The sequence below is a fragment of the Phenylobacterium sp. genome, from assembly GCF_041919955.1.
Taxonomy (GTDB): Bacteria; Pseudomonadota; Alphaproteobacteria; order Caulobacterales; family Caulobacteraceae; genus Phenylobacterium.
Genome location: NZ_JAYRSU010000009.1, coordinates 1 through 113554 on the forward strand (window position 1 = coordinate 1; position 113554 = coordinate 113554).

Consider the following 113554-nt stretch of genomic DNA (forward strand, 5'->3'; position numbering starts at 1 on the left):
GGAGCTGTCAGCGAAGCTGACTGAGGGGGACATTGACTCAGCAGGCCCCCTCCGTCTCGATGCTGCGCATCGATCCACCTCCCCCAAAGGGGGAGGAATTGATCAGCCCTACCCCTTCGGAACCACCTTCAGCACCTTGCCCTGGTCGGCGTCGGTGAGGAGGTAGAGGGCGCCTTCGGGACCCACGATCACATCGCGGATGCGCTCGCCGCGGTCCTTCAGCAGGCGCTCCTCGCCGACCACCTTGCCGTCCTTGAGCACCAGGCGCACGAGATCCTTGGTGGCCAGGCCGCCGATGAAGACGCTACCCTTCCAGGCTGGGAACAGGCCGGCCTCATAGAAGGCCATGCCCGACGGGCCGATGACCGGATCCCAGTAATAGACCGGCTGCTCCAGCCCCGCCTTGGCGGTGATGCCTTCGCCGATCGGCTTGCCGGAATATTCCTGGCCGTAGGTGATGGTCGGCCAGCCGTAGTTCTTGCCCTTTTCCGGCTGGTTCAGCTCGTCGCCGCCGCGCGCGCCGTGCTCGACCTCCCATAGCTTGCCGGTCTTCGGATCGAGGGCGGCGGCCTGGATGTTGCGGTGGCCGTAGGACCAGATCTCGGGCCGCGCGCCGTCCTTGCCGACGAAGGGGTTGTCCTTGGGAATGGAGCCGTCGGCGTTGATGCGCACGACCTTGCCCAGGGTTCCGTCCAGCTGCTGGGCCTGGACGCGGCCAGGCAGGATCGAGCGCTCGCCGGTGGTGACGAACAGCGTGCCGTCCGGCGCGAACACCAGGCGGCCGCCGAAGTGCAGGGTGGAATCGAGCGAGGGCGACTGGCGGAAGATCACCTGGACGTTCTCGACCTTGCCGTCCGCGAGCTTGCCCCGCGCCACGGCGGTGTGGTTGGTCCCGTCGCCCTTGGCTTCGGCGTAGCTCCAATAGATCAGGCCGTTCTTCGCGAAAGCCGGATCGACGGCCAGGCCCAGCAGGCCGCCCTGATTGCGGCCGTCCACCGCCGGCAGTCCGGCGAGCGGGGCCGACAGCTTGCCGTCCTCTCCCAGGATGCGCAGGGCGCCGGTCGGCTTCTCGGTCACCAGCAGGCGGCCGTCGGGCAGGAAAGCGAGCGCCCAGGGCTTGTTGAGCCCCTCGGCCACGACCTGGACCTCATAGGCGACGTTGGAGGCGACAGCCGGCGCGCGGGTCTGGCCGGCGAAGGCGGGCTTCTGGCCCGTGGCGTTGGGCGGGCGGCTCTCGACCCCGGCGTTGGAGGACGAGGACTGGGCGACCCCTTCGGACCCGCCGCAGGCGGCGAGCAGGGCGGCGAGGGCGGGAACGATCAGGCGGCGCATGGGACTCTCCAGTCGGATCAGATCGGGCCGGCGACGGCGGCCAAGGCGTCGGCGGGCGCCGCGCCTTCGAGGTGAATGTGCGACCACATCGCCAGGAACAGCATCGGCCAGCGGCGGGCCGGGTCGCTGAGAAACGCAGGCCCGGCCGCTTCGGCTCCTAGCACCTGGCGGACGGCGCGCGCTTGACCGATCCGCGCGGCGATCGTCTCGGCGCGCGGAGCGATCCAGGCCGCGACCGGCACCGTGAAGCCCTGCTTGCGCGCCCAGGGTTCTGCGGCGGGGCAGGCGCGCTCCAGCCAGCGGCGCAGCAGCCACTTTCCGAAGCGCCCGCGCACCTTCATCCGGTCGGGCAGCAGAAAGGCGAAGGCGGCGACCTGGGGGTCCAGGAACGGCGTGCGGCCCTCCAGCCCGTGGGCCATCAGGCATCGGTCCAGCTTGAGCAAGAGGTCGTTCGGCAACCAGGTGGCGATGTCCGCCCATTGCGACTGCTGCAGCGGCGTCAGGCCGCGCGGCGCCTTGGCCATGGCGCGCCAGCGCTCGACCACGGCCCGGTCGTCCGTGCGCGGCTCGGCAGGCCGCCCGCCCAGCCAGGCGGGCCGCAGGGCGCGGCGGTAACGGCCGTAACCGCCGAACAGCTCGTCGCCGCCTTCGCCGGTCAGGACCACCGTCAGGGTTCCCTTGGCCGCCTCGGCCAGCTTGTAGGTCGGCAGGGTCGCGTAGTCGGCGGTGGGGTCGTCCATGGCCCAGGCGACCTGCGGCGCGATCCGCCAGAAGTCCGCTTCGTCGAACGTGGTCTCGCGCCAGTCGAGGTCCAGGGCGCGGGCGACCCGCTCGGCCGCCGCGCGCTCGTCGCGGGCGCCCGGGGCGTCGAAGCCGCAGGTGAAGGCGGTGACGGGCCGCTCGTTCAGCCGCGCCATCAGGGTGGCGATGGTCGCGGAGTCGATGCCACCCGACAGGAAGAGGCCGTAGGGCACGTCCGAGCGCTGGTGGACCTTGACGCTGTCCTGCAGCACCGCGTCCAGGCGGCGGATGAGATCGTCTTCGCCGCCCCTACGTGAAGGCGGGGTTGCGGGAACCGACGGGCGGGTCTCGCGCGGGATGACCTTGCCGTCCACGATCTCCACAATCTCGCCCGGCGCGAGGCGGCGCAGGCCCTGGAAGATGGTCTCCTCGGTCAGCGTGTAGTTGAAGGCCAGCAACTCGCGGGCGCGGTCCTCCGAAAGCTCGGCGCCGATCAGGCCGGCGGCCAGGAAGGCGCGGGGCTCGGATGCAAAAGCGACGGAACCTTCGTGCTCCAGCAGATAGAGCGGCTTGATGCCGAACGGATCGCGCGCCAGCCAGGTGCGGCCGTCCCCCCCGACCAGGCAGAAGGCGTACATGCCGCGCAGGCGCTGGAAGGCGGCCGGGCCTTCCTGGGCGTAGATGTGCAGCAGGGGCTCGAAGTCCGACCCGGTGGCGAGCTGGTCCTTCAGATCGAACTCTTCGGCCAGTTCGACATAGTTGTAGATCTCGCCGTTGCCGATGACGGTGGAGCCCGCGCCGTGCAGCGGCTGCCAGCCGCCCTCCAGGTCGATGATCGACAGGCGGGCATGGGCAAGTGAGCGCCCGGGCGTCTCCTCGACGAAGACGCCGTCGGGACCGCGGTGCTCGAGCGCGGCGATCAGGGGGCGGGCCGAGCCGCCTGGGCCGAGCACGCCGGCTATGCCGCACATCAGGCGGCTCCGTAGTCGGCGAACAACTGCCGCCACTGGGCGACGACGGCGGCGGGCGAGAACTGCGCCTCCACGCGCTCCGAGCCGTTCTGGACCATGCGGATGCACAGCATCGGATCGGCGATCAGGCGGTTGACCGCGCCGGCCAGGGCGTCCGCGTCGTCGACGGGGACCAGCAGGCCGTCCTCTTCGTTGCGGATCAGGGCGGCGGGGCCTTGGCTGGCGGCGGCGATCACGGGCAGGCCATGGGCCCAGGACTGGATCACCACATTGCCCAGCGGCTCGTAGCGGGACGGGAAGACGCAGATGTCGGCCGCGCGGTAGAGCGATGACGGATCGGTCCGCCAGCCGAGGAAGCGCACCCGCGAAGCGACGCCAAGGGCGTCGGCCATGGCTCGCAGCTTGGTCTCCAGCGCGCCGGCGCCCGCGATCCAGAGATGGGCCTCGGGGACTTGCGCCAGGGCCTCTAGCGCCACGTCATGGGCCTTGGCCTCGTGCAGGCGGCCCATGGCCAACAGCAGGGGGACGTCCTCGGGCGTCTGCAACTCTGCGCGGTCGGCGGGGGCGGCGTCCGGCGGGGCCAGCGCGAAATTGGGAATGTAGCGGACCTTGCCGGCCGGCCAGCCCTGGCCCACCACCCAGTCGGCGATGTCCTCGGTGTTGGCGACCAGCTCGTCGAAGCCCTTGTAGTATTTGAGGTTGTAGTAGCCGCCGAGGCGTCCGACCCGCGCCCACGGCCCGGCGGGCGTGTGGCGCGCAGCGCGGTTCATCCAGGCCAGGGCCAGCTTCACGTCGTGCCTGGCCGCAAAGCCCTTCAGCTTGGGCTTGGTCAGTATGTCTAGCGGGCCCCCGAACCGGAAGATCCCAGTTGGAACGCCCAGGCGCGAGAGCGCCGCCTCGCGGTTGGCGTTGGCGCGAATCGCGGCGACCTGAGCCGCTCCGTCGCTGGCCAGGGCCGCGACCAGATCGAGGAAATAGGTCTCCGCGCCGCCTTCGCCGGCCGTTCCCAGAAGATGCAGGACGCTCATGCCGCGGCGACCCTAATGGGGGTCGCGAAAAAACGGAATCCGCTTTTGGTCGAGAGGTCGCATCCAAGCCGCTTGAAGATGCGAAAAACCCAATCTATAAACCGCGCCTCGCCGAAAGGCCCGGCGGCTGGGTAGCTCAGATGGTTAGAGCGGTGGATTCATAACCCACAGGTCGGCGGTTCGATCCCGCCCCCCGCCACCAGCCTTCCGTCGCCGAACGGCGGCTGTCTTTTCCTATCCTTCGATACCCTTTTGGGACGGCTTTATCGCCGCTCCTGTTGGCGCAGCAGTTTCAGGCCTGCGTCGTCGGTTGCGTGCCACAGTGCAGGGAGGAAGCGGCGCAGGCCGCTGGTCCAGCGCTTGCGATAACGCCAGCGGTCGCCGTCGGGGGCGACGTCCAGTTCATAGGCCGGCGGCGGCGCGGTCTTGTCCATATCTGATCCTCACCCGGAGCAATTGAGGCTCCGGGAGCAGGATCGGCGCCACGGGTGACCTCGTCAGCGATCGTCGCGCAGATATACGACGTTCGAGCGACCGGTGCTCAGCAGGTGGCCGATGAGGAAGCCGGCGAGAGCGGCCGCCGCGAGCGCCACATAGGGGCGTTCGTGTACGAACACGTCGGCCTGCTCGGCGCGTTCCTTGGCCTGGACCTTGAGTCGGCCGTACTGGCGGTCGGCTTCGGCGCGAGCCTTGCCGGCCTTCTCGCCGATCGCCGTGCGCGCGTCGCGGGCGAAGGTCGTGGCGGCCTCGGCCAGGGCGCCGGAAGCGGCGATGGCGCTCTTCTGTGCGCGCTTGGCGGCACGCTTTGTCTCTGTGCGGACGTCGACCGCCGCGTCTTCGAAGGTCTCGGCCGCCGCGCGCACCGCATCGCGTGCGTCGCCGTTCGTGCCATAGGCGTTGGTCATGCTGGCTCTCCGAACTCCGGGCGCAGAAGCGCCTCCACAAAAAGGGGACCTCAACTGAACGAAGGCGCGGGGCGGGGGTTCCAATCTGACCCGGAGGGCGCCGCAAGGCGTTTTTCCGGAACCCCGACATCAATCCGTCATTGCATCGCAGCAGAATAAGGCTACCTCGATTTTGCAAGTGCACAGTTGCGTAGGCCCAGTTCGGGTCAGAATGAGGCAGTTCCGATGATCATGACGTCGATGCGTGTTTTCCCTGGCCTGTTCGTTGGCCGTCGCGAAGTGATCCAAGCTGTCGAAGTCCCGCCAGAGCAGGCGCAGGCCGCCGGTTCCGCGTTCATCTGCGGCGCCTGCGAAGAGGTCGTGCTGACCGGCCGCGAGAGCAGCGATCTGCGCGACGTGGTCGTGAAGTGCCGCTGCGGCGAGTTCAACCAGCTCTAGGCCGGGCTACCCCGCGTAGATCCAGCCGTCGGTGAGGGTGGTCAGGCTGACGCCGACCAAGACCACCTGGGCGCCGCCGCTGACCGACACCACGACGTCCGCGCCCGACTGGGAGAAACTGTAGGTCGCGCCTTCGCCGATCTGCACCCGGTCGCCCTCGGCGCGATTGAAGTCCATGATCCGGTCGAGGCCCGAGTCCGCGAAGGCGTAGAAGGTGTCGCCGCCGGCGCCGCCCCAGATCGTGTCGTCCCCGCGGTCGCCGGACATCCAGTCCGCGCCGTCGTCGCCATGCATGATGTCGTTGTGCTGGCCGCCGCGCATGAGGTCGGCGCCGGCGCCGCCGTACATCGTGTCGTCGCCCATGTTGCCGTACATGATGTCGGCGCCGTTCTCGCCGTACAGCAGGTCGTTGTTCTGGCCGCCGACGACCCAGTCGTCGCCCTCGCCGCCGTACTCGGTGTCCTCGCCCATATTGCCGTGGATGTCGTCGAAGGCCGCGCCGCCGACGATATAGTCGTTCCCGGCCTCGCCGCGCAGGAAGTCCTGGCCGTCGCCGCCGACCAGGCTGTCGTTCCCGGCTCCGCCATAGAGGTCGTCGTCGCCCACCCCGCCGGTCAGGGTGTTGGCGCCGTCATTGCCGTTGATGGTGTCAGCGCCCGAGCCTCCGATCGCGTTCTCGATCGCCACGCCAGCCGCCACGGCGACATTGCCGGTGAGCCCGCCGACATCGGAGAAGAAGCCGGCGCGCAGGTCTATGAGCTGGGCGTTGAAAAAGCCCGAGAAGTCGAATGTGTCCACGCCGCCTGCGTCCCAGACGGCGAAGATCAGCTTCGAAGCGGAACTGGAGGCCTCGAACCAGGGCCGGCCGGCGTTAGAGTTGAAGCCGTAGGTGTCGTCGCCCGTGCGAGTGGCCATGTTGGCGCCGTACTCGCGCTGAGCCGCGGCGATGTCGTCCAACAGCGGTGCGGCCGCATAGCGTCCGCCGAAATAGGCGCCTGTGTTGTTCTCGCTGAAGTAGCTCATCACCGTGTACTGGCGAGAGTCCTCGTAATAGATCGCGTCGGCCGCATAGGTGGGCGAGCCGTCGGCGTCGTAGTCGGCTGGGTGGTCCAGGCCGATGGCGTGGCCAATCTCGTGCACCAGCACCATCGCGCCATAGTTGCCGATCGCGGGCGCAGAGTTGGTTCCCAGGGTGATGTTCACCCAGAGGTCGCCGGCGCGCGAGGACGCGGCGGTCGATCCCGGGAAGTAGGCGAAGGCCGTGGCGTCGTCATTGCCGGCCGAATAGTTGCCGAGCAGGATGGTCGCCTGATCGCTGTAGGCGGCCTCGCCGAACGACCCGGTCCCGACGCGCACGAAAGTGATCTTGGCGACGTCGCTCCAGCCGGCCAGGGCCAGTTCGGCCTGGGCGATCTGGGCGCTGTTGAAGCGCGAGAAGCCGCTGGTGTCGTCCGGCATGGTCGTCGGAGCGTTGGCGCGGAAGGCGTAGGTGACCGTCGCCGGCATGCCGAGCGCGGCCGACCAACCCGGTTCGCCGCGGATGATCTGGTTGGCGGCCTCGGCGATCGTGTAGCTTTCCTTGCCGCCGACCGTGCCGCCCCGGGCGTCGGCGTTGAGATAGGCGTGCGGCGCGCCGCCGTCCGACTCAAAAGCCATTACGCGCACTCCCTGACCGACAGCGTCCACGGCCCGGCGTCCGGCGATCACGCCGGCTTCCGGATTCTCATACTGCTAGCGATAGCGGCCTTGCGAAACGATTTACGTTCGGGCCGAACCCCATTCGTTCCAGCCGGCGATGCGCGGCGTGCCGGGCACGTACATGCTCTCCACCCGCTCAAGCCGGAAGCCGGCGTCGGCGATAGCGTCGGCGATCGGGCGGGTCAGGTGGCAGCCGCCGGCCAGGCGTTTCCAGACCGGCTCGACCCGCCGCTGCCACTTGGCCACGTCGGCGTCGGGCGAACGGCCATGCTCGCAGAACAGGAATGTGCCGCCGGGGCGCAGCACGCGCCGGGCCTCGTCCAACGCCGCACGGGGCGTGTGGACCGAGCACAGCGTGAAGGTGCACACGACCGTGTCGAAGCTCGCGTCCTCGAACGGCAGGGCTTCGGCGGTCCCGTCGCTGACCGACAAGGTCAGGCGCGGGTCGCGTGGCGCGGCCTCGGCGCGGGCGCGCAGTTCGGCGGCCGGATCGACCCCGGCGACGCTTTCGACCTTGTCGGGATCGTAGAAGCGAAGGTTGAGGCCCATGCCGACGCCGAGTTCGAGCACCTTCCCGCGGGCCTGGGGCACGACCTTGGCGCGCTGCTTCATCATCGGCGGCGAGGAGCAGGCGCAGGTTAGGAGCGCCGGCAGGATTCTGCGATCGTAGAAACTGGCCATGATTGACGATGTCCCAGCTTTGCCGAGCCGGCCAGTCCTCAGGCCGCGGCGGCGTCGTCGTCGCTGGCGAGGTTCTCCTGCAGCGCGCGCAGCAGGTTCTCGGGCTTCATCGGCTTTTCGACCACGCCGTTCATCCCGGCCTTGAGGTAGCCGGCGGCGTCCTCGGGGTCGGCGTTGGCGGTCAAGGCGATGATCGGCACCCGGCCAGGCGCGCCCGGCAAGGCCCTGATCTCGCGCGTGGCGGTGACGCCGTCCATGCGCGGCATCTTGATATCCATCAGGATCAGGTCGAAGCGGCCGGTGCGGGCGGCTTCGACCGCTTCCACGCCGTCGGTGGCCGATTCCGAGGTGCAGTCGAACATCTCGCAGAGAGTCTCGGCGACCATGCGATTGGTGGCGTTGTCGTCGACCACCAGGATGTGGGCGGCGCGCTCGGCTTGACCCAGGGTTTCCTCTGGCGGGGCCGCCTCGTGCACGCTGGGGGCGTTGAAGGCGAAGACCAGGGTTTCGCCGGCGCCGACATTGACCTCGGAATGGACTTCGCCGCCCATCGCCTCGATGATCTTGCCGCCGAGCGCGACGCCGAGCGCCGTCTCCAGGCCGAACAGAGCCTCGATCTCGCGGATGTCGAGCGCGCGTTCGCCCATCACTCGGTCGCCGCCCCCACGGACCCGGCCTTCCAGGCGCGTGGTCTCGCCGTTGACGATGGTCTTCAGCGTGGCCTCGACCGCGCCGCGTCGAACGCCGGCCAGGGCCTGGGCGATGAAGGCGTCGAACACCTGCTGCACGCGGCTGGTGTCGATCAGGACCAGGGCGTCCGGATCGCCGTCATAGGAGACAAGCAGCGTCACGCCGCTGTCGTTGGCGCGCGCTTCCCAGCGGGCCTGGACCTCGTCCGCCAGGTCGGCGGCGCGTTTGGGCTGAGGCGTGAAGGTCAGTCCGTCCGTCGCGGCATCCTTCAGATCGTCCGAGGAGGCGAGGATCTGGCGCACGGTGCGCGCCGCTTCCACTACGCCGGCGACGCAGGCCTGGGCGTCGGCCCCCATCGGCTGGCGGGCCAGGCGCTCGGCGAGCGCCAGAACGCCCTCCATCTGCTGATGGATTTCGCTCGTCACGCGCTCGTAGAAGAACTCGGGCAGGGACATTAACGCCTGGGTCCAGGAAGAACTTATGCTCACCATGCGCCTAAGCGCTTGCGGAGACGTTAAATTCCACCGTGGGTTAGGCATGTTTGGCGCCGGCGCCAAAAAAACGTGTCGACGAGCCGACAAAAAGAAAGGGCGGCGGGATCGCTCCCGCCGCCCCGTGGTTTCCGCCAGACCCTGTACTAGAAGCGGTACTGCAGCTCGATGCCGTAGGTGCGCGGCTGGATCAGACCGCGGGTGATCGCGGTGCCGGTCTGGCGCAGATAGGTCGTGCCGCCGACCACCAGGCCCGGATTCGGGTTCCCGAACACGGCCGTCGGGTTGGTCGAGGAGGTCGAGGTGAAGCCTTCCTCGTCGGTCAGGTTCTTCACGTAGCCGATGAGCGAGTAGCGGTCGCCCGCGTCCTTCCACAGCACCCGCAGGTCGGCGACGCCATAGGCCGGAACCGCGAAGTCGGGGTTGTCGAAGGGTTGATAGGTGGTCTCGTCGGTCCAGGTGTAGGTGCCCGACAGGATCAGCGAGCCGGCGGAGAAGTCGAAGGTGTAGTTCGCGTTCAGCGCGAACTTGTTCTCCGGCGACTGATAGATCTTCGAGCCGGCCAGGTCCTGGAAGACCAGCAGCACGCCGTTGGTCGTCGCCGTGCCGCCGGACGGACGGGCCGTCGACTTCAGCGCGCTGGGGTCCGCCGGGTCATAGAAGCAGCAGCCCTTGGTGATCTCGGTGTGCAGGTAGCCGTAGGAGGCCGAGATCTGCAGCGGCTGGATCGGCTGCCACAGGGCTTCCAGCTCCAGGCCATAGGCTTCGGCGTCGACGTTGACGAAGTTGTTCGAGGCCGCCGTGCCGGCCGCGTTCAACTGCGACAGGTTCAGCTGCAGGCCCTGGAAGTCGTTGAAGAAGGCCGAGGCGTTCAGGATCAGGCGCCCGCCGATGGTCTGCTTCAGGCCCACTTCGTAGGCGTTGACGGTTTCCTCGTCGGCGGTCGGCTTGGGCGCGAGCGTGCCCAGCAGGAAGCCGCCCGACTTATAGCCGCGGCTGTACTTGGCGTAGACCAGGGTGTCGTCGTTCGGCGTCCAGTCGAGGTTGACGGTGCCGGTGACGGCGCTCCACTCGTCCGACAGGTAGCGGAAGTTCTGCACGCCTGGGGTCTTGGCGTCCATGTCGCTGGAGACGTCGACCGCGGCCCCGCCGAACGGCCCGGCCGGGTTGAACAGCACCAGGCGCTGGGTCTCGTAGCCGTCCTTCTGGTCCTTGGTGTAGCGCAGGCCGGCGGTCAGGGCCCACTGGTCGTTGAACTTGTAGGTGCCCTGGCCGAACACCGCCCAGGCCTTGGAGGTCAGCTCGGCGTAGTTGTCGGCGAAGTTGCGGCTGGGGTTCAGGGCCTGCTGGCCGGCGCCCGAAACCCCGGGCGCGCCGCCGTCGACCGAACCGTAGTGGAACAGCGGACGTTCGAGCTGGGCCTGCAGCTTGCTCGCCAGCTGGATGCGCTGCTTGTACTCTTCCTTGTACTGGTAGAGGCCCACGATCCAGTTGAACGGCCCGTCGCCCTTGGACGACAGGTTGATCTCGTTCGAGTAGTAGCGCTTGTGCTCGTCGAAGTCGGTGGTGTGATCGCTGAACACCGGCACGCCGTTCACCAGGTACGAGTCGGTGCGGTTGGTCTGATCGTAGTCGCCGCCGGTCTGGTAGTTGTACTGCTGGAAGCCGCCGATGTACTTCAGGTCCGCCCAGCCCAGGTCGTAGTTCACCGTGGTCGTGAACAGGTGATTGCCCCGCAGCTGGCCATAGCCGTTGCGGTTGGTCGACATGGTGTAGGGGTCTTTGACGCCCGGATTGGCCGTGGTCTGACCGTATTGCGGGTTCGGCACCAGTCCGCCGATCGGCTGGAACAGGCGGGTGGCGTCATAAGGCGTCACCAGGTTGGCCAGGCGGTCGCCCACGCCCATGGTGTCGTCCCAGTTGGTGCGCGCGTAGCGAGCCCAGACGTCCATGTTGTCGCCGAGCTCGGCCTGAGCCTGGATCTCGAAGAAGGTGCGCTTGATCGTGCCGCCGTCGTTGGCGCCGCCGACATTGTCGATGAAGCCTTCGCGCTGCCAGTCCTGCGATCCGCCGATCTTGAAGCGCAGGTTGTCGGCCACCGGGATGGAGACCACGCCCTCGATCTTGCTGCGCTCGAAATTGCCCCAGCCGGCGCGGATTTCGCCCGAGAACTCGTGCGACGGACGCTTGGAAATGGTGTTCAGCGCCCCGCCCATCGCGTTGCGGCCATAGAGCGTGCCTTGCGGGCCGCGCAGGATCTCGGTGCGCTCGACGAACAGCGAGCTCTTGAACAGTTCCGACGAGGAGGCCGAGTAGAAGCCGTCTGTGTAGGTGGCCACGCCCGGGTCGTTGCCGATGTAGAAGGTGTTGCGCCCGGCGCCGCGCAGCGAGACGCGGTCGGTGCCGGAATAGTTCATGCCGGGAGTGAAGTTCACGAAGTCCTGGATGCCGGTCATGCCGCGCACGTCGCGCTGCTCGGCGGTATAGGCGGAAACGGCGACCGGCACGTCCTGCAGAGCCTGTTCGCGCTTTTCGGCGGTGACGACCAGTTCCTCGATCTGGAAGGTGTCGCCGGAGTCCTGGGCGAGGGCGGGCGCCGAGACGGCGGTCAGCGACAGGGCCGAGGCGCTGAGGGCCAGCAGGGTCCGCAGACGCGGGGCGTGGTTAGACATCAGGTATCCTCCCAGGGCGGGGGCTCGCGGCCCTCTGTGTTCCGCCCTCATGATGTGTGCGATCCGGCGCGGGGAGGCGCCGAAGGTGGGCGGAACCTCCGCCCCCCGCACAGGCTCCGTCAATGTGATCGCTGTTCTCTTGGCGGATTATCTGTGGAGCTTTTCCGCGCCTGTGGCGGAAATACCGCGTTTTCAAATCGGCGGTACAAAACTGACCGCCGTTCTTTGACCCGTTCGTGAATCAAAAGGAAATAAGGGCTCTCTAAGGTGGCGCTATCCCGCAGCGACATACCGATCATGCGGAAAGGCGTTCCAGCCGATCTGACGCCCGCGCATAGAAATAGGGCGGCGGGTCGCCCCGCCGCCCTTCGAGTTGGTACGTCTGGCTGTTACTGCACTAGAACTTCTTGGTGATCGCGATCCCGTACTGTTTGGGCTCGCTCGTGAAGGTGTTCACGAACAGGCCCGACGAGTCGTCGGTCAGATAAAGGTCGGTGATCGGCATCTCATCGGTCAGGTTCTTGCCGTAGATCTGCACGTCGAGGCCCCAGTCCTTGTTGGACAGGGTGAGGGTGGCGTTGATGTTCTGGTAGCCCTCGAGCTTGTCGCTGACCGTGTTGAAGATCCGCGCATAGCTGTCGGCCTGCTTGTAGTAGTCGCCGCGGATCACCGCTTCCCAGCCGTTGCCGAACTCCATGGTGTACTGGGCGCCGAAGGAGAGCGTCCATTCCGGGGCGTTGGGCAGGTTCTTGCCGTTCAGGTTGACCGCGATGCCCTGGCCGATGTTGGCGACGGTGTTGGGGGCCGGCGAGTTGTTCACGAAGGCTGGGGCCGTCTGGACGTTGCTGCCGTAGTTGTAGATGCCGATCGGCCCGGCGAGGGCGGCCGGCAGGCCTGAGCAGATGCCGAGCACCGCGGTCGGGGCGACCGTCAGCAGGGCGGCGACGCCGGCGGTGGTGGCCACGCAGTTCGAGCCGTCGCTGGCCTTCACCACCACCAGGCCAGGGTCGCCCTGGGTGCGGTTGAGAGTGTCGATCGACGAGCCGCTTTCGATCTGGGTGTCGAGCCAGCCGGCGTTCAGGTTGAAGCGCAGGTTGTGAACCGGCTCCCAGATGCTCTCCAACTCGGCGCCCTTGATCTTGGCGTCCACGTTCTCGTTCTGCGAGGACTTATTCACGATCTTGGAGATCTGATAGCCCTTGTAGTTGTAGTAGAACGCGGTCGCGTTGAGGATCAGGCTGCCGCCCAGCAGGGCGTTCTTGGTGCCGATCTCGAAGGCGTCGACCTGTTCGGGTGCGAAGCTGCTGGTCACCGCGCCGCAGCCCGGCGTGGTGGTGTCGCAGGGAGTGTTGAAGCCGCCCGCCTTATACCCGCGCGAGTAACTTGCGTAGAACATCGACTGCTCGGTGAAGCCGAGGTCGGGCGACCATTGCAGGTTGATGCGTCCGGTGGTTGCGGTGTTCTCGTAAGCGACGCGAACCGCCGGGGCCGCGCCGCGCCCGCCGGTGAAGTTCGGGTTGGGGATCACGCCGGTGCCGGGAGGCGGGGCGACCTTGGTCGGTCCGGCCAGCAGGGTGATCGGCGTGCTGAACAGCACCTTCTCGTCGCTGGTCCGGCGCAGGCCGCCAGTCAGCTTCAGGGTGTCGGTGATGTCCCAGTAGACCTCGCCGAAGATCGCCTTCGACTTCACGACGTTGCGGCCGCGGGAGTCGTAGTAGTTGCGGCCCTCGTTGTCCGAAGGCGGGAAGTTCGGGTCGACATAGAACGGGAAGACGTTCGGAATGCCGGCCAGGTCGTTGAGCTGGGCGAAGGCGGTCAGGGAGTTCGAGAACACGTAGTAGTCGGTGACCGACTGGTACTTCGTGTAGATCGCGCCGGCGCTGAAGTTCAGCGGGCCGTCATAGGCCGAGGACAGCCGGACTTCCTGGGTGAATTCCTTGCTGTCCAGGTTGCCGAGGTCGAAGGAGCGCAGCTTATTGTCGCGGCCGACCTGCGGGTCGTTCACAAAGCCGCCGGGCGCGACCAGCGCCATGGCGCCGGTCGGGGCGAAGCCGCGGGTGCCGACGATGCGGTTGTAGTCGGCGTAGCTGTAGCCTTCGTTGTAGTTGAGGCTGGTCAGCGAGGCGAGGGTCAGGGCCTCGTTCAGCTTGATGTTGACGTCGATCTGGAAGAAGTCCTGCTGGCCCTGGTAGATCGGGTCGGTCACGGACTCGATGTTGCGAAGGTCGCGGTCCTGGACCTTGCCGGCGTTCAGGTCGCCGTTGGACAGGCCGCCCAGCTGGGCGAGCAGGCCGCCGAGGGTGGCGACCGAGTTGACTGCTCCATAGGCCGCGGCCTGATAGCGCGAGCCGGGCAGGCAGCCTTGGCTGAAGAAGTTGCGGTTCGGACCGGTGGCCACGCCGCCGATGGTCGCGGGGCCGGGGTCGGTGATGCAAAGCTGCTTGCCGATCCGCGAGCGATGATCCTTCTCGTTGAAGTGCTCCCACATCGCCGTGGCGTCGAGCCACTCGTTCGGGCTGATGCGGAACGACAGGCGCGAGGAGGTGATGTCGCGGTCGTCGACGTCGTTGCCGGTGTAGGTGTTCTCGCCTTAACCGTCGCGCTTGATATAGGCCCCGGCCCAGCGCACGGCCATCATGTCGCCGAGCGGGATGTTCACCGCCCCGCGCACGCGGGTGGTGTTGTAGTTGCCGTATTCGCCGGTCAGCCAGCCGCTGATCTTGTCGTCGCCGACGACGGGCTTGTTGGTGATGATGTTGACGACGCCGCCGGTCGCGTTGCGGCCATAGAGAGTGCCTTGCGGGCCGCGCAGCACTTCCACCCGTTCCACGTCGTAGAATTCAGCGTCCGCCAGACGGTTGGAGGTGAGCGGGCTGTTGTTCTGGTGGAAGCTGACCCCGGCCTCGCCGGTGCCGACCACCTTGGTCCCGATGCCGCGGATGGAGAAGTTGTACCCGCCGAAGTTGGAGCGGGAGAAATTCACGTTCGGAATCGCCTGGAGCAGGTTCTGGCCGCCGTCGAGGCGCTGGGTCTTCAGCGTGTCCTCGGAGAAGGCGGAGACGGCCACGGGGACGTCCTGCAGGGCCTGTTCACGCCGCTGGGCGGTGACGACGAGTTCTTCAATGACTGACTGGGCAGAGGCGGGCTGCGCGGCCGCCGTGAGCGCGGCGGCGGATGCGCCCACGACCAACAGGCTCCGCAAACGCAGAGTATGCAACATTCCAGATTCCTCCCAAGGCGCCCGAGGCTCTCTACAAACCCGGCCCGGTACGCCAGCATCGCCGCCTCAGGTTTCGTTCAGGGTGCGCGGCTATTCCCCCAACGTTTCAAGGCTCAGCCCTAGTTGTGGAGTCTGTCAACGTGACGACGATAAGTTATCGGTGATTATGTCGAATCCGACAGCTTGCTGTGGCGTAAATACCAAACAATCGAAAACCATCAATTCAGAGTAGCCGCGGTGTGCTGCATGTGCGAGAACTGTGGTGCTTGAAGTAATCGAAATGTTGCGGTTGCGAACGGCCTCCGAAGCGCCTCATTCTTGGACTCCGGTACGGCTGACCGTCCTCCGCGGCGAGACGCCGGGCTTTCGCTTTGGCCGTGTAGCGCGCATATGGGGGCGATGAGCGAGGCCTCCCCCCAATCGCGCGCCCTTGTCCTGTTTTCGGGCGGTCAGGACTCCAGTGTCTGCCTGGCTTGGGCGCTGGCGCGTCACGCCCATGTCGAAACGGTCGGCTTCGACTACGGCCAGCGCCACGCTGTCGAAATGGAACAACGTTCTGTGGTTCGCGACGCGATCCGCGCGCAGTTTCCGCAATGGGCTGCCCGGCTGGGGGAGGATCATGTCCTGGACATGCGCGGCTTCGGCGCGGTCGGAGACACCGCCATGACGGCCGAGCGTGAGTTCGAGCTCACGGAAAAGGGCCTGCCGAATACCTATGTCCCTGGACGAAATTTGGTTTTTCTCACCTACGCAGCCGCCCTCGCGGACCGAAGAAAGCTGCGGTTTCTAGTGGGCGGTATGTGTGAGACCGACTTCTCGGGCTATCCAGACTGCCGTAGGGACACCCTTGATGCGCTGCAATCGGCGCTCAACCTGGGCATGGCGCAGGACTTCGTCGTCGAGACCCCTCTGATGTGGCTGACCAAGGCCCAGACCTGGGAACTGGCCGCTTCGCTAGGGGGGGAAGCGCTGGTCGAGCTGATCGTCGAGGACAGCCACACCTGTTATCGCGGGACCCGCGGCGCCCGTCACGACTGGGGCCACGGCTGCGGTGAATGCCCCGCCTGCGACCTGCGCCGCAAGGGCTGGAACGAGTGGGTGGCGGCCGGGCGACCGGGGCTGGCGGCGTGAGCTACGCGGTCAAGGAGATCTTTCTGACGCTCCAGGGCGAAGGCGGGCAGGCGGGCCAGCCGGCGGTGTTCTGCCGGTTTGCAGGCTGCAACCTGTGGTCCGGGCGGGAGGAGGATCGTGCGAGCGCGGTCTGCACTTTCTGCGACACGGACTTCGTGGGCATGGACGGAGAGGGCGGCGGCCGCTTCCAGACGGCTGGCGACCTTGCCGCGGCGATCGAGGCGGCCTGGACGGGCGGGTCCGAGCACCGGTTGGTGGTCTGCACCGGCGGCGAGCCGTTGCTGCAGGTCGATGGCCCGCTGATCGACGCCTTGCATGCGCGCGGCTTCCGCATTGCCCTGGAGACCAACGGCACCCTGCCTGCGCCGGAGGGGATCGACTGGGTGTGCGTCAGTCCCAAGGCCGATGCGCCGGTCATCCAGACCCGCGGCCAGGAACTGAAGCTGGTCTATCCGCAGCCCGGGGTCGATCCGGCCCGCTTCGAGCAGATGGATTTCGAGCGTTTTCTGCTCCAGCCCATGGATGGCCCGGCGCGCGTCGAAAACACGCAAGCAGCGATCGCCTATTGCCTTGCGCACCCGCGGTGGCGTTTAAGCGTCCAAACTCATAAGTATCTCGGCATTCCGTGACACGCGCGCCAAGCGCGGCCGGACCCCCCAAGACCTCCCAGATGACCCAGCCTGTCTTCGAAATCACCAAGGCGGCGACGTTCGACGCCGCGCACTACTTCCCCGAAGGGCCCGAGCACCGGCCCTATCGCAACCTGCACGGCCATTCGTTCAAGGTCGAGGCGACCGTGCGCGGCGCGCCGGCCGAGCCGATCGGCTGGGTGGTCGACCTCGCCGACCTCGACGGAGCGCTGAAGGCGGTCGCCGCCGAACTGGACCATGGGCTGCTCAACGAGAAGCCGGGGCTGGAGCGGCCCACGCTCGAGCACATCTGCCTCTATTTCGCAGAGCGGCTGAAGCCGGGCTTCCCCGGGCTGTCACGCGTCGTCGTCTCGCGCCCGACCATCGGCGAGAGCTGCGCGATGACGATCGCCTGAGACCTGCGTCTCAGGACGCGTGGGCGTCCTCAACGCGCGAGACGCCCTTGGCGGTGAGGCGGGCGTGGAAGTCGGCGCTCAGGGCGGCTAGGGTCACTTCGCCGAACCGCGCCAGCAGCAGAGCCTCGGCATCCTCGAAGGCCTGATCCAGCGCCGAGTTGACGGCCTGCTCGACCAAGCACTCCGGCGCGTCCGAGCGATTTCCTATGGCCAGCAGCGACGGCCGCCCCAGCGCCTCATAGACGTCGCGCAGGGTGACGGCTGCCAGGTCGCAGGCCAGGGTCCAGCCACCGCCATGGCCCTTTTCAGATTTCACATAGCCCTGGTCGCGCAGGCCCGACATCACGCGCCGGATCACCACCGGATTAGTGCTCATCGCCTGGGCCAGGACCTCGGAAGTCATCGGCCCGTCGTGCTCGGCCATGTGCAGCAGCACGTGGAGCACCCCGGAAAGTCGGCTGTCGCGTCTCATGAAACATCATGTGTTTCATGAAGGGGCGGGCGGCAAGGGGCCTCAGCGACGCCTGTCTTCATCCTTGTCGCCGTCCGGTATGACGGCGCCGGCGGCCATGCCCACGCCCTTGGCGGTGACGCCGACCGCCGTGCCGGCCACCCCAACCGCGGTTCCGGCCACCGCGCCGCCCACCGCCATGGCCATGCAGCCGGCCAGCGAGGCGGCAAGCGCGCCGAGGAGCGCGATGCGCGCGGCGGTGTGAAGAGGCGACATGTGCGTTGAGCTCCTGAGGCCTTTCACCTTTAGGGAGCGATGATCGCCAAAAGGTGGCGGAGCTAGAGCTGGATCGAGAGGACCTCGCCCTTGTCGCCGGCGCGCCGCCAAGGGCCGTCGTATCTCGGGTCGGTCCGCCGGCGGCGGTCGGGACCGAAATAGTCGTCGCTGCGGATGAAGGGGCGAGGATGGTCGATGACCAGCTGCAGCCGCTCCAGCACGCCGCGGGCGGTCATCGGCTTGGCCATGAACTCATTGACCCCGGCGTCGCGCGCCTCGGCGATCCGCTTGAGCGTGGCGTGGCCGGTGATCATGATGACCGGGACCATGCTGTTCGGGCTTTCGGGCGCGGTTCGGATCAGGCGCGCGAAGGCGATCCCGTCGACCGGCTCCATCGCCAGGTCTGTCAGCACGATGTCGACCGCGTGGTTGTGCAGGGCCTGCAGCCCCTCGGCCCCGTCGCTGGCCTCGAACGTCTGGGTGATGCCGACCGCGCGCAGAATCTGGGCGAGCAGCAGCCGTGTGTGTTTGTTGTCGTCGACGATCAGGATCTTCAGTCGATCGAGGCGCACGGCTTCACGCGAACAGGGGCGCGGAAGCGCGATTCTCCCGCCCCGCCATAACCTTTGTTAGCTGCGGGGTAGTTGCATGGTCAATGCCGGAAAACGGCGATCGGCGGGCGTTCGCCTCAGCGGCGGCCCGATCCGCCCGGGACGAAGGCGCCGCCGCCGGTCTGGGCCCTATGGCGAAGATAGGCGTCGGCCAGCACGCAGGCGGTCATGGCCTCGACCACCGGCACGGCGCGGATGCCCACGCAGGGGTCGTGGCGGCCCTTGGTGCGCAGATCGACCTCCTCGCCGGCTTCGTTCAGGCTGCGGCGCAGGGTGAGGATCGAGGAGGTGGGCTTGAAGGCGACGCGGGCGACGACCGGCGCGCCCGAGGAAACGCCGCCCAGGATGCCGCCGGCGCTGTTGGACAGGAACAGCGGCTCGCCGTCATTGCCCATCCGCATCTCGTCGGCGTTCTCCTCGCCCGAGAAGGCGGCGCTGGCGAAGCCGGCGCCGATCTCCACGCCCTTGGACGCGTTGATCGACATCAGAGCCGCAGCCAGTTCGGCGTCGAGCTTGCCATAGATCGGCGCGCCCCAACCGGCCGGCACCCCGGTCGCCTCGACCTCGACGATCGCTCCGGTGGACGAGCCGGCCTTGCGGACCTTCTCGAGGTGCTCCTCCCAAACCGGAACGGTCTGCGCGTCGGGGCACCAGAAGCCGTTCTCGTGCCGCTGGTCCCAGTCGAAGCGACTGCGATCGACGGCGTGCGGGCCGATCTGCACCACGGCGGCGCGGATGGTGACGCCGTCGAGGATCTTGCGCGCCACTGCGCCGGCCGCCACGCGCGCGGCGGTCTCGCGGGCCGAGGCCCGGCCGCCGCCGCGATAGTCGCGCACGCCGTATTTCGCGAAATAGGTGTAGTCGGCGTGGCCGGGACGGAACTGGGTGGCGATCTCGCCATAGTCGCGCGAGCGCTGGTCGACGTTCTCGATCAGCATCGAGATCGGCGTGCCGGTGGTCACCTGGCCGTCGGTCCGCTCGTCCTGGAAGACACCGGAGAGGATCTTCACCGAGTCCGGTTCCTGGCGCTGGGTGACGAACTTGCCCTGGCCCGGACGGCGCTGGTCCAGCCACACCTGGACTTCCTCGGCGGTCAGGCCAACGCCGGGAGGGCAGCCGTCGACCACGCAGCCCAGAGCGGGCCCGTGGCTCTCGCCCCAGGTGGTCACGCGGAACAGATGGCCGAAGGTGTTGTGCGACATGGCGGGGTTCTTAAAGCCGCGGCCGCGCCAAGGCTAGAGCGTGACGGCCTCAAGTGGAAGGCGGTTGAAGCGACCGTCACCCTCTAAACTTTTGAAGATAGACCTTTTTTATCCGGTCAGATGATTTTCTCTGAACCCGAAAGGGTCTAGGCCGCCCAGGCGGCGGCGAAGCGGCGACGCAGGGTCTGGGCGGCGCTGTCGGTGGTCCGGGCCTGTTCGGTCAGGCGCAGGAAGAGGTGACCCTGCGGGTGATCGCCCCGGGCCGGCAGGCCCTGGCCGGCCAAGCGGATCAGGCCGCGCTCGGCCGCCTTCTTGGTGATCCAGACCACCCGGCGGCCCAGCGGCGTATCGAGCGCCACGCGCCCGCCCTGGGCCAGGACATTGGGGTGCAGCGGCGTGGTCAGCCACACGTCGTGGCCGCGGACCATGACCTCGCCGTCGCCGCGCACGGCGATCTCGAAGTGATCGGACCCGGCGCGCAGGCCGTCGCCGGTGCGCAGGCCGGGCGGCAGGGTGATCTTCAGCCGCCGGCCGTCGGCGGTCTCGTGCAGCACAACGCCGCCGTTGAGCGCCAGAAGGGCGGTGATCGGCAGGATGCTGTGGTCGGCGGTGGTTTTCCTGACGGTGGCGGGCGGCTGGACGATCCTGCCCGCAGGAACAGGCTCGCTAAGCAGGCGGTGGGCCTCGACCAGCTCGCGGAACCGTTCCGGATCGCCCCCAACGTCCGGGTGCGCTGACTTGGCGGCCTCGCGGAATGCGCGGCGAAGCTCGGCTGGCGTGGCGGCCGGCGACACGCCCAGCATCGCGCGCGCCCGCTTCCTGTCCATCGAAGGGGCGAGGGGCGCGGTCATCGGGCGACTGTGAACGGCGCATGGTCAACGGCGCGTTAAACATGGCAAGCGCGCGCATAGGCGCTATATCGGCGGCATGAGCGACAAGGCCGCGATCCCCCCCTCGCCGAGCGAGGATGACTATGTCCGCCAGGTGACCGCGGCCGAGCCGCCGCCCCTGCTGTCGGCGACCGATCCGTTCGAGCTGTTCGCCGAGTGGATGAAGGACGCCGTCGCCAAGGAGCCGAACGATCCGAACGGCATGGCGCTGGCCACGGTCGACGACACCGGCATGCCCGACGTGCGCATGGTTCTGCTGAAGGACGCTGGGCCGGACGGCTTTGTCTTCTATAGCAATCTGGGCAGCGCAAAGGGCCGGCAACTCGCGGCCAATCCCAAGGCCGCCTTGCTGTTCCACTGGAAAAGCCTGCGCCGCCAGGTGCGCGTGCGCGGGATCGTCACCCCGACGACGCCGGAGGAGGCCGACGCCTATTTCGCGACCCGCGCGCGGCCGGCCCAGATCGGCGCCTGGGCGTCCGAGCAGAGCCAGCCGCTGCCTGACCGCCTGGCGCTGGAGAAGCGCATCGCCGAGATCGGGCTGAAGTTCGGCCTGGGCAAGGTGCCGCGCCCGCCGCACTGGTCGGGCTTCCGTGTGCAGCCCGAGGTGATCGAGTTCTGGCGCGACCGGCCGTTCCGCCTGCACGAGCGTTTGACCTTCACCCGCGTCGGGGAGGGCTGGACCACCCAGCGCCTCTATCCTTGACCGACGCTGAAGAGGCCGAGGTCGTCGCCTGGCTGGAAGGCGCCGCCGAACGTAAGATCGAGACCGGCTGCGCCTGGGTGTTCCTGGCGGGCGAGACGGCGTTCAAGGTCAAGAAGCGGGTCGACCTGGGCTTCCTGGACTATTCGACCCTGGACCTGCGGTTCTGGGCGCTGGAGCGCGAGCTGCGGTTCAATCGCGCCGCCACCTCGGACATCTATCGCGCCGTGCGCAGGATCACCCGCGCCGGCGGCGGCGGACTGGAACTGGACGGCCCTGGCGCGACGGTCGAGTACGCGCTGGAGATGCGCCGCTTCGACGAGGGCGCCGTGCTGGCGGCCCAGCCGTGGGCGGTCGACGGGAAGCTGGCCGAGGCCATGGGGCGCGAGGTCGCTTCGGTCCACGCCCGGGCCGAACTGCGTCCGCAGGGCGGCGGCGGCAAGGCGCTGAAATACACCATCGATTCCAACGCCAAGCTGATCCGCGAGCTCTCGCCCAAGCTGGGCCACGAACGGGTCGAGGCGCTGATCGCCGCCACCGACGCAGAGTATTTCCGCTGCGAGGCGCTGCTGGACGCGCGCCGCGACGCCGGCTTCGCGCGCCAGTGCCACGCCGATCTGCACCTGGGGAATATCCTGCTGGAGGACGGCAAGCCGGTCCTCTTCGACTGTATCGAGTTCAACGACATCCTGTCGGACATCGATATCCAGTACGATCTGGCCTTCCTGCTGATGGACCTCGATTTCCGCCGCCGCCGCGACGCGGCCGTGCGGGTGCTGTCGGCCTATATCGACGAGGGCCTTCGCCGGTTCGACCGCGGCCTGCTGAACGGGCTCGCCGCCCTGCCGCTGATGATGGCGGTGCGCGCGGGCGTGCGCACCCATGTCCAGGCACACAGCGGCGACATCGAAGCCGCCAGCGCCTATCTCGACGCCGGCCTGCGCCACCTTGCCCCGCAGCCGCCGAAGCTGGCCGCGGTGGGCGGGTTGTCGGGCTCGGGCAAGTCGACCTTCGCGCGGCTGATCGCGCCGGGCTTGGGCGCGTCTCCGGGTGCGGTGGTGCTGCGCACCGACGAAATCCGCAAGCGCCTGCTGGGCGTGCCGCCGGAGGCCTCGCTGCCGGTCAGCGTCTATTCGCCGTCGTTCTACAACGAGGTCTACGACACCCTCTTCGCCGACGCTCGGGCCCTGCTGGACGCGGGCCGGGCCGTGGTGGTCGACGCCACCTTCATCCAACCCGAACTGCGCGGCCGGGCGGAAGCTCTGGCCCGCGAGGCAGGCGTACCGTTCCACGGCGTCTGGCTGGAGGCGGCGCCCGAGGTGCTGGCCAAGCGCATCGAGGGGCGGGAAGGGGACGCGTCGGACGCCACGGTCGCCACCCTGCGCATGCAGCTCGACCGTGACGTCGGCCCGATCGACTGGGTCCGCGTCGATGCGTCCGGCCCGGCCCAGGACGCGGCCGAGGCCTGGTCGATCGAGCACGGCGGCTCGCCGCTGCCTTAAACCGCTTGTCCAGCGACCCAGCCGGACGACCATGCCCACTGGAAATTGTAGCCGCCGAGCCACCCGGTGACGTCCACCACCTCGCCGATGAAGTAGAGCCCAGGCACGGATTTGGCCTGCAGGGTCTTGGAGTCGAGCCCATTGGTGTCGACCCCGCCGAGGGTGACCTCGGCCGTACGGTAGCCTTCCGAGCCGACCGGCTTGACGGTCCAGGCGTTCACCGCGGTGTCGATGCGGCCGATGGCCTTGTCGGAGAGGTCGCCGGCGTTGGCCGGCGCTGCGGCGTCTTCCAGGATCATCTGGGCCAGCCGGCGGGGCAGGTGCTCGGAGAGCACGGTGATCGCCGCCTGCTTGCCGCGGGTCTGGCGGGCGGTCTTCAAGGTCGCGGCGATGTCGACGCCGGGGGCCATGGAGACCGTGATCGCCTGGCCCTCACGCCAGTAGGACGAGATCTGCAGGATCGCCGGGCCTGAGAGGCCGCGGTGGGTGAACAGCATGGCCTCGGCGAACTTCGTCTTGCCGCTGCTCACGACCGTGTCGGTCGAGACGCCGGCCAGGGGCTTCAGCCGCTCCAGCATTCCGACCTCGAAGGTCAGGGGCACCAGGGCCGGCCGTGTGTCGACCACGTTCAGGCCGAACTGACGGGCGACCTCGTAGCCGTAGCCGGTGGCGCCCATCTTCGGGATCGACTTGCCCCCGGTCGCAATGACGAGAGAAGCGCAGGCGAGCGGACCCCCGCTAGTCGCGAGCGAGAAGCCCTCGTCCTCCTGCTCGATCCGCTCGACGGTGGTCTTCAGCCGCAGGGTCACGCCAGCCGCCTTCATCGCGCGGGTCAGCATGGCGATGATCTCTTTCGCCGAGCCGTCACAGAACAGCTGGCCGAGGGTCTTCTCGTGATAGGCGATCCCCTCGCGCTCGACCCAGGCGACGAAGTCCTTGGCGGTGTAGCGACGCAGGGCCGAGATCGCGAAATGCGGATTGGCCGAGATGAAATTGGCCGGCGCGGCGTTGACGTTGGTGAAGTTGCAGCGACCGCCGCCGGAGATGCGGATCTTCTCGCCAGGCGCATCGGCGTGATCAATCACCAGCACCTTGCGGCCGCGCTTGCCGGCCTCGATGGCGCACATCATGCCGGCCGCGCCCGCTCCGATCACGATGACGTCGAACTGGTCCAAGGCGATCTCCGAAGCCCCGCAGAAGAGCCGGCCCATCGACAGGACCAGGCGCGCAAAGTCAACGCAGGCGCGCCCCGGCGAGGATCCGTCGCCGGGCCGTCGCGGCGGCGTCATCGTGGATCGCTAGGAAGCCGCGCCCCAACTCGAACGGCGATATGCAAACGCTCGCAGACAGTTTACGTCGCGTTGCATTGCACACTTGGTGAATCTAGCTTGCGGCCATTCATAAAAAGCCGTGTCGGGAGGAGTTGAAATGCAAGGCTTGATGCAGGACTGGCCGCTGACGGTCGATAAGATCCTGGACCACGCCAAGACCTGGCATGGCGGCCGCGAAGTGGTGAGCCGCTCGGTCGAGGGACCGATCGTGCGCACGACCTATGCGCAGATCCACGAGCGCGCCAAGCGAGTCTCCAACGCCCTGATCGGCCTGGGTGTTCAGCCCGGCGACCGCGTCGCCACACTGGCCTGGAACACTGGCCGCCACATCGAAGCCTGGTACGGGATCATGGGCATCGGGGCGGTCTGCCACACGCTCAATCCCCGGCTCTTCGCAGAGCAGCTCTGCTACATCATCAATCACGCCGAAGACCGGGTGATCTTCACCGACCTGACCTTCCTGCCGGTGCTGCTGGAAAACCGGGACAAGATGCCGACGGTGAAGCACTTCATCGTCATGACCGACGAGGCGACGCTGGGCGACAAGTTCCCCGGCGCCCTGGCCTACGAAACCTTGGTGTCGAACGCCTCGCCTCATGCCAACTGGGGCGGATTCGACGAGAATACCGCCGCGGGCCTTTGCTACACCTCGGGCACCACGGGAAATCCCAAGGGCGTGCTCTATTCGCACCGCTCGAACTTCATTCACACGCTCGTGACCATGGGGTCCGACGTGTTGGGCATCAAGGCGACCGACACGGTGCTGCCGGTGGTGCCGATGTTCCACGCCAATGCCTGGGGCCTGGCCTTCTCGGCCCCGGCCGTGGGCGCCAAGCTGGTCATGCCGGGCCAGAAGCTGGACGGCGCGTCCGTGCACGAACTGCTCGAGACAGAAGGCGTGACCTTCTCGGCCGCCGTGCCCACGGTGTGGCAGATGCTGTTGCAGCACCTGCGCTCCAGCAAGGGCAAACTGACGACCCTGAAGCGCGTCGTCATCGGCGGCTCGGCTGTGCCCGAGAGCATTGTGCGCGGCTTCCGCGACGAGTTCGGCGTCGATGTGACCCACGCCTGGGGCATGACCGAGACCTCGCCGCTCGGCACCCAGGCGACGCCGAACGCGGCGATCGAGCAGATGGACCCAGAGGCCCAACTGCAATTCAAGCTGAAGCAGGGCCGCGCGCCCCTGGGCATCCAGCTCAAGCTGGTGGACGACGAGGAGAAGGAGCTGCCCCACGACGGCCATACCTTTGGCCGCCTGAAGGTCTCCGGTCCGTTCGTGGTCGGCCAATACTTCAAGGCCGAGGGCGGCCAGATCCTCGACGAGGATGGATATTTCGACACCGGCGACGTGGCGACGCTGGACGAGCACGGCTTCATGCAGATCACCGATCGCGCCAAGGACGTGATCAAGTCGGGCGGCGAGTGGATTTCGTCGATCGAGATCGAGAACATCGCCGCCGGCCATCCGAAGGCTGAACTGGCCGCGGTGATCGGCGTGGCTCACCCCAAGTGGGACGAGCGTCCGCTGCTGCTGGTCAAGCTGAAGCCTGGCGAAGTGGCGACCCGCGACGAGTTCCTGCAGTTCCTCGAAGGCAAGATCGCGAAGTGGTGGACGCCGGACGACGTGGTTTTCGTCGACGACATCCCGCTCGGCGCGACCGGCAAGATCGACAAGAAGCTGATCCGCGACCGAATGAAGGACTACGTCCTGCCGGCCGCCCCCGCGGCCAGCGCGGTCCCCCTGGCGGCCACGCCAGAGCCCAAGATCTACGCGCCCGAGCCGGCGCCGGCCGTGCACCCGGACCACGACGACGACGGCGCATGGCTGCACTGGACGCCGGGCCCCGACCAGACGCTGGATCGCGGCGCGAGCGCCAAGCGCACTGGCCCCCCGCAAGGGGAGGCCCCGGCGGAAGCCGTGCGCCCTTTTCGGCGGAGCTGAAAGCGGCTGAGCCGCCTGCCGCGGCTCGGGCGGCGTCGACCGCGCCCTCGAAAGGGCGCGCGGCCGGGCGACCCGTGTCGCACAGTTTCGCCGACATCTATCTGCACCTTGCTACGGCCATGGCTCTGGCGCCTGGGGCCTTGGTCGCGCTCGGCCTGCTCGCGCCTCGCCTCGGCCTGTTCCGCGATCCCTACGCCGTGCAGGTCCTGGCGCTCGACATCGCGCCCCAGATCGCTCTGGGCAGCGTTGCGGCCGGCGTGTTCGGGGTGCTGGTCGCCCTGATCGCGGGCTTTTCGCGGTTTTGGCTGCGGGCGCTGCTGGCCCTGGTCATCACCACGGCGACGCTGTTCGCCTATGTCTGGGAGCGCGAGGCGCACGGCCCGGCGCAGCAGGCCCAAGCCCAGGCGGCGCTCGCGCTCCGCTGAGGCTCAGCTCGCCAGGCGATAGTCGCTATCCAGGCCGGGCTCGCCGTCGGTGGCGACGATCCCGCGGCGGACCAGGTCGATCATGTGGCCCAGCACCGAGCGCGCCGCCGCCGGCCACAGGCGCTTGTCGACTTCGGCATAAAGCACCGGCACCATGTCCTTGATCCGGCCGTGGCCCTCGCCGACCGCTTTCACCACCTGAGCCTCACGGGCGCGGCGGTGGGCGATATAGGCGTCGATGAACGGGGCGACTTCGAGCACCGGCGGGCCGTGAGTCGGCCACAGGACGTCGAAACCGCGCGCCTTCACCTTCTCCAGGCTCTCCATATAGGCGGTCATGTCGCCGTCCGGCGGCGAGACGACCGTGGTGGACCAACCCATGATGTGGTCGCCGGAGAACAGGGCGTTTTCTTCCTTCAGGGCGAAGCAGATGTGGTTTGAGGTGTGACCGGGGGTGGCGACCGCCTCCAGCGTCCAGCCGGGCCCCTCGAACACCGCCCCCCCGCCGCAGATGTCGACGTCGGGCGTGAAGTCGAGGTCGTGGCCCGCCTCGGTGATGACGGTGGAGTCCCCGGCCTTTGCGCCGACCGCGCAGCCATAGATCTTCGCGCCCGTCTTCTCCTGTAGAGGCCGGGCGAGCGGCGAATGGTCGGAATGGTGGTGGGTCACCAGGATGTGCGTGACGGTCTCGCCCTCCAGCGCCGCCATCAGCGCGTCGAGATGCTCGGGCAGATCGGGACCGGGATCGATCACCGCGACCTCGCCCCTGCCAATGATGTAGGTGCCGGTGCCCAGATAGGTGAATGGGCCGGGATTGTTGGCCACCACCCGCCGGATCAGCGGCGAGACCTGGTCGCAGGCGCCGTACTCGAAATGGATCTCGCGAACATAAGGGATCATCGGGACTATCCTGAAACGGCGCCCGCCTTGCTGCTACGCCCCTTAAATTGGTGAGCGAGGTCGGTCATGGCGGCGGACACGGCGATTTATGTATCAAAACGGCTCCAGCGGGCGGCCTTTGCTCTGCTGTGTCTCCTGGCGGCGCAACTGGTGCTCGCCGTGGCGAGCTGCGAGCCCGAACCGGTCGCCATGGGCGCGGCGCGGATTTCGCTGGAGCAGAAGCGGTAACCCAGGGCGCTCGGGTCCGATAGCCCTCAAAGCGCCGGGCGAGCTAGCCGCCGCGCATCAGCCTCTCGCCGACGCGGGGGGCGACGCGCATCAAGGTGCGCAGAAGCTTGGCCCGATCGACGTAGATCTCCGAGCGTCCGGCCTTCAGGCCCTCGACCACCTCGGCGGCGGCCCGTTCGGGCGTGATCTTGCCGCGCCCGCGTCCGGCGGTCATGTCGGTGTCGACCAGGGCCATCACCGCCTCGACGACGTGAACGTGAGGCGCGCGGTCCTCGCACTGGTAACGCAGGGCCTTGGTGAAGCTGCGCACAGCGGCCTTCGTCGCGCAGTAGACCGGCGCCCCGGCCTTGGGGGCCAATGCCAGGCCGCTGGTGATGTTGACGATGGCCGGAGCCGGGCGCCGTTTCAGGACCGGCAGGAGGCCGGTCGAGAGCGCGACCACAGCGCTGAAATTGAGGGCGATCTCCGACTGCAATGGGTCCCGCAGGTCATCGGGCGCGTCGTTCAGGAAATCGGTCTGCGTCTGGACTGCGGCGTTGTTGACGACGATCGAGAGGTTCGGATGGAGGGCCGGCAGGTCGCGAACCAGGGCGTCGACCTCCGCTGCTTTCGACAGATCGGCGATCCAGCCGTGCGCGCGGCCTGGAAACTGCGCCTCCAGGCGGGCGACGCGTTCGCGGTTGCGGCCGACGGCGACGACTTCGGCGCCCTCGTCCAGCAGCCGGCGAGAGAGGGCCAGACCGATGCCGTGGGCGCCGCCGGTGACAAGCACGGTGCGGCCGGCGAGGCGCAGAAGAGACATGCGGGATTCCTTCAGGCGACGTGAGGACGAGGGAGCAGGACGCGGTCCACCAGGTCCCGGGCCTGTTGCGGGTGGGGCGGCGACTGGAGCACCAGCAACTGGAAGAACGGCGGGCCGAGCAGCAGGTCGAGCGTCAGGCCGATGTCCGCATCCGGGGGCAGCAGGCCCTCGTGGCGCGCGCGCACGACAAGCCCGTGCAGCGGGCCGGCGTCACGAAGCTGGTCCGTCATGCGCCGCAGGGCGGTCGAGAGCTCCGGCTCTTGCGCCGCCTCGGAGACCACGGCCCGGATGGCTGGGCCCAGAAGGCCTTGACCCAGCGCGGCCATCTTGGCGCTCATCACGCCGACCAGATCGGCGCGGACGTCGCCGGTCAGCGGAACCGCATGGGCGGAGAGGGCCAGGCCGTGCTGGATCGCCGCCGCCACCAGCGCGAACTTGCTTGGCCAGCGACGATAGATCGTCGCCTTGCTGACCCGTGCCGCGGCCGCAAGCGCGCCTGTACTGGCGCCGTGATAGCCGCGCTCGGCCAGCAGCCGGAGCATCGTCGAAAGGATCGCCCCGGTCGCTTCATCGTTGCGCGGCCGCCCGACCGGCCGGATTTCAATTCGAGTACCCATCGGTACCCATCCGGCCGCAGGAATTTCGGTACCGTCAAGTACCGATTCGGAAGTCTAGCGCGGGAAGGCGCCCGAGAGGTCGTAGCCGGCCTGGGCGCCGAGCTCGACCAGCTCGTCGCGTGTGCGCTCGTCGGCCTGGAATTGGCCTAGCGACCAGGTGACGATCGAACGGGTGCCTGAGCGGCAGAAGGCGAGGACCGGCCCGCCTGCGGCCTCGACGGCTCGGTAGTTGGCTTCGACCTGGTCGGGGGTCGGGCCGCCTCGGACCGGAATGTGGACATAGTCCAGCCCGGCGGCGCGGGCGGCGGCCTCCACTTCGGCGCTGGTCGGCTGGCCAGGTTCCTCGCCGTCGGGGCGGTTGTTGATCACCAGCTTGAAGCCGTCGCCGGCCGCGCGGGCGAGGTCGTCCAGGGCGATCTGGGGCGAGACGGAGAGCTGATCGGTGACGCGGCGGAATTCGGTCATGGGGCGGCCTGCTAGATACGGGTTACTTTACGCGGCGGGCGCGGATGGCGCGCTGACCGTCGACATTCATGAAGTAGCTGCCCATCGACGCCTTGCGGATGTCGACCTTGGCGCCCTTCTTCGGCTCGCGGAACAGGGCCTCGTTGTCGTTCTGCGCCCAGACCGCGCCACCCTCCAGCTCGAAGGTCCATTTCCCGTCGCCGCCTCGATAGGCGCGCTCGATCGCCAGGGAGACGTTGTCCAGGTCCTCGGTCTTCTCGCCGCGCTCGAACATGGCCAGCGACGGCAGGGTGAAACCGAAGGCCTGGCGGCGCACAGCCTTGGCTTGTTCGCGGTCGACCACGACAATGTCGCCCTTCTGCTCGGCGACATCGAGGGCGCCGACGGCCGCGTCGTAACAGGCGAGACGCTCGGCGGAATCGGTCTTGGTCTTGCAGTCCATCAGGCTCTTCAGCATGGCCGGCCGCTCCTCGGCCCCTGCGCAAGCGGCGGCGGCCGTCAAGGCGAGAGCCGCGCCGGCGGCGAGCAGCGCGCGTGAAGGAATGTGCATCCTGCGGAACCTCTGATTTGAACTTGGCTATTGATAGGGGGCGGCCGGGCCTCGGCAACTGCGGATTTCAGCCGCCTCGCAGCCGGTCGCAACCGCCTGATGGCGAAAGGCGCGCAAAAAAATGGCGTAGCGGATCGTCCGACCTCGTTCGTCGGCTCCCTCCGTCCGGACGTCTTCACCGCCTCGGCGTGCGGCCGAGGCCTGCGACCGGATCCGCCCCCCGGTTTGGTTGCAATTGAGACTATCTACTTATGCGGGCAGGGAAAAACCCGCGCGCCGGGCGGGAGCCGGCTGCGGCGCCGGGATACGGCATGTGTTACCGACGCCTTAATCGGATGGAGATTTCCGGCGTCAAACCTGTTGCTCAAAAAGGGAAGAAACGTGCGCCGCAGCCCTCTGGCGGCACAATCTGTGACCAGAATGCGACAGGTTGGCGTCCACAACATTGCGAGAGTTTAATCAGCGTTGACCCCTCTGACGTATGACCCGTAACTCCGACGTAACCGGGTTCACCACGAGTCCGGGACCGAACCTTTTGTGGGGAGCTGGCATCGCCGCCGATCGGTAGGTGGGCCGCTGGAGGATCTAGACCTTGAAAACCATGACCACGCGGGAACGCCTTCTGGCGTCTTCCATGATCTGCGGTGCGGCCTTTGCGGCCATCGCGGCCACCCCGGCCAGCGCGCAGAGCCAACAGGAAGTCCAGGAAGTCGTCGTCACCGGTTCGCGTATCGTCCGTCAGGACTACGTGGCCAACAGCCCGATCGCGACCGTCACCGGCGACGCCACCGTCGCCAACGCCGACGTCACGCTCGACATGTACCTGAACACCCTGCCGCAGGTTAACCCGGCGGGCAGCTCGACCTCCAACAACCCCGGCAACAACGGCCAGTCGAACATCGACCTTCGCGGCTTCGGCGCGAACCGTAACGTCGTCCTGGTCGACGGCCGCCGTCCGATGGTGTCCGCGAACACCATGACGGTCGACCTGAACACCATTCCGCAGGCCCTGATCGAGGGCATCGAAGTGATCACCGGCGGCGCCGGTGCGGCCTACGGCGCCGACGCCATCGCCGGCGCGGTCAACGTCAAGCTGAAGACGAACTTCGAAGGCATCGACTTCCGCGCCAACTACTCGAACGCCACCGAAAACTGGGACGCCAAGGAATACCAGTTTTCGCTCGTGGTCGGCGGCAACTTCGCTGACGGCAAGGGCAACGCGGTGTTCGGCTTCGACCGTTCGTTCCGTGAAAGCCTGCTGAAGTCGCAACGCGAATTCTCGCAGAACGCCACCTCGACGACCTCCTTCCTGCCGGAAGGCGCGCTGTTCTGGGATGCGCGCAACGCGCCGACCAAGGCTGCCCTGGACGCCGTCTTCGCCGGCTACGGCGTCGCGTCGAACAAGATTGGCCTCGGGTCCGGCACGCTCGGCTTCAACATGGACGGTTCGCTGTTCTACAAGGGCGTGTTCAACAACCCGCTCGACGTCCAGAATTTCAAGTATCCGATCGACGGCGCGGTGAACCAGTCGCTGTACCCGGATCTGTACAGCTATAACTTCGACTACGTGAACATCCTGGTCCTGCCGATGGACCGTTATTCGTTCATGTTCAAGACGAACTACGAGCTGGACAACGGCATCGAGTTCTTCGTCAACGCCGGCTGGACCGAATACACCGCCGTCACCGCCCTGGCGCCGACGCCGTTCCCGACCGTCAACACGCGTAACCCGACGACCGCTGGTTCCACCGACGTTCAGTCCGCCCTGGTCAACACGATTTGCCCGACCGGGACGAACCCGAACGCGGCTTGCCAGATCGCTCAGCAGATCGTCGTTCCGCTGACCAACCCCTTCATCCCGAACGACCTGCGCACGCTGCTGGCGTCGCGGACCGGCGACGATCCTCGCCTGGTTGGCGCCGGCGCCGCCGAACCGTTCCTGATGCGTCAGCGCTCGCTGGATCTTGGCCTGCGTGAATCGCGCTTCGAAAACACCGTCGTCCAGTTCATGGCCGGCGTGCGTGGCCCGATCGGCGACACCGGCCTGACCTTCGAAGCTTCGGTGGCCGAAGGCCGCACCGAGATCGACGAAACCCAGACCGGCAACCTGAACACCCAGCGTCTGCAAGGCCTCCTGGAAGCCGCTGACGGCGGCAAGAGCGTCTGCGACGGCGGCTTCAACATCTTCGGCCGCCAGCCGATCTCGGCGTCCTGCCGTGAGTACCTGGCCGCCCAGACGACGCTGTCGACCGAGATGAAGCAGCAGATCGCCCAGGCGTTCGTCACTGGCCCGATCTACCAACTGCCGGCCGGCGACCTGTCCTTCGTGCTCGGCGTCGAATACCGCGGCTTCGAATACGACTTCGATCCGGGCGCGGCTTCCGGCCCGATCTCGGGCGCCAACACCCAGGATCCCGACAAGGGCACCAACTCGTTCAAGGACGTGTTCGGCGAAGTCCTGATCCCGATCGTCAAGGATCAACCCTGGATCCAGAACCTGGAACTGTCGCTCGGCGCCCGTTACTCGGAAGCCGAATTCGCCGACAAGCTGACGGGCCGTTCGGTCGGTCCGCGCGGTTCGTGGGCCTACAAGGGCGAACTGAACTGGACCATCAACGACCTGCTGCGCGCGCGGATGTCCTATCAGCGCTCGGTGCGTGAGCCGAACTTCTCGGAACTGTTCGCGGGCGGCGGCTCGTCGCCGCAGTACTTCGACCCCTGCTCGGTCACCAGCCAGGCTCGTAAGGGCGCCAACGCCGCTCAAGTCACCGCCCTCTGCCTCGCGCAGGGTGTCGGCGCCAGCGCCATTGGCAACTACGTGCAGACCCCAGGTTCGCAGATCGGCGTGGACCTGACCGGGAACCTCGACCTCGAGCCGGAAGAAGGCAAGACCTTCACCGCCGGTATCGTGTGGCGCTCGCCCTGGGACAACCAGTGGCTGTCGCGCCTGCAAGGTTCGGTCGACTACTATAACATCAAGATCGACAAGGCGATCCTGACCCCGACCCCGAACCAGATCGTGGCCGCGTGCTTCAACTACTACGGCACCAACCCGACCTACGACATCAACAACGCGAACTGCCAAGGGCCTTTCCGTGGCGGCGGCGACATCCTGTGGGTCTACAACCCGGCTGATGCGGACGGTCTGTTCGCCAACAGCAACGGCGGCAAGCAGCAGTCGAGCGGCCTGGACTTCCAGTTCGACTGGGGCTTCGACGCCGAATGGCTGGGCGCCGACTCCAAGTGGGGTTCGGTCCGTGTGAACGCCCTGATCACCCACGTGATCGAGTTCAAGCAGCAGGATCCGATCGCCGGCGTGCCGGAGCTCGACTTCGCGGGCACCATCTCCTACTTCGGCGCCGGCCTCGGCACGAGCTTCCCGAAGTGGAAGGCGACGGTGAACGCCGAATGGTCGCTGTTCCAGGACTTCAAGATCAACGCCCGTGGCCGCTACATCGGCGCCATGGACAACCGTCTTGACGTTGAGTTCCCGGGCGAGACCGAGTTCACGGGCGTGGACGCTGTCTGGTACTGGGACTTCGCCGGCACCTGGGCTGTCACCGACAATGTCGAGCTGAAGCTGGGCCTGAACAACGCCTTCGACAAGAAGCCGGAAGTCTACGCCCCGAACGTTCAGTCGGGCACCGATCCGTCGACCTACGACGTGGTTGGCCGTCGCGTGTTCGGCGCGATCAAGCTGCGCTTCTAAGAACAGCCTGAACCCTAACGGCTCTGGGGCGGCGGACTTCGGTCCGCCGCCCTTTTGCTGTCAGGCGCAAAGAAAAACGCGCGGCCCGCAGACCGCGCGTCGTCATATCGAACGTCTTGAGAGGCTCAGGCGTAGCCGAGCAGGTCTCGCAGGCCCGGAGCCATGTGATCGACCAGCTGCTTTTGCGTATCCGGCAGGATCTCCGGAATCGTCTGGCCGCTCGACAGGTGCTCGCGCGCGGTGGCGCTGTGCTTGCGATCCGAACCGATCCGGACCCGCTCGCGCCAGTCGGCGGGCAGGGCGGCTATGCCGAACGCGGCGAGCAACTGGGCGAAGAACATTTCCGCCGCCGGCGTATCCAACGCCTTCAGGTTGGCGACGATGTCCTCGTAGCGTACGACGTGGACGCCGGTCCCCATCCACGCCACGGCGTGAAACAGGAAGACCTCGCGCAGCGCCGGCCCGCGGCCGGGGATTCCGAAAATGACCAGATTCATCATCTGCTCGACGCTGACTGCGCCGTTCTTCAGGTGGTTCTGGTGCGGGTGGTCGAACTGGTCGGACAGGTTGAATCGGGTCCGGGCCAGCACGTAGTCATAGGGATCGCGGACCAGCACGACGTTGTTGGCGTGTTTCAGCGCCATCAGAGACATGTCCGCGAACAGCATGTGTCCGACGCTGAACATGGGGCGCTGCGGATGCAGCGCCGCCTTGTGCTGCTCCAGGTTCGGGATCTGGAGGAACTCGCGGTCGTAGTGCTGCTGAGCCGGGACGAACATCCGCACGATGTTGCGCAGCAGGTGCGTCCCGCACTTGGGCACGCTGTTCAGGAACGCGGTCTGGCGCAGCGGCGTCTGGGAGAACCGCTGGACCTCGGCGCCCAGGGTGTCGGGCCTGCTGATCACCTTCGCCGCGAGCACGATATCCTCCGTAGGTTCAGTGTCTTGGATTACCGGCTCGCCCGCCCGATGGAAATGGCGTTCAGCCGGCGGACGTCGGGCGCAGGGCCCGGGTGCGGAACCACTTCGAGATGATCCACTTCTCGCCGCTGGTCGGCGGGGCGCCGGTATGCAGGGTCATGGGATCGACCGACCCGTCGGCCGTAACGCTGTCGAAGACCAGCGCCGAGCCCTTGGCGGGCTTGAACTTCAGGTCCAGCCGCGGGAACTCGGTCGCGCCGCCTTCGAAGTCTTCGTTGAGATAGACCAGGACGGTGCGGATCCGCTGGCCGCGTTCGGCAAGGTGGCGCGCGTTGGCCGGCGTTTCCGGGATGTAGTCCACGTGAGGCGCGTAGCGCTCGCCGGGCGCATAGTGCAGTACGCCCAATCCCTCGCCGTTCTCGGTGGGCAGGCCCGCGACCTCGGCCAGGCGATGATTGATCAGTTCCAGCAGCAGGTCGCTGTCCGCGAGCCCAAAGTGCATGACGCGGTTCGAGCGCACGTCCTCGACGCTCTCGCCGCCCGTCTCATTGACGATCATGCCGCGCTGCAGGGCGGGCTCGCCCATGGCGACGACATAGTCGCACAGCCAGCCGGGCAGGAGATCGTGAACGATCGAAATCGCCGGGGCGTCGCTGATCACTTCGCGCCGCAGAGGCGCCTCGAACACCGACAGGTCAGCCGTGGTTTCCAGGACGTCCCAGTTCACGCTGGAGGGGCGTGCGGGCGCGTGGCCCAGAATGCGCCGCGCCGGCTCGAATTCGTCGGCCGCGGCGACCGCCATCGCAGCCTGGGCGAGGGGCGCGTTGGGGCCCTTGAGACCGGTCAGCAGGCCCAGTTGGCAGGCCGCATGGGCGTCGCCGGCCTTGGCGCCCTTGACCAGCCACGACAGAGCCCGCGGCGTGTTGCGCGCTGTTCCGACCCCGCCGGCGTCGATGACGGTGGCGAGGCGCAGCCCCAACTCGTCGCCGGCGTTCGCGGCCGCGACGATGCGGGCCACGCCGTCGGCAAGGTTCTGCGGAATCTTGAAGCCCACCAGCTGCCACAGGCCCAGTTTGGCGTGCGCCGCAGGAAAGCCGGCCTTCGCGGACTTCATCCACCAGGCCAGAGCCTCGTCCAGGCGCCCGTTCTGTTCGCAGACCTGGGCAAGCAGGTCCTGGGCGGCCGGATCGCCACGTTCGGCGGCGGCGAGAAGCTGGTCGTAGGTAATGCTCATGGCGCTGTTCTAGCGTCTCGCGCGACCTCAGTGCACGGCGTTTTCGATTTGCGCCGAGCTGTCCGCGTGGCATCTCGGGACAGGGGAGACTTTCGTGAACGCAAGACTGAATCGCCGTAGTGCGATCACCGTGATCGGGGCCGGGCTGGCCGCCGGCTGCGCGACCACGATCGAACGGCTCGCGCCGCCCGTTCTCGTCAATCTTGCCGATCAGGCGCCGCCCGCCGCCGACGACACCGCCCAGCTCGGGTCGGCGGCGGACTCGGCGCGGCGCATGACGGCGCCGGTCCATATCAACGGTCACGGCCCTTTCGACTTCGTCATCGACACCGGCGCCAATCGCACGGTCGTGTCGCGGGAGCTGGCGACCGCCCTGGCCATGCCGGCGGCGGGCAAGGCGCAGATCCATGGCATCGCCGGGGTCGAACCGTCCGAGACGGTGCTCATCGGCCGGCTCGACGTCGGCCGTGTGACCTCGGCACGCCTCCGCGCCCCCGTCCTCGAACGCGCCCGGCTGGGCGCCGACGGGCTGCTGGGTGTCGATGTTCTGAAGAACCGGCGTGTGGCCATGGACTTCCGCCAGAACACCTTCACCATCGGCAAGCCGGACGAGGAGGCGCGCACCAACCGCAACGCCTCCGACAGCCGCATCCGCGACAACGCTGCAGACTTCGCGGCGATCGACAACGTCGTGATCGTCCCGGCCCGTTATCGGTTCGGCCAACTCATCATCATCGATGCGGACATGGGCGGGGTGCCGGTGACGGCCTTCCTTGACTCCGGCTCGCAGAACACCGTGGGCAATCTCAAGCTGCACGAGCAGCTCAAGGTCACGCCCTTCGCCCTGACCGCCCAGGTCTCCATCGTCGAACTGATCAGCGCCACCGGCCAGCGCGCCCAGGGCGAACTGTCGACCGTGCCGCCCCTGCGCATGGGCGGCCTCAGCGTCGGCAATCTCTCGGCGGTGTTCGCCGACCTGCACATCTTCAAGCTCTGGGAGCTCAACGACCGCCCGGCGATCCTGATCGGGATCGACGTGATGCGGCACTTCGAAGCCATCGAGCTCGACTTCGCCAATCGGCGGGTGCTGTTCCGCACGCCGTCCCGGGCATTGCGTCGCCCGGGATAGGCCGCGGCGCTACTTGACCGGCGTGGGCGCGAGGACCATCGCGCCGGAGCTGCGCATCCGCTCCTGGGCCATCTGGTCCAGCACGCTCTGCGCGCGCGGGTCGCCCATGAGCCAGGCGGCGGCCGCCAGGGTGCGGATCGAGGTGGCCGAAACGCCGAAGGCGCTTTCCAGGGCCTCGAACGGCGAGACCTGGGTGGTCATGCGCTTCAGCCGCACATCTCCCGAGAGATTCGCCAGGGCCTTGGCCTTATCGACCGCCTGGTAGAAGCCGCCAACCTCGTCGACGAGGCCGAGCTCGCGCGCCTGGACGCCGGTCCAGACCCGGCCCTTGGCGATCTCACGGACTCGCTCGACCGGCAGCTTGCGGCCTTCCGACACCCGGGCGACGAAATTCTCGTAGATGCGGTCCATCCAACCGGCGAAGGCGGCGCGCTGGGCCTGGGTCATCTCGCTGCCGGTCCCGAAGGCGCCGGCATAGTCGCTGCCGACATTCAGCTGGCGCACGTCGACGCCGAACCTCTCCAGCGCCGGACCCAAGGCGAACTTGCCGCCGAACACGCCGATGGAGCCGGTGAGCGTGGTGGGCTGGGCGACGATCGCCGAGGCCTCGCTGGAGATCCAGTAGCCGCCGGAAGCTGCATAGGTGCCCATCGAGACCACGACCGGCTTCTTGGCGGCCTTGGCGGCGCGCACGGCGGCAAGGATCTGTTCGGACGCGGTATCGGACCCGCCGGGCGAGGAGACGCGGAAGACGATCGCCTTCACGTCCTTGTCCTCGATGGCGTCGTAGAGCGCTTCGGCGATGTCGTCTGAATACATCGAGGAGGACGAGGAGAACGGATTGGCCGTGCCGTCGCGGCCGGTGACGATGGCGCCTTCACCCTCGACGATCGCAATGGCGGGGCCGGGTTTGGCGACGCGCTCGCGACTGGAGCGCATGTATTTCTCAAACTCGACCAACTCGGCGCCCTTGCCGGCCTTGGCGAGCACGGCCGTCTCGATCTCCTTCACCTGGCCAACCTTGTCGATCAGCTTCAGCTTCAGCGCGTCCTCGGCCTGGTAGGGGCCGCCTTCCAGGCTGGCGCGAAGGGTCTGCGGCTCCTGCTTGCGGTCGCCGGCGGCGTTGAGCAGGCTGGCGCCATAGACCGAGCCCATCCAGGACAGCTGGGATTCGCGGTGGGCGGGCGTGTAGTCGTTGTAGAGGTACGGATTGACCGCGTTCTTGAACTCGTAGCGCTGCTCGTAATCGACCTTCACGCCGTACTTGTCGAAGAAGCGTTTCAGGAACACGTCCTCGCTGGAAATACCGGTGACCTGCAGCGAGGCGCCCGGCTGCATCCAGAACTCGTCGGCGGCCGCGCCGACCATATAGGTGGAGGTCACGATCCCGGAGGGATAGAGCCCCTGGCTGTGGGCGTAGACCGCCTTGCCGGTCGCGCGGAACTTCTTGAGGGCGAGCCGGATCTCGTCCGCCGAGGCCGGTGCCATGCCGCCTTCGGGCAGGCGCACCAGCACCGCCTTCACCTTGCCGTCCTTGCCCGCGCGGTCGAGGGTCTCGATCACCGACATCACGGACATCGAGCGGCGGCCGATCGAGGCGAACGGGTTGACCGGGTCCTGGTCGGTCAGCGGATCGCGCAGGTCCAGTTCCAGCACGGCGTGGGCCGGCGTCGGGGCGGGCTTGGTCGCTCCGGCGGCCATGACGATCAGCAGGAACGGCACGCCGATGAGGAACAGCACCAGGCCTGCGAAGACGCCGGCCATGGTGGTGAGGAATTGCTTCATTGAAGATCCGCCGGAGGGGAGTGCGCGCCTAGGCTACATGGGCGCGAGTTGAGTTGGAATGAAGACCTTGGGGAGCCCATCGCAGTCGCCCGCGGCGCTGTCGAGGGGGCGCACTGTCCCGGCATGTAAAAAAAGATTCCGCGGCGAGTGCGGGATCATGGGCGGACTGCGTCTTGGCCACATAGGCCCGCAGTGCGTCGGCGCGCCGGGCGCCAAGAATTTCGATCCGAGGCATGTCTTGAGTTCACAGCGTACCCTCCCGCCGTCCGCGGCGATCCTGGCCTTCGGCGGCGCGATTCTGGCCGCGCTTCCCGCCGCCGCCGCCGACAAGCCGGTCGCCATCGTCGGCGCTGTCGTATTCGACGCGACGGGCGCTGCGCCTTATCGCGGGACCGTGGTTATCCGGGACGGGCGCATCGCCGCGGCCGGGCCGTCGGTGAAGGCGCCGCGCGGCGCGGTGGTCATCGACGCCAAGGGCAAGGCGCTGCTGCCGGGCTTCTTCGATGTCCATACCCACTGGACCCCGGGCGGGACCCCGCGCATCTCGCCGGAGATCGCGAACGCCTACATCGCCGCCGGCGTGACGACCGTGAACGACTTCCACCAGCAGCCGGAATCGTTCGAGCCGCGCCGCCGCTGGATCGCCTCGATGGCTTCGCCGCATGTGAACTTCGTGGCGCGGATGAGCACGCCGGGCGGCCACGGGGCCGACTGGGCCGACCGCGCCACCACCAAGTGGGTGAACTCGCCTCAGGGCGCGCGGATGGAGGTCAAGGCGCTCGTTCCGTACAAGCCCGACTTCATCAAGGCGTTCGCCGACGGCTGGCGCTACGGCGCCTCGGCCGACAACACCAGCATGGACGAAGGTACGCTCAGCGCCCTGGTCGACGAGGCGCACCGCAACAACCTCAAGGTCCTGACCCACACCGTCACGGTCGATCGCGGGGCGATCGCCGGCCGCGCCAAGGTCGACGTCATCGCCCATAGCCTGCAGGACCGCGAGATCGACCAGCCGACGATCGATGCGATCAAGGCCGGCGGGACCGCCTACGCCCCGACTCTGGCGGTCTACGATCCGGCCAAGGACGGGACGATGAGCGCCGAGGCGCGCCGCCGCAGCGAGGTGAAGTTCGGCTACGCGCTTCACAACGTGAAGGCGCTGCACGACGCGGGCGTGACCATTGCGCTCGGCACCGACGCCGGCATGCCCGGCACGCCGCACGGCCTCTCGACCCTGCGCGAGATGGAACTGCTGGTCCGCGCCGGCCTGACGCCGTCGCAGGCCCTGATCGCGGGCACCGCGAGCAGCGCCAAGGTGCTGGGCGAACTCGCCGACCGCGGCACGATCGAGGCGGGCAAGCGCGCCGACATCGTGCTCATCGCCGGCGAGCCGTGGAAGACCATCGGCGACGTGCGCAAGACCGACCGGGTCTTTGTGGACGGCGTACAGGTGCACGGCCCGGGTACGAAACTGCCGGCCGCCAACGCCGCCAAGTCGATGCCGGTGATCCAGGCCAAGGGCGCGATGATCGACGATTTCGAAGCTGACCGCTCGAACTACGACACCCTGCGCATGGACGACATGGACGGCGGCATCGACCGCACCGTGCAGGTCGCGCAGGTCATCAACCGCACCGCCGCCGACCACGCGCTCAGCATTGCGGCGCGCATGTCGGCCAAGGACAACGCCAACGCAGGCGTCGTCATCCCGCTCAGCCGCGGTTCGGTCGAGCCGGTCGACGTGCGCGCCTTCAAGGGCGTGCGCTTCGAGATCCGGGGCGACGGCGACGCCTACGACCTCGGCGTCAACACGCTGAACGGCCGCTGGGAAGCCCAGGTCGGCTCTGCGGCGGAATGGAAGACGGTCGAGGTCCCGTTCGCTGCGCTCACGCGGGGCGCCGGCGGGGGGGCCGGCGCCGGCCCGTGGACGGGCGACGACGTGCTGGAAGTGACCATCGATGGCGGCCGACCGGCCGGCGCGAAGATGTGGGTCGAGATCGACAACGTCAGCTTCTTCTGACTGCTTCGGCGGTCGGACCTAAGTGAACGATTTCGATCGCGCTCGCTCTGCGGGCGTGATCGGTCGTGCTTAAGTAATTGTATAGTTCATCGCGCGTCATCGGCGGCATTCCTTCGATGGGTGTCTTAATTGACACAGTTGATGTTATTCTAGTGTTCCTGAGCCATTATTCAGATGACGTTGCGTCGCGTATCGTGTGTTTGGCGCGCAATTCCAGGCCTGAGTAGTTTTGGCGCATCTGGATAATATGCACTCAATAGTTGTGGGGGTGTCCTCTATGAAATCTCGCATGTCCTGGCGCAACGCCATGCTCGCGACCTCGGCGCTCGGCGCCCTGTCCTTCGGCGGCGCGGCCGCCGCCCAAGACGGCACGGTCGAGGAAATCGTCGTCGTCGGCTCGCAGATCGAAGGCGCCAAGGTCACGGCCGCCCTGCCGGTCACCGTGGTCGATGCGGCCCAGCTGGACAGCGTCGCGGCCACCTCGGGCGACGACCTCTTCCGCTCGATCCCGCAGATGGGCGACGTCAGCTTCAACTCGAGCTACCTGCCCAACTCCAGCAACAGCGCTCGCGGCGACGTCGGTTCGGTGAACCTGCGCAACCTCGGCGTCGGCAACACCCTGGTGCTGCTCAACGGCCGCCGCGTCGTCGCCCACCCGACCAGCCGCGCCGACGACTTCCTGGTGCCGGTCTTGACCTACAACACCAACGCCATCCCGGTGAACGGCCTGAAGCGCCTGGAAGTCCTGCGCGACGGCGCGGCCGCGCTCTACGGCTCGGACGCCGTGGCCGGCGTGGTCAACACCGTGCTGCAGGACGACTTCGACGGTCTGACGGTCGAGGCGCAGTACGGCGGGGCCGAGGGCACCCACCTGCGCGAGGGCGAGATCAACGTCCAGGCGGGCCGCAACTTCCAGGAAGGCCGCGGCAACATCAGCCTGTTCGCCAACTATACGAGCCGAACGGCGCTGAACGCCTTCGATCAGGACTATACCGCCTCGGCGGACAAGCGTCCGCTGTTCATCGGCACCCGCTTCGAGGGCGCAGCGTCGCTCGATGGCCGCGTCTCGCAGAACCCGTGGGGCAACTTCACCGCCACGGGCGTCGGTACGGTGCGTCAGAACGGCGTGGCCATCACCTCCAGCGCCGGCGCGTTCCACGTCCAACCCGCGGGCTTCAGCGGCTGCCAGGTGGCGTTCGTTTCGGGGACCTGCCTCGACGACGGCTCGGCTGCGGTCAGCGGCGCCGATCGTGACCTCCGCTTCGACACCAACGCCTGGAACACGACGGTCATTCCCGAGCTGAAGCGGGTGAACCTGTTCCTGACCGGCAAGTACGACATCACCGAGAACCTGCGGTTCTTCGGCGAGGTCGGCTACTACACCGCCACCACCCATGCGACCCAGACCTCGACCGCGACCCTGTCGTCGCTGCCGATCACGGTGCCGACCTCGAACTACTGGAATCCCTTCGGCCAGGCCGTGTTCGCCAACGGCCAGGCTAATCCGAACCGCCTGCCGGGCCTGAACATCTCGGCCGCGGGCGCGCCGGTCACCATCACCTCGTACAACTTCGCCGACGTCGGGCCGACCAAGGTTGACGTCGAGAACAACCAGTGGCGCTTCCTCGCCGGCCTCAAGGGCGAGAAGTTCGGCTTCAAGTGGGAAGGCGCGCTGCTCTACTCGAAGGCCGAGGTCGAAGACCAGTCGGACGGCATCAGCGCGACCCTGCTCCAGAAGCAGCTCGCCCTGTCCACGCCCGACGCCTACAATCCGTTCAATGGCGGCTCGCTGAACAATCCGAGCGTGGGCGACGCCACGCCCAGTTCGCAGGCTGCGATCGACGCGATCAAGGTTCGCACCATCCGCCGCAACACCAGCTCGCTGGCCCTGGCGGACTTCAAGGTCTCGAAGGTCGATCTCTTCACCCTGCCGGGCGGCGACCTGGGCTTTGCGGCCGGCGTCGAATTCCGTCGTGAAACCCAGAAGGACGACCGGGACGCGCGCCTCGACGGAACGATCAAGTTCACCGACATCGTCACCGGCGTCACCTATGGCAACGACCTGATCGGTTCGAGCCCGTCGCCCGACACCAAGGGCTCGCGCACCGTGACCTCAGCCTATGCCGAGTTCGCGATCCCGATTGTCTCGCCGGACATGGAAATTCCGTTCGTCCGGAACCTGGAGGCCCAGCTCGCCGGCCGCTACGAGAGCTTCAGCGACGCCGGCGAGGTGGCCAAGCCGAAGTTCGCCTTCGCCTGGGACGTGATCGACGGCCTGCGCTTCCGCGGTTCGTGGGCCCAGGGCTTCAAGGCGCCGAACCTGGAGCAGGTGAACGCCACCCTGGTGACTCGCTCCAACACTCGCACCGACTGGATCCGTTGCGAGGCGGATCTGCGTGCCGGCCGGATCGCCAATTTCGCCGCGTGCTCGCGCTCGGGCAGCACGACAGCCCAGCGGGCCGGCAATCCGGACCTGAAGCCGGAGGAATCGGAAACCTGGGGCATGGGCGTGGTCTACGAGCCGCGCTTCGTGCCGGAGGAGTTCGGCCGCTTCACCTTCACCGTCGACTACTGGCGCGTGAAGCAGGAAGGCATCGTGGGTCTGTTCGGCGAGGGCAACGCCCTGACCGCGGACTATCTGGCCCGTCTGAACGGCTCGTCGAACCCTGACGTCGTTCGCGCCGCCGCGACCGCCGACGATATCGCCATGTTCGCCGGCACCGGCCTGACCCCGGTGGGCCAGGTGCTGTATGTCAAAGACCAGTACCGCAACCTGCAGCCGCAGGAAGCGCGCGGTCTCGACATCGGCGTCATGTGGAACCTGCGCGGAACCGAATGGGGCGACTTCAGCGTCAACTTCAACGCTGCGCACCTCATCAAGTTCTACCGCTCGCCGTCGCCGGAAATCGGCGCGCTGCTGGCGGCGCGTGAGGCGGGCAAGATCAACCCCGGCACCACCATCACCGGCGGCGGCGACCAGGTCCGCCAAGATGGCCGTCCGGAGTGGAAGTGGTCGGCTTCGGCGACCTGGTCCTATGACCAGTGGACCGTGGGCGCCTTCACCCAGTACATCGGCGACGTCGAAGACACCGGCCTGCGCGACAGCGCCGGTCAGGCCTGGATCGTCGACTCCCAGATCACCACCAACCTCTATGGGCAGTACGAGTTCACCGAGGGCTTGGCGGCCAACACCCGCCTGCGCCTGGGCGTGCGCAACCTGACCGACGAGAAGCCGCCGGTGGAATCGGAGAACGGCTACCTCGGGTCGCTGTATCAGCCCTACAGCCGCTACTGGTACGTCAGCGTCCGCAAGTCCTTCTAGGACGCGATCGACAATTCGGACGCAACGCCGGCCGGCCCCCAGGGGCCGGCCGGCTTTTCTTTGATGGGCTGGGCGTCGGCGATGATGTCGTCCAGCAGCCGGGCGAGTTGTTCGCCCGCCGCGGTCAGGCGCAGCGCGCCGGCCTTGCGACCGCCCCATGGCGCGGCCTCGATCAGGGCGGCCGTCTCGCCGTCGGCCCCTCGCAGCGCCTCGGCTGTCCGCCAGGCGAGATTGGGGCTGATGTCCAGCCGGCTGCGCAGGTCGACCAGGGGCAGGGGCTGTTCTTCGTCAGCGACGTAGAGCAGGGCCATGATCTGGCCGAGGGTGAAGCCGGGATTGACGTCGCGCAGACGCTCCAGGGCCTCCAGAACGGCGCTTCGCTTGCGCAAGACGAGGTCTCCGAGGGTTGCCTATGGCCCCGATCATCGCCCCGACGCGGCGCGGCGAAACGGCGAATTGCGATGAACAACGCGGTCAAGCGGCGCGATGAAGCGTGCGAACGCGCAAACGGTGCATGCGCCGGCGTCTACGCTTGCGTTCGTCCGAGCAATCAAATTTGGAGCGAGCCATGAAGCTGTGGGGGCAGATTTCGATCGAGCTGAACGTCGGCGACTACGTTGAAGCGGCTGACCATCAGAAGCGCCTCGAACACATCCTGCGGCAGGTCCAGCAGGCCTATCCCGACGCCACCCTGGCGATGCGCGAGCGCCGCCAGCGCCGCTCGACGCCCGTGGTCCGCGCCATGCCCCCCGGAGCGGGCACCGGCCGCCTGAACGCCTATCTCGAGTCCTGACGCCGCATGCGTCCGAGAGATTCGTTGCTGGAGGCCCTGGCGCTGTTCCGGGATCTCAATCCCACCATCACCGTCAACGAGATCATCACCTTCCTCTACACCTGTGAGAACGAAGGCCTCAGTGTGCAGGAACTGGCCTATGTGTCGCGCATGACCGAGCCGACCGCCTCGCGCAGCATCCGCTCCTTCGGCCCGGAGGGGTCCGAGTGGGCGCGGCCGCCGGCCTGCGGCCTGATCGAGGCGTTCCTCAATCCCCAAGACGGGCGCAGCCGCGTGCTGCACCTGACACCGGCGGGGCGGGCGGTGCGCGAAAAACTGGACGGGATTATTCGCGAAGCGATCTCTATCGTCAGGTAGTTCTCTATGTAATTGCACTTGTGTAATCAAAATAGTTGCAAGTAGCTAAATTGAAAGTTGTGTCATATCCGAGACATTTGTTGGGGTATTTGCGAACCTATACCTTCGTTGTGTTGACCGAAATTTCTTCGGTCGCGTAACACCCAGGTAACGGCGCCATGTTGGGGCCGGATTCTTGTGGGGTGCGGCGCCAGGCACAGGCGGCGCCGTCGGAGGAGCCAGACCTTGAACATCAAATCCACGCGGGAGCGCCTGTTGGCGTCTTCCATGATCTGCGGCGCGGCGTTCGTCGTGTTCGCCGCAGGCGCGGCCCAGGCCCAGGAGCAGGGCGAAGTCCAGGAAGTGGTCGTCACCGGCTCGCGCATCGTCCGCCAGGACTATGTGGCGGCCAGCCCGATCGCGACGGTCACCGGCGAGCAGGCGACCGCGAACGCCGACGTCACCCTGGACATGTATCTGAACACGCTGCCGCAGGTGAGCCCGGCGGCGTCGTCGACGTCCAACAACCCCGGCAACAACGGCCAGTCGACCGTCGACCTGCGCGGTCTCGGCTCGAACCGTAACCTGGTGCTGGTCGACGGCCGTCGCCCGATGGTGTCGAACAATACCCTGACGGTCGACCTCAACACCGTCCCGCAGGCGATGATCGAGAACATCGAAGTCATCACCGGCGGCGCCGGCGCGACCTACGGCGCGGACGCCGTGGCCGGCGTGGTGAACCTGAAGCTCAAGCGCAATTTCGAAGGCGTCGACTTCCGCGCCAGCTACACGGACGCGACCGAATATCACGACGCCAAGGAATATCAGTTCTCGCTGGTCGTCGGCGGCAACTTCTCCGACGGCAAGGGTAACGCCATCTTCGGCTTCGACCGCTCGTACCGCGAGCCGGTGACGAAGGGGCAGCGTCCGTTCTCGGCCCTGGCGACCTCCACCACCGGCACCCCGCCGGCCGGCGCGATCCGCTACAACGCCACCAACGCCATTCCGCTCGCCGCGGTCCAGGCTCTGTTCCAGAGCTACGGCATCACCGCGCCGGTCGGCAACGGCTCGGGCTCGCTGGGCTTCAACCTCGACGGCTCGCTGTTCTACGGCGGCGTGGGCAACAACCCGACGCTTCAGGTCCAGAACTTCAAGTATCCGGTCGACGTCAACGTCAACACCCGCTTCTACCCCGACTTCTATAGCTACAATTTCGACGCCCCGAACCTGCTGACCCTTCCGCTGGATCGGTACTCGTTCATGTCGAACCTGCGCTACGAGTTCGACAACGGCGTGGAAGTGTTCACGCAGGCCGGCTGGACCGAATACACCGCCAACCAGGCGCTGGCCCCGACGCCGATCCCGACCGTGGTCACCGCCGCCCCCGGCACGGCGACCAATCTGCAGGTCTCCTCGGCGCTCGTGACGCCCGGCGCCAACGTCGGCACCAACCTCATCGTGCCCGTCACCAACCCCTTCATCCCCAACGACCTGCGGACGCTGCTGGCCGCGCGGACCGGTGATGACCCGGCCCTGGTCGGCTCGGGCGCGACTGAACCCTTCCTGTTCGCCTTCCGTCCGCTGGGCTTCGGCGCCCGGATCTCGGAATTCAAGAACACCGTCGTCCAGTACATGGCTGGCGTGAAGTTCCCGATCGGCGAGAACTTCAAGGGCGAGGCCTACATCTCGCAGGGTCGCACCGAGATCCTGCGGACCCAGTATGGCAACATCAACACCCAGCTGCTGTCGGACATCCTGGCTCACCCGACCCAGAGCCCGAACAACAACACCGCCTGCGCCAACCAGAACTTCTTCGGCGACCGGCCGCTGCTGGCGTCCTGCCGCACCGCGCTGGAATCGCCGGTCACCCGCCGCGAGCTCTATACCCAGACCATCGCCCAGGCCTTCGTCAGCGGCAACCTGTTCGAGGTTCCGGCCGGCCCGGTGCCGATCGTCGTCGGCGCCGAGCATCGCGAGTTCGACTACAGCCTGCGCTTCCTGTCGACGCCGGGGCCGTTCTCCGGCTTCACCGTCGGCGATCCCGAAGCCGGCACCAGCTCGTTCAACGATATCTTCGCCGAAACGCTGATCCCGATCGTCAAGGACCAGCCGTTCTTCAACTCGTTCGAGATCGGCCTGGGCGCCCGCTATTCGTGGGCCCGCTTCGGCAACGAGCTGACCGGCCAGCACACCGAAACCCGCGGTTCGGCGACCTACAAGGCCGAACTGAACTGGGAAGTGATGGACTGGGCCCGCGTGCGGGCGTCGTTCCAGCGCGCGGTGCGTGAGCCGAACTTCCAGGAACTGTTCGTCGGCACCGCCTCGGCGCCGCAGATCTTCGACCCCTGCTCGGCGTTCACCGCGGCCTGGAAGGCTTCGGGCGCCGGCGCCGGCACCCTGCGCGGCCTCTGCGCGGCCCAGGGCGTGCCGGCCACCGGCGCGACCACCTCGCCCGGTTCGCAGGCCAACATCTTCCTGAACGGCAACATCAACCTGAACCCGGAAAAGGCGAACACCATCACCCTCGGCGTGGTGCTGTCGTCCCCCTGGGATAACCAGTGGCTGCAGCGCCTGCGCGGCTCGGTCGACTACTACAACCTGGAAATCAAGGACCCGATCATCACGTTCGACACGAACACGGCGATCGCGGCCTGCTTCAACTACTTCGGCACCAATCCGACCTACTCGAACACCTACCTCTACTGCGCCGGGATGCAGCGGACGGGCGGCAACCTGACCAACGCCCGTATCAACAACCCGAACGCGGCGCCGGGCACCAACAACGCCTGGCTCTTCGAGAACGGCGGGATCATCAAGACCTCCGGCATCGACTTCCAGCTCGAGTACGGCTTCGACTGGGATTGGCTGGGCGCTCCGGAATGGATGGGCGCGTTCCAGGCCAACATCCTGGTCACCCACGTCCTGAACTACGAGCAGTCGGACCGCCAGGGCCTGCCGCCGGTCGACTACACCGGCACCATTTCGTACTTCGGCGCGGGCCTCGGCACGAGCTTCCCGGAATGGAAGGCCACCCTGAACACCCGGTTCAACCTCGGCCGCATCGGGTTCATGGGCTATCAGACCGAAGCGGTCAGCCTGGGCGCCCGGGTCCGCTACGTCGGCGACATGGACAACCGCCAGTTCCGCCAATATCCGGGCGAAACCTTCCTCGGCACGGCCGGCGTGCCGTCCAACGTCCCGGCGACCTACTATGTCGACCTGGATGCGACCTGGGGCATCACCGACAACGTCGAGCTGAAGATCGGCGTCAACAACGTGACCGACCAGGATCCGCGTCTGTACGCGCCGAACACCCAGTCCGGCACCGATCCGTCGACCTACGACGTCATCGGCCGGCGCGCGTTCGGCCAGATCAAGCTGCGGTTCTAACCGCCGGTCGATCTGATCTGGAGGGCGGCGGAGCGATCCGCCGCCCCTTCACATTTCAATGATGTAACTTGCACGTTCGCTGCATCCGTTCAGGCTCTGACGCGTCGACGTCGCGATTGGTCGCGAAGTCGGTGACATGCGTGGAGAGCCGGGAAAACCTGCCCCACGTTGTTTCGCTAGGGGGCGAAGTATGGAGTCGCAGCTTGATCGTCTGGACATGCAGATTCTGTCTGCACTCCAGATCAGTAACCAGACGAGCGCGCAGGAGCTCGCCGATCGGGTGCCGCTTTCGCCCTCGGCCATACAGCGCCGCATACGGCAGTACCGGACGACCGGCGTTATCACCGCCGATGTTTCAGTCCTGAATCCGAAGCTGACCGGCGGACATATCTCCGTGGTGCTGCTCATCCAGCTGGCCCAGCAGGGCCCTGCGCGGGTCGCCGAGGTGCGGAGCCGCCTGTCACGCTCGCCCTATGTGCAGGTCGTGATGGAGATCGCCGGCGGCTACGACCTGATGTGCATCACGATGTTCGACAACATCGAGAGCTTCAACACCTTCGCCGACATCGAGATCGCGGCCGATCCCTGCGTCGCCCGATTTGAGACCATGCTGGTGCGCCGGCGGGTGAAGTTCGGCGCGACCCTGCCGCTCTGGAACGCGATCTAGGGCTCGACCGCCGTCTGGATCACGCCGGCCAGCCGCTTGCGCAGGCTTGCGCGCCCCGCCTCGTCGAGGTCGTGGTCGGGCGTGATCGCCCGTGAGATCGCCACCCCCATGATCAGGTCGCCGGCCAGGCGGGCGCGCACCTCGGCCTCCGGCCCGCCGAGATAGGCGGCGAAGGGCGCCAGGAACCAGCTTCGCATCGAGCGGCGCAGCGGCCCGGCCGCGGCGGGGGAGGAGGCCGAGCGGAGCATGATCAGCAGTTGGTCGAGGCCGTCCTGGGTGTCGGGGTCGTCCATCAGGCGGTCTGCGACACGTTCGCCGAACGTCGCCAGTTCGCCCTGGAACAGCTCGGAAGCGTCCGGCCCGCAGTTCAGGACCTCGACGAACAGCTCCTCCTTGGAGCCGAAACACCGGGACACCAGGGCGGCGTCGACGCGGGCGTCGGACGCGATTTCGCGCAGGCTCGCGCCATCGTAACCCTCTCTGGAGAAACGACTAATCGCCGCGTCGAGGATCGCTTGCCTTGTCGCCGCAGCGTTGCGTGTCCGCGCCGGCGCCGGGGTGCCTGACATTATTCGGTTTCGCTCCCTTGTTGTCATCGAGTGTTGACATATGTAGGAGAGGTCGAGTTTAAAGTCATCAACTGTTGACTTGGGCGCTCCCCCGCCCCTGGGATATCTCATGCGAAAGTTTCTTGCGCCGTTCATCGCAACGGCCGCTGCTGCATTGGTTCTGGCCGGATGCGGCAAACCTCAGGCGCCTCAGCAGATGCCCGCGCCTCAGGTGTCGGTGTCGACGCCCCTGCAGCAGAAGGTCGTCGACTGGGACGACTTCACCGGCCGCTTCGAAGCGCCGGAACGGGTGGAAGTGCGCGCGCGCGCCAGCGGCTTCCTGCAGGCGGCCCACTTCCGCGAGGGCCAGTACGTGAGGAAGGGCCAGCTGCTCTTCACCCTGGACCCGCGCCCGGCCGAGGCCCAGCTCGCCGCCGCCCGCGCCCAGGCCAAGCAGGCCGCCGCCGACCTGGCGCGCGCCGAGAGCCTGCTGAAGATCCAGGCGATCAGCCGCGAGGAATACGACGGCAAGCGCGCCGCCAACGACATCGCCCAGGCGAGCGTCCGCGCCCGCGCCCTCGACCTCGAATTCACCCGCGTGACCGCGCCGACCTCCGGCGTCGTGTCGGACCGCCGCGTCGACCCTGGCAACGTCATCAGCGGGGGCGGCGCCGGCGCCGAAGTGCTGACCACCATCGTCTCGACCAGCCCGATCCACTTCGTCTTCGACGCCTCCGAGGCCCAGTTGCTGAAGAACCAGCGCGAGAGCGGCAAGGGCGGGCGCGTGCAGATCCGGCTGCAGGACGAGGCCGACTATCGCTGGACCGGCCAGATCGACTTCACCGACAACAGCATCGACGCCTCGTCGGGCGCCGTGCGCATGCGCGCGGTGGTCGCCAATCCCAACGGCTTCCTGAAGCCGGGCATGTTCGGCAAGGCCAAGGTCGAAGGCGGCCAGGCCTACGACGCCCTGCTGGTGCCCGAAGACGCCATCTTCGCCGACGGCGCGCGCAAGGCGGTCAATGTCGTCAACGCCGACGGCTCCGTGACCCTGAAACCTGTCGAACTCGGCCCGGTGACCCAGGGCCTGCGGGTCATCCGCTCGGGCGTGCGTCCGGACGACAAGGTGATCGTCAACGGCGGCGTCCGTCTGATGGCGCCGGGGATGAAGGTCCAGGCCAAGCCCGTGAAGATCGAACCCAAGGCGGCCGCCAAGGCGACCTCCACCGTGACCATTCCCGTGGCCTCCAGCGCCACGCCCGCCGGCGCCCGCTAAGGGGCCGAGCCAGGGACGGGACCCATGCGCCTTTCGCACTTTTTCATCGACCGCCCGATCTTCGCCGGCGTGGTCTCGGTGTTCATCGCCCTGATCGGGCTGTTCGCCTATCCGCTGCTGCCGCTGTCGCAGTATCCGGACATCGCGCCGCCGACCATCGCGGTCACCGCTTCCTATCCGGGCGCCTCGGCCGAAACCCTGGCCGAGACGGTCGCCGCCCCGATCGAGCAGGAGATCAACGGCGTCGAGGGCATGCTCTACATGACCTCCTCGTCGACCGCCGACGGCGTCGCGCAGATCTCGGTGACCTTTCAGCCGGGCACCGACCTCGACGCCGCCCAGGTGCTGGTCCAGAACCGCGTGTCGCTGGCCGAGCCGCGCCTGCCAGAGCAGGTGCGCCAGGTCGGGGTGACCGTGAACAAGCAGCTCTCGGGCTTCCTGCTGCTGGTGGGCCTGAGCTCCAAGGACCCCAATGTCGACCTCGACCACGTCGGCAACTACGCCAACTCGACGCTCCGCGACCGCCTGCTGCGGATCAAGGGCGTGGGCGGCGTGCAGGTGTTCGGCGGCGGCTTCTATTCGATGCGGGTCTGGATCGACCCCGGCAAGGCCGCGGCCCGCAACCTGACGGCCGCCGAGATCGTCGCCGCCCTGCGCGCCCAGAACGTCCAGGCCGCCGGCGGCGCGCTGGGCCAGGCGCCGGCCGACAACGGCACGGCCTTCCAGCTGCCCGTCCAGGTCCAGGGCCGCCTGTCCGATCCGGAAGCCTTCGGCGACATCGTCATCCGCACCGACTCCGACGGCCGCGTGACCCGCGTGCGCGACGTGGCGCGCGTGGAGCTGGGGTCGCAGGACTACGGCATGCGCGGCTATTTCAGCGGCGAGCGCGGCATCGGCCTGGCCATCATCCAGCAGCCGGGCTCCAACGCCCTGGCCACCGCCGCCGAGGTGCTGAAGACGGTCGAGGAACTGAAGCCGTCCATGCCCCAGGGCGTGCAGTACACCATTCCCTATAACCCCACCGAATTCGTCCAGGCCTCGGTGGAATCTGTGAAGAGCACCCTGCTCGAAGCCGTCATCCTGGTGGTCATCGTGGTCATGGTCTTCCTCCAGACCTGGCGCGCGGCGATCATTCCCATTCTCGCGATCCCGATCGCCCTCGTCGGCTCCTTCGCGGTGCTGCTCGGGCTCGGCTATTCGCTCAACTCGCTGTCTCTGTTCGCGCTCGTGCTGGCGGTCGGCATCGTCGTCGACGACGCCATCGTCGTGGTCGAGGCGGTGGAGCGAAACCTGCGGCTGGGCATGACGCCAAGAGAGGCCGCCTATCGAACCATGGACGAGGTGTCCGGCGCGCTGATCGCCATCGGCCTGGTGCTGCTGGCCGTGTTCGTGCCGACGGCGTTCATGCCGGGCATCCCGGGCATGTTCTTCCGCCAGTTCGCGGTGACCATCTCGGCCGCCTCGGTGATCTCGCTGATCGTCTCCCTGACCCTGTCGCCGGCTCTGGCCTCGATCCTGCTGAAGCCGCACCAGGAGCATTCCCTCGACAGCGGGCCGCGCTGGCTGCGTCCTCTCAAGTGGGCCGGCCACAAGTTCAACAGCGGCTTCGACTGGATCAGCGACAAGTACGGCGCCCTGACCAGCCGCCTGGTGCGCGCCACCATGATCGTGCTGGTGATCTACGCCGGCCTGATCGCGCTGACGGGCTGGCGCATGACCGCCACGCCCAGCGGCTTCATCCCGCAGCAGGATCAGGGCTTCCTGATCGGCGTCGTCCAGCTTCCGCCGGGCGCCTCGCTCGAACGCACCGACGCTGTGGTCCGCAAGGCCAGCGCCATCGTGCTCGACACGCCCGGCGTCGAGAGCGTCGCGGCCTTCGCCGGCCTCGACGGGGCCAGCTTCTCGGCCATGTCGAACGGCGGCGTGTTCTTCGTGAAGCTCGACGACTGGTCCAAGCGCGGCAAGGAACTGACCGCCGACGCCATGGCGGGCCAGGTCATGGGCCGCCTGTCGGGCATCGAGGAGGCCAACATCTTCTTCCTGGCGCCGCCGCCCGTCGAGGGCATGGGCAACGCCGGCGGTTTCAAGATGATGGTCCAGGACCGCTCGGGCGCCGGCTACAAGGCGCTGGAACAGGCCGCCAACGGCCTGGTCGGCGCTGCGGCCCAGACGCCGGAGACGACCGTCGGGGTGTTCTCGCAGTTCAATACGGGCTCGCCACGGGTGAGCGCCGAGATCGACCGCGACAAGGCCCTGATCATGGGCGTGCAGCCCAGCGACGTTTACGACACGCTGGGAGCCTATCTCGGTTCGACCTATGTCAACGACTTCAACCTGCTGGGCCGCACCTTCCGGGTGACCGCCCAGGCCGAGGCCGATGCGCGCGACGATCCGTCCGACATCGCCGGCATCAAGGTGCGCTCGGCGTCCGGCGGCATGGTCCCGCTCGGCTCGCTGGCCACGGTGAAGGACGACACCGGCCCGATCCGCGTGGTGCGTTACAACCTCTTCCCTGCGGCGGAAGTGCAGGGCGGGGCGCCTCCCGGCGTCTCCTCCGGCGAAGCGCTGAAGGCGATGGAGGCGCATGCCGCCAAGGTCCTGCCGTCCGGCTTCAGCTACGAGTGGACGGAACTGGCCTACCAGGAGAAGGCCGCCGGCAATTCGGGGACGATCATCTTCGTCCTGGCCGTCGTGTTCGTCTTCCTGGTGCTGGCGGCCCAGTACGAGGCGTTCACCCTGCCGCTGGCGGTCATCCTGATCGTGCCGATGTGTATCCTCGCGGCCATCCTCGGTGTGAATCTGCGGGGCCAGGACAACAACATCCTGACCCAGATCGGCCTGATCGTGCTGGTCGCCCTGGCGGCGAAGAACGCGATCCTGATCGTCGAGTTCGCCAAGCAGGCGGAGGAAGACCAGGGCGTCGACCGGTTCGAGGCGGCGGTCCAGGCGGCCCGCACGCGCCTGCGGCCGATCCTGATGACCTCGTTCGCCTTCATCCTGGGCGTGCTCCCCTTGGCCATCGCCACCGGTCCCGGCGCGGAAATGCGCCAGGCGCTGGGCACGGCGGTGTTCTTCGGGATGCTCGGGGTGACGTTCTTCGGTCTGATCTTCACGCCGGTCTTCTACGTGATCTGCCGCAAGCTCTCGGCGCGCCTGCCACGGGCGAAGGGCAAGGACGAGAAGACCTATCCGACCACCGGCGGCGGGACCCCGCACAGTCCGATCGAGTACGAAGGAGGCGCGAAGTGATCCGCCTTAAGTCCACCGCCGCCCTGCTGCTGGCCGCCACGGCGCTCAGCGCCTGCGCGGCCGGCCCGAGCTACAAGCTCCCGACCCCGGTCGCGAGCGGGCAGGGGGCCTTCATCTCGGCGCAAGCGGGGCTCGCCACCCCGGACGCCCCTCCGGGCGACTGGTGGCGGCTGTTCAACGACCCGGCCCTGGACGGTCTGGTCCAGGAGGCGCTGGTCGCCAACAAGGACATCGCCGTCGCCGCCGCCAACCTCAGCCGCGTGCGCGCGGTGCTGAGCGAGACGCGCGGCGGGCTGCTGCCCTCGACCACGGTCTCGGCCTCGGGCCAGCGCGTGCGCGACCAGGACCTGACCAGCGGCCGCTTCGGCGAGGCCGACCAGTATCGGGCCGGCTTCGACATGTCCTACGAGGTCGACCTGTTCGGCCGCGTCCGCCGCAGCCTGGAGGCGAACCGCGCCGACGTGGCCGCCGCCCAGGCCGCGCTCGACGTCGTGCGGATCTCGGTCGCGGCCGAGACTGCGCGCGCCTATGCCGACATCTGCGCCGCCAACGCTCAGATCGCCGTGGCTCAGCGCACGATCGACTTGCAGCAGAACACCTACGACCTGACGGTCCGCCAGCTCGACGCCGGCCGCGGCACGGCGGCCGACACCGCCAGCGCCGCCACCCAGCTCGAAACCTCCAAGGCGGCGCTGCCGTCGCTGGAGGCGCAGCGCGCGGCGGGCCTGTTCCGTCTGGCCCTGCTGACCGGCAAAACCCCGGCGGAGGCGCCGCAGGCGGTGCTGAGCTGCAAGACCGTGCCGCAGGTGGCCCAGGCCCTGCCGGTCGGCGACGGCGCGGGCCTGCTGGCCCGGCGTCCGGACGTGCGCCAGGCCGAGCGCGAGCTGGCCGCCGCTACGGCGCGGATCGGGGTGGCCACCGCCTCGCTCTATCCGTCGGTGACCATCGGCGGCTCGCTCTCGACCAGCGCGGCGCGGACCGGCGATCTCGGCGACGACTACCGCTTCAATGTCGGGCCGTTGATCAGCTGGAACTTCCCGAACATCGTCGCCGCCCGCGCCCGCATCAAGCAGGCCGGGGCGAGCGCCGAGGGCGCGCTGGCCAGCTTCGAGAAGGCCAATTTGACGGCGCTGCAGGAAACCGAGACGGCGCTCAACGCCTATGCCCGGGAACTCGATCGTCGCGCCGCCCTCAAGCGGGCCCGTGACGAGGGTGAGAAGGCCGCCAGACTCTCGCGCCTGCGGCACGAGGCGGGCGCCGACAGCCTGCTGAACGTGCTGGTCGCCGAACGCAATCTCGCGCAGCTCGAGGCCCAGCTCGCCCAGTCCGACGCCCAGGTCACCAGCAATCAGATCGCCCTCTTCAAGGCGCTGGGCGGCGGCTGGGAGGGCAAGTCCTCCTGACCGCCGGCTGCGGCCTTCTGGTAGCTGCGGCAGAAAATCTCCGTTGAGACATTAATTCCTATCAAAAAGATGGGAATGAAGCGGCGGCTGCGTTGGGGCGGCCGCCGGTCCATCGGAGACTGCCATGACCGGCCCGGCCCATACGGCGAAACTTCTGCTCGCGACCCTCGGCGTCCTGACGATCGCCGCACCCGCCTCGGCGCTTGACGCGGCCAATGCTCATCGTCACGCCCTGACGCTCGACAGCCACGTCGACGTCCTGCTGCCCACCACCAACGCCCGCTACTTCGCGCCCGACGGCAAGTCGTTCTCGGAGGTCTCCAAGCTGAAGGCCGGCGGGGTCGATGCGCTGGTCTATGCCGTGGCGGTCTCGACCGGGCCGCGCTCGGACGAGGGCTACCAGGCGGCCCGCGCCGAGGCCGACGAGAAGCTGGCCGCGATCCGCAAGATCGCCGCCGACAACCCTAGGGACGTGGCCATCGCCTATTCGGCCGATGACGTGCGCAAGATCGTGGGGCAGGGGAAGATCGCCATCCTGATCGGCTTCCAGAACGCCTATTCGCTGAAGCCGGATGTGGCCGAGTTCGACCGCCTGCAGAAGGCCGGCGTGCGTGTCGCGGGCCTGACCCATGCCGGCAACAACGCCTTCGCCGACTCCTCGCGCCCGCAGCAGGGGGCCGGCGAAGAGCACGGCGGCCTCTCCGACCTCGGCAAGGCCTCGGTCGGGCGGCTGAACGATCTCGGCGTGCTGATCGACGTCTCGCAGCTGACGCCCAAGGGCGTGGCGCAGACCCTGGCCCTGACCCGCGCGCCGGTGGTGGCGACCCATTCCGACGCCCGCGCCCTGGTCGACGTGACCCGTAACCTCTCGGACGCCGAGCTGGACGCCATCAAGACGAACGGCGGGGTGGTGCAGGTCGTGCCGTTCAACAGCTATCTGAAGGCCCAGCCGGCCGACTACGCCCAGCGGCTGAAGGCGCTGCGCGGGCAGTACGGCCTCGACCCCGATAAGGCGGGCTATGCTGGGGCCGACGACCTGCCGGCGGAAAAGAAGGAGGCGTTCTTCGTCGCCTATCGGGCGCTCTCGCCCCAGGCCACGGTCAAGGACTATGTCGACCATCTCGACTACATCGCCAAGCGGATCGGGACCGACCACGTCGGTATCGGCTCCGACTTCAACCACGGCTCGGGCGTGCCCGGCTTCGCCGACGAGAGCGAGGCGCCGAACGTGACCAGGGAACTGGTGGCGCGCGGCTACACCCAGGCGCAGATCGACCAGATCTGGGGCGGCAACTTCCTGCGCGTGCTGAAGGCGGCCGAGGTCGCGGCCAAGCCCTAGAAAAAGACGTGGGGCGGCCGGGGCCGCCCCACGGAGGGGAGGTCTCCCTCAGGCGTGGGCCGTCTTGCCCCCGTCGATCACCAGTTGGGCGCCGTTGAGATAGGGGAACTCGTCCGAGGCCAGACTGAGCGCGAAGGCGGCGATCTCCTCGGGCTCGGCCATGCGCCGGGCGACCGCCACGTTGGACTTGGCCCAGACCTTGGCCATGGCGTTCCAAGCCGCGTCTGGAGCGTCGATCATCCCGGCCGAGCGCCGCACCAGCTCGGTGTTGGTGGTGCCGGGGATCAGCGTGTTGATGCGGATGTTTTGCTCGGCATAGTCCTGCGCCGCCGACTGCACCAGCCCGACGAGGCCGCGCTTGGAGGCCGTATAGGCGCTGCGCTTGGCCGAGGTGGCGATGGCGTTCGACGAGGCGGTGACCAGCACCACGCCGCCGCCGCGCTTGATCAGGTGCGGGATCTCGTACTTCAGGCTGAGGAACGTCCCGCGCAGGTTGGTGTGCACGACGTCGTCCCATTCGGTCAGGCTGTACTCGTGCAGCGGCTTTTCGAGGGTGACGCCCGCATTGTTGAAGCAGACGTCCAGCCCGCCCAGCCGCGCGGCCGCCTCGTCGACGAAGCGGCGCACATCGGTCTCTTCGCGCACGTCGGCCGGGATGTAGTGCGCCTCGCCGCCGGCCGCGCGGATCGCGCGCTCGACGGCCTGGCCGCGGTCCTGCCGCCGTCCGCAGAAGGCGACCTTGCCGCCCTCGGCGGCGAACATCGCCGCGGCCGCAGCTCCGATGCCGGATGTCGCGCCGGTGATCAGCACCGCCTTGCCGGCGAACCGTCGCCGCCCCTCGACTCGTGTGCGGGCCGCATCGGGCGCTGCGGCGAGGGCGACGCCTCCGGCGGCTCCCGCGGCTGCGCCGAGCCCTGCGCCCAGTAGTCCGGCGGTCAGGACCCGCCGCCGTCCGGGACGTCCTGTCGTGTCCGTCATGGCGTTCTCTCCCGATATATGTTCAATGAACATATATCCTGCGAGCGACATCTCGGCAATGCGGACATCTTGCGCAGGCGGCCGGACGTGGAGAGAAAGGGAAGGGCGCGCGGCTCGCGCCGCCGACAGGACCCGACATGACCGACACTCCGGCCAAGACCCGGCGACAGGGCGTCCGCAAGCCCAAGGGCTCGGGCCAGGAGCGCCGCGGCGAGATCCTGGCCGCCGCCACTGAGCTGTTCGCCGCCGAGGGCTATGGCCGGGTCACGACGCGGGCGCTGGCCGAGCGGGTCGGGATCTCGCAGACCGGGCTCTATCTCTATTTCAACACCAAGGAGGAGATACTCCGGGCGATCTGCGACGCGACGCACGAGGCGATGACCGCGGCGTTCGATGCGGCGGTCGCGGGGGCCTCGACGCCGCGCGAGGCGCTGTCGGCGCTGATCGGCAGCTATGTGGATTTCGGCCTGGCGAAACCTGCCGAATACCAGCTCACTTTCACGGTCAGTCCGGACGCCCTGGCGCCTATCGAGAAGGACTTCTCCCGCCCCTTCGACGCCCAGGAGGCCGGCGCCCGCAGCTTCCTGCGGTTCCGCGATCACCTGGCCGCCCTGACGCCGGCTGAGCCTCTCGGCGGCCTTGACCCGATGACGGCGGCCCAGATCCTCTGGTTCGTCGGCCACGGCGCAGTCTCGCTGCTGATCAGCCGCCCGCACTTCCCGTGGGTCGAGAGAGGGCAGTTGATCGATTCGCTGGAACGCATTGTAATCGCAGGGCTTTCGGCTCCGCGTTAACCATCGATGTGCAGCACGGCCTTGCCGTGGAAGCGGCGCGCCATCAGGTCGGCGGCGACCTCGGCGATCCTGGTCCAGGGCGCTTCGACGCCGATGACGGGCGCCAGCCGGCCCGCTACGACCTTGGCCAACAGGTCCGCCAGTCCGACCGCAGGCGGCTCGCGCTGGAACTCGTAGCCCATGACCAGGCCGTAGAGCGACGTGCCCCCGATGCGGAACCGGCTGGTGTCGATGGCCGAGCCGGCCTCGCCTGACGCGCCGAGCAGCACGCAGGTCCCGCCGGGCGCCAGCAGCGTCATGGCGCGGGCCAGCGATGGGCCGCCGGCCGATTCCAGCACCAGGTCGTAGGGGCCGTGGCGCTCGGCGCCTTCGAGGTCGGGCCCGACCGCGACCTCGTCGGCGCCCAGGCTGCGCACGAAGGCTTCGTTGTCCGCATTGCGCAGCGCCGCGACGACAAAGGCGCCGCCGGCCTTGGCCAGTTGAACGGCGAAGGTTCCGACCCCGCCGCTGGCCCCGCCGACCAGCACCCTGGCGCCCTCGAGCCTGGGGATACGGCTCAGCGCCGCCCGCGCGGTCAGGCCCGCCACCGGCAGGCAGGCGGCCTGCGCAAAGCTTATGTCGTCTGGGATTGCGGCCAGGCGCTCGACGGGCGCGGCGGCCAGTTCCGCCCAGCCGCCCATCGTGGCGGCGACCACGCGGGCTCCGGCCGGAGGACCCGATCCGTCGGCGGCAGGCCGCTCGATCACGCCGGCGATATCCCAGCCCAGCCGCGTTCCCGTCGCCGCCTCAGAGAGCCCCGTCCGCACCTCGCCGCGGTTGAGGGAAAAGGCGTGGACCCGGATCAGCGGCGCCCCAGGCGGGGCGGGGGCCTCGCCGATGACCAGCCGCTCCGGACGGTCGGCGTCTACGATCACGGCGCGGATGGCGGCCATGGGGCGCTCCCTCGATAAGTGTTCATTGAACATATATCCGGGCCGGACGGACGGGCAAGAGTTCCGGCGATTCCGACATTGAGCCGCCAAGGGCCGACGCCTACCTCGGCGCGACACCCTGGAGACCTTCCATGTACGACGCCGAAGCCGCAGAGCTTTCCACCACCACCCCGCCCGCCTCCGAACCGGCGGCGTGGGGCGGCGTCCTGGCGCTGTCGCTCAGCGTCTTCGCCCTGGTCACCGCCGAGTTCCTGCCGGCCAGCGTGCTGACGCCGATGGCCGCCGACCTCAAGGTCAGCCTGGGCGCGGCCGGTCAGGCGGTGACGGCGACGGCGGTGGTCGGCGCCTTCGCGGCCCTGCTGGCGCCGGTGGTCTCCAGTCGCTGGGATCGCCGCCATGTGATGCTGGGCCTGCTCCTGCTGCTAGGCCTGTCGAACCTGCTGACCGCGGTGGCGACCAGCCTGCCGGTCCTGCTGGTCGCGCGGGTGATGCTGGGGGCGAGCCTCGGCGGCTTCTGGTCTATGGCTGCGGCGACGGCCATGCGGCTGGTCCCGATGACCCTCTTCCCACGGGCGATGTCGATCGTCTTCACCGGCGTTTCGGTCGCCACCGTCTCGGCGGCGCCGGTCGGGGCCTATGTCAGCGAGGCGCTGGGATGGCGCGCGGCCTTCGTCATCGCCGGCGTGGTGGGGGTGATCGCGTTCCTGGCCGTCTGGTTCACGCTCCCGAAGATGCGCTCCACGGGCGCGGCCGCCATGGGCGACCTGCTGGAAGTGGCGGCGCGCGGACGGGTTCAGCTGGTGCTGGCCGGGGTGATCCTGGTCATCTCCGGGCACTTCGCAGGCTTCACCTACATCCGCCCCGTCCTGGAGCAGGTGACGCATCTGGGCGCCGCGGCGATCTCGCTGGCCCTGCTGGCGTTCGGCGGCGCCGGCTTCATCGGCAACTTCGCCGGCGCATTCCTTGCCGAGCGTGACCCGAAGCTCGCTGTCATCACCGGCGCGGGGCTGGTCGCTGCGGCGATGCTGGCGATGATCGGCCTGGGCGCGTCGCCCTGGTTGGCGGGAGCGGCCTTGACGCTCTGGGGCATGGCGTTCGCGATGTTGCCGGTCGGATTTCAGGCCTGGATGGTCGCCGACGCGGCCGACCGCGCCGAGCTTGGCGGAGGCCTGCTGACCGCCGCGTTTCAAGTGGCGATCGCTAGCGGGGCGGTGATCGGCGGCCTGGTCGTCGACCGCTTCGGCGTGTTGAGCGCGCCGGCCTACTGCGGCGTCGCCTGCCTGGCTGGCGTCGTGCTGGTGGCCGGCGTCCTGCATCGCCGGCGCCGGGCGGCGGCCGTCTGTGCGGCGTGAACACCGGACGATCGGCTAAGATTTCCGGCCAGGGAGGCATGGTTCTTCCGCAGGGCGAGCCTATTTCTGCACTGCCATGATGAACGCCCTGGCCAGTCCCGCCCCTGACCTGCAGGCGGCGCTCGACGAAGATCCGCTGAGCCGCATCCTGCGTGACCTGCGGATTGTCGGCGTATCCTACGGTTCGTGCCGGCTCGCCGCGCCGTGGGGCGTCAACTTCCCGCGAGACGGTACGGCGAGGCTTCATGTCGTCATCGAAGGCGGCTGCTGGCTGCGGATCGACGGTCACGAGCCGCTGCGGCTGGAGGCCGGCGACGCGGTGCTGCTGCCTCGCGCGGCGACCCATTGCCTTAGCGACCAGCTGGGCGGCCCGGTCACCTGCATCACCGACATGCCGCTGCAGTCGGTCGGCGACCGCGTCTATAGGCTGGATGGCGCGCCGGCCGGCGCCACGGTGCTCGCCTGCTGCAGCGTCCGGTTTCGCGAGCCCTGCCTCAACCCGCTGCTCGAACTGATGCCGCCGGTGATTGCGGTGGAGGGGGCGCACAGGGACGCGACCCTGGCCGCGGTGCTGGCCGCCATGGCCGACGAGGTGCTGAACCCCAAGATCGGCGCGGCCACTGTGCTCTCGCGCCTGGCGGACGTGGTCATCACCCGTCTGATCCGCGCCTGGGTGCACGAAGGCGGCCAGGACGCCGAGGGGTGGATGGCGGCGATCCGCGATCCAAAGATCGGCCGGGCTCTGGCGGCGATCCACCAGGACCCGTCTCAGCCCTGGTCCATCGACGCCCTGGCGCGGGTGGCGGGGCTGTCGCGCTCGCTGTTCGCCGAGCGCTTCTCCCGGGCTCTGGGTCTCTCGCCGGCCAGGTACGTCGCCCGCTGGCGGATGTACCTGGCCAGCATGATGCTGACGGAGCAGGGGCTCAGCATCTCCGAGGCGGCAGGACGGATGGGCTACGAATCCGGCCCGGCCTTCAGCCGCGCGTTCAAACGTCATCTCGGCGTTCCGCCCGGCGCCCTGCGCCGCGGGCGGCGCTGAAGGCGCCGGATAAAGCCTGCGCAGTCTGCGCTACGCAGGGCCGCCCACGCCCATCGCGGTCCGGACTGCTGTCGCTGAGTTTGCTTGTTCCGTCATCGTCCCTTCATTTCCAGAAGCAGGCGAAGGCGCATTTCTGACTTGGGGCTAGAGAGCAGGGACGAGGCGGGCGATTTGCGCCCTAAGTTGGCGCTCGGAGCACCCGGCGCAGGGCGGATCATCCCCCCGAGCAGCAGACGTCTGGCCGGTATTGTCTGGCGGGAAATTCACCCCGCGTTAGCGGGGGGTGAATGGTCGCCGATGTAGCCCTATGGCGACGTTTCTCCAATGGAGTTCAGTAGGGCTCAAACGTATCGGGTTGGAGCAACTTATAGAGTTCTGCGATTGAACGTGTCTGGCTAATCCTCTCCAGTAGTGACCTGTATTCGGCCCCGTCTCCGTCAAAGCCAGTATAGTCGGCTCGGAATGTTTCCACGGACGCTCGCGCCCTCTGCTGTACCTCCGTCAGCGAAGTCCTGGGTAGTTCCTCGAGTTCCTGCTCGATGCGCGATTGTGGCGGGCCAAAACCGGGCACCAGCGACAAGATCGAGCCCGCCCTGCCAGTCCTGTGGATGCTCAGCACACGCCACCGCCGTCCATCGGCTTCAATCAACTCCATACCGTCCTGCATGTTCTCTTTGAGGGTGCGTGGCCCGCACCTCGTCAGCCTATCCATGTCCGGAAAGCCCCAATTCTCGCGATCAGGAGTGAATGCGAGGACGGGGAACTGGAAGTTGACGTCAATTGATTTCATGTCGCTGTCTCCCGAAAGAACGCGTGCATCGAATGATCGTCCGCTAGCGCGGCTTTTTCGCAGGAGGCGGAGGCGACGCCAACGGCTTGGTGACGTTCTCCCAAGCGTCGGCCGCATAGGATCCGATGGCCGTCGGAACGGACTTCTGCCAGTCTGTCGTCCCGTACCAGACGCGTCGAATAGGATCGAAACGCCGCTTGCCGTTCCAACTGCCGGTGAGGCGGCGATGGGTTTCCTGAGGCAGCGCCTTGAGAAGGGCGTAGTGGTTTCTCGGGTCCTGTGCCGACCGGCTTTTCCCGTTAAGTGGGATGGTGTGGTGGATTTCTTCTCCCTTGCCCGCCAGCCCGGCCTTGCGAATCTGCTTGGCGGCTGCGCCGGCGGTGACGGACCCCTTCTTGAGGATGCCTATGCCTTTCGTGGCTGCCCTGGCGCCCTTGACCACGGCCCCGACCGGCAACACGTCTCCAACAGCCAGGGCGGCGTTGAAGGCGGCGCCTCCATAGTTTCCATCCTGAAGGTCGGCGGCCGCGTCCCACGCGGGGCCGACAACGGGAATGAATGACTCCGCAAGATTTGGTCGCTGGATTTTGGGCCCGTTCTGGAAATCCTCCAGGGCGTCCTGCGCCATGTCGAAAGGTGAGCGCAGGCCTTGATCCTCAGCTTTCCGCTTAGCTCTGATCTCGGCCATTTTCCCGTCATACGATTCGCCGGCAGGGTCCGGCACGCTTCGCGGTTCTCCGCGAGGCATTCTTGCCATCATGTCTATCCATGAAAGTTGAATCGCCGCCACAATGCGCGCCCAAGCTGCATCACCGCCCAGGCTCTAAAGTTTCAAACTCCTAGCGTTGATCCACCGCTACCATCCCACGATCAGTCTTCGATGTATAGAACAAATGAAGAACATATGGCGCCGTCGCGCTAAGGGCGCACTTCTGGAGCAGGGCCACGGAGCGGCGGGCGAAAAGGCGAAACTTGGGCAATCAGACCCGCTCTTGGAGAGCCGGACGCAGGGCGGATCATCCGCCTAAGCGGCGGACGTCTCGCAGGTATTCTCTGGCGGGAAATTCACCCCGCGTTAGCGGGGGAATGAATGGTCGGAGTGGCAGGATTTGAACCTGCGACCCCCGCGTCCCGAACGCGGTGCTCTACCAGACTGAGCCACACTCCGACTTGGGAGGGCGCCTTATAGAGGCAACCCGACGACCCCGCAAGCGGCCTTGAAACACCTTTTTTGGGGTGTTGCATCCGCCGGTGCGCTGAGCTATCTCCACGCCCTCGCCGCGGGGGATATGCTCCTCCGAGCCGTTCCTGCTGGGGAATGGTGTAATGGTAACACTGCGGTTTTTGGTACCGTCATTCTAGGTTCGAGTCCTAGTTCCCCAGCCACTTCCTCCCCCGTTAGAGCATCAGTCTCCATTCAGCCGCTTGCGCGCGGCGGTTAAGCGGATCGTCAGGCCGTGCGGCCGCCATTCGCGAGAGATGCGGCCGCTGAGTTGGTCGGCGGCTGTGGCGTTCATCAGCCGTGAGCCGAAGCCTTCGATGATCTTCGCCGCTACAGGTGGACCGCCGCTTTCGGTCCAGAGGAGGGTGAAGGTCTCGTCTGCCTCCTCGCCGTCGATGTCGATTCGCCCGGACTCGCTGGAAAGCGCGCCATATTTCGCCGAGTTGGTCGCGAACTCGTAGAGCAGCAGCGCCAAGGCTGTGACCGCTTCGCCGCGCACCTCTACGTCCGGTCCGCGAATCGAGACGCGCTCGGGCGGGCCGTCATAGGGGGCGAGAATCGTCGCGATCAGGCTGTGCAGGGTGGTGGCGCTCATGCCGCCGCTGCTCGACAGCGTCAGGGCGTGGGCGCGGGCGAGGGCGGTCAGCCGCTCGCGGACGATACGGGCCAACTCCTGGGGGTCGCGTGCGCCGCGGGCGCTGATGCCCACGAGGCTGCCGGCGAGCATGAACAGGTTCTTGATCCGGTGGTCCATCTCGCGCAGCAGCAGGTCTCGACGGGCTTGGGCGCGGCGGCGGCGCTCGGCCTCCTCGAGCCGCTCAAGGCTGAAACCAAGCTGACGGGCGATGGTGAGGGCGAGCTCGGCCTCGTGCTCGGTGAAGCGATGCGGCGTGGCGAAATAGAGCATGAACTTGCCGATCACTCCGCCGCCGATGCTGAGCGGAATGAAGGCCAGACCCCGCACGCCCTCGGCCGTAATCACCTGCTTGAGGGGCTCGGGTTCGTCGGTGTCGAGGATGTCAGAAACGAGGATTGGCTCGGCGTCGCCCTGGCCGAGCGTCCAGGGCGTATGACCGTCGACGGCGCGGCGATAGTCATCGGACAGGCCCCGCCAAGCCACGAATCGCATCCGCCCCGCCTCGTCGAACCGCAGGATGGAGGCGCGCTCGCACTTGAGCGCGTCGGCAATGGCGCTCAGCGCCGCGTCGTAGATGTCCTGGGGGGACTGAGCCCGGAACAGGCGGTCGGTGAAGCGGTAGAGCGCGGCCAGTTCGTCCGGCCGTTCGGACGGCGGATCGGCGAAGGGAGCGGCTCCTGGCGATGAACCCGGCATCGGCATCTCACGTTTCCGGACAAGCCGCCGGGGCGCGCCGCCGGCTGTACCTGCAAAGCGCGGTCAACCGTTTGAGTTCCCGAGAAAATCGGTTGCAGTCGGCGCGCTGCGAAGTTTGCAACCTTGGGCTTTCGGGCCCCTATCTGTGCGGGTCGATCGGCAGGTTTTCTCAGGCGCCGCCCAGGATCATGCCGGTCGCCTCAGGGGCGTTTGCGTCACCGCCGTTGAGGGCCTTGCGCATCCAGACGATGTCGACCCAGCGGCCGTGCTTCCAGCCCAGCGCCTTGCCCACGCCGGCGTGCTCGAAGCCCAGCGAGGCGTGCAGGCCGATCGAGCCGGCGTTCTGCGAATCTCCGATGACCGCGATGACCTGCCGGATTCCGAAGACCTCGCACTCGCGCAACACCGCGGCGAGCATGGCCTTGCCGACCCCGCCCCCGACCGCCGCCGGCGCGACATAGACGCTGTCCTCGACGGTGTAGCGATAGGCCGCGCGGGGACGGAACGGGCCGGCGTAGGCGAAGCCCAGCACTTGGCCGGCGTCCTCGGCGACCAGATAGGGCAGGCCGCGCTCGACGACGGCCTGGCGGCGGGCGGCCATCTCCTGGGCGGTCGGAGGAACCTCCTCGAAGGTGCCGAACCCGTGCAGCACGTGGTGGCCGTAGATGGCGGCGAGCGCCGGCGCGTCCTGCGCGGTGGATGGCCTGACGATCACTTTTCCCAACCCCGCTCCTGCGCCCAGACGGCGAAGGCGTAGTCGAGGGCGATCTCCTTGAGGAAGTCGAAACGGCCCGAGGCGCCGCCATGCCCCGCTTCCATGTTGATCTTGAGCAGGATGGGGGCCTCGCCCGTGGTCTTTTCGCGCAGCTTGGCCACCCACTTTTCGGGCTCCCAGTAGGTGACGCGCGGATCGGACAGGCCCCCCGTGGCCAGGATGGGGGGGTAGGGCCTGGCGTCCACCTGGTCGTAGGGACTGTAGCCGGCGATGCGGTCGTAGGCGGCTTCGTCCTCCAGCGGGTTTCCCCATTCAGGCCATTCGGGCGGGGTGAGAGGTAGGGAGGTGTCGCTCATGGTGTTCAGCACGTCGACGAACGGCACGGCGGCGATGACGCCGCTCCAGAGGTCGGGGCGCATGTTGACCACTGCGCCCATCAGCATGCCGCCAGCCGAGCCGCCATAGGCGACCATCTTTCCGGCCTTGCCATAGCCGTTGGCCGAAAGGTGCTCGGCGCAGGCGATGAAGTCGGTGAAGGTGTTGGTCTTCTTTTCTTTGCGTCCGTCCAGGAACCAGCCCCAGCCCTTGTCCGAGCCCCCGCGGATGTGGGCGACCGCCCAGATCCAGCCGCGGTCGACCAGGCTGAGATTTCGGATCGAGAAAGTCGGCTCCATGGCGTGGCCATAGGAGCCGTAGCCGTAGAGCAGCAGCGGCGCGGAGCCGTCGAGAGGGGTGTCCTTCAGCATCAGCACCGTAATCGGCACCTGCTCGCCATCCTGGGCGGTCGCATAGAGCCGGCGCGCCACATAGCGGGCCGGGTCGTGTCCGGACGGGATTTCCTGGGTCTTGCGCAAGGTCCGCTCGCGCGTGGTCAGGTCGTAGTCGAACCACTGCCGCGGCGTGGTCGGCGACTGGTAGACGAAGCGGGCGAGGGTGGTTTCGTATTCCAGTCCGCCCTCGAGCGAGAGGGCGTAGGCTTCCTCGTCGAAGGCGATCTCGTGAGTGGCGCCGTCGCGGGCCATCACCACGATGCGGTCGTTGGCGTCGACCCGCTCCAGCCGGGCCAGGTGGCCGGCATAGGCGGCAAAGCCGGTGATGAAACGGCCGGGCTCGTGCGGGACCAGCGAGGTCCAGGTGGCGCGGGCCGGGACCGCCGAGCGGGACTGCATAAGCTTAAAGTCGACCGCCCCGTCGTCGTTGGTGCGGATCACCCAGCGGTCGGACCAGTGGTCGAGCTCGTACTTCACGCCCTCGCGCCGCGGTTCGGCGACCACGGCGGCCGCGGTCGGGTCGGCGCCCGGGATCAGCCAGATCTCGGTGGTTTCCTGGTTGCCGACATGGATGATCACATGGCTGCGGTCGGAGGCCAGGCCCACGCCGAGGAACATGCCCTCGTCGGCCTCCTCGTAGACCAGCACGTCTTCGCCGCCGCTGGCCGGGCGGCGGAAGACCTTGGACGGGCGGGCGTTCTCGTCGCGCCAGATCCAGAAGATCCATTGGCTGTCGGGCGAGAAGACGAACGATCCGTAGGCGCTGTCTATGACGTGGTCGAGGGTCTGGCCGCTCTCCAGGTCCTTGACCCGGATGGCGTAGTATTCCGAACCCTGCTCGTCGGCCGCCCAGGCGTAGAGCCGGTGGTCGGGGCTATGGCTGGCCGCCCCGACCTGGAAGAAGGCCTTGCCCTTGGAGAGCGCCTCTTCGTCCAGCAGGATCTGCTCGCCGTCGGCCTGGCCGCGCGGGCGGCGGCCATGCAGCGGATGCTCGGCGCCGATCTCGTAGCGCACGTAGTAGTCCCAGGGGCCGTCGGAGGCCGGGACGCTGGAGTCGTCTTCCTTGATGCGCCCTTTCATCTCGGCGAACATCTGCGCCTGCAAGGCCTCGGTCCCGGCCAACAGGGCGCCGGTATAGGCGTTCTCGGCCTCCAGGTGCTCGCGGATGTCGGCGCGCAGGACCTTGGGGTCGCGCAGCACCTCGCGCCAGTTGTCGTCCTTCATCCAGGCATAGTCGTCGGTGCGGGTGCGGCCGAGCTGTTCGATGACCTTGGGGTCGCGGCGGGCGGCGGGGGGCTTGGGAGCGCTCATGCCTGCTAAATGCGATGTGGCGAGCGCGGCCTCAAGGCGCCATCGCACCAGCACTGTCGCCCGGAAGACACGCGGCGATCGGGCGCAGCTGTCGCAGGGAACCAATTGCGTTGCGTTAACCCGAAGCGGGGTTCAACTATTCGCATGTCGGGAGCGTACGAGTTTTACTGAGTAGGGGCGTCCATGGCCTGGGATCTTGCTGTTGAGCTGATCCACGCGACTGTCCAGCTGGAGCAGCCGCTGGGCGACGGCACACGCACCGTCGGCACCGGCTTCCTGATTTCGGAGATCGCGCCCGATGGTTCGCCGCGGACCGTGCTGGTCACGGCCGGACACGTCTTTTCCAAGATGCCGGGCGCAGAGGCGCGCATCGGCTACCGCATCGAGAACGCCGACGGCAGCTGGAGCTACTCGCCCCAGAAGCTGACCATCCGCGACGCGGACGGCAAGAAGCTGTGGACCCAGCATCCGTCCCGGGACGTGGCGGTGATGTCGATCACCGCGCCGGAACCGTTCGCCAAAGCGGCGATCCCGCTGAACTGGCTGGCACAGGACGACACCTTCCAGACCAATCAGGTCGGGGCGGGCGACGAGATGATGGCGCTGGGCTTTCCGCGCGGCCTGGCGGCCAACCAGGCCGGTTTCCCGATCCTGCGCTCGGGCCGGGTGGCCTCGTTCCCCGTCGCGCCGGCCAAGAGCTTCCCGACCTTCCTGCTCGACTTCACGGTGTTCCCGGGCAATTCGGGCGGGCCAGTGTTCATGTCGCAGGCTGCGCGGCGCCGCGTCGGAGCGACCGAGAACGGTCAGGACGTCCAGTTCATCGCCGGCCTGCTGACCCAGCAGGTGGAGCTGAACAACGAGCGACTGGAGATCGGCATCGTCACCCACGCCAAGTACATCCGCGAGACCATCGCCCTGATGGACAACCCCCTGGCGCCGGTGACTGTGGCGCATGTTGAGCCGGTCGCGGGCGCGAGGGCGGCTTCGGCCGAGGAGGCGGTTTCGCCTCAGTAGGCTTAGCCTTGGTCAAGCTTGGCCGTTGTGGCTAGGTTTGGGGCATGAGCATCGCAGAGGCTTTCACGAAAAGCAGGACCTGGGCCCTCTTCGCGTGCGCGGCTTTCGGTCTCGCCGCGCTCCTCTGGTTCACGAAAGGCTTCGGCTCGCGTGATGATGGAGTCGCAATAGTTCTGAATCTTCGGCAAGACGGCTCCTGGGCGCAGAGCGCGCCGTTCCGACCGGAAACGACAGGGAATTATCGAGTATCACTCGAGTTGAAGCGCCGCTTTCCCTATGAAGTGATGGAATGCTTGGCGGATGTCGGTGCGCCCGATCCCGATAGCGGGCAGCCGGGGCGGCGACCAGATTGCCCTACAGGCTATGGTTCAGGACAACTCGAATGGAGTCTGCAGGAAAATGGCAGGCCGGCCAAATGGGAGGCGTTTGGCCCGCATTTCGGTGAGTATAGCCGCGACATCATCGGCCGCAGCCTGGGCTCCGTCGATCTGGATCGACGGAGCATCTACGTGCTCCGGGCGCGGCTCAAAGGTGCTTCTCCTGCGATGGCGACGGTCGAGCCGACGTTCAGGATTGCGTTCGACGACATGGCGTCGCTGATCGTTTCAGCATTGTTCTATTCGGTTGCCGCATTCGCGGTGGCGTTTGCCGGCCTAGGTTTCGCGGCTCAGGCCGTCCGCAGCAGGCGCGGTGAGCCGTAAGAGCGGCCAGGCCCCAGCGAGCCTGACCGCCTAGGGATCAGCCGCCGTAGACGACCGAGATGGTCTCGGCGATGCAGGCGGGCTTGGTCTCGCCTTCGATCTCGATGGTGCACTCGTTCTTCAGCTGCATGCCGCCGGCCTTGGGCTCGGCGCCGATCAGCTTCTGGCGCATGCGCACGCGCTTGCCGACGCGGACCATGTTGATGAAGCGCACCTTGTCCGAACCGTAGTTGATGCCGCGGGTCACGCCCTTGATCGGCAGCATGCCGGCGCCGAGGAACGGGATCAGCGACAGGGTTAGGTAGCCATGGGCGATCGGGCCGCCGATTTCCTTGGTCGCGCGCTCCACGTCGACGTGGATCCATTGATGGTCGCCGGTGGCTTCGGCGAATTGGTTGACGCGCTCCTGGGTGATTTCCAGCCAGTCCGACACGCCGACTTCCTGGCCCACCAGTCCGGGCAGGTCCTTGAACTCCACCGGGTTCATCGTTTGCTCCCAATTCGATTGAAACAGATGTTCGAGGTCTAGCATCTCGATAGGCGCGAGCAACGCCTTTACGTCGCCGCCAGGAACTTTAAAGAGCGCCCCATGCAACGAGCTCTCAGCGTCAGCCGGATGACCGGCAACAAGTCGACCTTCCCCGACTGGTACCAGGCGATCGTCCGCGAGGCGGACATGGCCGAGTCGAGCCCGGTCCGTGGCTCGATGATCATCAAGCCGTGGGGCTATGGCGTCTGGGAGCGGATCCAGCAGACCATGGACCGCCGCATCAAGGAGATGGGCGTCGACAACGCCTACTTCCCGCTGTTCATCCCGCTGGGCTTCTTCGCCAAGGAGGCCGAGCACGTCGACGGCTTCGCCAAGGAGATGGCGGTGGTGACGCACCATCGCCTGAAGGCCGTCGACGGCAAGCTGCAGCCCGATCCCGACGCCAAGCTGGAAGAGCCGCTGATCGTCCGTCCGACCTCGGAGACCATCATCGGCGACGCCTTCTCGCGCTGGGTGAAGAGCTATCGGGACCTGCCGCTGAAGATCAACCAGTGGGCCAATGTGGTCCGCTGGGAGATGCGCACGCGCCTGTTCCTGCGCACCTCCGAGTTCCTCTGGCAGGAGGGCCACACCGCCCATGCGACGCGCGAGGACGCGCTGGCCTCGACCCTGCAGGCGCTGGAGATGTACCGGGAGTTCTCGGAAACCGTGCTGGCCATGCCGGTGATCGCCGGCGAAAAGCCGGAGAACGAGCGGTTCCCCGGAGCCGACAACACCTTTTCGATCGAAGCCATGATGCAGGACGGCAAGGCGCTGCAGGCCGGCACCTCGCACTATCTGGGCACCAGCTTCGCCCGCGCCCAGAACATCCGCTACCAGAGCGACGGCGGCGAGATGGAGTTCTGCCACACCTCGAGCTGGGGCACCTCGACCCGGATGATCGGCGGGGTGATCATGACCCACGGCGACGACGACGGCCTGCGCCTGCCGCCGGCCATCGCCCCGCGCCAGATCGTGGTGGTGCCGATGCTGCGCGGCAAGGAGGAGGACGAGGCGGTCCTGGCCTTCGCCAAGGCGCTGGTTAAGGACCTGAACGCCCAGTCCGCACTCGGCGAGCCGATCCGCGCCCTGCTGGACGACCGCGACCAGAAGTCGGCGGACAAGCGCTGGAACTGGGTGCGCCGCGGCGCGCCGGTGATCATCGAACTCGGGCCGCGCGATGCGGCCGGCGGCCAGGTCAGCTACATGCGCCGCGACGCCCTGCGCGACGGCGACAAGGTCAAGTCGCACCAGGCGCCGCGCGACGAGTTCGTGGCGAATGCGCCCGTCCTGCTGGCCGAAATCCAGCAGGCGCTGTTCGACGAGGCCAAGGCCCGCCTGGAGGCCAGTATCCGCAGCGACCTGAGCACCTTCGAGCAGGTGGCCGAATACTTCGGCCAGGTCTCGGACGAGGAGGAAGAAACCTCGGCCTTCAAGGGCTGGGTGCGGGCCTCCTGGTCGCGTCCGACCGGCGATGAGCTGGAAAAGGTCGTCGAGCGGCTGAAGGCCCTGAAGCTGACCCTGCGCAACGCGCCGGCCGACCAGCCTGCCAGCTTCGGGCCCTGCGTGTTCACCGGCCAGCCCGGGGTCGAAGAGATCCTGATCGGCCGCTCCTATTAGGCCTTGAAGCCAGGCGGCGACGCGCCGAGGCTCGCCTGACATCTGGGGAGGGCGGGGTGTCGCCGATTCTGATCAGCCTGGCGGGGATCGTGCTGATCCTCGCCGTCGCGGTGCTCGCCTCGACCGACAGGCGGCGCATCCGCCTGCGGGTGGTGGGACCCGCCTTCCTGCTGCAGGCGGCGATCGCCGTCTTCGTGCTCTATGTGCCGGCCGGTCAGGCGGCGATCCACGGCGCGGCCAGCGGCGTGGAGACGGTGCTCGGCTATTCGCGCGCCGGGATCGAGATGGTGTTCGGCGGGCTGACCCAGGTGAACGGCGTCGCCAGCCTGGCCATCAACGTGCTGCCGATCATCATCTTCTTCTCGGCGCTGGTCTCGGTGCTCTACTACCTGGGGATCATGCAGCTGGTGGTCCGCATCGTCGGCGGCTTCCTCCAGAAGGTGCTTGGCGTGGACCGCGTCGAGGCGTTTTACGCCGCGGCCAACATCCTGGTCGGCCAGTCGGAATCGCCGCTGGTGGTCCGCGGCTACCTGCACGCCCTGACCCAGCCGCAGGTCTTCGCCCTGATGGTCACGGGCATGGCCGGGGTGGCCGGCTCGATCCTGGCGGCCTACGCCCAGATGGGCGTGCGTATCGAGTACCTGCTGGCCGCGGCGTTCATGTCGGCGCCAGGCGGTCTCCTGATGGCCAAGCTGTTGATGCCCGACGGCAGTCGCGAGACGCCGCTGGCCGAAGTCGCCGCAGCCTCCGCGCCGCCGCCCGAGGAGCGGCCGGCCAACATCATCATGGCGATCTTCAACGGGACCGAGGACGGGGTGAAGCTGGCCGTGGCGGTGGCTTCGATGCTGGTGGTGTTCGTCGCCTTCATCGCCTTGCTGAACGGCCTGCTGGGCGGGATCGCCGGGATGTTCGGCTATCCCGATCTGACCTTCCAGAAGATCCTCGGCGTGATCTTCGCGCCGGTCATGTTCCTGCTCAACGTGCCGTGGAGCGAAGCGGGCAAGGCCGGCGAACTGTTCGGCCAGAAGCTGATCCTGAACGAGTTCGTCGCCTATCTCGACTTCGGGAAGATGAAGTCGACGCTGACCCCCCACACCGAGGCGGTGGTGACCTTCGCGCTTTGCGGCTTCGCCAACATCAGCTCCATCGCCATCCAGATGGGCGTGCTGGGCGGGCTGGCGCCGGAGAAGCGCCCGCTGATCGCCCAGATGGGGCCGCGCGCAGTGCTGGGCGGTTCGCTGGCGAACCTGATGAGCGCGGCCCTGGTCAGCCTGATCCTGACCTTGGCGGGAAGCTAGACGATCCGGGACCCTTCCTTGCCCCAGTAGGCGTCGCGGATCAGCCGCTTGTAGAGCTTGCCGGTCGGGTGGCGCGGCAGTTCGGCCATGAACTCGATCAGGCGCGGCGACTTCACGTGGCTGAGGTTGGCGCGGCAGTAGGCGGCGAGTTCGGCCCGCAGGTCCTCGCCGGCCTGGCTCCAGTCCATCGGCTGGATGACCGCTACGACCTTTTCGCCCATCTCCTCGTCGGGGGCGCCGACCACGGCGGCGTCGGCGACCTTCGGGTGCGTGACCAGCAGGTTCTCGATCTCCTGCGGATAGATGTTCACCCCGCCCGAGATGATCATGAAGCTCTTGCGGTCGGTCAGGTAGAGGAAGCCTTCCTCGTCCAGCCAGCCGACGTCGCCCAGCGTGGTCCAGCCGTACTTGTTGGTGTTCTCGGCCACCTTGTCGGGGGCGTTGTGGTAGGTCAGCGGCGTGCCGCCGGCGAAGTAGACGACGCCTTCGCTGCGCGGGGGCAGGGCCTCGCCGTCCTCGCCGACGATCTTGACCTCGGCGGTCGTGCCGCGGCCGACCGAGCCCTTGTGGGTCAGCCAGTCGTGCGGGCCGATGTAGCAGAATCCGTTGCCTTCGCTGCCGGCGTAGTACTCGTGGATGACCGGGCCCCACCAGGCCATCATCTGCTCCTTGACGGGGATCGGGCAGGGGGCGGCCGCGTGCACCGCCGAGCGCATGGAAGAGACGTCGTACTTCGCGCGCACGTCCTCGGGCAGCTTTAGCATCCGCACGAAGTGGGTCGGCACGAACTGGCCGACGTCGATCCGGTGCTTTTGGATGAGCGCCAGAGCCTCTTCCGGATCGAATTTCTCCATCACCACGACCGTGCCGCCCAAGCGGTGGACGCTCATGCACCAGCGCAGCGGGGCGGCGTGATAGAGCGGGGCGGGCGAGAGATAGACGCTGTCGTTGCGGAAGCCGAACAGACCCTCGGCCATCATGGCCAGCGCGTTGGGCGCGTCGATCGGGGCGCCGGTCAGCGGCGGCTTGATGCCCTTCGGCCGGCCGGTGGTGCCGGAGGAATAGAGCATGTCCGCGCCGCTGCTCTGGTCGGCGATCGGCGTCGTGGGTTGCGCATCGCGGGCGGCCTCGAAGCTCTCGTAGGGGCCGCGGGTCTGGCCGACCATGTAGAGCTTCACGCCCGGCAGCAGGGCAGGCAACTCGTCGACCACCGGGCCGACGCCGGCCGAGGTGACCAGCAGCTTGGCCTCGCAGTCCTTCATGATGTACTCGACCTCGCCGGCGGTCAGCTTGGACGAGATGCAGGCGTAGTAGAGCCCGGCGCGCTGGGCGGCCCAGGCGATCTCGAAGAACCGCGGATGGTTCTCCATCAGAATGGCGATCACATCGCCGGTCTTCAGCCCCAGCGAGCGGAAGAGCTGCGCGCCCTGGTTGGACCGCTCGTCGAGCTGTCGATAGGTGACGGTCTCGCCTGAGCCCGCCATGACGTAGGCGGCGCGGTCGGGGTTGGTCGCAGCGTGCGTGGCTGGATGCATGAACTCTTCCTCGCGGCGGCCTGACCCTCTTCGTGGCCTCGACCGTCCTCCCAAAGTTATCGTTGTTAAGGCGAGTATGCGGGCCTTGACGGACCGTCCGTCAAGCGGGCCGGAATGATGGAAAATCAGCGGAGGATCCGATGGCGGCGCCCAACTTCGAAACCCTGGCCTACGACCTGACCGACGGGGTGGCGACGATCACCTTGAACCGGCCGGACAAGCTCAACGCGTTCAACACCCAGATGATGAAGGACCTGATCGCGGCTTTCGACGTGACCGATGCGGACGACGCGGTGAAGGCGGTGATTGTGACCGGGGCCGGGCGCGGCTTCTGCGCCGGCGCTGACCTCTCCTCTGGCGGAGAGACGTTCAACTACGACGCGCGCGGCGGCGAAGACAAGGCGGCGCGCCAGCAGGACGGCGTGCATCGGGACGGGGGCGGTCTCGTCTCGCTGCGCATCTACGACAGCCTCAAGCCGGTGATCGGAGCGATCAACGGCCCGGCGGTCGGCGTCGGCGTGACCATGCAGTTGCCAATGGACATCCGCCTGGCCTCGACCGAGGCGCGGTTCGGCCTGGTGTTCGCCCGGCGCGGGCTCAATCCGGAGGCGGCGTCCTCGTGGTTCCTGCCGCGGCTGGTCGGGGTCCAGACGGCCCTGGAGTGGTGCTACACCGGTCGTGTGTTCCCGGCTCAGGAGGCGTTCGAGAAGGGCCTGGTCCGCTCGCTGCACGCGCCGGACGAGCTGCTGCCCGCCGCCCGCGCCCTGGCGCGCGAGATCGTCGACAATACCGCCCCGGTCTCAATCGCCCTGACCCGGCAACTGATCTGGCGGATGGCCGGCGCCTCGCATCCGATGGAGGCGCACCGCGCCGATAGCCGTGGCATCCAGCAGCGGGGGAAGATGGCCGACGCGCGCGAGGGCGTCACTTCGTTCCTCGAAAAGCGTCCGGCGGCCTTCCCGGACAAGGTTTCGAGCGATCTGCCGAACATCTGGGATCATTGGACGGCGCCGACGTTCAAGTGAACGACCGGTTAAGCGGCGTGTGATTCGATATCGGCAGGTATTCACCACCGGTATCGCATGAACCTGCCGTCGCCAGAGCAGAGCCCGGACCTTCCGCCTCCCTCGCGGGCGCGCGCGGCGCTGTTGAAGCGGCTGGCCGACGTCGTTTGCCTGCCGATCTCGCGGGTCAACGCCTTCGAGCGGGCGATGACCGCCGACCTGCTGGTCGACATGCTGCGCGAGGCCGAGCCGGACGAGCGCAGGAAGGTCGCGCGCCGCCTGGCCGGACTGACGGAAATCCCGAACAGCCTGGTGCGGCTGCTGCTGCGCGACGAGGTCGACATCTCCGAGGAACTGCTGCTCAACGCGGCGTGCCTGTCGGACTCCGACCTGCTCGACTGCGCGCGGATGATGAACCTGGAGCACCGGCGGCTGATCGCCCTGCGCCGCGGGGTCAGCGAGGTCCTCTGCGACGTCCTGATCGAATTCGGCGAAGTGCTGGTGCTCGAATGCCTGCTGAAAAACGACGAGGCGCGGTTCTCGAACGGCGGCATCGAGGCGGTGGTGGCGCTGACCCGCGGCGACCCGCGGTTGACGACGCTGCTGCTGCGCCGGCCCGAACTTCGCCCGGCCCACGCCTATGTCCTGTTCTGGTGGGCCGACGCCGACGCCCGCAAGATCATCCTGCAGCGCTTCGCCGTCTCGCGTGAGGTGCTGCAGGACGCCGCGAGCGACATCTTTCCGATGGCCGCCGCCGAGAAATGGCAGGACTCGCTGTCGCGCAAGGCTCTGCAGTTCATCGAGCGACGCCAGCGCAACCGCGCGGCGATCGAGAAGAGCCCCTTCGACAGCCTGGAGGCGGCCGTCGCCGCCGCCCAGCACGGCCTGACCCGCGAGATCGCCGAGGAGATATCGTATCTGTCGGGTCTCAAGCCGATGACCGGGGCGAAGATCTTCACGGACTCGGGCGGCGAGCCGCTGGCTATCCTCTGCAAGGCCACCGGCCTGCCGAAACAGGCTATCCGCGCCCTGTGGCGGGGCCTGAAGCGCGACGAGACCGACGCAAGCGGGGCGCTGGCTCCAGTCCTGGAGCGAGCGCTGATCGCCTACGACATGATCGCGGTGGATCGGGCCCAGACGGTGCTGCGATACTGGAACTGGTCGCTTACTTCGGCCCTGACTCCGGCTCTGCTACGCGCGATCCGTGATGGCGATGAAGACGGTGCGGACGAATACTCGACGCCTCAACGCGCAGCGATGCTCGCCTTCTCCAAGGACTTCCGCGCCTGATCACTTCCGGTTGTGACGTTTCGGCGTCTCGGAATAGTGGCGAGCCGTTCAACCGATTGGTGCAGTGCAGCACCTAGACTTGACGATACGCATGTTCGATGAAGAACAGGCGGCTACACGACTCTTGTGTTAGAGTTGGGTTCCAGATATTAACGCGACCACTGATGTCGTGAATCAGTCATCCCCCAGCTTGGTGCAACCGCACTCACGGAACCGAGAAATATGGACGAGAAATCGGAAGTCATTGAGATGACGGCGGATATTGTTTCCGCATATGTCGGGAACAATTCGGTCGCCGCGGCCGATCTTCCCAATCTGATCCAGAGCGTCCACCGTGCGCTGGCGGGTATTTCCACCGGCTCCGACGTTCAGGAGGCCGCGCCGAAGGAACCGGCGGTTCCCGTTCGCCGCTCCATCACGCCAGATCATCTGGTTTGCCTGGAAGACGGCCGCAAATTCAAGTCGCTGAAGCGGCACCTGCGCACGAAATACAATATGAGCCCCGAAGAATACCGCGCGAAGTGGGGCTTGCCGAAGGATTATCCGATGGTCGCGCCGAACTACGCCAAGGCGCGCTCGGACCTGGCCAAGCAGATGGGCCTGGGCCAGGGCGGCCGCCAGGCGCCGCGCAAGCGTTCGTCCAAGTAGTCCGCATCTACGATCTTCCGAAAAAACGCCCGCCGGTGACGGCGGGCGTTTTGCTTTGCGGGTGAAGGTTCCACGGCGCAGCTACGCCACCTTTCGGCCTGATTTATTGCCGCGGGTTAGGATTTGCCCTTGCCCGAGAATCACCCTTCGGGCGATAAGTGATTCGTCGTGATTCCAAGGGGTTGTTAAGGAATCTGAACATGGCCGCACAGATGGGGGCTTCCGCGGCGGCCGCGCGCGCGCACGAAGAGCTGTACGCCTACTGGGCGCGGCTGCGGCAGGGCGGAAAACTGCCCGGACGCGGGGATATCCGCCCGGACGACTTCAAGCGGCTGCTGCCGACCATCAGCCTGATCGACGTCGACGGCGAACCGCTTGACTTCCGCCTGCGGCTGGCCGGCACCGGGCTCTACGGCGTGTACGGGCGCGAAATCACCGGCCGGCGGCTGGGCGACGTCTACAACGCCGGGGCCGCCGAATACTGGCGGCGCGAGCTGGTGAAGGTGGTGGAGGAACGCCGCCCGGCGGTCGGGGTCCACAGTCTGGCCTGGCGCGGAGCCGCGCACATCTCGATCCTGTGGCTGCGCCTGCCGCTCGCCTCGAACGGCAAGGATGTCGATATGATCCTCGGCTACGATGCGGTCGTGGGCGTGCAGGGCGACACCGCCGCCAGCGGCATCCGCGCGGCCTGAGGCCCTAGGCGGCCGCCAGCGCCTCGGCGTCGCGGCGGATGCGGGTGGCCATCGAGGCCAGGCCATTGGAGCGTTGGGCCGACAGGTGGCCCGCCAGTCCCAGCTTGTCGAAGGCGGCCTTCACATCGAAGGCGGAAATGGCCTGCGGCGTCTTGCCGGAGAACAACCGCAGCAGCACCGCGATCAGGCCGCGCACGATGTGGGCGTCGGAATCGCCGCGGAAAACCACGGTCCCGTCGGCCTGGGGTTCGGTGACGAGCCAGACCTGGCTGGCGCAGCCGCGCACCTTGTTGGCCTCGTTCCGCTCTGCGTCGGCCAGCGGCGCGAGTTCGCGACCAAGTTCGATCACGTAGCGATAGCGTTCCTCCCAGTCGCCCAGAAGGTCGAACTCCTCGGCGAGGTCGGTCAGCTCTTGATCGATCGTGGTCATCTTCAGGTGCGACTTAGGGGCCTTGCAGCCTTTGCGCAACCGGCGTCAGGCCGCAGGCAGCCGAACGATCGCGGTCAGGCCCTGTCCGGAGGCGGAGCTCAGCTTCAACTGGCCGCCCATGGCCTCGCACAGGAGCTGGACGATGGGCAGCCCCAGGCCCGCGCCTTCGCTGCGGCGGGTCAAGGCGTTCTCGCCCTGCTCAAACGGCAGCAGCAGCCGCGGAATGTCGAGCGGGTCGACGCCGGGGCCGTGGTCGACGATCGCGATGTCGACGACGGCGTCGGTCGTGCGTGTCCAGATCTCGATCACGCCGCCCTCGGGCGAGAAGACGATCGCGTTGTGGAGCAGGTTGACCAGAAGGTTGCGCAGGCCCCGCGCGTCGGCCACGACGGCGGGCAGGGCGCCCTGGCGGCGGATGTCGAAGGTCAGGTGACGCGGTGCGACGTCCTCGGCCAGGCTGTCGATGGCGTCGTCGAGGGCGTGGTCCAGCGACTCCGCCCGCAGGTCGAAATCCATCGCGCCGCCTTCCAGGCGTGCGATCTCGAGCACCTGGTTGACCAGGCGCAACAGCCGCGCGCCGCTGGTGCGGATGATGCCGGCGTATTCCTTGTACTGCGGCGCGCCCAGCGGGCCGTAGAGCTCGGAATGCAGGATCTCGGAGAAGCCGAGGATGGAGTTGAGCGGGGTGCGGAGCTCGTGGCTGACCATCCGCAGGAAGGATCGGCGCGCCTCCTCCTGGACGGGGTCCCGGCGCGAGCGCGGGGCCGGCGTCGCCACGGGGGCGGGCGACGAAGGTCGGGAACTGGACGCCGCATGGGCCATAAGAAGACGAAAGCCTCGCGGTCTCGGACGGTTGAAGGCTTAACGCCGCGCCACTTACGATTTGGTTTCGATCAACAGAAAGGCGCACGCCGCCCCCAGTTCAGGGGTCGCGTGCGACGCGAGCGCCCTCGCAGGGACTCACTGGCGCCGTTAGGTTCTGCGCGAAACGCACGACTACGGAGCGCCGAATCTAAGGTGATCGAAAGCCAGCCAGCCAGGACTAGCGCGACGGCGCGACCGGCCGGCCTGCCTGCGATCCTGACGATCGTGGGGCTGGGCGTCGGCGCGGCCGTGGCCGCCAGCGCGACAGGCGGCGTCGCCGGCCCGTTCGGCGTCTGGTGTCTGGCGCCCGTCGCCGCCGCCGCGGTGATGGGGCGGATCGACCGCCTCGCCCTGGGCGCGGCGGTCTCGCTGGGCGCGGCGGGCGTGGCGGCGCTCGGCGGGCTGACACTGCAAGGCCTGGCCCTGGCCCCGGCCTATGAGGCGGTCCTCGGCGTGCTGGCCCTGACCACCATCATCCTCGGACTGGCCGCGGGGCTGGTCGTGCTCCAGCGCAGCGTGGGCGTCGACGCCCAGCGCCGCCGCGTCGTGGAGACGCGGCTGCGCCAGGCCCTGGAGGACCAGCCGCACTTGTTGCTGGCGGTCGACGAGGCCGACCACCTGATCGGCGCGTGGGGTCGCACGCCGTTCGGCGTCGAGGTGCGAGAGGGCGGTCCGCTGACCAGCCTGGCCATGCCGGCGAGCAGGAACCTGGTGAATGCGGCCCTGACGCGAGCGCGCGACGAGGGCGAGGCCGAGGTCGCCTTCGTCCCGGCCGGCGAAGCCGAGGGCTGGGTGGTGCTGGAGCTGCGCCGCCGCGGGCCGAGGCTGATGGCCGTGCTGCGCGACGCCCGCGCCGCCCACGTGCGCGAGACCGAGCTGGAGCAGGCGCGCGCCGAGGCCGAGGCCCAGAACGCGGGCAAGTCGCGTTTCCTGGCCAATATGAGCCACGAACTGCGCACGCCTCTGAACGCGATCATGGGCTTCTCGGACATCATGCGTCAGCGCCTGTTCGGGCCGATCTCGGACCGCTATGCCGAGTATGCCGAGCTGATCCATGAATCCGGCGGGCACCTGCTGGACCTGATCAACGACGTGCTGGACATGTCCAAGATCGAGGCCGAGCGCTTCGAGCTGGCGCGCGAACCATTCGACGTCCGCGATGCGGTAGCCGGAGTGCTGCGGCTGATGCGGGGCCAGGCCGACCGGGCGGGGGTGCAACTGCGCGGGATGTTGCCGAAGGACGCGCTGGACGTGGTCGCCGATCGGCGGGCCCTGAAGCAGATCGCCCTGAACCTGATCTCCAATGCGCTGAAGTTCACGCCGCGGGGCGGCGCGGTGACCGTCAGCGTGCTTCGCGACGGACGGACTCTGGAACTGACGGTCTCGGACACCGGGGTCGGCATCGGCCCCGAGGACCTCCAGCGCCTGGGCCGGCCCTACGAGCAGGCCGGGGAGGCGACGCAGAAGGCGGCCGGCACAGGTCTCGGCCTGTCGCTGGTGCGCTCGTTCGCCGAGTTGCACGGCGGCCAGATGACGATCGAAAGCCGCCTGGGCGAAGGCACCACGGTGACGGTCCGCCTGCCGGTGATCGAGACGCCGGCGGCGGCGAATACGCCCTAGAGCACCCTAGCGGGCCGCGACCTGCAGGAAGGCGCGGCCGGCGGCGAAGTCGCCGACCTCGACATAGGCGCGGCGGATCGTATCCCCGGAGCTGCCCGCGAACATGAACTCCACCGCCACCGCTTCGCGCGGATCGAGGCCGGCCAGGGCGTGAGCCGCCGCGGCCGGGAAGCGGAAGGCCCAGCCCGACTTGGCGCCCTTGGGCAGGAGATCGACGCCGGCGGTGCTGCGCGCCTCGGCCGTGAAGGCCTCGCGGCCGCCGGGGGGCGGCAGGCGGCGGGCGAGCGGCAGGTCCGCCAGCGACTGGCCGCGCGCGTCGAGATAGGGGCCGAGGGTGACGGAGGCGTCGCGCAGCACCAGCCGCGCAGCGTAAGGCGAGCCGCCGTCGGCGAAGGTGGCGACCGCCATCAGGGCGTTGGCGCCCTCGCGGCCGGCCAGGCCGAAGGTCATCTGATCCCAGCCGAAGCGAGCCGTCTGCTGCAGGCGCCAGCGGGCTGCGACCCCGGCCGTGCGGTCGGCGCGCCATTCGGCCACCTCGCCCGGATAGGTCATGCGCGCCATCTGGGCGTAGCCTGCGTAGGCGTCGCGGACGCGCTCGGCCGCCAGGTTCAGGTCGCTGGAGGTGCAGTCGGTGGCGGCTGCCTTGGCCTTTGCGCGGCCTTCCAGCCGGGCCAGGGCGGTCTTGTCGGCGCCCGCGCGGATCGCCGCGCCGCGCGCCTGAATCCGCCCAGCGGCCAGGGCCGCGCCGATGGGCGGCTCGAACAGCCCGCATCGGGCGTCGGCGGCGGTCATCACCGTGCGCTCGTAGAAGAGGTCGGCGGCCGCAGCCGTCGAAACCCCGGGCGCAGCGAGAAGCCCCCCCGCCGCGGCCAGCCCCATCCATCCACACACGACGCGCCGCGCGGTTCTGCGCGTACTCGTCATGCTTTTTGTTTTTCTCGTATAGGTGCGAGATCTTTGAGGCGATCCTAGCCGGTCAGCCTTTCGCTTCCGTATACGAACGAGGATTTTTGAATGCTGCTCTCCACCGACATCTGGGTCGCGGCCCTGATCCGCCGGGTGGAACTGGGCGGCGGCTTCGCCGTGGTGGCGCGCAAGGGCGACGCGCGGGCCGGCAGCGTACTGGTCAAGGTGCTCAATCGCGGCGACGGCACCAGCCGGATCTACGCCGAAGCCACGCGCGGCGACGGCGAGCGCGTCTGGATGCGGCCGGCCGCATCCGAGGCCGAGGCCGACCTGGACCGCTACATCGAGCGCGCGGCGCGCATCGATCCCGACGTCTGGGTGGTCGAGATCGAGGATCGGGAAGGTCGCCACTTCCTGACCGAACCGGTCGAGCAGGGCTGAAATTCACCCTTACCGGGGAATTCACCGCGTCTTTCAACGGGCCCTAAAGCACGTCCATGGCAAGGCTTGCCGTCCCGTGAACGTGAGCGCTTGCCTCGGTATGCTCTTTCTCTTGAACGACGTCGTCCTGAACCTCGCCGGCGCCAAGCTTTCGCCGAAGGTGGCCGGGAAGAGGTTCAAGGCGCTGCCGTTCAACATCGTCAGCAAGCTGGGCCAAGAGCTGTACGCCGAGGATCCGCTGCTGCATTTCGACCGGCCCGAGCGAGCCAAGCGGCTGGCCACCCTGATCATCGCCAAGGCCCCTTCGATCAACGCGGCCCTGTTCGTCGCCCCGGCCTATGGCTGTGCGCCCGAGGACGTGACCATCCGCTACGCCAACGTCGATTTCGAGGTGATGGCCCGGCTCTCGACGCGCCAGGACGAGGGCCAGCTCGACACCGTCTGGACCGATCGGCAGGTCTGGCGACGCCTGGCGGCGTAACGCGGGCTTCCCCGCGCCGCGCGGCTGCGCTACCAGCCGCCCATGAGCACCTCTCCCGCCGCCGAGGCCGCGCGCCGGCGCACCTTCGCGATCATCTCGCACCCTGACGCCGGCAAGACGACCCTGACCGAGAACCTGCTGCTGGCCGGTGGGGCGATCCGGGCGGCCGGCGCGGTTCGCGCCCGCGGCGAGAACCGCCGCACCCGTTCGGACTGGATGAAGATCGAGCGCGAACGTGGGATCTCGGTCTCGGCCTCGGTCATGACGTTCGACCATCAGGGCCTGATGTTCAACCTGCTGGACACGCCGGGCCACGAGGACTTCTCGGAAGACACCTACCGCACGCTGACGGCCGCCGACGCCGCGGTCATGGTGCTGGACGCGGCCAAGGGCATCGAGCCCCAGACCCTGAAGCTGTTCGAAGTCTGCCGCCTGCGCGACATCCCGATCGTGACCTTCATCAACAAGATGGACCGCGAGGCGCAGGACCCGATCGAGCTGCTGGACGAGATCGCCTCCAAGCTGGCGCTGGACCCGGCGCCCCTGTTCTGGCCCGCCGGTTCGGGGGGGCGGTTCAAGGGCATGCTCGACCTGCGCAACGAGCAGTTTTTCCCCTTCGCCAAGAAGGGCTCGGACGGCGACGAGGGCCATCCGGGCGCGGTGGCGTTCAAGGGCAACGCGATCGTCAGCTATCTCGACCCCGACGAGCAGGGCGAGCTGGAGGAGAACGCGATGCTGGTGCAGGAGGCGTCCAAGCCCTTCGACCCGCAGGCCTTCCTGGAAGGCCACATGACGCCGGTGTTCTTCGGCTCGGCTTTGCGTCACTTCGGCGTCGACCAGCTGTTGGCCGGCCTGGGCGCCTACGCGCCCCCGCCGAAGGCCGTGGCCGCCGTGCGCGGCGGCGAGCCGACCCACGTGGTCCCAGGCGACAAGGAAGTCACCGGCTTCGTCTTCAAGGTCCAGGCGAACATGGACCCCAACCACCGGGACCGCATCGCCTTCCTTCGCCTGACCTCTGGCCGGTTCCAGCGCGGCATGAAGATGAAGGTGCAGAACACTGGACGGCAGCTGTCGGTCAATGCGCCGATCATGTTCTTCGCCTCCGACCGCGAGCTCGCCGAGGAAGCCTTCGCCGGCGACGTGATCGGCATTCCGAACCATGGCGTCCTGCGGGTCGGCGACAGCCTGTCCGAGACCGGGACCCTGCGCTTCGCGGGCCTGCCGAATTTCGCTCCGGAGATCCTGCAGCGGGTGCGGGTCAAGGATCCGCTGAAGGCCAAGCACTTGAAGAAGGCGCTGGAAGGCCTGGCCGAGGAGGGGGTGACCCAGCTCTTCCGCCCCGTGATCGGCTCGGACTTCATCGTCGGCGCCGTGGGGCAGCTGCAGTTCGAGGTCATGGCCGACCGCCTGGCCAACGAGTACCAGCTGGAGGTGATCTTCGAGCCGGCGCCCTATGCCGAGGCGCGCTGGCTGTCGGGCGAGAAGGCCGACGTCGAGGACTTCGCCAGCAAGCACAAGGGCGCGATGGCCGCCGACATCGACGAGCAGCCGGTGTTCCTGGCCAAGTCGAGCTGGGAGATCGGCTATGTGGGCGAGCGCTTCCCGAAGATCGGCTTCGAGCGCTCCAAGGAACGTGCTTAACAGCCGTTAAGCAAGTTTTGCGCCAGTCCCGATCACGCGCCGAACACAAAATATTCAGTTCTTGTTAACCATAACGGGCGCGTTAACCACTTGTTTACGATCTCGGCTCCGGCTTTGCTGTTTCCGATCTGAACCCTCCGGGGGCGTCTCGCGATGAGACGCCATGGGTGATCGGAGCCGTCGAATGTTCGAGTTCGGTCGAGAGCTGAAGCGCCTGTTCGGGGCGGAGGCCGTGAAGGCGCCGCGCGACGGGCTGACCGGCGGCGACGCCTCGCTGCTGGAACTGCTCGACCTGCGCATGATTTCCCAGGAAGGCCGGGCCGCCGACATCGCGGCCGGCCGCGTCGGCGCCAAGGACAAGGCCCAGCGCCGGCTGGAAGCGGCCATCGTGTGGCGCGAGGTCGCCCGCCGTTCGGGCGACGCGGCGATCCTGCGCAAGGCCGCCGCCACCGCCGAAGCCGCCGCCGAAGCCTTCGGGCGCGATCGCCGCCCCGACGGCTGGGCGCGCGCGCGCTGCGAGCAGGCCTTCTGCGCCATGTTGGGGGCCGAGCTGTTCGGCGACGAGGGGCTGAACGCCGCCGCCGACGTCGCCTTCCGCGACGCCCGCGCCGCCGCCCGAGGCGGGCTGGCCATGCCGCTGGCCGATATCGGCGTGGCCGCCATCGAGGCGCGCGAGCAGATGGGCGTCGGCGACGCCAGCGCGGCACGCGCCGCCTTCCAGCGCTTTTCGGCGCCGATCATCGGGCTGCAGAATCTGACGCGCCGCTGCCGGGCGGCGCGGCTGCTGGCGGTCGAGGCGCGGCTGGTGCTGGCCGACATCATGATCGGCTGGGGCGCGCGGCTGCGCGACATGGACATCCTGGCCATGGCCCGCGACGAGGCGACCCGCGCCGCCGAGGGCCTGGACAGCGCCTACGAGCCGCTGAGCTGGGCGCGCGCGTCGGCCCTGCGCGGCCAGGCCATGGCGCTGCTGGGCGAGGTTTCCGGCGAGGTGGACCAGCTGGCTCAGGCGGTGACCAGCCTGGCCGATGTGGTGGGAGAGCTGTCGCGCGACCACAGTCCGCTGGACTGGGCGCGCGTGCAGACCGCGCTTGCGCAGGGACTCCAGGCGCTCGGCGAGGCCGGCGCCTCGGAACGCGCCTATGAGCAGGCGGTGACCTGCTATGATCGCGCCGCTCACGTGCTGAAGAGCGCGCCGGGTCTGTCGTTGCGGGCGTTCGGCGCATCCAACCGCGCTCTCTGCCTGGCGCGCTCGGCCGAGCTGTCGGGCGACCTGACCGTGCTGGATGCGGCCGAAGCGGCCTTCAAGATCGAGCTGGCGACGATTTCGGCGCGACGCGACCCGGCCGCCTGGGCGCTGCTGCAGGTCAATCTGGCGCGGCTCTATGAAGCCCGCGTCGACATCACCGGCCAGGATCGCGGCGAGCGGGCCAAGGCGGCCATGGCCCTGAACGGCGCCCTGGATGTCTTTGCGGAGCTGGGCCTGCGGTCACTCAGCATCGTCGCGGCTGACGCGCTGGAGCGGCTGGCGGGCGCCGCTACGAACACGCGCCCGGCCTACTAGCAAGCTTGCAACCCATGGTGGCTTGCGCCAGCTTGGCGCGAGCAGCCGGGGGGAGTGCATGCGCAGGTTTGGTCTATCGATGGCGCTGGCCGTCGCTGCGACGGCTGGAGCGGCTGTCGCCGCGGAAACCGAGGCGGATTGGCTCAAGAGGCCAACGCCGGAACAGCTCTTCGCCGTGTGGCCGACAGACGCGCTCAAGCGGGGCCTTGGAGGGCGGGCGAAGATCGCCTGCGCCGTCAGCGTCCGCGGGGCGCTCCACGATTGCAGGGTGCTCTCGGAAACGCCGGCCGGGATGGGATTTGGGGCCGCAGCCATCGCCCTGACGCCGCAGTTCCTCATGAAGCCCGCCACCCGGGACGGCAAGCCGGTCGAGGGCGAGGTCGATATCCCGATCAATTTTACTCAACCCGATACCGGGACTGGTACGCACATTCCGGGAAGGGACGCCCCAGGCCTCGCTCCGATGACGCGGACGGTCGTTTCGAATCTCGTCTGGAACCAGGCGCCGTCCTATGACGACGTCGCGGCTGCCTATCCCGAGAAGGCCAAGGCCAGCGGCGCCAGCGGGCGGGTGACGCTGAAGTGCACCATGATGTCTGAGGGCAGATTAGGCGGGTGCAGCGCGATTACCGAGGAGCCGAAGGGTTTGGGCTTCGCGGCGGCGGCCCGCTCGCTAATTCCCAAGTTCGTCGGGCCGACCCAGTTCTCGGACGGTCGACCGATCAAGGGCTCCATGACCCAAGTGCCGTTCGTATTCGCGCCCGACATGCTGGATCCGGCCAAGCGGCTGACCAGCAAGGTCCAGTGGGCGGCTTTGCCGAGCGGGGACGCCTTCAGCGCGGGCTATCCAAAGAAGGCGATCGAGGCTGGCGTGGCGACGGCGCGGGTGGTGATGCTGTGCACCGCGGGCGAGGGCGGCAGGCTTCAGGATTGCGCAGTTAGCAGCGAGGAGCCGGCGGGACTGGGCTTCGCCGAGGCGGGCATGGCGCTCTCGAAGAGCTTCCGCATCCGTCCCTGGACGGAGGAAGGCGTGCCGACCATCGGCGGCAAGATCCGGGTCCCAGTCCGCTACAACATGCCCGACGCGGCGCCGACCCCCTCTGCGGCCAAGCCCTAGGCCGCGGCCATGTCGCCGGCCTTCCGGCGCATGCGCCAGAAGCGGATCGTCCGCTGGGCGGCCTCGCGGGGCAGGTTCTCGTAGAGTTCGCCGTATTCGCGCGCGCGGCCCATGGCGTTGGCGTCGCGGTCTAGGATCAGGACGGCGAAGGTCAGGTATAGCGAGCGCTCGAAACCCGCGGCCTTGCAGACGATCGAGAGCGCGTCGAGCTCTCGGCGCTCCAGAATCCGGCGTGCGGTGTGGAAGTCGATGTCGGCCAGTTCGCACAAGGCGACCAGGAACTTGGTGGTCTCGCGCGAGCGCAGGAAGCCGGCCAGCACCTGCGGGGTGATGGCGCCGCGGGCCCGTAGGATGCGGACCTGCTTCTCGGCCTCGGCGTAGTCGGTGGGCAGGGCGCCGTCCCGGGCGGCCAGCTGCTTGCGGCCGGCGGCGAGGGCGGCGTCCAGCTCGGCGGGATCGACCGCCTCGTTGCGGGCCAGAATCTCGCCGCGCAGCCGGGCCTCGACCACGAAGTACATCTCGTTCAGCAGGTCGACGGGCAGCGACTTGCGGCGCACGACCGCCGAATGAAGGCTGGGGCGCTCCACCGCGCGGTCGACAACCATCTCCTGGGTCTCACGAGACATCCGCGCCCCGTCATTGGCCAGCAGCAGTCCGACGGTCGCGTCGTCGCCGCGCTCGACGATCGCCTCGGACACCGCCTCGGAGATTGTCGGACGCTGGGAGATGGCGCGCAGGTGATCCTGGCCGCGGGTGCGGGCGACCGACAGGAGGTCGTCGTCGGTCAGGGCGCGGGAGTTTTCCAGCACCGGGCGGGCGACCTCGATCGAGGTGTCGCGGGCAAGGTCGCGCAGCAGCCCGCGGGGCGGCGCTTCGGCGCCCGACATCCGTTGGGCGAGCTCGAGACGGACGGCTTCCTCCATCTCGCCGGCGAGCTGACTGAGCACGTCGTCGAACAGCTCCATCTCCTCGCCGCGCACGTCCTCGCTGGAGAAGAACAGGTCCGTCACTCCGCGCAGCAGCTCGCGCCGCCGCTCGCTGGACGGTTCGCGGGCCATCTCGATAAGGTCGTGAAGCTTGCTGCGGGCCATGAAAGCGTCGTCTTCAGAAGGCGTCGGAGCGGTCGCCCGCGTTGTCGTCGTCGCGCACGTCCGGCTTTTCAGCCGGAGCATCGGGCGGTCCGATCAGCACGTAGCGGGAGCCCGCAGGCGGTTCCGGGATGGCGTCGGGCTCAAGGCCATAGCCGCGGTGAACGGAGTAGAAGCGCGGCGCTCCGCCGTTCGGGCGCGGCGTGACCGCAGCCATGCGCTGAGGCGGCGGCGGGGCTGGCGTCGTGGCCGCGGACTGGACCGCGGAGACCGGCGGACGAACAGGCGCCGACTGAGCGGGCGAATAGAGGCTGGTCGGCAGGGGCCGGGCCTCGGCGTGCGGGGCGGCCGCGGCGGCGGGCTGCGGCGGGCTGCGCTGCAGGGGCAGCGGGACCTGCGGCTGGAAGGGAGCGTAGACGCGGGCCTCGCGATAGGGCGAGGGCGCGGCGGGCAGGGCGTTCTGGGGCGTCGGGGCGGCGGCCGGCTTGTTGGCCCAGCCCAGGGCCGGGCCGCGCCACGCCTCGCCGGCGACGGCGGTCAGCTGCATCGTCGAGGGCGGGCCATAGCGGTCGCCGGCGGCCTGCGCCCCGGCGAGGGATGGACATGCGAGCCCGACGGCGATGGCGAGAGCGACGCGCATGCGTGCAGCGTTAACCCCGCGCGACTTAATTCGCGCCTAACGGCTAAGCCTAACGTCCGCGCCACCATGTCAGACCGGCCCGCTCGGCCCGGTCCAGCAGGGCGTGCAGGGCCACGCCCATCAGGCCCAGCACCACCAACGCGGCGATCATCCGCGCGGTCTGCAGCTTGTTGCCGGCGTCGAGAATCTGCCAGGCGAGCCCCCGCACGCCACCCGACCCCGCGCCGAATTCGGCGACCACGGCCCCGATGATGGCCAGTCCGGCGCCGACTTTGTGACCCTCCAGCAGGAACGGGACGGCCGACGGCAGGCGCAGCCGCAGCACCCGCTGCCAGCGCGAGGCGCCGTAGAGGTCGAACAATCGCTCCAGGTCCGGATCGGCGGCGCGCAGGCCGGTGACCGCGCCTGAGAAAATCGGGAAGAAGGCGACCAGCACCGCCAGGGCGACGATGGCGCGCTCGGGATGGTCGATGCCGGCCCAGATCAACACCAGCGGCGCGATGGCTACGACCGGGGTCACCTGCAGCACCGACGCCAGGGGGCGAACGGCGGCCTCCAGCAAGGGATTGAGCCCTACGATCACCGCCAGGCCCACGGCGACCAGGCTGGCGACGACCAGGGCGATCAGCGCGGTCGACAGCGTGATCCAGGCCGCGGCGGCCAGAGCCGGCAGGTTCTTGACCAGGGCGAGCGCCACGCCGGACGGCGGTGGCAGGAAATAGGCTGGAACGCCGAGCGCGCGGACCGCACCTTCCCAGGCGGCCAGCAGCAACGCGACCAGGAGCAGCGGGGCGAGAATGCGGCTCATGCCGGCGCGCCCATGCCCTGGGCCAGCAGGCTCGAGACCCGCTCGACGGCCTCGCGGAAGACCTTCGAGGTCCGAAATCCGGTCGGGCGCGGCAACGGCGCCTCGACCTCGGCGACGCCGGCCAGCAGACCGGGGCCGCGGGTCAGCACCGCCACGCGGTCGGCCATGTAGACGGCCTCCTCGACGTTGTGGGTCACGAACACGATCGCCGGGCGCGCGGTCTGCCACAGCTTCAGCACGTCGTCGGCCAGGGTGCGGCGGGTGATCTCGTCGAGGGCGGCGAACGGTTCGTCGAGCAGCAGCAGCTTCGGTTCGGTGACCATGGCGCGGGCGAGCGAGGCGCGCATCGCCATACCACCGGACAGGGTCGCCGGCCGAGCGGCCTCCGCGCCGGCCAGGCCCACGCGGGCCAGGGCCGCATCAGCGCGCTGGGCCGCCGCCTGCCGCGCCATGCCCGACAGTTCAAGCGGGAGGGCGACGTTGGCGCGGGCGCTCAGCCAAGGGGCGAGGGTGGGGGCCTGGAAGACCACCGCGGTCTCGCCGCGGCCGGCGGCGCGCTGGACCTGGCCGCGGGTCGGCCCCTCCAGCCCGGCCAGCAGGCGAAGGGCCGTCGACTTGCCGCAGCCGGACGGACCGACAAGGGCCAGGATCTGACCCGCCTGCACCGCCAGGTCGATCGGCCCGAGCGCGCGTCCCCGGCCGGGATAGTCGACCTCGACCTTCTCCAGCGCCGCGACGGTCACTTGGCCGCCGGCGCCACGAACTGGAGGGTGTAGGCGCGCTTGTAGTCCATGTCCTTGGGGTAGACGCCTTGGGCCGAGGCGACGTTGAAGAACTCCGCCCAGCGGGCGTCGGTCATCACGCCGATGCCCGCGGTCTGGGCGTCGCCGGACTCGACGATGCCGTAGGCCTTCAGCTTCTCGCGCGCCTGGTCGAGGACGTCCTGGGTCATTTCCGGGTTGTCCTTGCGGATCAGGGCGTCGCCGGGCGCGGCGTCGCCGTGCAGATAGCTCTTCCAGCCCGCCGCCGAGGCCTCGACGAAGGCCTTCACCGCCGCGGGGTTCTTCGCGATCAGGCTGTCGGGGACAAGGACCATGGTCGCATAGCCGGGATAGCCCTCGTCAGCGAGCAGGAAGACCTTGGGCTTCAACCCGGCCTGTTTCTCGATGGTGTAGGGCTCAGAGGTCACATAGCCCTGCTGGACGACCCGCTTGTCGGCCAGGAAGGGGGCGGCGTTGAAGGTGTACTTGCGAATCTGATCGTCGGTGAAGCCGTACTTGGACCGCAGCCAGACCCAGAAGGCGGTGACCGAGGCGTCGGAAAGCAGGATCGGGCGGCCCTTGAGGTCCGCGATTTTCTCGAGCCCCTGGTCGGGATGGGCGATCAGGACCTGGGGGTCCTTCTGCATCATCGCCGCCACCGCCTTCACCGGAATCTGCTCCTTGGCGAGGTTCATGACGATGAAGCTGTTTGAGCCCATGCCGGCCTCGACGGCGCCGGAGGCGAGCAACTGCGGCACGTTCACGCCGGGACCGCCCTGGACGATCTGCACGTCCAGGCCGCGCTTGGCGTACTCGCCCGTCGCGACCGCCTGATAGAAGCCGCCCTGTTCGGCCTGGGCGCGCCAGTCGGTGGCGAAGCGGATGACTGTGCGCCCCTCGGCGCCCTTCGCCGCCTCTTCCTTCTTCGCCGGCGAACAGGCGCAGGCGAGCACCGCAAGCAGAGCGGCGGCGAGACGCAGGACCTTCATGGACATCCCCCAGACTAGAAAGCGGCCGGGAGCCTAGAACCGTTTATCGCGGCGGCAAATGTCCGAAACGCCGAAAAGGCGAAGATCAGGCCGCCGCCGCGCCGCGCCGCCCTCCCGGCGGCAGCCACTTGGCCAGCACGTCGTGCAGAGCCTGAATCTGGATGGGCTTGCCGACCGCGGCGTTCATGCCGGCCTTGAGGCAGGCGGCCTCCATCTCAGGCATCACGTCGGCGCTCATCGCGATGATCGGGGTGGCCTCGTGCCGCCCGCCCAGGGCGCGGATGGCCCGCGTGGCCTCCAGCCCATCCATGCGCGGCATGTGCACGTCCATCAGGATCAGGTCGCAGGCCTGGGTCTGGACGGCCGCCAGCGCCTCCTCGCCGTGCTCGGCCAGCACGACGTCGCAGCCCAACAGGCCCAGCACAGTGGCCCCCAATTCGCGGTTCATCGGGTGATCGTCGACCAACAGGACGCGGGCGGCCAATGGAGCATCGTCGGCGCCGGCGTCCTCGGCGACAACCGGGGCGTCGGCCCGCGGGGCCGGGATCTCGAACCAGAAGGTCGCGCCCGCGCCGGGCTTGGAGTCGACACCGATGCTTCCGCCCATCAACTCGGTCAGGCCGCGGCAGATGGCCAAGCCCAAGCCGGTGCCGCCATGGGTGCGGCTGATCGAGGAGTCGCCCTGGCTGAAACGCTTGAACAGCCGCTCCGTCTGTTCGGGCGGCACGCCGGGGCCGGTGTCATGGACGTTGAATCGCAGCCTCAAGGCGTCCGCGCACTCGATCGCCTGGACGTCGAGCGCCACACGGCCCTCGGCGGTGAACTTGATCGCGTTGGAGAGGAGGTTCAGCAGGATCTGGCGCACGCGCAGGTCGTCGATCAGCACCGCGGTCTCGACCGGGCCGATGAAGCCGAGCTGCATCTCCAGGCCCTTGCGGCGAGCCGCTTCGGCGACGATGGCCATAGCGTCCTGGGCGATACGGCGCGGAGAGACCGGGGCGGGCGAGAGCTCGACTTCGCCGGCCTCCATCTTCGAGAAGTCGAGGATGTCGTTGACCACTGTCAGCAGCGAGGCGCCGGCACGGTCGATCAGCGCCAGCTGGCGGCGAGCGGCCTCGGGCAGATCGTCGCGCTTCAGCAGCACCTCGGTGAAGCCGACGATCGAGGTCATCGGGGTGCGGATCTCGTGGCTCATGGTGGCCAGGAACTGGGTCTTGGCCTCGCCCGCGGCGACGGCGCGGACCTGAGCCGAGCGGGCGACCCGCGTGCGACCCGCCCACAGGCGCTTCATGCGCTTCTGGCTCGACATAGCCATGGCGGTCGCCAGGCTGGTGAAGAACGCCAGGGCGATCAAAAACTGCATGCTGCGGACCTTCTCCACGAAGGTCCAGGTTTCGTTGTAGCGGGACACCGGAACCACGACGACCAGGGACGACAGGATCACCGCCACGATCAGCGCCCCGACCGAGGCGCCCCGCGGACCGAGCCGGAAGGCGGCGAAGGTCAGGACCGGGAACAGCAGGAGCGCCATCGGAAAGCGCACCGGCGCGAAAGCTGCGAGGCTCATCGCCACGACCAGGCCGTAGACGGCGATCTGCTCCAGCACCGGACGGCGGAAGTCGCGGACCATGTCCGGCCGCAGAACCATCAGGCCGGCGGGGAGCACGATCGCCATGCCCAGGGCGTGGCCGTAGAACCAGTTGGTCAGCACCGCGTCGAAGCTGCGGCCATAGACCGTGAAGACGTCGGCGGCCAATACCGCGCTGGCCGCCGTCGCCGGGGCGATGGCGAAGACCAGCAGGCGTGCGACCCGGGCCAGGCTGGTGAGGCGCATGGTCTCGCCGCAGACGCGGCGCGCCAGCCAGGCGGTTGCGAACGCCTCGCCGCAGGTCAGCAAGGGAAAGGTCGCGGCCACCGAGGGCGGGTTGCCGATTATGAGGTTGTAGCCGAACTGAGCGCAGTAGCAGGCGACCGCGACGCCAAGGCCCCAGCGCCAGGGCAGCAGCAGGAAGGCCTGCGCCAGAATTCCGCCCGCCAACCACACGGTCGCGATCCCCGCGCTCTCACGCGTGAGGGTCAAGCTGAACAGGGCGAACACGGCGTAGGCCACGGTGAGGCCGACGCTGAGCGCCAAGTTGTTCGACCGAGGGGTCCGAGCGGTCATCGAGGCCTTCCGGCAGGTAAGCCGAAATCCTGCGCGGTCTTTGGAACCAAAGGCTTAAGGCGCTTGCCGCCGGACAGTATGTCGCAGGCCGGCGGAGGAGGCGGGCCGCATAGCAAGAGGGCGACGCCGCGGTCGCCCGCCACGTCGCCCTCTCATCCAGATCCTTTGCGGAATCTGCGCCCGAGGTATTGGGGCGGCGGCGAGTGTGGGGGTTCCCCACAGGGTTCCGGCCGCCGTCCAGATGTCCTCTGGAGGGAAGGTTCCGGGTCACCCTGGTCCCCATCCTCGCAAGAACCTTCCGCCCGCTTGGCCTTGCGGTTTCCCGCTCCGCCCGCGCCGCAGTCCCTCTCGGCGGGTTGACGTTCCCACCGGCTCAGCTATGACGCAACCATTCCGCGCCGAAGTCGTGTGTACAGCCTTTGGTTATCCTGTGGGCCGTGTGTGGATGTTCCAGGACCGCACCGTGTAGCCGCCTCACCGGCAAGGCCCTTCAAATTATCCACAGGAATGCTCGCGCTTGGGGACGCCTGCGGACGAATACCGTTAACCTTGCCTGGTCGGCGCGCTCTATGCGGGCCGGGAAGATAGGCGGCGGGGATTGGAATTGCTCGGGCGGACGGTCTTTGTGTTTGGCGTCGGTACGATGCTGAGCCTGGCTTGCAGTGCGGCGTCGGCGCAGGCGTTCAGCGCCGCTGAGCAGCGCGCCATCACCGCCAGCGGCCTGCCACGCACCTCGGTCGTCTCAGTCAAGTCGGACATGGTGGTGGCGATCCGCAGCCGCGGCGCCCTCAGCCAGGGCGGCGGCGTGGTCGAGGGCGTGGTGCTGCAGGGCGAGGTGGTTTCGGCCCAGGCCGCGCAGTTCGTCGGCTATCGTTCGATGCGCTCTACCGTGAACATAGACTGCGGACGGCGCCGCGACATGGTCGTGAAGATGACGGTCTTCACCGAACCGGCCGCCAAGGGCGTGGCGATCAACCGCCATGTGCCCGGCGGATGGGTGCAGCCCTCGCCCGACGCCTACCTGTCCGACGTGATCCGCGCCGTTTGTTCGGCCCTGCCGCGGCAGGCGGCGACGCCCGAGGTGAAGCCGATCGAGCCCGAGCCCCAACTGCGAACGACGGCCGCCGCGCCGGACGCCGACGGCCCGCTGCGGACCTCTCTGGACGCCCGCGCCGGTCGCGCGCCCGTTCCGTCGAAAACGCCTCTTGCCGAGGACGCGCCTGCGCCTGTCGCGCCGCCGGTTCAGAAGGCCTCGGCTCCATCACCGAAGGCCGCGCCGGCTGCTTCGCCGCCGCGGCCCCGGGCGCCTGGCAAGGTGGCGGTGCAGATCGCGGCGGCCTCCAGTGACGCTCAGGCGCGCCAGGCCTTGGCCAAGCTTCGCGGCCGCATCGTCGCCCCGCTGTCGCCGGACGTCCGCACGGTGGTGGTCGATGGCAAGACGTTCCATCGCGCCTTGATCACCGGATTTCAGACCCGTTCCGAGGCGCAAGCCTTCTGCGCCGCAATGAAGGGCGACTGCTTTATTCGATAGGTCTCGCGGCTGGCTGGAACTGTATAGAATTGTAAAATTTCATGCAGACTTGTCAGAATTAGCGAAGTTCATCGCGCAAATCCCCAAAATGGGTAACGCTGTTCGCTAGTTTAACTGCTGATTAACCGGCATTTCGCGATTGCGTAGTAAATAAACGACGCAGAGCGAAGATGTTCTTTAAAGGTTTTAAGCGAGAGCAATACAATCTAGCGGCGATCCAAGGCGCCGAAGCGCAGATCGCCGCCATGGAACGCTCGCAAGCGGTGATCGAATTCGACCTGGACGGGACGATCCTGCGCGCCAACGCCAATTTCCTGTCGGCGATGGGCTACGAGGCCGAAGAGGTGGTCGGCCGCCGCCATGCGATGTTCTTGCCGCCTGAGGATGCCGCCAGCGCTGACTATGCCGCGTTCTGGGCGGAGCTGAAGGCAGGCCGGTTCGTGGCGCGCAAGTTCCGCCGCGTGGGCAAGGGCGGCCGCGAGGTCTGGATCCAAGCCTCTTACAATCCTGTGCTCGACGCACAGGGCGCACCTTTCAAGATCATCAAGTTTGCAACCGACGTCACTGCAGTCGAGCACGCGATGGCGGCCGCCCAGGAACGATTGCAGGCGGCGGCGGACAAGCAGCAGGCGGTGGTCTCGGCTCTGGCCGCGTCCTTGAACAGGCTTTCGAACGGCGACCTGACCGCCCAGGTCGGATCGGAGATCGACGGCGCCTACGCCCAGCTTCGCGACGACTTCAACGCCGCGGTCGGCGCGGTGCGCGACACCATCATCTCGATCTCGTCGGCCACGGGCGGGCTGAAGACCGGGGCCGGGGAGATCTCGACCGCGGCCGACGACCTGTCGCGGCGGACCGAGCAGCAGGCGGCGAGCCTCGAGGAAAGCGCTGCAGCCCTCGAACAGATCGCGGCCACCATCGCTCGCAGCGCCGACGGGGCAGGCCAAGCTTCCGCGGAGGCCGGGGCCGCGAAGGCTGCGGCGGTGGAGTCCGGCCAGGTGGTGCAGGCCGCTGTAGACGCGATGGGGGAAATCGAAGAGAGCTCGCGCAAGATCACCCAGATCATCGCAATGATCGACGAGATCGCCTTCCAGACCAATCTGCTGGCCCTGAACGCCGGGGTCGAGGCGGCCCGCGCAGGCGAGGCGGGCAAGGGCTTCGCCGTCGTGGCCCAGGAGGTCCGTGCGCTCGCCCAGCGCTCGGCCGACGCGGCGAAGGAGATCAAGGCCCTGATCTCGCTCTCGACCTCGCAGGTCGAGCGTGGCGTGCGGCTGGTCAGCGACACCGGGACCGCGCTGTCGGCCATCGCTGGGCGGGTCAGCGACATCGACCGGCTCATCGCCGAGATCGCCGCCTCGTCCCAGGAGCAGGCGACCGGCATTGGCCAGGTCAACGCGGCCGTGAACCAGATGGACCAGGTCACCCAGCAGAACGCGGCCATGGTCGAGGAGATGACCGCGGCGGCGGCGAGCCTGGCTGACGAGGCTCTGGCCCTGACCGGCCTGGTGGGTCGCTTCGACACCGGCGCTCCGGCCGTCGCCGCGTCCCCGGCCGGGCGGGCCTCTGCGCGTGCGTCGCTTCGGCCGGTCCGGGGCGGCGGCGCGCTGGCCGCGGCCCGTCACTCGGCCGAGCCTGACGGTTGGGAGGAGTTCTGATGCCGGACGGAGGCAACGTCGTCGCCTTCCCGATCCGCGGCGGGCGAGGGCGGCATGACGCAGCGATGTCGGCGGTGGTGGTCGTCTCCTGCGCCTTGCGCACCCTGGGCGAGCCCGCGCTGCTGGAGGAACTGGTCGAGCTCGTCCGGCGCGTCGATCCGCGGCTGGATGAGGCCGCGGTCCTGCAGGTGCTGGACGAAGACGTGCTGGCCGACCTCGACGGAGTGCTGCCGTTCCGCCTGTTCCGGCAGGTCGAGCTGCTGGGCGGCCGGGCGTGGGCGTTCTCGCCGGAGTACCGCTACATCATGCACGAGGCCGGGCTGGAGCCGAACCTTCGCTAGCGCTCAGCGCGCCAGAGCCTCGCGGCGCTCCTCCAGCTCCAGCCACTCCAACTCCGCCGCCTCGAGCTCGGCCCTGGCGGCCTCCAGCGCGCCGCTCAGTCGGGAGAAGCCGGCGGGATCGCGGCTATAGAGGTTCGGATCGGCAAGATCCTGTTCCAGCTTGGCGATCTTGCCGGGCAGGGCGTGGATCAGGCCGTCCAACTCCTGCAGCCGCCGCTGGTCCTTGTAGGAGAGCTTGCTGGCCTGCTTGGGCGCCTCGACCTTTGGGGCTGTGGGCTTGGGCGGGGGCGCCTCGGCCGCGCCTGCCGCGACCGATTTGAAGAAGCCGGGGTTCTGGGAGAGGAAATCCTGCCAGCCGCCGGGGGTCTCGACGACCTTGCCGTGGCCGTTCAGGGCGATGGTGGACGAGGCAAGGCGATCGACGAAGTCGCGGTCGTGGCTGACCAGGATCAGGGTCCCCTCGTAGTCGGCCAGCAGTTCCTCCAGGAGGTCCAGCGTATCCATGTCGAGGTCGTTGGTAGGTTCGTCCAGAACCAGCAAGTTCGCGGGCGTGGCCAGAGCCCGGGCCAGCAGCAGGCGGTTGCGCTCGCCACCCGACAGGCTGCGGACCGGCTGGCGCAACTGGTTGTCGGTGAACAGGAATTCCTTGGCGTAGGCGGCGACGTGCTTGGGTTGCCCGCGGACCATCACCTGGTCGCCGCCGCCGGGCGTCAGCACGTCGCGCAGGGTCATGTCCGGCTTCAGGTCGGCGCGGCCCTGGTCGATATAGGCCATCTCCAGATTGACCCCGAGGTTCACGCTGCCGGAGTCGGGCGCAAGCTCGCCCAGCAGCAGCTTGACCAGGGTGGTTTTGCCGGCCCCGTTCGGCCCGACGATGGCCACGCGGTCGCCGCGGAGGATGCGGGTCGAGAAGTCCTTGACCAGAACCCGGTCGCCGAACGCCTTCGAGACGCCCTTCACCTCGGCGACGCGCTGGCCCGACAGCCCGGAGGAGGCCAGGCCCATGGACAGCTCGCCGCGGACTTCGCGCATCCGCTCAACCTTGGTCTGGCGCAGGGCCATCAGCGCGCGGCGGCGGCCCTCATTGCGAGCCCGACGGCCGGTGACGCCGCGGCGCAGCCAGTATTCTTCCTTCTCGAGCTGCTTATCGAGGCGGCGGCCTTCCTCGGCCTCGGCCGCCAGGATGCGCTCGACCCATTCGTCGAAGGCCGAGAAGCCCTTGTCGAGGCGACGGACCTGGCGATGTTCGAGCCAGAAGCAGCGGTTGGTGACCCGCTCCAGGAAGGCGCGGTCGTGGCTGACGATGACCAGGGCTGCGCGCGTGTTGGCGAGCTCGGCCTCCAGGGTCTCGATGGCCAGGATGTCGAGGTGGTTGGTCGGCTCGTCCAGCAGGATGACGTCCGGCTCCTCGGCGAAGGCGCGGGCGAGCGCGGCGCGGCGGATCTCCCCGCCCGACAGGCCCCGGGCCGGCTTGGCCGGATCGACCCCGAACAGTTCCAGCGCCGCCTCGCCCCGATGCGGCTCCGCGCCGCCGGCGATCACGTGGTCCAGCAAGGTCTCGCCGACGATCTCCGGCTCCTGCGGGACATAGGCGATGCGGATCGAGGGCTGGACGGTGCGCTCGCCCTCGTCGGCGGCGATCTGGCCGGCGAGGATCTTCAGCAGGGTCGACTTGCCCGCGCCGTTGCGGCCGACCAGGCAGGCGCGCGAGCGCGGCTCCACGGCCAGATCGACGCCGTCGAACAGCATCTTGGGTCCGTCGGCGAGGCGGACGTCCTTAAGGGCGAGAACGGGGGGCTTCATCGGCGCACGCACATAGCGATCCGCGCGCCTCGATGCAAAGCGCGTCTCAGTTCGGCTCCGGCTCAAGGTGCTGTTCGGGCGGGTCCGGGTCGGGCGGCGTGATGCGCACGGGGTCGGGATCGGCCTCGCGCTCGGCCTCGCCGAATTCCTGCGCCAGGCCTTCGTAGAAGCTGTTGCGCGGGTCGTCCTCGTAGATCGCCTGCGGATCGGGCAGCAGCCAGTCGAAGTCGCGGCTCGGCAGGTTCATGTGGGCGGTGAGCATGAAATCCTTCCAGATGCGGGCCGCGACCTCGCCTCCGGTGACGTTGTTCATCGGCTTGTCGTCGTCGTTGCCGACCCAGACCCCGGCCACGAAGTCCGGCGTGAAGCCGATGAACCAAGCGTCGCGGAAGTTCTGGCTGGTGCCGGTCTTGCCCGCCGCCGGCCGCCCGAAGTTGGCCCGCGTGCCGGTGCCGTTCGTCACCACCTTCTGCATCATCTTCACCATGATGCTGGCCCAGTGGACGTCGTAGGCCGGAACCGGCGAGGTGGTCTGGTGGGTGTAGACGACCTGGCCGTCGGCGGTCCGGACCTCGGCGACGACGTAGGGCGTCAGCCGGTTCCCGGCCTGCTGGAAGACCTGGTAGGCGCTGGTCATCTCGATCAGCGGGACTTCATAGGCGCCTAGCGAGATCGACAGGTTGGGATTGGGCGGCAGGCTGGTGATCCCGAACCGCATGGCGAGGTTGGCCACTGCGCCGGCGCCCACCTCCTGGCCGAGCTGCACCGCCACTGTGTTGAGCGAGCGGGCGAGCGCGTTCTCGATGGTCACTGTGCCCGCGTACTTGCCGCCGAAATTCTTGGGCTCCCAGTCGTCGATCTTGATCGGTTCGTCGACGCGGGTGTCGGTTGGCAGCACGCCCTTTTCGACCGCGGCGGCATAGACGAACGGCTTGAAGCTGGAGCCGGGCTGGCGTTTGGCCTGGACCGCGCGGTTGAAGACGCTCTTGGTGTAGTCCGTGCCGCCGACCAGGGCGCGGATGGCGCCGGTCGAGTCCATGGCCACCAGCGCGCCCTGGCTGGCGCCGATCGCCTTGCCATCGGCCTCGATCACGCGGCGCAGGCCCTCGGCCCCGGCCTTCTGCAGGCGCGGGTCGATGGTCAGGGTGACGATCAGGTCGGGAGAAGCCTCGCCGACCATCTTCAGCACCTCGGCCTGGGCGTAGTCGACGACGTAACCATAGTCGCCCTCGTCCGAGAGAGCCGTCGAGGCGAGCTGGGGCGGGCGGGCCAAGGCCGAGCGCATCTCGGCCTCGCTGATCCAGTTCTCGCCGCGCATCCGCTCCAGCACCAGCCGTTGGCGCTTGAGCGCCCTGTCCATGTTCCGGTGCAGCGCCATGCGCGAGGGAGCCTTGGGCAGGGCCGCGAGCAGGGCGGCTTCCGACAGGTTCAGCTGGCTGGCCGGCTTGCCGAAATAGGTGCGCGAGGCGCCGTCGAGCCCGAAGGTGTTGGCCCCGAAATAGATGCGGTCGAGATAGAGTTCGAGCACCTCGTCCTTGGTCAGCATCTCCTCGAGCCGATAGGCGAGGGCGGCCTCCTGGACCTTGCGCTTGATGTTCTGGGCGGGGCTGAGAAACATCCCCTTGGCCAACTGCTGGGTGATGGTCGAGCCGCCCTCGACCACCCGGCCGGCCTTGTGGTTGGCGTAAGCCGCGCGGCCGATGGCCCAGGGGTCGACGGCGCCGTGATGGTAGAAGCGCCGGTCCTCGGCCGCCAGGAACGCCTTGGGCACATAGTCGGGCAGCTTTCCGAGCTCGACCCGCTCGCCGTATTGCGGACCGCGCGAGGCGACGAAGGCGCCGTTCATGTCATAGAACTTGATCGCCGGCGCCCGGGTCGAGGCGTAGAGCTGCTCGCGGCTCGGCACCGGCGGCAGATCCTGCAGGTACTTGTCGCTGACATAGTTCCAGGCGGCGACGGCGGCCATCGCGCCGGCCAGGACCAGAACCACGACGATCGCCGCCAGCCATTTCAGCACGCCCAGCCAGCGGCGCGACCCTCCGCCGCCCTTGCCTTTGCGTCGCTCAGGCGGCAGGTCGGCGCGGAACGGCTCTTCCAGGGCCGGCTCAGGCTCTGGCGGCCGCCCGCGGCGCAGCCCGCCCTGCGGGCTTTCTGGACGGTCGGGCTCGTTGTTTTCGTCGGTCACGGATAATCTGGGGCGGCGTGGTTTGGTTTGTGTAGGACGCCTGTAGCATGGCTTCGAGGCCTTTCTGGGAAACGAAGTCTCTCGAACAGATGACTGTTCGCGAGTGGGAGAGCCTGTGCGACGGCTGCGGCCTATGCTGTCTGGTCCGCTTCGAGGACGAGGACAGCGGCGAGGTCTTCCCGACCCGCGTGCACTGCAAGCTGTTCGATCCCGAGCGCTGCACCTGCACCAACTATGCCGAGCGCAAGAAGCACGTGCCCGACTGCATCAAGCTGACGCCCGGCAATATCGAGAGCCTGCGCTGGATGCCGCTGAGCTGCGGCTATCGCCGGATCTACGAGGGGCGCGGCCTGGCCGACTGGCATCCGCTGATCTCGGGCGATCCGGAAAGCGTGCATACCGCCGGGGTCTCGATCCGCGGCGAGACGATCAGCGAGGAGACGCTGGACGATCCCGAGGACGCCATCGACTATGCGGCCTGGGATCTGCTGGAGGAGCGGGGCAGGGACTGACCTGCTAGTCATGTGATAAATATGTCACATGAAGGCTTGCGCCGGCCGGCAAACGGCCTAATTGATGACCCGAGATTTTCGTGAAGTTGGAGAGGTAGTTTTTGGCGCGCGACCCCTATCAGGAGCTGGGCGTCTCTCGCAGCGCGAGCGCTGACGAGATCCGCAAGGCGTTCCGCAAGCTCGCCAAGCAGCACCATCCCGACACCAACCCGGGCAACAAGGCGGCCGAGGAGCGGTTCAAGCAGGTCAGCGCGGCCTTCGACATCCTGGGCGACGCCGAGAAGCGCAAGAAGTTCGACGCCGGCGAGATCGACGCCGACGGCCGCGAGACCATGCGCGGGTTCGGCGGCGGCGGCCCATTCGGCCAGGGCGGGTTCGGCGGCGGCAGGCCGGGCGAGACCATGGAAGGCGCCGACCTCGGCGACCTGTTCAGCGAGATCCTCGGCCGCCGGGGCGGCGGCGGGTTCGGCGGCTTTAGCCAGCGCGGCGCCGACGTCCGCGCCAAGCTGGATATCGACCTGGAGGATTCGATCCAGGGCGCCAAGAAGCGCATCGCCTTCTCCGACGGCCGCACGATCGACGTCACCATTCCCAAAGGCGCCGAGGACGGCCAGACCCTACGGTTGAAGGGCCAGGGCTCCCCTGGGCGTGGTGGTCCGGGAGACGCCTTCATCGAACTGTCGATCAAGCCGCACCCCATTTTCCGTCGTGAGGGCGAGGTGCTGGTGATGGATCTGCCGGTCTCGATTCCCGACGCCGTGCTGGGTGGAAAGGTCGAGGCGCGCACCCCGGATGGTCCGGTGACGCTCACCGTGCCGAAAGGCTCCAACAGCGGCCAAGCGCTGCGGCTCAAAGGGCGCGGCCTGTCGGATGTCCGGGGCAAGCGCGGCGATCTTCTGGCGCGGATCATCCTGATGCTGCCGGAGAAGCCCGACGCCGAGCTGGAGAGCTTCGCCGAACGCTGGCGTAAGGAACGGCCTTACAAGGCGAGAAAGAAATAAGACCCGGCCGCCTCGTGACAGGATCGGCGCCGGCATTCATAAACCCGCTATTCAGGCTCGGTTCAGTGATCTGGCTCTAATGCTGGCGCCTATGAAACGTCTTCTTGTCATCGCCGCGCTGATGGCGGCCGCTCCAGCGGCCGTCTCCGCCCAGCCCTATCCGGACTACGGACGTCCGGCCTACGGCGGCCGAGGCGACCAGGACGCCGCGCGCGACGCCGTGCGGGGCGGGCGCCAGGTTCCGCTGTCTCAGGTCATCGCCAACATCGCCTCGCGCACGCCGGGCCGACAGCTCAATACGACCCAGGGCGACGCCGGCGGCCGGCCCGCCTATTTCGTCCAGTGGCAGACCAACGACGGCCGCGTGATCATCTTCGTCGTCGACGCCCAGAGCGGTCAGATCATCTCGCGCCAGGGCGGGTAAGGAGACCCATGCGAATTCTATTGGTCGAGGACGACCCGGACCTGTCGCGCCAGCTGAAGGCCGCCCTGGCCGACGCCGGCTATGCAGTCGATCATGCCGCCGACGGCGAGGAGGCCCAGTTCCTGGGCGAGACTGAGCCCTATGACGCCGTGATCCTGGACCTCGGCCTGCCGAAGGTCGACGGGGTGTCGGTGCTGGAGCGCTGGCGGCGCGAGAGCGTGGCCACGCCGGTGCTGATCCTGACGGCCCGCGGCGCCTGGAGCGAGAAGGTGGCCGGCTTCGACGCCGGCGCCGACGACTACCTGACCAAGCCGTTCCATACCGAGGAGCTGCTGGCCCGTCTTCGGGCGCTGCTGCGTCGCTCGGCGGGCCATGCGGCGCCGAACCTGTCGCTCGGCGGCCTGCGTCTGGACCCGCGCGCCGCGCGGGCGAGCGTCAATGGCGAGCCGCTGCGCCTGACCTCGCTCGAGTACCGGCTGCTACATTATCTGATGATGCACCAGGGCCGGGTGATCAGCCGCACGGAACTGGTCGAGCATCTCTACGACCAGGACTTCGACCGCGATTCCAACACCATCGAGGTCTTCATCGGCCGTCTGCGCAAGAAGATCGGCGCCGACCGGATCGAGACCGTCCGCGGCCTGGGCTATCGCCTGACTGCGCCTGCCGAGGAAATGGGAGGCGAGGCGCAGGGTTCGTGAGCATGCCCGCCCTTGGGCCGCCGTCGCTCGTCCGCCGGCTGGTCATCCTGGCCGCCGGCTGGAGCCTGGCGGTGCTGGTGGTTTGCGCCATGGTCCTGGCCCTGCTGTTCCAGCAGGCGGCCTTGCGCCGGTTCGACCAAGGCCTGTCCGAGCTGGTCGACAACCTGATCGCCGGCGCCACCATCGCCGACAAGGGCGACGTGGTCGCCCCGGCTCTGACCGACCTTCGCGCGCTGCGGGCCTTTTCCGGAAAGTACTGGCAGATCGCCGAGCCCGTGGAGGGGGGGCGGCTGCACGTCCTGGTTCGCTCCCGGTCCCTCTGGGACAGCGAACTGAAGTCGCCTCCGGACATTGTGCGCCGATTGGACGCCGAGCCGGGCAAGCCGGTTTCTTACGACACCTCCGGGCCGCTCAACGAGCCGCTGCGGGCGATGGCGACCCAGGCAAAGCTGCCGGGCCGCGCCGCACCGGTGGTGTTCATGGCCGCCGAAGACCGCAGCCCGGTCGACCGCGATGTGCGCGGCTTCATCACCGCCACCGCCATCGCCTTCGCCCTGCTGGCGGTCGGCATGATCGCCGCGGTGGTGATCCAGGTGCGGGTCGGGCTCAACCCGCTGTTCGCCCTGCGGCGCGAGGTCGCGTCGGTCCGTCGCGGCAAGGCCGAGCGCGTGCAGCGCGAATATCCCAGCGAGCTCGCGCCGCTGGCTGACGAGCTCAACGCCCTGATGGCGCACAACCAGGAGGTCGTTGAGCGCCAGCGCACCCACGTCGGCAATCTGGCTCACGCCCTGAAGACGCCGTTGTCGGTGATGCTGACCGAGGCGCGCCAGACCGGCGGGGCCCTGGCCGACGTGGTCGAGACCCAGGCCGAGGCGATGCGCCAGCAGGTCGACCATCACCTGCGCCGGGCGCGGGCGGCCGCCCGGACCCAGGGCTCGGGCGAGCGGACCTCGGTCGCGGACGTGTTGGACGAATTGTCGCGGACCCTTGAGCGCATCTTTATGGAGAAGGGCGTCGAGATCGACTGGGACGCCGACGACGACCTCTATTTCCTCGGTGAGCGCCAGGACCTGCTCGAGCGGGCGGGCAACGCCATGGAGAACGCCGGCAAGTGGTGCAGGGGACGCGTTCGTGTCCGCGCCGTTGCGATTCCAGGGGAACGCTTGAGGATTTCGATCGAGGATGACGGCCCGGGCCTGACCCCTCAGGAGCGCGAGACGGTGGTCCGCCGCGGCGCGCGGCTGGACGAAAGCGCCCCTGGATCGGGTCTTGGTCTCTCGATCATCGACGAGTTGTCGCGCGCCTATGGCGGCACGCTGCGGTTGGGCGAGGCGCGGCTGGGCGGCCTTCTGGTTGAGATGGACCTGCCGCGCGCTGAGGCCTGATTCCAAAGGGCTTTTGGTAAAGCCTTAACTCGGCGCAGGCAGGCTGCGGGCTGAGTTTGTGCGCCCCCGCGCACGGAGCGTTCCTGTATGACGGGCCTGCCCGACGACAAGATCGAGATTGTCCGCACCTTGGTGGCCGGCGCGCCGGACAAGGTAGTGAGCGGTCTTCGCAGCGCCCTGGTCGCCGCGGACGGCGACACGGCGCTGGCCGGCGTGCGCCGGGTGGTCGAGGCGGAGGTCGCCGACCGCAACCTGCGCAACAAGGTCCTGGAACCGGTGGCGCCGCTGTTCGTCGGCGACGGGCGCGACCGCGAGCGGCTCTGCTTTCCGGCCGCGGCCCTGCCGCTTTTGTGGCGCGGCCTGCGCGTGCTCGCGCCCCAGGACGTCGCGCATGCAGCGGTGGTCTACGCCGACTACGAGCCAGGCGTGTCGTCAGCGGAGCCTTTCGATCGTCTGGTCCAGCGCCTGGCCGACGAGATCGAGATCGGCGATCAGCGCGACGTCATGGCCGCGCTGGGACTGATAGAGGCGGCGCGGCCGGACGGCCGCGAGGTGCTGCTGTCGTGCCTCTCGATGGCGGCGGTGGTCCGGCGCGCGACCCTGAAGCTGCCCGAGTGGATCAGTCGCACCACCCAGGAGCGGGCGGCGGCGGCCCGGGTAGCCTATCGCGACGCCTGCCGCGCCGGCGAGGATGCTGGACCGCGCTTCTTCGAGATGCTGAGCGGCCAGCTGGCCGAGCGCTGGACGATCCTGCGCATCGTCTCGGCGGTCATGGACCATCCTGCCGAGAGCTATTTGTCCGGCTCGGAGTTGGCGATGTTCGCCACTCGACTAATGGACGCGGTGGACGTCAACCTGCGGGCGGTGGCGACCTTCGACCTCAACGGCGGGCCGAAGGCGGGCATGGACGCAGCGGCGACCGTCGAGACCCTGACCCACCAGATCAGCGAACTGGAAGGGGCGATCGATCTGGCGCGCGAAGGCGGCTGGGGCGGGCGAATCCAGAAACAGAAGCAGTCTCTGGCCAACGTCGTCGAAGGGCGGCTGCGAGAACTGGCGAAGATTCAGAATGCGGCGCTGCCCAGCCACAAGGTGCGGGTGGCCCGCGCCATGGTCACCGAACCGCGGCTGACCCTCGAGCCCGATGCGCGTCAGGTCGAGCGTTGCCGCAGCCTGCTGAACTTCTGCGAGGGCATCCGCGCCAGCGCCAACTACGGCGGCTTCGCCTCGACCCGCGCCAAGGTGATGGAGGCGGCAGGCGAGACTCTCGACCAGTATGTCGAGGACGTGCTGTCGCTGGTCCGCGACGGCGAGGTTCCGGACCGCGAAATCGCCGCGCGCTTCCTGCAGATCGCCGCCGACTTCGCCGGGCTTATCTACGAGCCGCGGGCGAGCGAGATCGTACGCCGGCGCGCCGCAACGGCGTTCGGCGCCAACAAGGCGCCGCGCGCGGCTTGGGAAGATCCCGCCAAGCCGCTCTAGATTTGCGCCATGCGCGGATCGGGCATGTAGAACTGGACCGTGGTTTCGGCTAAACGCGCGCCATGATCGCGTTCTGGGTGGTTGCGGGGGTGCTGTCGGCGCTCTGCGCCGGTCTCATCCTGTGGAGTTCGGCCCGGGCCGCCGCAGCCGGCGACGCCGATCCGACGGCGAGTCTCTATCGCCGCCAGCTGCGCGAGATCGACGACCTTGCCGATCGCGGCCTGATCCCCGAGAGCGAGCGCGCCGTCACCCATGCCGAGGCCGCCCGCCGCCTGCTGTCGGCGTCAGGCGCCGCCGTACAGGCCTGGACCGCCGATCCGGCGCGCCGCCGCTGGTCGCTGATCGCCGCGGGCCTGACCCCGCTGCTCGCCCTCGGCCTCTACTTCGCGGTCGGTTCGCCGGGCATGCACGATGCGCCGTTCAAGGCCCGGGTCGCCGGCTGGCGCGCCGCCGATCCGGAACACCTGACTGCGCCGGAAATGGCCGTGGTCCTGCAGTCGCTGATCAAGGAGCGCGGCGGCGATCCGGAGGCCTACGGCTATCTGGCGCAGGCGCAGATGGCGTCCGACAATCCGGATGGCGCCATGCGCGCCCTGCGCCGGGCCATCGAACTCGCGCCCGAGCGCGCCGACCTCTGGGAAGCGCTGGGCGAGGTGCAACTCGCCCAGGCGAACGGCGAGGTCACGCCTCAGGCCCGCAAGGCCTTCGAGGAAGCAGTCAAGCTCGACCCGAAGGCGGTCAGCGCCCGGTTCCACTTGGCGCGCGCGCAGGTCGAGGGCGGCCAGCGCGAGGCTGGCCTCGCCGCTTGGCGCGCCTTGGCCGCTGAATTGCCGGCCGGCGATCGCCGGCGCCTGGCGGTTGAGCGGGCGATCGCGACGGCGCAGTCGCAACCGGCGCAACTGGCCGAGCCCCAACTCGGCGAGGGCCAGCTGGCCGCCGTACGAGGCATGGTCGCCACCCTGGCGGCGCGCCTGGAAGCCGCGCCTGACGATCCCGAGGGTTGGGTGAGGCTGGTGCGGTCATACGCAGTCCTGGGCGATGGCGCGAAACGGGACGAGGCTTTGACAAAAGCCAAGGCGCGCTACGCCGATCAACCCGATGTGCTGAAGGCTTTGGACCTGGCGGCGAAGACGGAGCCGATGCGATGAGCGGCTGGTTGCCGAAATCCCCGAAGGCGCGCCGCCGCCTCTACCTGATCGCCGCAATCGCACCGGTGCTCGCGCTCGCCGTCGGCCTTACGCTCTGGGGGCTCTCGGACTCGATCTCGTTCTTCTACACCCCCTCCCAGGCGGTCGAGGCCAAGCCTCCGGCCGGCCGTTCGATCCAGCTCGGCGGGCTGGTTCAGCCGGGCAGCGTCAACAAGCATGCCGACGGCCGCGTCGACTTCGTTGTCGCCGACCAGAAGGCGACGATGAAGGTGCACTATTCCGGCGACCTGCCGGACCTGTTCCGCGAGGGGCAAGGGATCGTCGCCACGGGCGCCCTGCGAGACGACGGCGAGTTCCAGGCCAAGCAGGTGCTGGCCAAGCACGACGAGCGCTATATGCCGCGCGAAGTGTCCAAGGCGCTGAAGGAACAGGGCGAATGGCGCGGCGAAGGCGCTCCTGCGCCCAGCTACCAGACCGGCGCGGCCAATCCATGATCGTCGAGATTGGGGCGTATTCCCTGGCGCTGGCCCTGGCGCTGTCCCTGGCGCAGGCGCTGCTTTCGGGCCTGGGCCGCCTGCGCCGCTCGACCGTGCTGGCAGGGGCCGGGCAGGGGGCGGCGCTGGGCGCGTTCGTCGCGCTGCTCGTCGCCTTCGCGGCGCTAATGTACGCCTTCGTGACGTCCGACTTCTCGGTCGCCAACGTCGCGGCTAATTCCCACACCGAAAAGCCGCTCCTTTACCGCGTGGCCGGAACCTGGGGCAGTCACGAGGGCTCGATGCTGCTCTGGTGCCTGGCCCTGACCGGCTGCGGCGCGGCGGTGGCCGCCTTCGGCCGTGACCTGCCGGCCGGGCTGAAGGCCTTGACCGTGGCGGTCCAGGGGCTGCTGGGCGTAGTCTTCCTGGCCTACACCGTCTTCGCCTCGAACCCTTTCGTGCGGCTGGTGCAGCCGCCGATCGAGGGCCGCTCGCTGAACCCGCTGCTGCAGGACCCGGCGCTCGCCTTCCACCCGCCGGCCCTTTATCTCGGCTATGTCGGGATGTCGGTGGTGTTCTCGTTTGCCGTCGCGGCCCTGATCGAGGGGCGGGTCGACGCGGCGTGGGCGCGCTGGGTGAGGCCCTGGACGCTGGCGGCCTGGGCGGCCCTGACGGTGGGCATCACCCTCGGCTCGTTCTGGGCCTATTACGAACTCGGCTGGGGCGGCTGGTGGTTCTGGGACCCGGTCGAGAACGCCAGCTTCATGCCTTGGCTGATCGCCGCGGCGCTGCTGCATTCGGCGATCGTGACCGAGAAACGCGGCGCGCTGGCGGGTTGGACCGTGTTCCTGGCCTTGGCCGCCTTCACCTTCTCGATGCTGGGCGCCTTCCTGGTGCGTTCGGGCGTACTGACCTCGGTCCACGCCTTCGCCGTCGATCCCACGCGTGGCGTACTGTTGCTGGCCATCCTCGGCGTGACCGCGGGCGCAGGCTTTGCGCTGTTCGCCTGGCGCGCGCCGGCCCTGAAACGGGGCGGGGTGTTCGCGCCGGTCAGCCGCGAGAGCGCCTTGGTGCTGAACAACATCCTGCTCGCGGCAGCCACCGCGACGGTATTGCTGGGCACGCTCTATCCGCTGATGCGGGAGGCCGCCAGCGGCGAGGCGATCTCTGTCGGTCCGCCTTTCTTCAACCTGACCTTCACGCCGCTGATGGCGGCCCTGGCGATCCTGCTGCCGGCCGGGCCGCTGCTGGCGTGGAAGCGCGCCGACCTGCCGGGCGTCGTCCAGCGGCTGTGGTGGGCGGCGCTGATCGCCATCGGCTGCGGCCTGCTGGCCTTCGCCCTGATCAGTCCGCGCAAAGCGTTCTCGGCGGCCGGCGTGGCCATGGGCGCCTGGCTGGTGATCGGCGCGCTGGTCGAGCTGGCCGAACGCACGCGCGCCTTCCGCACCTCGCTGGGGGAAACCTGGCGGCGGCTCGCCGGCCTGCCACGCGGCGCCTGGGGAATGACCCTGGCTCACCTCGGTCTGGGCGTCTTCGTGCTGGGCGCCTGCTTCGAGACCGGCTGGAAACTGGAGGCGGCCGAGACCCTGCCGGTCGGCGGGCGGCTGTCGCTGGGCGAGTATAACTTGGTGCTGGACGAGATCCGTGGCGTCGAAGGCCCGAATTACGAGGCCGAGCGCGGCCAGCTGCGCGCCTTCAAAGGCGAGCGCCAGATCTGCGCCCCGGCGCCCGAGCGGCGTTTCTACCCAGCCGGCGGCCAGACCACGTCCGAAGTGGCGATCTGCACCCTCGGCCTGGACCATCTCTACGTCGTGCTGGGCGAGCGCCGCGAGGCGAACGGCCAGCCGGTCTGGCTGGTCCGCGCCTACTGGAATCCCTGGGCGCTGCTGATTTTCATCGGGCCGGGGATCATGGCCCTGGGCGGGGTGGTCTCGCTCAGCGACCGGCGCCTGAGACTGGCGGCGGGGCGCAAGGCGGAGGCGAGCGCGTGAAGCGCGTCCTGGCGATCCTCGCGGCGGTCTTCTGCATCGCTGCGGCCTCCGATCCGGCCGAGCGGCTGCCCGACCCGGCCCAGGAGGCTCGCGCTCGCGGCCTGTTCCGCGAGGTGCGCTGCCTGGTCTGCCAGAACGAGTCGATCGACGATTCGAACGCCGAGCTGGCCGCCGACCTGCGCCGTCTGGTGCGCGACGAGATCAAGTCGGGCAAGACCGACGAGCAGGTTCGCGCTCACCTGACCGACCGCTACGGCGAATTCGTGCTGCTGAAGCCGGCCTTTTCCTGGGGCAACGCCGCCTTGTGGGGCGCGCCGGCGCTGGTCGTGCTTATCGGGTTTTTCCTGCTGGCCGCGAACTTCCGCAACCGAGCGGCGGAGGAGGCGTTGACGCCCGACGAAGAGGCGCAGGTCAGGCGCCTGTCCGAGGATTGAGGGGCATGACAAGATTGCGCCAAACAATGAGCGCTAAGAAGTACGCAGCGTGACCTAAACGTAACTTGAGAGACGTTGCGCTATCGGGCATCGCACTTAGGTTGTCGGGAACGTGCCCGTGTTATGTGACCGCGGACGCCCACAGGGAAATTGAAGGCTTATGACCTCGAAGAAGACCGGTTACCTCCTCGGCGCCCTGGCTGGCGTCGGCGTCGCCACGGCGGCCCTGGCGGGCGCCAATCTGAGCGATCAGCCGCGCGCCGAGCAGACCAGCCAGCGCGGCCTGCTGATGAAGACATCGATGTCGCCGATCTTCGCGCCGCCGCCGGGCGCGCCGCTGTCCTTCGCGGACATCTTCGAGAAGGTTTCGCCGGCGGTCGTCTCGATCAACGTCACCTCGGACGTCGATCCCTCGGCCCTGCGCCGCGTACCGGGCTTCGAGAACTTCCCGTTCGATATCGTGCCGCGCGGCCAGCCGCCTGGCGGCGGTGACGACAACGACGACCAGGGCGGCCAAGGCGGCCAGGGCGGGCAGGGCGCGCCGCAGGGGCGCCAGCCGCGCCTGCCCAGCCAGCAATCTTCGGGCTCCGGCTTCTTCATCTCGGCCGACGGCTACATCGTCACCAACAACCACGTCGTCGAGAACGCCAAGGAGATCAAGGTCGTGCTCAAGGACGAGCGCGAGCTTGACGCGGTCGTGGTCGGACGAGACGAAGGCACAGACTTGGCCGTGCTGAAGGTCAAGGGCTCGGGCTTCCCGTATGTGAACTTCGAGAACGCCGGCAAGCCGCGCGTCGGCGACTGGGTGATCACAGTCGGCAACCCGTTCGGCCTGGGCGGCACGGCGACCGCCGGCATCATTTCGGCCTATGGCCGCGACATCGGCGAGACCTTCGTCGACTACATCCAGATCGACGCGCCCATCAACCGGGGCAACTCGGGCGGACCGACCTTTGACGTCTACGGCCGGGTGATCGGCGTCAACACCGCGATCTTCTCGCCGTCCGGCGGCTCGGTGGGCATCGGCTTCGCCATTCCGGCTGACGTGGCCGACTCCATCACCAAGCAGCTGATCTCGGGCGGCAAGGTGACCCGCGGCTACATCGGCGCCTCGATCCAGAACTTTACCGCCGAGATGGCCGAGTCGCAGGGCCTCGGCTCCCAGCGCGGCGCCATCGTCGCCAACGTCACGCCGGGCGGTCCGTCGGACAAGGCCGGCCTGCAGTCGGGCGATATCGTGGTTGCGGTCAACGGCGTGAACGTGAAGACCTCGTCCGAGCTCACCCGCGAAGTCGCGAAAGCCAAGGCCGGCGACGCGCTTCGGCTGGAGGTGCTGCGCGCCGGCAAGCGCCGCATGGTCGAGGTGCGCTCAGGCGTGCGTCCCACCGAAAAGGAACTGGCGGCCAACGACAACACCCAGGGTGGCCAGAGTCGCGGCGGCGGCGAGACCCCTGGCGCCCAGGCCCAGCGTCCGGTCGTGCTCGGTCTGGCGCTCGCGCCGCTCGACGAGGCGGCGCGTCGCCGCCTGAACCTGGATGCGGGCCTGCGCGGCGTACTGATCGCCAGCGTGGACCAATCCTCGGATGCAGCGCTGCGCGGCCTGCGCCGCGACGATGTCCTGGTCCAGGCCAATGGCGAGCCGGTGGCCACTGCGGCGGACTTCTCCGCGGCGGTGACCGCGGCCAAGAAGGCCGGTCGCCAGAGCATCCTCGTCGGCATCCATCGCGGCGGCCGCACGTCGTTCCTGCCGCTGAAGATTTCCGGCTAGGCTGCGTCGGACAGAGGGCGTGGCGGCCGAAGTGGACACCTGGTCCGCCGGTCGTCACGCTCCGACTTTTAGGGGGCCTGAGTCGCGATGCGCATTCTGATTGTCGAAGACGACCTCGAGGCTGCCGAGGTCATGGACCGCGGGCTTACCGAGGCGGGGCACGACTGCGTACGCGCCGCCGATGGCGAGGAGGGCCTTTCCGCCGCCCAGGCCGGCGAGTTCGAAGTGATGATCGTCGACCGGATGATGCCGCGGATGGACGGTGTCTCCATGGTCCAGGCCCTGCGCCGCGACGGCGATCAGACGCCGGTGCTGTTCCTGTCGGCCCTGGGCGAGATCAACGACCGGGTCGAAGGCCTCAAGGCCGGTGGCGACGATTATCTGGTCAAGCCCTACGCGTTCGCCGAACTGATCGCGCGCGTCGAGGCGCTGAGCCGCCGTCGCGAGACCGGCTCGGTCCAGACCCTGCTGCGCGTCGGCGAGCTGGAAATGGACCTGATCGGCCGCACGGTTCACCGCCAGGGCAAGGAGATCGACCTCCAGCCCCGCGAGTTCCAGCTGCTCGAGTTCATGATGCGCCACGC

Annotated in this window: 99 protein-coding genes and 3 tRNA genes (1 of these 102 cut by a window edge); 55 read left to right on the forward strand and 47 right to left on the reverse strand. The window is 68.1% G+C overall.

What is annotated here, in order from left to right; genetic code table 11:
- Positions 1-108 precede the first annotated feature (108 nt).
- Genes ACE3T2_RS09550 through ACE3T2_RS09560 form a run of 3 tightly spaced genes read right to left on the reverse strand, consistent with a single transcriptional unit; the run spans position 109 to position 4072 of the window.
- Positions 109-1332, reverse strand: coding sequence for a PQQ-dependent sugar dehydrogenase (locus ACE3T2_RS09550; protein WP_374656897.1), 1224 nt, complete (start codon positions 1330-1332; stop codon positions 109-111).
- A gap of 17 nt (positions 1333-1349) precedes the next feature.
- Positions 1350-3044, reverse strand: coding sequence for an asparagine synthase (glutamine-hydrolyzing) (asnB, locus tag ACE3T2_RS09555; protein WP_374656898.1), 1695 nt, complete (start codon positions 3042-3044; stop codon positions 1350-1352).
- Positions 3044-4072, reverse strand: a complete 1029-nt coding sequence (locus ACE3T2_RS09560; RefSeq protein WP_374656899.1) for a glycosyltransferase — start codon at positions 4070-4072, stop codon at positions 3044-3046. Before ACE3T2_RS09560 ends, asnB begins: the two co-directional genes overlap by 1 nt.
- Before the next feature lie 125 nt (positions 4073-4197).
- Between ACE3T2_RS09560 and ACE3T2_RS09565 the strand changes: the two genes are divergently transcribed.
- Positions 4198-4274 (forward strand) — tRNA-Met (locus ACE3T2_RS09565).
- Between the two features lie 61 nt (positions 4275-4335).
- On the opposite strand, the gene ACE3T2_RS09570 is transcribed toward ACE3T2_RS09565, so the two are convergent.
- Both ACE3T2_RS09570 and ACE3T2_RS09575 read right to left on the reverse strand, forming a co-directional pair.
- The gene (locus ACE3T2_RS09570; protein WP_374656900.1) at positions 4336-4506 is read right to left on the reverse strand and encodes a hypothetical protein; all 171 of its coding nucleotides are present in this window, start codon (positions 4504-4506) and stop codon (positions 4336-4338) included.
- A 63-nt stretch (positions 4507-4569) separates the two neighbouring features.
- Complete coding sequence (locus ACE3T2_RS09575) at positions 4570-4977, reverse strand: hypothetical protein (RefSeq protein WP_374656901.1); 408 nt, start codon at positions 4975-4977, stop codon at positions 4570-4572.
- Positions 4978-5202: 225 nt separating this feature from the next.
- Between ACE3T2_RS09575 and ACE3T2_RS09580 the strand changes: the two genes are divergently transcribed.
- Positions 5203-5415, forward strand: coding sequence for a hypothetical protein (locus ACE3T2_RS09580; protein WP_374656902.1), 213 nt, complete (start codon positions 5203-5205; stop codon positions 5413-5415).
- Positions 5416-5421: 6 nt separating this feature from the next.
- Here ACE3T2_RS09580 and ACE3T2_RS09585 read toward each other — a convergent pair whose 3' ends face one another.
- The 6 genes from ACE3T2_RS09585 to ACE3T2_RS09610 all read right to left on the reverse strand — a co-directional run bounded on the left by ACE3T2_RS09585 (position 5422) and on the right by ACE3T2_RS09610 (position 14831).
- Entirely contained in the window at positions 5422-7071 is a 1650-nt protein-coding gene (locus tag ACE3T2_RS09585) for a M10 family metallopeptidase C-terminal domain-containing protein (RefSeq protein ID WP_374656903.1), read from the reverse strand.
- 102 nt (positions 7072-7173) lie between these two features.
- Positions 7174-7794, reverse strand: coding sequence for a class I SAM-dependent methyltransferase (locus ACE3T2_RS09590; RefSeq protein WP_374656904.1), 621 nt, complete (start codon positions 7792-7794; stop codon positions 7174-7176).
- Positions 7795-7832: 38 nt separating this feature from the next.
- Positions 7833-8939 (reverse strand): response regulator, encoded by a 1107-nt coding sequence (locus ACE3T2_RS09595; protein WP_374656905.1) that lies wholly within the window; start codon positions 8937-8939, stop codon positions 7833-7835.
- Positions 8940-9121: 182 nt separating this feature from the next.
- Positions 9122-11647 (reverse strand): TonB-dependent receptor, encoded by a 2526-nt coding sequence (locus tag ACE3T2_RS09600; protein ID WP_374656906.1) that lies wholly within the window; start codon positions 11645-11647, stop codon positions 9122-9124.
- A 397-nt stretch (positions 11648-12044) separates the two neighbouring features.
- A complete protein-coding gene (locus tag ACE3T2_RS09605) occupies positions 12045-14135 on the reverse strand; it encodes a TonB-dependent receptor domain-containing protein (protein ID WP_374656907.1) in 2091 nt (696 codons plus the stop codon).
- A 102-nt stretch (positions 14136-14237) separates the two neighbouring features.
- Positions 14238-14831 (reverse strand): TonB-dependent receptor plug domain-containing protein, encoded by a 594-nt coding sequence (locus ACE3T2_RS09610; protein ID WP_374656908.1) that lies wholly within the window; start codon positions 14829-14831, stop codon positions 14238-14240.
- Between the two features lie 435 nt (positions 14832-15266).
- On the opposite strand from ACE3T2_RS09610, the gene queC reads away from it, so the two are divergent.
- From queC to ACE3T2_RS09625, 3 genes are read left to right on the forward strand one after another with little or no spacing between them, the layout of a single operon-like run.
- Complete coding sequence (gene queC, locus ACE3T2_RS09615; protein WP_374657014.1) at positions 15267-15998, forward strand: 7-cyano-7-deazaguanine synthase QueC; 732 nt, start codon at positions 15267-15269, stop codon at positions 15996-15998.
- Positions 15995-16627 (forward strand): 7-carboxy-7-deazaguanine synthase, encoded by a 633-nt coding sequence (gene queE, locus ACE3T2_RS09620; protein WP_374656909.1) that lies wholly within the window; start codon positions 15995-15997, stop codon positions 16625-16627. The genes queC and queE overlap by 4 nt, the downstream gene beginning before the upstream one ends.
- Before the next feature lie 41 nt (positions 16628-16668).
- Positions 16669-17043 (forward strand): 6-pyruvoyl tetrahydropterin synthase family protein, encoded by a 375-nt coding sequence (locus ACE3T2_RS09625; RefSeq protein WP_374656910.1) that lies wholly within the window; start codon positions 16669-16671, stop codon positions 17041-17043.
- A gap of 10 nt (positions 17044-17053) precedes the next feature.
- On the opposite strand, the gene ACE3T2_RS09630 is transcribed toward ACE3T2_RS09625, so the two are convergent.
- The 5 genes from ACE3T2_RS09630 to ACE3T2_RS09650 all read right to left on the reverse strand — a co-directional run bounded on the left by ACE3T2_RS09630 (position 17054) and on the right by ACE3T2_RS09650 (position 20386).
- On the reverse strand, positions 17054-17515 hold the full coding sequence (locus ACE3T2_RS09630; RefSeq protein WP_374656911.1) for an Rrf2 family transcriptional regulator: 462 nt from the start codon (positions 17513-17515) through the stop codon (positions 17054-17056).
- 42 nt (positions 17516-17557) lie between these two features.
- The gene (locus ACE3T2_RS09635) at positions 17558-17770 is read right to left on the reverse strand and encodes a hypothetical protein (RefSeq protein WP_374656912.1); all 213 of its coding nucleotides are present in this window, start codon (positions 17768-17770) and stop codon (positions 17558-17560) included.
- A 62-nt stretch (positions 17771-17832) separates the two neighbouring features.
- Positions 17833-18342, reverse strand: a complete 510-nt coding sequence (locus ACE3T2_RS09640; RefSeq protein WP_374656913.1) for a response regulator — start codon at positions 18340-18342, stop codon at positions 17833-17835.
- Positions 18343-18458: 116 nt separating this feature from the next.
- Positions 18459-19583, reverse strand: a complete 1125-nt coding sequence (gene aroC / locus ACE3T2_RS09645) for a chorismate synthase (RefSeq protein WP_374656914.1) — start codon at positions 19581-19583, stop codon at positions 18459-18461.
- 146 nt (positions 19584-19729) lie between these two features.
- The gene (locus tag ACE3T2_RS09650) at positions 19730-20386 is read right to left on the reverse strand and encodes a DnaJ domain-containing protein (protein WP_374656915.1); all 657 of its coding nucleotides are present in this window, start codon (positions 20384-20386) and stop codon (positions 19730-19732) included.
- Positions 20387-20510: 124 nt separating this feature from the next.
- Between ACE3T2_RS09650 and pdxH the strand changes: the two genes are divergently transcribed.
- Together pdxH and ACE3T2_RS09660 are read left to right on the forward strand one after the other, a co-directional pair.
- Positions 20511-21176 carry a pyridoxamine 5'-phosphate oxidase gene (gene pdxH, locus ACE3T2_RS09655; RefSeq protein ID WP_374656916.1) on the forward strand — a complete coding sequence of 222 codons (666 nt, stop codon included), beginning with the start codon at positions 20511-20513 and terminating at the stop codon, positions 21174-21176.
- Positions 21173-22675 (forward strand): AAA family ATPase, encoded by a 1503-nt coding sequence (locus tag ACE3T2_RS09660; protein WP_374656917.1) that lies wholly within the window; start codon positions 21173-21175, stop codon positions 22673-22675. The genes pdxH and ACE3T2_RS09660 overlap by 4 nt, the downstream gene beginning before the upstream one ends.
- Here the strand turns inward: ACE3T2_RS09660 and ACE3T2_RS09665 are convergent.
- Positions 22672-23850 carry an NAD(P)/FAD-dependent oxidoreductase gene (locus ACE3T2_RS09665; protein ID WP_374656918.1) on the reverse strand — a complete coding sequence of 393 codons (1179 nt, stop codon included), beginning with the start codon at positions 23848-23850 and terminating at the stop codon, positions 22672-22674. The genes ACE3T2_RS09660 and ACE3T2_RS09665 overlap by 4 nt on opposite strands.
- 253 nt (positions 23851-24103) lie before the next feature.
- Here ACE3T2_RS09665 and ACE3T2_RS09670 point away from each other — a divergent pair, with 253 nt between their 5' ends.
- Both ACE3T2_RS09670 and ACE3T2_RS09675 read left to right on the forward strand, forming a co-directional pair.
- Positions 24104-25948: a long-chain-fatty-acid--CoA ligase gene (locus tag ACE3T2_RS09670; protein WP_374656919.1), complete on the forward strand. Its 1845-nt coding sequence runs from the start codon at positions 24104-24106 to the stop codon at positions 25946-25948.
- A 74-nt stretch (positions 25949-26022) separates the two neighbouring features.
- Positions 26023-26373, forward strand: a complete 351-nt coding sequence (locus tag ACE3T2_RS09675; protein WP_374656920.1) for a hypothetical protein — start codon at positions 26023-26025, stop codon at positions 26371-26373.
- Between the two features lie 3 nt (positions 26374-26376).
- Here ACE3T2_RS09675 and ACE3T2_RS09680 read toward each other — a convergent pair whose 3' ends face one another.
- Positions 26377-27273: an MBL fold metallo-hydrolase gene (locus tag ACE3T2_RS09680; RefSeq protein ID WP_374656921.1), complete on the reverse strand. Its 897-nt coding sequence runs from the start codon at positions 27271-27273 to the stop codon at positions 26377-26379.
- 66 nt (positions 27274-27339) lie between these two features.
- On the opposite strand from ACE3T2_RS09680, the gene ACE3T2_RS09685 reads away from it, so the two are divergent.
- Entirely contained in the window at positions 27340-27501 is a 162-nt protein-coding gene (locus tag ACE3T2_RS09685; RefSeq protein ID WP_374656922.1) for a hypothetical protein, read from the forward strand.
- Positions 27502-27544: 43 nt separating this feature from the next.
- Here the strand turns inward: ACE3T2_RS09685 and ACE3T2_RS09690 are convergent, their stop codons facing one another.
- Genes ACE3T2_RS09690 through ACE3T2_RS09705 form a run of 4 tightly spaced genes read right to left on the reverse strand, consistent with a single transcriptional unit; the run spans position 27545 to position 29935 of the window.
- Positions 27545-28303, reverse strand: a complete 759-nt coding sequence (locus tag ACE3T2_RS09690) for an SDR family oxidoreductase (RefSeq protein WP_374656923.1) — start codon at positions 28301-28303, stop codon at positions 27545-27547.
- 11 nt (positions 28304-28314) lie between these two features.
- Positions 28315-28920, reverse strand: a complete 606-nt coding sequence (locus ACE3T2_RS09695) for a TetR/AcrR family transcriptional regulator (protein ID WP_374656924.1) — start codon at positions 28918-28920, stop codon at positions 28315-28317.
- A gap of 54 nt (positions 28921-28974) precedes the next feature.
- Positions 28975-29385 (reverse strand): TIGR01244 family sulfur transferase, encoded by a 411-nt coding sequence (locus ACE3T2_RS09700; protein WP_374656925.1) that lies wholly within the window; start codon positions 29383-29385, stop codon positions 28975-28977.
- Between the two features lie 22 nt (positions 29386-29407).
- The gene (locus tag ACE3T2_RS09705) at positions 29408-29935 is read right to left on the reverse strand and encodes a hypothetical protein (protein WP_374656926.1); all 528 of its coding nucleotides are present in this window, start codon (positions 29933-29935) and stop codon (positions 29408-29410) included.
- A gap of 601 nt (positions 29936-30536) precedes the next feature.
- On the opposite strand from ACE3T2_RS09705, the gene ACE3T2_RS09710 reads away from it, so the two are divergent.
- Complete coding sequence (locus ACE3T2_RS09710) at positions 30537-33644, forward strand: TonB-dependent receptor domain-containing protein (protein ID WP_374656927.1); 3108 nt, start codon at positions 30537-30539, stop codon at positions 33642-33644.
- 125 nt (positions 33645-33769) lie between these two features.
- Here ACE3T2_RS09710 and ACE3T2_RS09715 read toward each other — a convergent pair whose 3' ends face one another.
- Together ACE3T2_RS09715 and ACE3T2_RS09720 are read right to left on the reverse strand one after the other, a co-directional pair.
- Positions 33770-34564, reverse strand: coding sequence for a sulfotransferase domain-containing protein (locus ACE3T2_RS09715; protein WP_374656928.1), 795 nt, complete (start codon positions 34562-34564; stop codon positions 33770-33772).
- A gap of 61 nt (positions 34565-34625) precedes the next feature.
- The gene (locus ACE3T2_RS09720) at positions 34626-35798 is read right to left on the reverse strand and encodes a 2OG-Fe(II) oxygenase (protein ID WP_374656929.1); all 1173 of its coding nucleotides are present in this window, start codon (positions 35796-35798) and stop codon (positions 34626-34628) included.
- Between the two features lie 94 nt (positions 35799-35892).
- On the opposite strand from ACE3T2_RS09720, the gene ACE3T2_RS09725 reads away from it, so the two are divergent.
- Positions 35893-36927, forward strand: a complete 1035-nt coding sequence (locus tag ACE3T2_RS09725; RefSeq protein ID WP_374656930.1) for a retroviral-like aspartic protease family protein — start codon at positions 35893-35895, stop codon at positions 36925-36927.
- 9 nt (positions 36928-36936) lie between these two features.
- On the opposite strand, the gene sppA is transcribed toward ACE3T2_RS09725, so the two are convergent.
- Positions 36937-38712, reverse strand: coding sequence for a signal peptide peptidase SppA (sppA, locus tag ACE3T2_RS09730; protein ID WP_374656931.1), 1776 nt, complete (start codon positions 38710-38712; stop codon positions 36937-36939).
- Between the two features lie 238 nt (positions 38713-38950).
- On the opposite strand from sppA, the gene ACE3T2_RS09735 reads away from it, so the two are divergent.
- Together ACE3T2_RS09735 and ACE3T2_RS09740 are read left to right on the forward strand one after the other, a co-directional pair.
- Positions 38951-40732: a CIA30 family protein gene (locus ACE3T2_RS09735; protein WP_374656932.1), complete on the forward strand. Its 1782-nt coding sequence runs from the start codon at positions 38951-38953 to the stop codon at positions 40730-40732.
- Between the two features lie 289 nt (positions 40733-41021).
- The gene (locus ACE3T2_RS09740) at positions 41022-44054 is read left to right on the forward strand and encodes a TonB-dependent receptor plug domain-containing protein (RefSeq protein WP_374656933.1); all 3033 of its coding nucleotides are present in this window, start codon (positions 41022-41024) and stop codon (positions 44052-44054) included.
- On the opposite strand, the gene ACE3T2_RS09745 is transcribed toward ACE3T2_RS09740, so the two are convergent.
- Complete coding sequence (locus ACE3T2_RS09745) at positions 44051-44443, reverse strand: hypothetical protein (RefSeq protein WP_374656934.1); 393 nt, start codon at positions 44441-44443, stop codon at positions 44051-44053. The genes ACE3T2_RS09740 and ACE3T2_RS09745 overlap by 4 nt on opposite strands.
- Before the next feature lie 179 nt (positions 44444-44622).
- Between ACE3T2_RS09745 and ACE3T2_RS09750 the strand changes: the two genes are divergently transcribed.
- The 4 genes from ACE3T2_RS09750 to ACE3T2_RS09765 all read left to right on the forward strand — a co-directional run bounded on the left by ACE3T2_RS09750 (position 44623) and on the right by ACE3T2_RS09765 (position 49240).
- Positions 44623-44847, forward strand: coding sequence for a hypothetical protein (locus tag ACE3T2_RS09750; RefSeq protein ID WP_374656935.1), 225 nt, complete (start codon positions 44623-44625; stop codon positions 44845-44847).
- Between the two features lie 24 nt (positions 44848-44871).
- On the forward strand, positions 44872-45204 hold the full coding sequence (locus tag ACE3T2_RS09755) for a MarR family winged helix-turn-helix transcriptional regulator (RefSeq protein ID WP_374656936.1): 333 nt from the start codon (positions 44872-44874) through the stop codon (positions 45202-45204).
- Positions 45205-45429: 225 nt separating this feature from the next.
- A complete protein-coding gene (locus ACE3T2_RS09760) occupies positions 45430-48573 on the forward strand; it encodes a TonB-dependent receptor domain-containing protein (protein ID WP_374656937.1) in 3144 nt (1047 codons plus the stop codon).
- A gap of 190 nt (positions 48574-48763) precedes the next feature.
- Positions 48764-49240, forward strand: a complete 477-nt coding sequence (locus ACE3T2_RS09765) for an Lrp/AsnC family transcriptional regulator (protein WP_374656938.1) — start codon at positions 48764-48766, stop codon at positions 49238-49240.
- On the opposite strand, the gene ACE3T2_RS09770 is transcribed toward ACE3T2_RS09765, so the two are convergent.
- Positions 49237-49809, reverse strand: a complete 573-nt coding sequence (locus tag ACE3T2_RS09770) for a TetR/AcrR family transcriptional regulator (RefSeq protein WP_374656939.1) — start codon at positions 49807-49809, stop codon at positions 49237-49239. The two genes, ACE3T2_RS09765 and ACE3T2_RS09770, sit on opposite strands and share 4 nt — an antisense overlap.
- Positions 49810-49918: 109 nt before the next feature.
- Here ACE3T2_RS09770 and ACE3T2_RS09775 point away from each other — a divergent pair, with 109 nt between their 5' ends.
- The 4 genes from ACE3T2_RS09775 (at position 49919) to ACE3T2_RS09790 (ending at position 57055) form a co-directional block, all read left to right on the forward strand.
- Positions 49919-51064: an efflux RND transporter periplasmic adaptor subunit gene (locus ACE3T2_RS09775; protein ID WP_374656940.1), complete on the forward strand. Its 1146-nt coding sequence runs from the start codon at positions 49919-49921 to the stop codon at positions 51062-51064.
- Positions 51065-51088: 24 nt separating this feature from the next.
- Positions 51089-54313: an efflux RND transporter permease subunit gene (locus tag ACE3T2_RS09780; RefSeq protein WP_374656941.1), complete on the forward strand. Its 3225-nt coding sequence runs from the start codon at positions 51089-51091 to the stop codon at positions 54311-54313.
- Positions 54310-55716: an efflux transporter outer membrane subunit gene (locus tag ACE3T2_RS09785; protein WP_374656942.1), complete on the forward strand. Its 1407-nt coding sequence runs from the start codon at positions 54310-54312 to the stop codon at positions 55714-55716. Before ACE3T2_RS09780 ends, ACE3T2_RS09785 begins: the two co-directional genes overlap by 4 nt.
- 124 nt (positions 55717-55840) lie before the next feature.
- Complete coding sequence (locus tag ACE3T2_RS09790) at positions 55841-57055, forward strand: dipeptidase (protein WP_374656943.1); 1215 nt, start codon at positions 55841-55843, stop codon at positions 57053-57055.
- Positions 57056-57103: 48 nt separating this feature from the next.
- On the opposite strand, the gene ACE3T2_RS09795 is transcribed toward ACE3T2_RS09790, so the two are convergent.
- The gene (locus tag ACE3T2_RS09795) at positions 57104-58033 is read right to left on the reverse strand and encodes an SDR family NAD(P)-dependent oxidoreductase (protein ID WP_374656944.1); all 930 of its coding nucleotides are present in this window, start codon (positions 58031-58033) and stop codon (positions 57104-57106) included.
- Positions 58034-58170: 137 nt separating this feature from the next.
- On the opposite strand from ACE3T2_RS09795, the gene ACE3T2_RS09800 reads away from it, so the two are divergent.
- Positions 58171-58827 carry a TetR/AcrR family transcriptional regulator gene (locus tag ACE3T2_RS09800; protein WP_374656945.1) on the forward strand — a complete coding sequence of 219 codons (657 nt, stop codon included), beginning with the start codon at positions 58171-58173 and terminating at the stop codon, positions 58825-58827.
- Here the strand turns inward: ACE3T2_RS09800 and ACE3T2_RS09805 are convergent.
- Positions 58824-59759 (reverse strand): zinc-binding dehydrogenase, encoded by a 936-nt coding sequence (locus ACE3T2_RS09805; RefSeq protein ID WP_374656946.1) that lies wholly within the window; start codon positions 59757-59759, stop codon positions 58824-58826. The genes ACE3T2_RS09800 and ACE3T2_RS09805 overlap by 4 nt on opposite strands.
- A gap of 131 nt (positions 59760-59890) precedes the next feature.
- Here ACE3T2_RS09805 and ACE3T2_RS09810 point away from each other — a divergent pair, with 131 nt between their 5' ends.
- Positions 59891-61111, forward strand: a complete 1221-nt coding sequence (locus ACE3T2_RS09810; RefSeq protein ID WP_374656947.1) for an MFS transporter — start codon at positions 59891-59893, stop codon at positions 61109-61111.
- Between the two features lie 76 nt (positions 61112-61187).
- A complete protein-coding gene (locus tag ACE3T2_RS09815; RefSeq protein WP_374656948.1) occupies positions 61188-62150 on the forward strand; it encodes a cupin domain-containing protein in 963 nt (320 codons plus the stop codon).
- Positions 62151-62983: 833 nt separating this feature from the next.
- On the opposite strand, the gene ACE3T2_RS09820 is transcribed toward ACE3T2_RS09815, so the two are convergent.
- Together ACE3T2_RS09820 and ACE3T2_RS09825 are read right to left on the reverse strand one after the other, a co-directional pair.
- The gene (locus ACE3T2_RS09820; protein ID WP_374656949.1) at positions 62984-63628 is read right to left on the reverse strand and encodes a hypothetical protein; all 645 of its coding nucleotides are present in this window, start codon (positions 63626-63628) and stop codon (positions 62984-62986) included.
- A 403-nt stretch (positions 63629-64031) separates the two neighbouring features.
- Positions 64032-64108, reverse strand: a tRNA-Pro gene (locus ACE3T2_RS09825).
- A gap of 144 nt (positions 64109-64252) precedes the next feature.
- Here ACE3T2_RS09825 and ACE3T2_RS09830 point away from each other — a divergent pair.
- Positions 64253-64326, forward strand: a tRNA-Gln gene (locus ACE3T2_RS09830).
- A gap of 20 nt (positions 64327-64346) precedes the next feature.
- Here the strand turns inward: ACE3T2_RS09830 and ACE3T2_RS09835 are convergent.
- From ACE3T2_RS09835 to ACE3T2_RS09845, 3 genes are all read right to left on the reverse strand, one after another.
- Positions 64347-65495, reverse strand: a complete 1149-nt coding sequence (locus ACE3T2_RS09835) for an HWE histidine kinase domain-containing protein (protein WP_374656950.1) — start codon at positions 65493-65495, stop codon at positions 64347-64349.
- Between the two features lie 169 nt (positions 65496-65664).
- The gene (locus ACE3T2_RS09840) at positions 65665-66219 is read right to left on the reverse strand and encodes an N-acetyltransferase family protein (RefSeq protein WP_374656951.1); all 555 of its coding nucleotides are present in this window, start codon (positions 66217-66219) and stop codon (positions 65665-65667) included.
- The gene (locus tag ACE3T2_RS09845; protein ID WP_374656952.1) at positions 66207-68291 is read right to left on the reverse strand and encodes a S9 family peptidase; all 2085 of its coding nucleotides are present in this window, start codon (positions 68289-68291) and stop codon (positions 66207-66209) included. Before ACE3T2_RS09845 ends, ACE3T2_RS09840 begins: the two co-directional genes overlap by 13 nt.
- 183 nt (positions 68292-68474) lie before the next feature.
- Between ACE3T2_RS09845 and ACE3T2_RS09850 the strand changes: the two genes are divergently transcribed.
- Positions 68475-69305: a serine protease gene (locus ACE3T2_RS09850; RefSeq protein ID WP_374656953.1), complete on the forward strand. Its 831-nt coding sequence runs from the start codon at positions 68475-68477 to the stop codon at positions 69303-69305.
- Positions 69306-69349: 44 nt separating this feature from the next.
- Positions 69350-70006 carry a hypothetical protein gene (locus tag ACE3T2_RS09855; RefSeq protein WP_374656954.1) on the forward strand — a complete coding sequence of 219 codons (657 nt, stop codon included), beginning with the start codon at positions 69350-69352 and terminating at the stop codon, positions 70004-70006.
- Between the two features lie 37 nt (positions 70007-70043).
- Here the strand turns inward: ACE3T2_RS09855 and ACE3T2_RS09860 are convergent, their stop codons facing one another.
- Positions 70044-70493 carry a MaoC family dehydratase gene (locus ACE3T2_RS09860; protein ID WP_374656955.1) on the reverse strand — a complete coding sequence of 150 codons (450 nt, stop codon included), beginning with the start codon at positions 70491-70493 and terminating at the stop codon, positions 70044-70046.
- 102 nt (positions 70494-70595) lie between these two features.
- Between ACE3T2_RS09860 and proS the strand changes: the two genes are divergently transcribed.
- Together proS and ACE3T2_RS09870 are read left to right on the forward strand one after the other, a co-directional pair.
- Entirely contained in the window at positions 70596-72155 is a 1560-nt protein-coding gene (gene proS / locus ACE3T2_RS09865) for a proline--tRNA ligase (protein ID WP_374656956.1), read from the forward strand.
- A gap of 56 nt (positions 72156-72211) precedes the next feature.
- Positions 72212-73453, forward strand: coding sequence for a NupC/NupG family nucleoside CNT transporter (locus ACE3T2_RS09870; protein ID WP_374656957.1), 1242 nt, complete (start codon positions 72212-72214; stop codon positions 73451-73453).
- Here ACE3T2_RS09870 and ACE3T2_RS09875 read toward each other — a convergent pair.
- On the reverse strand, positions 73450-74988 hold the full coding sequence (locus ACE3T2_RS09875) for an acyl-CoA synthetase (protein ID WP_374656958.1): 1539 nt from the start codon (positions 74986-74988) through the stop codon (positions 73450-73452). The two genes, ACE3T2_RS09870 and ACE3T2_RS09875, sit on opposite strands and share 4 nt — an antisense overlap.
- Positions 74989-75128: 140 nt before the next feature.
- Here ACE3T2_RS09875 and ACE3T2_RS09880 point away from each other — a divergent pair, with 140 nt between their 5' ends.
- The 4 genes from ACE3T2_RS09880 to ACE3T2_RS09895 all read left to right on the forward strand — a co-directional run bounded on the left by ACE3T2_RS09880 (position 75129) and on the right by ACE3T2_RS09895 (position 78622).
- Positions 75129-76013 (forward strand): crotonase/enoyl-CoA hydratase family protein, encoded by an 885-nt coding sequence (locus ACE3T2_RS09880; RefSeq protein WP_374656959.1) that lies wholly within the window; start codon positions 75129-75131, stop codon positions 76011-76013.
- Positions 76014-76070: 57 nt separating this feature from the next.
- Entirely contained in the window at positions 76071-77282 is a 1212-nt protein-coding gene (locus ACE3T2_RS09885) for a DUF2336 domain-containing protein (RefSeq protein ID WP_374656960.1), read from the forward strand.
- Between the two features lie 222 nt (positions 77283-77504).
- Entirely contained in the window at positions 77505-77930 is a 426-nt protein-coding gene (locus tag ACE3T2_RS09890) for a MucR family transcriptional regulator (protein ID WP_374656961.1), read from the forward strand.
- Between the two features lie 200 nt (positions 77931-78130).
- Positions 78131-78622 (forward strand): PAS domain-containing protein, encoded by a 492-nt coding sequence (locus ACE3T2_RS09895; protein ID WP_374656962.1) that lies wholly within the window; start codon positions 78131-78133, stop codon positions 78620-78622.
- Positions 78623-78626: 4 nt separating this feature from the next.
- Here the strand turns inward: ACE3T2_RS09895 and ACE3T2_RS09900 are convergent, their stop codons facing one another.
- Together ACE3T2_RS09900 and ACE3T2_RS09905 are read right to left on the reverse strand one after the other, a co-directional pair.
- The gene (locus ACE3T2_RS09900; protein WP_374656963.1) at positions 78627-79052 is read right to left on the reverse strand and encodes a SufE family protein; all 426 of its coding nucleotides are present in this window, start codon (positions 79050-79052) and stop codon (positions 78627-78629) included.
- Between the two features lie 45 nt (positions 79053-79097).
- Positions 79098-79829 (reverse strand): sensor histidine kinase, encoded by a 732-nt coding sequence (locus ACE3T2_RS09905; protein WP_374656964.1) that lies wholly within the window; start codon positions 79827-79829, stop codon positions 79098-79100.
- A gap of 240 nt (positions 79830-80069) precedes the next feature.
- Between ACE3T2_RS09905 and ACE3T2_RS09910 the strand changes: the two genes are divergently transcribed.
- The gene (locus ACE3T2_RS09910; RefSeq protein WP_374656965.1) at positions 80070-81536 is read left to right on the forward strand and encodes a sensor histidine kinase; all 1467 of its coding nucleotides are present in this window, start codon (positions 80070-80072) and stop codon (positions 81534-81536) included.
- Between the two features lie 6 nt (positions 81537-81542).
- Here the strand turns inward: ACE3T2_RS09910 and ACE3T2_RS09915 are convergent, their stop codons facing one another.
- The gene (locus tag ACE3T2_RS09915; RefSeq protein WP_374656966.1) at positions 81543-82415 is read right to left on the reverse strand and encodes a hypothetical protein; all 873 of its coding nucleotides are present in this window, start codon (positions 82413-82415) and stop codon (positions 81543-81545) included.
- A gap of 135 nt (positions 82416-82550) precedes the next feature.
- On the opposite strand from ACE3T2_RS09915, the gene ACE3T2_RS09920 reads away from it, so the two are divergent.
- The 5 genes from ACE3T2_RS09920 to ACE3T2_RS09940 all read left to right on the forward strand — a co-directional run bounded on the left by ACE3T2_RS09920 (position 82551) and on the right by ACE3T2_RS09940 (position 87686).
- Positions 82551-82883 carry a DUF1491 family protein gene (locus tag ACE3T2_RS09920; RefSeq protein WP_374656967.1) on the forward strand — a complete coding sequence of 111 codons (333 nt, stop codon included), beginning with the start codon at positions 82551-82553 and terminating at the stop codon, positions 82881-82883.
- Between the two features lie 112 nt (positions 82884-82995).
- Positions 82996-83364 carry a hypothetical protein gene (locus ACE3T2_RS09925; RefSeq protein ID WP_374656968.1) on the forward strand — a complete coding sequence of 123 codons (369 nt, stop codon included), beginning with the start codon at positions 82996-82998 and terminating at the stop codon, positions 83362-83364.
- A gap of 42 nt (positions 83365-83406) precedes the next feature.
- Positions 83407-85005: a peptide chain release factor 3 gene (locus ACE3T2_RS09930; protein ID WP_374656969.1), complete on the forward strand. Its 1599-nt coding sequence runs from the start codon at positions 83407-83409 to the stop codon at positions 85003-85005.
- Positions 85006-85189: 184 nt separating this feature from the next.
- Positions 85190-86569 (forward strand): hypothetical protein, encoded by a 1380-nt coding sequence (locus ACE3T2_RS09935; RefSeq protein ID WP_374656970.1) that lies wholly within the window; start codon positions 85190-85192, stop codon positions 86567-86569.
- Positions 86570-86648: 79 nt separating this feature from the next.
- Positions 86649-87686 carry a TonB family protein gene (locus ACE3T2_RS09940; RefSeq protein WP_374657015.1) on the forward strand — a complete coding sequence of 346 codons (1038 nt, stop codon included), beginning with the start codon at positions 86649-86651 and terminating at the stop codon, positions 87684-87686.
- Here ACE3T2_RS09940 and ACE3T2_RS09945 read toward each other — a convergent pair.
- The 6 genes from ACE3T2_RS09945 to ACE3T2_RS09970 all read right to left on the reverse strand — a co-directional run bounded on the left by ACE3T2_RS09945 (position 87683) and on the right by ACE3T2_RS09970 (position 94136).
- Positions 87683-88777 carry a DUF2336 domain-containing protein gene (locus ACE3T2_RS09945; RefSeq protein WP_374656971.1) on the reverse strand — a complete coding sequence of 365 codons (1095 nt, stop codon included), beginning with the start codon at positions 88775-88777 and terminating at the stop codon, positions 87683-87685. The two genes, ACE3T2_RS09940 and ACE3T2_RS09945, sit on opposite strands and share 4 nt — an antisense overlap.
- Positions 88778-88790: 13 nt before the next feature.
- Positions 88791-89414: a hypothetical protein gene (locus tag ACE3T2_RS09950; protein WP_374656972.1), complete on the reverse strand. Its 624-nt coding sequence runs from the start codon at positions 89412-89414 to the stop codon at positions 88791-88793.
- Between the two features lie 49 nt (positions 89415-89463).
- Positions 89464-90222 carry an ABC transporter permease gene (locus ACE3T2_RS09955; RefSeq protein ID WP_374656973.1) on the reverse strand — a complete coding sequence of 253 codons (759 nt, stop codon included), beginning with the start codon at positions 90220-90222 and terminating at the stop codon, positions 89464-89466.
- The gene (locus tag ACE3T2_RS09960) at positions 90219-90965 is read right to left on the reverse strand and encodes an ABC transporter ATP-binding protein (RefSeq protein WP_374656974.1); all 747 of its coding nucleotides are present in this window, start codon (positions 90963-90965) and stop codon (positions 90219-90221) included. Before ACE3T2_RS09960 ends, ACE3T2_RS09955 begins: the two co-directional genes overlap by 4 nt.
- A complete protein-coding gene (locus ACE3T2_RS09965) occupies positions 90962-91972 on the reverse strand; it encodes an ABC transporter substrate-binding protein (RefSeq protein ID WP_374656975.1) in 1011 nt (336 codons plus the stop codon). The genes ACE3T2_RS09960 and ACE3T2_RS09965 overlap by 4 nt, the downstream gene beginning before the upstream one ends.
- A gap of 85 nt (positions 91973-92057) precedes the next feature.
- Complete coding sequence (locus ACE3T2_RS09970; protein WP_374656976.1) at positions 92058-94136, reverse strand: ATP-binding protein; 2079 nt, start codon at positions 94134-94136, stop codon at positions 92058-92060.
- Between the two features lie 643 nt (positions 94137-94779).
- Here ACE3T2_RS09970 and ACE3T2_RS09975 point away from each other — a divergent pair.
- From ACE3T2_RS09975 to ACE3T2_RS09985, 3 genes are all read left to right on the forward strand, one after another.
- Complete coding sequence (locus ACE3T2_RS09975) at positions 94780-95667, forward strand: SPOR domain-containing protein (RefSeq protein ID WP_374656977.1); 888 nt, start codon at positions 94780-94782, stop codon at positions 95665-95667.
- A 170-nt stretch (positions 95668-95837) separates the two neighbouring features.
- Positions 95838-97322, forward strand: coding sequence for a PAS domain-containing methyl-accepting chemotaxis protein (locus ACE3T2_RS09980; RefSeq protein WP_374656978.1), 1485 nt, complete (start codon positions 95838-95840; stop codon positions 97320-97322).
- Positions 97322-97663 (forward strand): hypothetical protein, encoded by a 342-nt coding sequence (locus ACE3T2_RS09985; RefSeq protein WP_374656979.1) that lies wholly within the window; start codon positions 97322-97324, stop codon positions 97661-97663. The genes ACE3T2_RS09980 and ACE3T2_RS09985 overlap by 1 nt, the downstream gene beginning before the upstream one ends.
- A gap of 3 nt (positions 97664-97666) precedes the next feature.
- On the opposite strand, the gene ACE3T2_RS09990 is transcribed toward ACE3T2_RS09985, so the two are convergent.
- Positions 97667-99478: an ABC-F family ATP-binding cassette domain-containing protein gene (locus ACE3T2_RS09990; RefSeq protein ID WP_374656980.1), complete on the reverse strand. Its 1812-nt coding sequence runs from the start codon at positions 99476-99478 to the stop codon at positions 97667-97669.
- Positions 99479-99512: 34 nt separating this feature from the next.
- A complete protein-coding gene (locus ACE3T2_RS09995) occupies positions 99513-101651 on the reverse strand; it encodes a transglycosylase domain-containing protein (RefSeq protein WP_374656981.1) in 2139 nt (712 codons plus the stop codon).
- 47 nt (positions 101652-101698) lie between these two features.
- Here ACE3T2_RS09995 and ACE3T2_RS10000 point away from each other — a divergent pair, with 47 nt between their 5' ends.
- From ACE3T2_RS10000 to ACE3T2_RS10055, 12 genes are all read left to right on the forward strand, one after another.
- Positions 101699-102163, forward strand: coding sequence for a YcgN family cysteine cluster protein (locus ACE3T2_RS10000; protein WP_374656982.1), 465 nt, complete (start codon positions 101699-101701; stop codon positions 102161-102163).
- Between the two features lie 101 nt (positions 102164-102264).
- The gene (locus ACE3T2_RS10005) at positions 102265-103164 is read left to right on the forward strand and encodes a DnaJ C-terminal domain-containing protein (protein ID WP_374656983.1); all 900 of its coding nucleotides are present in this window, start codon (positions 102265-102267) and stop codon (positions 103162-103164) included.
- A gap of 91 nt (positions 103165-103255) precedes the next feature.
- Entirely contained in the window at positions 103256-103588 is a 333-nt protein-coding gene (locus ACE3T2_RS10010) for a PepSY domain-containing protein (RefSeq protein ID WP_374656984.1), read from the forward strand.
- An 8-nt stretch (positions 103589-103596) separates the two neighbouring features.
- Positions 103597-104289 carry a response regulator transcription factor gene (locus ACE3T2_RS10015; protein ID WP_374656985.1) on the forward strand — a complete coding sequence of 231 codons (693 nt, stop codon included), beginning with the start codon at positions 103597-103599 and terminating at the stop codon, positions 104287-104289.
- A gap of 2 nt (positions 104290-104291) precedes the next feature.
- The gene (locus ACE3T2_RS10020) at positions 104292-105674 is read left to right on the forward strand and encodes a sensor histidine kinase (protein ID WP_374657016.1); all 1383 of its coding nucleotides are present in this window, start codon (positions 104292-104294) and stop codon (positions 105672-105674) included.
- Between the two features lie 87 nt (positions 105675-105761).
- Positions 105762-107156 (forward strand): hypothetical protein, encoded by a 1395-nt coding sequence (locus tag ACE3T2_RS10025; RefSeq protein ID WP_374656986.1) that lies wholly within the window; start codon positions 105762-105764, stop codon positions 107154-107156.
- A gap of 62 nt (positions 107157-107218) precedes the next feature.
- Entirely contained in the window at positions 107219-108304 is a 1086-nt protein-coding gene (gene ccmI, locus ACE3T2_RS10030) for a c-type cytochrome biogenesis protein CcmI (RefSeq protein ID WP_374656987.1), read from the forward strand.
- Complete coding sequence (ccmE, locus tag ACE3T2_RS10035) at positions 108301-108798, forward strand: cytochrome c maturation protein CcmE (RefSeq protein ID WP_374656988.1); 498 nt, start codon at positions 108301-108303, stop codon at positions 108796-108798. Before ccmI ends, ccmE begins: the two co-directional genes overlap by 4 nt.
- Positions 108795-110768, forward strand: coding sequence for a heme lyase CcmF/NrfE family subunit (locus ACE3T2_RS10040; protein WP_374656989.1), 1974 nt, complete (start codon positions 108795-108797; stop codon positions 110766-110768). The genes ccmE and ACE3T2_RS10040 overlap by 4 nt, the downstream gene beginning before the upstream one ends.
- Entirely contained in the window at positions 110765-111202 is a 438-nt protein-coding gene (locus ACE3T2_RS10045) for a cytochrome c-type biogenesis protein CcmH (RefSeq protein WP_374656990.1), read from the forward strand. Before ACE3T2_RS10040 ends, ACE3T2_RS10045 begins: the two co-directional genes overlap by 4 nt.
- Positions 111203-111362: 160 nt before the next feature.
- The gene (locus ACE3T2_RS10050) at positions 111363-112970 is read left to right on the forward strand and encodes a Do family serine endopeptidase (protein WP_374656991.1); all 1608 of its coding nucleotides are present in this window, start codon (positions 111363-111365) and stop codon (positions 112968-112970) included.
- 87 nt (positions 112971-113057) lie between these two features.
- On the forward strand, positions 113058-113554 hold the 5' portion of the coding sequence (locus ACE3T2_RS10055) for a response regulator transcription factor (RefSeq protein WP_374656992.1). 175 nt of this gene lie beyond the right edge of the window; only the first 497 of its 672 coding nucleotides appear in the window; its start codon is at positions 113058-113060; its stop codon lies off the right edge, out of view.

Coding starts and splice junctions, on each gene's coding strand:
- ACE3T2_RS09550 (WP_374656897.1), bottom strand. CDS start 1,332: ATGCGCCGCCTGATCGTTCCCGCCCTCGCCGCCCTGCTCGCCGCCTGC.
- asnB (WP_374656898.1), bottom strand. CDS start 3,044: ATGTGCGGCATAGCCGGCGTGCTCGGCCCAGGCGGCTCGGCCCGCCCC.
- ACE3T2_RS09560 (WP_374656899.1), bottom strand. CDS start 4,072: ATGAGCGTCCTGCATCTTCTGGGAACGGCCGGCGAAGGCGGCGCGGAG.
- ACE3T2_RS09570 (WP_374656900.1), bottom strand. CDS start 4,506: ATGGACAAGACCGCGCCGCCGCCGGCCTATGAACTGGACGTCGCCCCC.
- ACE3T2_RS09575 (WP_374656901.1), bottom strand. CDS start 4,977: ATGACCAACGCCTATGGCACGAACGGCGACGCACGCGATGCGGTGCGC.
- ACE3T2_RS09580 (WP_374656902.1), top strand. CDS start 5,203: ATGATCATGACGTCGATGCGTGTTTTCCCTGGCCTGTTCGTTGGCCGT.
- ACE3T2_RS09585 (WP_374656903.1), bottom strand. CDS start 7,071: ATGGCTTTTGAGTCGGACGGCGGCGCGCCGCACGCCTATCTCAACGCC.
- ACE3T2_RS09590 (WP_374656904.1), bottom strand. CDS start 7,794: ATGGCCAGTTTCTACGATCGCAGAATCCTGCCGGCGCTCCTAACCTGC.
- ACE3T2_RS09595 (WP_374656905.1), bottom strand. CDS start 8,939: ATGTCCCTGCCCGAGTTCTTCTACGAGCGCGTGACGAGCGAAATCCAT.
- ACE3T2_RS09600 (WP_374656906.1), bottom strand. CDS start 11,647: ATGTCTAACCACGCCCCGCGTCTGCGGACCCTGCTGGCCCTCAGCGCC.
- ACE3T2_RS09605 (WP_374656907.1), bottom strand. CDS start 14,135: ATGTGGGAGCACTTCAACGAGAAGGATCATCGCTCGCGGATCGGCAAG.
- queC (WP_374657014.1), top strand. CDS start 15,267: ATGAGCGAGGCCTCCCCCCAATCGCGCGCCCTTGTCCTGTTTTCGGGC.
- ACE3T2_RS09625 (WP_374656910.1), top strand. CDS start 16,669: ATGACCCAGCCTGTCTTCGAAATCACCAAGGCGGCGACGTTCGACGCC.
- ACE3T2_RS09630 (WP_374656911.1), bottom strand. CDS start 17,515: ATGAGACGCGACAGCCGACTTTCCGGGGTGCTCCACGTGCTGCTGCAC.
- ACE3T2_RS09635 (WP_374656912.1), bottom strand. CDS start 17,770: ATGTCGCCTCTTCACACCGCCGCGCGCATCGCGCTCCTCGGCGCGCTT.
- aroC (WP_374656914.1), bottom strand. CDS start 19,583: ATGTCGCACAACACCTTCGGCCATCTGTTCCGCGTGACCACCTGGGGC.
- ACE3T2_RS09650 (WP_374656915.1), bottom strand. CDS start 20,386: ATGCTGGGCGTGTCGCCGGCCGCCACGCCAGCCGAGCTTCGCCGCGCA.
- pdxH (WP_374656916.1), top strand. CDS start 20,511: ATGAGCGACAAGGCCGCGATCCCCCCCTCGCCGAGCGAGGATGACTAT.
- ACE3T2_RS09670 (WP_374656919.1), top strand. CDS start 24,104: ATGCAAGGCTTGATGCAGGACTGGCCGCTGACGGTCGATAAGATCCTG.
- ACE3T2_RS09680 (WP_374656921.1), bottom strand. CDS start 27,273: ATGATCCCTTATGTTCGCGAGATCCATTTCGAGTACGGCGCCTGCGAC.
- ACE3T2_RS09685 (WP_374656922.1), top strand. CDS start 27,340: ATGGCGGCGGACACGGCGATTTATGTATCAAAACGGCTCCAGCGGGCG.
- ACE3T2_RS09690 (WP_374656923.1), bottom strand. CDS start 28,303: ATGTCTCTTCTGCGCCTCGCCGGCCGCACCGTGCTTGTCACCGGCGGC.
- ACE3T2_RS09695 (WP_374656924.1), bottom strand. CDS start 28,920: ATGGGTACTCGAATTGAAATCCGGCCGGTCGGGCGGCCGCGCAACGAT.
- ACE3T2_RS09700 (WP_374656925.1), bottom strand. CDS start 29,385: ATGACCGAATTCCGCCGCGTCACCGATCAGCTCTCCGTCTCGCCCCAG.
- ACE3T2_RS09705 (WP_374656926.1), bottom strand. CDS start 29,935: ATGCACATTCCTTCACGCGCGCTGCTCGCCGCCGGCGCGGCTCTCGCC.
- ACE3T2_RS09710 (WP_374656927.1), top strand. CDS start 30,537: ATGACCACGCGGGAACGCCTTCTGGCGTCTTCCATGATCTGCGGTGCG.
- ACE3T2_RS09720 (WP_374656929.1), bottom strand. CDS start 35,798: ATGAGCATTACCTACGACCAGCTTCTCGCCGCCGCCGAACGTGGCGAT.
- sppA (WP_374656931.1), bottom strand. CDS start 38,712: ATGAAGCAATTCCTCACCACCATGGCCGGCGTCTTCGCAGGCCTGGTG.
- ACE3T2_RS09740 (WP_374656933.1), top strand. CDS start 41,022: ATGTCCTGGCGCAACGCCATGCTCGCGACCTCGGCGCTCGGCGCCCTG.
- ACE3T2_RS09750 (WP_374656935.1), top strand. CDS start 44,623: ATGAAGCTGTGGGGGCAGATTTCGATCGAGCTGAACGTCGGCGACTAC.
- ACE3T2_RS09765 (WP_374656938.1), top strand. CDS start 48,764: ATGGAGTCGCAGCTTGATCGTCTGGACATGCAGATTCTGTCTGCACTC.
- ACE3T2_RS09770 (WP_374656939.1), bottom strand. CDS start 49,809: ATGTCAGGCACCCCGGCGCCGGCGCGGACACGCAACGCTGCGGCGACA.
- ACE3T2_RS09775 (WP_374656940.1), top strand. CDS start 49,919: ATGCGAAAGTTTCTTGCGCCGTTCATCGCAACGGCCGCTGCTGCATTG.
- ACE3T2_RS09780 (WP_374656941.1), top strand. CDS start 51,089: ATGCGCCTTTCGCACTTTTTCATCGACCGCCCGATCTTCGCCGGCGTG.
- ACE3T2_RS09790 (WP_374656943.1), top strand. CDS start 55,841: ATGACCGGCCCGGCCCATACGGCGAAACTTCTGCTCGCGACCCTCGGC.
- ACE3T2_RS09795 (WP_374656944.1), bottom strand. CDS start 58,033: ATGACGGACACGACAGGACGTCCCGGACGGCGGCGGGTCCTGACCGCC.
- ACE3T2_RS09800 (WP_374656945.1), top strand. CDS start 58,171: ATGACCGACACTCCGGCCAAGACCCGGCGACAGGGCGTCCGCAAGCCC.
- ACE3T2_RS09805 (WP_374656946.1), bottom strand. CDS start 59,759: ATGGCCGCCATCCGCGCCGTGATCGTAGACGCCGACCGTCCGGAGCGG.
- ACE3T2_RS09810 (WP_374656947.1), top strand. CDS start 59,891: ATGTACGACGCCGAAGCCGCAGAGCTTTCCACCACCACCCCGCCCGCC.
- ACE3T2_RS09815 (WP_374656948.1), top strand. CDS start 61,188: ATGATGAACGCCCTGGCCAGTCCCGCCCCTGACCTGCAGGCGGCGCTC.
- ACE3T2_RS09820 (WP_374656949.1), bottom strand. CDS start 63,628: ATGGCCGAGATCAGAGCTAAGCGGAAAGCTGAGGATCAAGGCCTGCGC.
- ACE3T2_RS09835 (WP_374656950.1), bottom strand. CDS start 65,495: ATGCCGGGTTCATCGCCAGGAGCCGCTCCCTTCGCCGATCCGCCGTCC.
- ACE3T2_RS09845 (WP_374656952.1), bottom strand. CDS start 68,291: ATGAGCGCTCCCAAGCCCCCCGCCGCCCGCCGCGACCCCAAGGTCATC.
- ACE3T2_RS09850 (WP_374656953.1), top strand. CDS start 68,475: ATGGCCTGGGATCTTGCTGTTGAGCTGATCCACGCGACTGTCCAGCTG.
- ACE3T2_RS09855 (WP_374656954.1), top strand. CDS start 69,350: ATGAGCATCGCAGAGGCTTTCACGAAAAGCAGGACCTGGGCCCTCTTC.
- ACE3T2_RS09860 (WP_374656955.1), bottom strand. CDS start 70,493: ATGAACCCGGTGGAGTTCAAGGACCTGCCCGGACTGGTGGGCCAGGAA.
- proS (WP_374656956.1), top strand. CDS start 70,596: ATGCAACGAGCTCTCAGCGTCAGCCGGATGACCGGCAACAAGTCGACC.
- ACE3T2_RS09875 (WP_374656958.1), bottom strand. CDS start 74,988: ATGCATCCAGCCACGCACGCTGCGACCAACCCCGACCGCGCCGCCTAC.
- ACE3T2_RS09880 (WP_374656959.1), top strand. CDS start 75,129: ATGGCGGCGCCCAACTTCGAAACCCTGGCCTACGACCTGACCGACGGG.
- ACE3T2_RS09885 (WP_374656960.1), top strand. CDS start 76,071: ATGAACCTGCCGTCGCCAGAGCAGAGCCCGGACCTTCCGCCTCCCTCG.
- ACE3T2_RS09890 (WP_374656961.1), top strand. CDS start 77,505: ATGGACGAGAAATCGGAAGTCATTGAGATGACGGCGGATATTGTTTCC.
- ACE3T2_RS09895 (WP_374656962.1), top strand. CDS start 78,131: ATGGCCGCACAGATGGGGGCTTCCGCGGCGGCCGCGCGCGCGCACGAA.
- ACE3T2_RS09900 (WP_374656963.1), bottom strand. CDS start 79,052: ATGACCACGATCGATCAAGAGCTGACCGACCTCGCCGAGGAGTTCGAC.
- ACE3T2_RS09915 (WP_374656966.1), bottom strand. CDS start 82,415: ATGGGGCTGGCCGCGGCGGGGGGGCTTCTCGCTGCGCCCGGGGTTTCG.
- ACE3T2_RS09920 (WP_374656967.1), top strand. CDS start 82,551: ATGCTGCTCTCCACCGACATCTGGGTCGCGGCCCTGATCCGCCGGGTG.
- ACE3T2_RS09930 (WP_374656969.1), top strand. CDS start 83,407: ATGAGCACCTCTCCCGCCGCCGAGGCCGCGCGCCGGCGCACCTTCGCG.
- ACE3T2_RS09935 (WP_374656970.1), top strand. CDS start 85,190: ATGTTCGAGTTCGGTCGAGAGCTGAAGCGCCTGTTCGGGGCGGAGGCC.
- ACE3T2_RS09940 (WP_374657015.1), top strand. CDS start 86,649: ATGGCGCTGGCCGTCGCTGCGACGGCTGGAGCGGCTGTCGCCGCGGAA.
- ACE3T2_RS09945 (WP_374656971.1), bottom strand. CDS start 88,777: ATGGCCCGCAGCAAGCTTCACGACCTTATCGAGATGGCCCGCGAACCG.
- ACE3T2_RS09950 (WP_374656972.1), bottom strand. CDS start 89,414: ATGCGCGTCGCTCTCGCCATCGCCGTCGGGCTCGCATGTCCATCCCTC.
- ACE3T2_RS09955 (WP_374656973.1), bottom strand. CDS start 90,222: ATGAGCCGCATTCTCGCCCCGCTGCTCCTGGTCGCGTTGCTGCTGGCC.
- ACE3T2_RS09965 (WP_374656975.1), bottom strand. CDS start 91,972: ATGAAGGTCCTGCGTCTCGCCGCCGCTCTGCTTGCGGTGCTCGCCTGC.
- ACE3T2_RS09970 (WP_374656976.1), bottom strand. CDS start 94,136: ATGACCGCTCGGACCCCTCGGTCGAACAACTTGGCGCTCAGCGTCGGC.
- ACE3T2_RS09975 (WP_374656977.1), top strand. CDS start 94,780: ATGCTGAGCCTGGCTTGCAGTGCGGCGTCGGCGCAGGCGTTCAGCGCC.
- ACE3T2_RS09980 (WP_374656978.1), top strand. CDS start 95,838: ATGTTCTTTAAAGGTTTTAAGCGAGAGCAATACAATCTAGCGGCGATC.
- ACE3T2_RS09985 (WP_374656979.1), top strand. CDS start 97,322: ATGCCGGACGGAGGCAACGTCGTCGCCTTCCCGATCCGCGGCGGGCGA.
- ACE3T2_RS10000 (WP_374656982.1), top strand. CDS start 101,699: ATGGCTTCGAGGCCTTTCTGGGAAACGAAGTCTCTCGAACAGATGACT.
- ACE3T2_RS10010 (WP_374656984.1), top strand. CDS start 103,256: ATGAAACGTCTTCTTGTCATCGCCGCGCTGATGGCGGCCGCTCCAGCG.
- ACE3T2_RS10015 (WP_374656985.1), top strand. CDS start 103,597: ATGCGAATTCTATTGGTCGAGGACGACCCGGACCTGTCGCGCCAGCTG.
- ACE3T2_RS10020 (WP_374657016.1), top strand. CDS start 104,292: ATGCCCGCCCTTGGGCCGCCGTCGCTCGTCCGCCGGCTGGTCATCCTG.
- ACE3T2_RS10025 (WP_374656986.1), top strand. CDS start 105,762: ATGACGGGCCTGCCCGACGACAAGATCGAGATTGTCCGCACCTTGGTG.
- ccmI (WP_374656987.1), top strand. CDS start 107,219: ATGATCGCGTTCTGGGTGGTTGCGGGGGTGCTGTCGGCGCTCTGCGCC.
- ccmE (WP_374656988.1), top strand. CDS start 108,301: ATGAGCGGCTGGTTGCCGAAATCCCCGAAGGCGCGCCGCCGCCTCTAC.
- ACE3T2_RS10040 (WP_374656989.1), top strand. CDS start 108,795: ATGATCGTCGAGATTGGGGCGTATTCCCTGGCGCTGGCCCTGGCGCTG.
- ACE3T2_RS10050 (WP_374656991.1), top strand. CDS start 111,363: ATGACCTCGAAGAAGACCGGTTACCTCCTCGGCGCCCTGGCTGGCGTC.